Source organism: Sagittula stellata E-37, from assembly GCF_039724765.1.
Classification (GTDB): domain Bacteria; phylum Pseudomonadota; class Alphaproteobacteria; order Rhodobacterales; family Rhodobacteraceae; genus Sagittula; species Sagittula stellata.
This window is the reverse complement of the sequence record NZ_CP155729.1, coordinates 391045-506387: the sequence shown is the minus strand read 5'-3', so window position 1 is coordinate 506387 and position 115343 is coordinate 391045. Positions and strand designations below refer to the sequence as shown.

Annotated in this window: 95 protein-coding genes and 1 tRNA gene (2 of these 96 only partly in view); 50 read left to right on the top strand and 46 right to left on the bottom strand. The window is 64.6% G+C overall.

Translation table 11 applies throughout. The annotated features are described in order from the left end of the window. The 4 genes from ABFK29_RS02420 to ABFK29_RS02405 all read right to left on the bottom strand — a co-directional run. On the bottom strand, positions 1–465 hold the 5' end (the start) of the coding sequence (locus tag ABFK29_RS02420; protein WP_005862633.1) for a glycosyltransferase family 2 protein. It extends 525 nt beyond the left edge of the window; only the first 465 of its 990 coding nucleotides appear in the window; it begins with the start codon at positions 463–465; the stop codon falls past the left edge of the window. Positions 466–468: 3 nt separating this feature from the next. Then, entirely contained in the window at positions 469–6909 is a 6441-nt protein-coding gene (locus ABFK29_RS02415; RefSeq protein ID WP_005862632.1) for a type I polyketide synthase, read from the bottom strand. A gap of 192 nt (positions 6910–7101) precedes the next feature. Continuing rightward, complete coding sequence (locus ABFK29_RS02410; protein WP_005862630.1) at positions 7102–8457, bottom strand: oligosaccharide flippase family protein; 1356 nt, start codon at positions 8455–8457, stop codon at positions 7102–7104. Then, positions 8454–9311 (bottom strand): glycosyltransferase, encoded by an 858-nt coding sequence (locus ABFK29_RS02405; protein ID WP_005862628.1) that lies wholly within the window; start codon positions 9309–9311, stop codon positions 8454–8456. The genes ABFK29_RS02410 and ABFK29_RS02405 overlap by 4 nt, the downstream gene beginning before the upstream one ends. Before the next feature lie 153 nt (positions 9312–9464). Here ABFK29_RS02405 and epsE point away from each other — a divergent pair, with 153 nt between their 5' ends. After that, positions 9465–10682, top strand: a complete 1218-nt coding sequence (gene epsE / locus ABFK29_RS02400; protein ID WP_005862626.1) for an exopolysaccharide biosynthesis GT4 family glycosyltransferase EpsE — start codon at positions 9465–9467, stop codon at positions 10680–10682. Positions 10683–10909: 227 nt separating this feature from the next. Here epsE and ABFK29_RS02395 read toward each other — a convergent pair whose 3' ends face one another. Beyond that, positions 10910–13867: a hypothetical protein gene (locus tag ABFK29_RS02395; protein ID WP_005862623.1), complete on the bottom strand. Its 2958-nt coding sequence runs from the start codon at positions 13865–13867 to the stop codon at positions 10910–10912. 297 nt (positions 13868–14164) lie between these two features. Here ABFK29_RS02395 and ABFK29_RS02390 point away from each other — a divergent pair, with 297 nt between their 5' ends. Both ABFK29_RS02390 and ABFK29_RS02385 read left to right on the top strand, forming a co-directional pair. After that, entirely contained in the window at positions 14165–14521 is a 357-nt protein-coding gene (locus ABFK29_RS02390) for a cupin domain-containing protein (RefSeq protein WP_005862619.1), read from the top strand. Between the two features lie 12 nt (positions 14522–14533). Then, positions 14534–16096, top strand: coding sequence for a 2-isopropylmalate synthase (locus ABFK29_RS02385; RefSeq protein ID WP_005862617.1), 1563 nt, complete (start codon positions 14534–14536; stop codon positions 16094–16096). 32 nt (positions 16097–16128) lie between these two features. Here the strand turns inward: ABFK29_RS02385 and ABFK29_RS02380 are convergent, their stop codons facing one another. The 5 genes from ABFK29_RS02380 to ABFK29_RS02360 form a co-directional block, all read right to left on the bottom strand. Continuing rightward, positions 16129–16329, bottom strand: coding sequence for a hypothetical protein (locus ABFK29_RS02380; protein WP_005862615.1), 201 nt, complete (start codon positions 16327–16329; stop codon positions 16129–16131). 76 nt (positions 16330–16405) lie between these two features. Beyond that, on the bottom strand, positions 16406–16570 hold the full coding sequence (locus ABFK29_RS25140; RefSeq protein WP_430459350.1) for a PhnA domain-containing protein: 165 nt from the start codon (positions 16568–16570) through the stop codon (positions 16406–16408). A gap of 390 nt (positions 16571–16960) precedes the next feature. Beyond that, positions 16961–17401, bottom strand: coding sequence for a hypothetical protein (locus ABFK29_RS02370; protein WP_005862611.1), 441 nt, complete (start codon positions 17399–17401; stop codon positions 16961–16963). Between the two features lie 170 nt (positions 17402–17571). Continuing rightward, a complete protein-coding gene (ggt, locus tag ABFK29_RS02365; protein ID WP_005862609.1) occupies positions 17572–19773 on the bottom strand; it encodes a gamma-glutamyltransferase in 2202 nt (733 codons plus the stop codon). Further along, positions 19770–20756 carry a 2-hydroxyacid dehydrogenase gene (locus ABFK29_RS02360; RefSeq protein WP_040605033.1) on the bottom strand — a complete coding sequence of 329 codons (987 nt, stop codon included), beginning with the start codon at positions 20754–20756 and terminating at the stop codon, positions 19770–19772. The genes ggt and ABFK29_RS02360 overlap by 4 nt, the downstream gene beginning before the upstream one ends. Before the next feature lie 103 nt (positions 20757–20859). Between ABFK29_RS02360 and ABFK29_RS02355 the strand changes: the two genes are divergently transcribed. Further along, positions 20860–21354 carry an SH3 domain-containing protein gene (locus tag ABFK29_RS02355; protein ID WP_005862605.1) on the top strand — a complete coding sequence of 165 codons (495 nt, stop codon included), beginning with the start codon at positions 20860–20862 and terminating at the stop codon, positions 21352–21354. Positions 21355–21497: 143 nt separating this feature from the next. Here ABFK29_RS02355 and ABFK29_RS02350 read toward each other — a convergent pair whose 3' ends face one another. From ABFK29_RS02350 to ABFK29_RS02335, 4 genes are all read right to left on the bottom strand, one after another. Continuing rightward, positions 21498–22562 (bottom strand): Hint domain-containing protein, encoded by a 1065-nt coding sequence (locus ABFK29_RS02350; RefSeq protein ID WP_005862603.1) that lies wholly within the window; start codon positions 22560–22562, stop codon positions 21498–21500. 144 nt (positions 22563–22706) lie between these two features. Further along, on the bottom strand, positions 22707–23708 hold the full coding sequence (locus ABFK29_RS02345) for a lipid A-modifier LpxR family protein (protein WP_005862600.1): 1002 nt from the start codon (positions 23706–23708) through the stop codon (positions 22707–22709). Between the two features lie 110 nt (positions 23709–23818). After that, complete coding sequence (locus ABFK29_RS02340) at positions 23819–25138, bottom strand: UDP-glucose dehydrogenase family protein (RefSeq protein ID WP_005862598.1); 1320 nt, start codon at positions 25136–25138, stop codon at positions 23819–23821. Between the two features lie 111 nt (positions 25139–25249). After that, positions 25250–26641 carry a phosphomannomutase gene (locus ABFK29_RS02335; RefSeq protein ID WP_005862596.1) on the bottom strand — a complete coding sequence of 464 codons (1392 nt, stop codon included), beginning with the start codon at positions 26639–26641 and terminating at the stop codon, positions 25250–25252. A 329-nt stretch (positions 26642–26970) separates the two neighbouring features. Here ABFK29_RS02335 and ABFK29_RS02330 point away from each other — a divergent pair, with 329 nt between their 5' ends. Then, positions 26971–29109 (top strand): malate synthase G, encoded by a 2139-nt coding sequence (locus ABFK29_RS02330; RefSeq protein ID WP_232281612.1) that lies wholly within the window; start codon positions 26971–26973, stop codon positions 29107–29109. Between the two features lie 76 nt (positions 29110–29185). On the opposite strand, the gene ABFK29_RS02325 is transcribed toward ABFK29_RS02330, so the two are convergent. The 4 genes from ABFK29_RS02325 to ABFK29_RS02310 all read right to left on the bottom strand — a co-directional run bounded on the left by ABFK29_RS02325 (position 29186) and on the right by ABFK29_RS02310 (position 33006). Next, positions 29186–29261, bottom strand: a tRNA-Thr gene (locus ABFK29_RS02325). A gap of 46 nt (positions 29262–29307) precedes the next feature. Beyond that, on the bottom strand, positions 29308–30876 hold the full coding sequence (locus ABFK29_RS02320) for a heme biosynthesis protein HemY (RefSeq protein ID WP_040605032.1): 1569 nt from the start codon (positions 30874–30876) through the stop codon (positions 29308–29310). Positions 30877–30889: 13 nt separating this feature from the next. Then, complete coding sequence (locus tag ABFK29_RS02315; RefSeq protein WP_005862590.1) at positions 30890–32305, bottom strand: COG4223 family protein; 1416 nt, start codon at positions 32303–32305, stop codon at positions 30890–30892. Positions 32306–32319: 14 nt separating this feature from the next. Next, positions 32320–33006 carry a uroporphyrinogen-III synthase gene (locus ABFK29_RS02310; RefSeq protein WP_157136596.1) on the bottom strand — a complete coding sequence of 229 codons (687 nt, stop codon included), beginning with the start codon at positions 33004–33006 and terminating at the stop codon, positions 32320–32322. Between the two features lie 133 nt (positions 33007–33139). On the opposite strand from ABFK29_RS02310, the gene tsaD reads away from it, so the two are divergent. Genes tsaD through ABFK29_RS02290 form a run of 4 tightly spaced genes read left to right on the top strand, consistent with a single transcriptional unit; the run spans position 33140 to position 35869 of the window. Then, positions 33140–34219: a tRNA (adenosine(37)-N6)-threonylcarbamoyltransferase complex transferase subunit TsaD gene (gene tsaD / locus ABFK29_RS02305; RefSeq protein WP_005862586.1), complete on the top strand. Its 1080-nt coding sequence runs from the start codon at positions 33140–33142 to the stop codon at positions 34217–34219. Continuing rightward, on the top strand, positions 34216–35178 hold the full coding sequence (locus ABFK29_RS02300; RefSeq protein ID WP_005862584.1) for an NAD(P)H-dependent glycerol-3-phosphate dehydrogenase: 963 nt from the start codon (positions 34216–34218) through the stop codon (positions 35176–35178). The genes tsaD and ABFK29_RS02300 overlap by 4 nt, the downstream gene beginning before the upstream one ends. Positions 35179–35180: 2 nt before the next feature. Then, positions 35181–35453, top strand: coding sequence for a YciI family protein (locus ABFK29_RS02295; RefSeq protein ID WP_040605031.1), 273 nt, complete (start codon positions 35181–35183; stop codon positions 35451–35453). Next, positions 35450–35869: an EVE domain-containing protein gene (locus ABFK29_RS02290; protein ID WP_005862580.1), complete on the top strand. Its 420-nt coding sequence runs from the start codon at positions 35450–35452 to the stop codon at positions 35867–35869. Before ABFK29_RS02295 ends, ABFK29_RS02290 begins: the two co-directional genes overlap by 4 nt. 15 nt (positions 35870–35884) lie before the next feature. Here ABFK29_RS02290 and ABFK29_RS02285 read toward each other — a convergent pair whose 3' ends face one another. Then, the gene (locus ABFK29_RS02285; protein ID WP_157136595.1) at positions 35885–36385 is read right to left on the bottom strand and encodes a hypothetical protein; all 501 of its coding nucleotides are present in this window, start codon (positions 36383–36385) and stop codon (positions 35885–35887) included. Between the two features lie 232 nt (positions 36386–36617). Here ABFK29_RS02285 and ABFK29_RS02280 point away from each other — a divergent pair, with 232 nt between their 5' ends. After that, positions 36618–37019, top strand: coding sequence for a DUF1761 domain-containing protein (locus ABFK29_RS02280; RefSeq protein WP_040605042.1), 402 nt, complete (start codon positions 36618–36620; stop codon positions 37017–37019). Positions 37020–37299: 280 nt separating this feature from the next. Here the strand turns inward: ABFK29_RS02280 and ABFK29_RS02275 are convergent, their stop codons facing one another. Further along, on the bottom strand, positions 37300–37641 hold the full coding sequence (locus ABFK29_RS02275; RefSeq protein ID WP_005864091.1) for a DUF2853 family protein: 342 nt from the start codon (positions 37639–37641) through the stop codon (positions 37300–37302). A 239-nt stretch (positions 37642–37880) separates the two neighbouring features. On the opposite strand from ABFK29_RS02275, the gene ABFK29_RS02270 reads away from it, so the two are divergent. Next, the gene (locus tag ABFK29_RS02270) at positions 37881–38453 is read left to right on the top strand and encodes an HD domain-containing protein (protein WP_005864089.1); all 573 of its coding nucleotides are present in this window, start codon (positions 37881–37883) and stop codon (positions 38451–38453) included. A gap of 68 nt (positions 38454–38521) precedes the next feature. Next, positions 38522–40744 carry a response regulator gene (locus ABFK29_RS02265; protein WP_005864087.1) on the top strand — a complete coding sequence of 741 codons (2223 nt, stop codon included), beginning with the start codon at positions 38522–38524 and terminating at the stop codon, positions 40742–40744. A 2-nt stretch (positions 40745–40746) separates the two neighbouring features. Here ABFK29_RS02265 and ABFK29_RS02260 read toward each other — a convergent pair whose 3' ends face one another. Together ABFK29_RS02260 and ahcY are read right to left on the bottom strand one after the other, a co-directional pair. Next, on the bottom strand, positions 40747–41721 hold the full coding sequence (locus tag ABFK29_RS02260; protein ID WP_005864085.1) for a ketopantoate reductase family protein: 975 nt from the start codon (positions 41719–41721) through the stop codon (positions 40747–40749). 167 nt (positions 41722–41888) lie between these two features. Next, the gene (gene ahcY / locus ABFK29_RS02255) at positions 41889–43277 is read right to left on the bottom strand and encodes an adenosylhomocysteinase (RefSeq protein WP_005864083.1); all 1389 of its coding nucleotides are present in this window, start codon (positions 43275–43277) and stop codon (positions 41889–41891) included. A 225-nt stretch (positions 43278–43502) separates the two neighbouring features. On the opposite strand from ahcY, the gene ABFK29_RS02250 reads away from it, so the two are divergent. The 3 genes from ABFK29_RS02250 to ABFK29_RS02240 all read left to right on the top strand — a co-directional run bounded on the left by ABFK29_RS02250 (position 43503) and on the right by ABFK29_RS02240 (position 45410). After that, the gene (locus tag ABFK29_RS02250) at positions 43503–44096 is read left to right on the top strand and encodes an HD family hydrolase (RefSeq protein ID WP_040605245.1); all 594 of its coding nucleotides are present in this window, start codon (positions 43503–43505) and stop codon (positions 44094–44096) included. Then, positions 44096–44566, top strand: a complete 471-nt coding sequence (locus tag ABFK29_RS02245) for a GNAT family N-acetyltransferase (protein ID WP_005864079.1) — start codon at positions 44096–44098, stop codon at positions 44564–44566. The genes ABFK29_RS02250 and ABFK29_RS02245 overlap by 1 nt, the downstream gene beginning before the upstream one ends. A gap of 130 nt (positions 44567–44696) precedes the next feature. Further along, positions 44697–45410 (top strand): hypothetical protein, encoded by a 714-nt coding sequence (locus tag ABFK29_RS02240; protein WP_050772502.1) that lies wholly within the window; start codon positions 44697–44699, stop codon positions 45408–45410. Between the two features lie 43 nt (positions 45411–45453). Here ABFK29_RS02240 and ABFK29_RS02235 read toward each other — a convergent pair whose 3' ends face one another. After that, positions 45454–46008: an ActR/PrrA/RegA family redox response regulator transcription factor gene (locus ABFK29_RS02235; protein WP_005864075.1), complete on the bottom strand. Its 555-nt coding sequence runs from the start codon at positions 46006–46008 to the stop codon at positions 45454–45456. Positions 46009–46089: 81 nt separating this feature from the next. Continuing rightward, on the bottom strand, positions 46090–46722 hold the full coding sequence (locus ABFK29_RS02230) for an SCO family protein (protein WP_005864073.1): 633 nt from the start codon (positions 46720–46722) through the stop codon (positions 46090–46092). 86 nt (positions 46723–46808) lie between these two features. On the opposite strand from ABFK29_RS02230, the gene regB reads away from it, so the two are divergent. The 9 genes from regB to ABFK29_RS02185 all read left to right on the top strand — a co-directional run bounded on the left by regB (position 46809) and on the right by ABFK29_RS02185 (position 59707). Continuing rightward, positions 46809–48206, top strand: coding sequence for a sensor histidine kinase RegB (gene regB / locus ABFK29_RS02225; protein ID WP_005864071.1), 1398 nt, complete (start codon positions 46809–46811; stop codon positions 48204–48206). A gap of 108 nt (positions 48207–48314) precedes the next feature. Further along, complete coding sequence (locus ABFK29_RS02220; RefSeq protein WP_005864070.1) at positions 48315–49817, top strand: PAS-domain containing protein; 1503 nt, start codon at positions 48315–48317, stop codon at positions 49815–49817. 40 nt (positions 49818–49857) lie between these two features. After that, positions 49858–51321, top strand: a complete 1464-nt coding sequence (gene tsaE, locus ABFK29_RS02215) for a tRNA (adenosine(37)-N6)-threonylcarbamoyltransferase complex ATPase subunit type 1 TsaE (RefSeq protein ID WP_005864067.1) — start codon at positions 49858–49860, stop codon at positions 51319–51321. Next, on the top strand, positions 51306–51983 hold the full coding sequence (locus ABFK29_RS02210; protein WP_040605244.1) for a nucleotidyltransferase family protein: 678 nt from the start codon (positions 51306–51308) through the stop codon (positions 51981–51983). The genes tsaE and ABFK29_RS02210 overlap by 16 nt, the downstream gene beginning before the upstream one ends. After that, a complete protein-coding gene (gene addB / locus ABFK29_RS02205) occupies positions 51976–54912 on the top strand; it encodes a double-strand break repair protein AddB (RefSeq protein WP_005864064.1) in 2937 nt (978 codons plus the stop codon). Before ABFK29_RS02210 ends, addB begins: the two co-directional genes overlap by 8 nt. After that, a complete protein-coding gene (gene addA, locus ABFK29_RS02200; protein WP_005864062.1) occupies positions 54909–58280 on the top strand; it encodes a double-strand break repair helicase AddA in 3372 nt (1123 codons plus the stop codon). The genes addB and addA overlap by 4 nt, the downstream gene beginning before the upstream one ends. A gap of 77 nt (positions 58281–58357) precedes the next feature. Then, entirely contained in the window at positions 58358–58678 is a 321-nt protein-coding gene (gene trxA / locus ABFK29_RS02195; protein ID WP_005864060.1) for a thioredoxin, read from the top strand. 112 nt (positions 58679–58790) lie between these two features. Then, positions 58791–59252 (top strand): hypothetical protein, encoded by a 462-nt coding sequence (locus ABFK29_RS02190; protein WP_005864058.1) that lies wholly within the window; start codon positions 58791–58793, stop codon positions 59250–59252. Further along, entirely contained in the window at positions 59249–59707 is a 459-nt protein-coding gene (locus ABFK29_RS02185; RefSeq protein ID WP_005864056.1) for a DUF3592 domain-containing protein, read from the top strand. The genes ABFK29_RS02190 and ABFK29_RS02185 overlap by 4 nt, the downstream gene beginning before the upstream one ends. A gap of 3 nt (positions 59708–59710) precedes the next feature. On the opposite strand, the gene ABFK29_RS02180 is transcribed toward ABFK29_RS02185, so the two are convergent. After that, a complete protein-coding gene (locus ABFK29_RS02180) occupies positions 59711–60151 on the bottom strand; it encodes a MarR family winged helix-turn-helix transcriptional regulator (protein ID WP_040605243.1) in 441 nt (146 codons plus the stop codon). Positions 60152–60260: 109 nt separating this feature from the next. Here ABFK29_RS02180 and ABFK29_RS02175 point away from each other — a divergent pair, with 109 nt between their 5' ends. Next, a complete protein-coding gene (locus tag ABFK29_RS02175; RefSeq protein WP_005864052.1) occupies positions 60261–60689 on the top strand; it encodes an organic hydroperoxide resistance protein in 429 nt (142 codons plus the stop codon). 98 nt (positions 60690–60787) lie between these two features. Further along, positions 60788–61339: an ATP-dependent protease subunit HslV gene (hslV, locus tag ABFK29_RS02170; RefSeq protein ID WP_005864050.1), complete on the top strand. Its 552-nt coding sequence runs from the start codon at positions 60788–60790 to the stop codon at positions 61337–61339. 14 nt (positions 61340–61353) lie between these two features. On the opposite strand, the gene ABFK29_RS02165 is transcribed toward hslV, so the two are convergent. From ABFK29_RS02165 to ABFK29_RS02155, 3 genes are all read right to left on the bottom strand, one after another. Continuing rightward, positions 61354–61677, bottom strand: coding sequence for an ATP-dependent protease peptidase subunit (locus ABFK29_RS02165; RefSeq protein ID WP_005864048.1), 324 nt, complete (start codon positions 61675–61677; stop codon positions 61354–61356). Between the two features lie 67 nt (positions 61678–61744). Further along, positions 61745–62584: a metallophosphoesterase family protein gene (locus ABFK29_RS02160; protein ID WP_005864046.1), complete on the bottom strand. Its 840-nt coding sequence runs from the start codon at positions 62582–62584 to the stop codon at positions 61745–61747. Continuing rightward, positions 62581–63522, bottom strand: coding sequence for a diacylglycerol/lipid kinase family protein (locus ABFK29_RS02155; RefSeq protein ID WP_005864044.1), 942 nt, complete (start codon positions 63520–63522; stop codon positions 62581–62583). The genes ABFK29_RS02160 and ABFK29_RS02155 overlap by 4 nt, the downstream gene beginning before the upstream one ends. A gap of 140 nt (positions 63523–63662) precedes the next feature. Here ABFK29_RS02155 and hslU point away from each other — a divergent pair, with 140 nt between their 5' ends. Beyond that, positions 63663–64973, top strand: coding sequence for an ATP-dependent protease ATPase subunit HslU (gene hslU / locus ABFK29_RS02150; protein ID WP_005864042.1), 1311 nt, complete (start codon positions 63663–63665; stop codon positions 64971–64973). Positions 64974–65061: 88 nt separating this feature from the next. Here hslU and ABFK29_RS02145 read toward each other — a convergent pair whose 3' ends face one another. The 5 genes from ABFK29_RS02145 to modA are packed head-to-tail and all read right to left on the bottom strand — an operon-like array spanning position 65062 to position 69791. Further along, a complete protein-coding gene (locus tag ABFK29_RS02145) occupies positions 65062–66591 on the bottom strand; it encodes a cryptochrome/photolyase family protein (protein ID WP_347100488.1) in 1530 nt (509 codons plus the stop codon). After that, on the bottom strand, positions 66585–67250 hold the full coding sequence (locus ABFK29_RS02140; RefSeq protein ID WP_005858726.1) for an SDR family NAD(P)-dependent oxidoreductase: 666 nt from the start codon (positions 67248–67250) through the stop codon (positions 66585–66587). The genes ABFK29_RS02145 and ABFK29_RS02140 overlap by 7 nt, the downstream gene beginning before the upstream one ends. Positions 67251–67281: 31 nt before the next feature. Further along, entirely contained in the window at positions 67282–68346 is a 1065-nt protein-coding gene (gene modC / locus ABFK29_RS02135) for a molybdenum ABC transporter ATP-binding protein (protein ID WP_040604543.1), read from the bottom strand. After that, a complete protein-coding gene (modB, locus tag ABFK29_RS02130; RefSeq protein ID WP_005858722.1) occupies positions 68346–69035 on the bottom strand; it encodes a molybdate ABC transporter permease subunit in 690 nt (229 codons plus the stop codon). The genes modC and modB overlap by 1 nt, the downstream gene beginning before the upstream one ends. 3 nt (positions 69036–69038) lie before the next feature. Then, the gene (gene modA / locus ABFK29_RS02125) at positions 69039–69791 is read right to left on the bottom strand and encodes a molybdate ABC transporter substrate-binding protein (protein ID WP_005858720.1); all 753 of its coding nucleotides are present in this window, start codon (positions 69789–69791) and stop codon (positions 69039–69041) included. Between the two features lie 157 nt (positions 69792–69948). On the opposite strand from modA, the gene ABFK29_RS02120 reads away from it, so the two are divergent. The 3 genes from ABFK29_RS02120 to wrbA all read left to right on the top strand — a co-directional run bounded on the left by ABFK29_RS02120 (position 69949) and on the right by wrbA (position 72365). Beyond that, entirely contained in the window at positions 69949–70344 is a 396-nt protein-coding gene (locus ABFK29_RS02120) for a MerR family transcriptional regulator (RefSeq protein WP_005858718.1), read from the top strand. A 471-nt stretch (positions 70345–70815) separates the two neighbouring features. After that, a complete protein-coding gene (locus ABFK29_RS02115) occupies positions 70816–71724 on the top strand; it encodes a pirin family protein (protein ID WP_005858716.1) in 909 nt (302 codons plus the stop codon). A 47-nt stretch (positions 71725–71771) separates the two neighbouring features. After that, on the top strand, positions 71772–72365 hold the full coding sequence (gene wrbA, locus ABFK29_RS02110) for an NAD(P)H:quinone oxidoreductase (RefSeq protein WP_005858714.1): 594 nt from the start codon (positions 71772–71774) through the stop codon (positions 72363–72365). Between the two features lie 181 nt (positions 72366–72546). On the opposite strand, the gene ABFK29_RS02105 is transcribed toward wrbA, so the two are convergent. The 3 genes from ABFK29_RS02105 to ABFK29_RS02095 all read right to left on the bottom strand — a co-directional run bounded on the left by ABFK29_RS02105 (position 72547) and on the right by ABFK29_RS02095 (position 78562). Beyond that, the gene (locus tag ABFK29_RS02105; protein ID WP_040604498.1) at positions 72547–74193 is read right to left on the bottom strand and encodes a BCCT family transporter; all 1647 of its coding nucleotides are present in this window, start codon (positions 74191–74193) and stop codon (positions 72547–72549) included. A gap of 157 nt (positions 74194–74350) precedes the next feature. Continuing rightward, complete coding sequence (locus ABFK29_RS02100; protein WP_005858710.1) at positions 74351–76861, bottom strand: CoA transferase; 2511 nt, start codon at positions 76859–76861, stop codon at positions 74351–74353. Between the two features lie 36 nt (positions 76862–76897). Continuing rightward, entirely contained in the window at positions 76898–78562 is a 1665-nt protein-coding gene (locus tag ABFK29_RS02095; protein ID WP_005858708.1) for a GMC family oxidoreductase, read from the bottom strand. 182 nt (positions 78563–78744) lie between these two features. Here ABFK29_RS02095 and ABFK29_RS02090 point away from each other — a divergent pair, with 182 nt between their 5' ends. Continuing rightward, entirely contained in the window at positions 78745–79650 is a 906-nt protein-coding gene (locus tag ABFK29_RS02090; RefSeq protein WP_005858706.1) for a LysR family transcriptional regulator, read from the top strand. Positions 79651–79709: 59 nt separating this feature from the next. Here the strand turns inward: ABFK29_RS02090 and ABFK29_RS02085 are convergent, their stop codons facing one another. Then, positions 79710–81992: a heavy metal translocating P-type ATPase gene (locus ABFK29_RS02085; protein ID WP_005858704.1), complete on the bottom strand. Its 2283-nt coding sequence runs from the start codon at positions 81990–81992 to the stop codon at positions 79710–79712. A gap of 135 nt (positions 81993–82127) precedes the next feature. Between ABFK29_RS02085 and ABFK29_RS02080 the strand changes: the two genes are divergently transcribed. Then, positions 82128–82556 carry a MerR family transcriptional regulator gene (locus tag ABFK29_RS02080; protein WP_005858703.1) on the top strand — a complete coding sequence of 143 codons (429 nt, stop codon included), beginning with the start codon at positions 82128–82130 and terminating at the stop codon, positions 82554–82556. A 100-nt stretch (positions 82557–82656) separates the two neighbouring features. Here the strand turns inward: ABFK29_RS02080 and ABFK29_RS02075 are convergent, their stop codons facing one another. Further along, positions 82657–84168, bottom strand: a complete 1512-nt coding sequence (locus ABFK29_RS02075; protein WP_005858701.1) for a malonate--CoA ligase — start codon at positions 84166–84168, stop codon at positions 82657–82659. Between the two features lie 4 nt (positions 84169–84172). Continuing rightward, positions 84173–85426 (bottom strand): malonyl-CoA decarboxylase domain-containing protein, encoded by a 1254-nt coding sequence (locus tag ABFK29_RS02070; RefSeq protein ID WP_040604497.1) that lies wholly within the window; start codon positions 85424–85426, stop codon positions 84173–84175. A gap of 213 nt (positions 85427–85639) precedes the next feature. Between ABFK29_RS02070 and ABFK29_RS02065 the strand changes: the two genes are divergently transcribed. The 8 genes from ABFK29_RS02065 (at position 85640) to ABFK29_RS02030 (ending at position 95869) form a co-directional block, all read left to right on the top strand. Further along, positions 85640–86296 (top strand): GntR family transcriptional regulator, encoded by a 657-nt coding sequence (locus ABFK29_RS02065; RefSeq protein ID WP_005858697.1) that lies wholly within the window; start codon positions 85640–85642, stop codon positions 86294–86296. Between the two features lie 236 nt (positions 86297–86532). Continuing rightward, positions 86533–88047, top strand: a complete 1515-nt coding sequence (locus tag ABFK29_RS02060) for an ABC transporter substrate-binding protein (protein WP_005858695.1) — start codon at positions 86533–86535, stop codon at positions 88045–88047. 69 nt (positions 88048–88116) lie between these two features. Continuing rightward, complete coding sequence (locus ABFK29_RS02055; RefSeq protein WP_005858693.1) at positions 88117–89034, top strand: ABC transporter permease; 918 nt, start codon at positions 88117–88119, stop codon at positions 89032–89034. Positions 89035–89042: 8 nt separating this feature from the next. Next, positions 89043–89954 carry an ABC transporter permease gene (locus ABFK29_RS02050; protein ID WP_005858691.1) on the top strand — a complete coding sequence of 304 codons (912 nt, stop codon included), beginning with the start codon at positions 89043–89045 and terminating at the stop codon, positions 89952–89954. Further along, the gene (locus ABFK29_RS02045; protein ID WP_005858689.1) at positions 89954–91591 is read left to right on the top strand and encodes an ABC transporter ATP-binding protein; all 1638 of its coding nucleotides are present in this window, start codon (positions 89954–89956) and stop codon (positions 91589–91591) included. Before ABFK29_RS02050 ends, ABFK29_RS02045 begins: the two co-directional genes overlap by 1 nt. Continuing rightward, positions 91588–93177 carry a gamma-glutamyltransferase gene (locus tag ABFK29_RS02040; protein ID WP_005858687.1) on the top strand — a complete coding sequence of 530 codons (1590 nt, stop codon included), beginning with the start codon at positions 91588–91590 and terminating at the stop codon, positions 93175–93177. The genes ABFK29_RS02045 and ABFK29_RS02040 overlap by 4 nt, the downstream gene beginning before the upstream one ends. Beyond that, positions 93174–94562 carry a M20 family metallopeptidase gene (locus ABFK29_RS02035; protein ID WP_005858686.1) on the top strand — a complete coding sequence of 463 codons (1389 nt, stop codon included), beginning with the start codon at positions 93174–93176 and terminating at the stop codon, positions 94560–94562. Before ABFK29_RS02040 ends, ABFK29_RS02035 begins: the two co-directional genes overlap by 4 nt. 5 nt (positions 94563–94567) lie before the next feature. Beyond that, on the top strand, positions 94568–95869 hold the full coding sequence (locus tag ABFK29_RS02030; protein ID WP_005858684.1) for a D-serine ammonia-lyase: 1302 nt from the start codon (positions 94568–94570) through the stop codon (positions 95867–95869). Positions 95870–95957: 88 nt separating this feature from the next. Here the strand turns inward: ABFK29_RS02030 and ABFK29_RS02025 are convergent, their stop codons facing one another. Continuing rightward, positions 95958–96434, bottom strand: coding sequence for an Lrp/AsnC family transcriptional regulator (locus ABFK29_RS02025; protein WP_005858682.1), 477 nt, complete (start codon positions 96432–96434; stop codon positions 95958–95960). Positions 96435–96574: 140 nt separating this feature from the next. Here ABFK29_RS02025 and ABFK29_RS02020 point away from each other — a divergent pair, with 140 nt between their 5' ends. Continuing rightward, positions 96575–97594, top strand: a complete 1020-nt coding sequence (locus ABFK29_RS02020) for a 1-aminocyclopropane-1-carboxylate deaminase (protein ID WP_005858680.1) — start codon at positions 96575–96577, stop codon at positions 97592–97594. 68 nt (positions 97595–97662) lie between these two features. Here the strand turns inward: ABFK29_RS02020 and ABFK29_RS02015 are convergent, their stop codons facing one another. Continuing rightward, positions 97663–98145, bottom strand: a complete 483-nt coding sequence (locus ABFK29_RS02015; RefSeq protein ID WP_005858678.1) for an Lrp/AsnC family transcriptional regulator — start codon at positions 98143–98145, stop codon at positions 97663–97665. Positions 98146–98266: 121 nt separating this feature from the next. On the opposite strand from ABFK29_RS02015, the gene mdeB reads away from it, so the two are divergent. Genes mdeB through lpdA form a run of 3 tightly spaced genes read left to right on the top strand, consistent with a single transcriptional unit; the run spans position 98267 to position 103935 of the window. Beyond that, entirely contained in the window at positions 98267–100948 is a 2682-nt protein-coding gene (gene mdeB / locus ABFK29_RS02010) for an alpha-ketoglutarate dehydrogenase (RefSeq protein ID WP_005858675.1), read from the top strand. A gap of 14 nt (positions 100949–100962) precedes the next feature. Beyond that, positions 100963–102252, top strand: coding sequence for a 2-oxo acid dehydrogenase subunit E2 (locus ABFK29_RS02005; RefSeq protein ID WP_005858673.1), 1290 nt, complete (start codon positions 100963–100965; stop codon positions 102250–102252). 9 nt (positions 102253–102261) lie between these two features. Further along, complete coding sequence (gene lpdA / locus ABFK29_RS02000; protein ID WP_005858671.1) at positions 102262–103935, top strand: dihydrolipoyl dehydrogenase; 1674 nt, start codon at positions 102262–102264, stop codon at positions 103933–103935. Positions 103936–104245: 310 nt separating this feature from the next. Here lpdA and ABFK29_RS01995 read toward each other — a convergent pair whose 3' ends face one another. Both ABFK29_RS01995 and ABFK29_RS01990 read right to left on the bottom strand, forming a co-directional pair. Continuing rightward, positions 104246–105883, bottom strand: a complete 1638-nt coding sequence (locus ABFK29_RS01995; protein WP_005858669.1) for an NAD-dependent malic enzyme — start codon at positions 105881–105883, stop codon at positions 104246–104248. A 73-nt stretch (positions 105884–105956) separates the two neighbouring features. Then, complete coding sequence (locus ABFK29_RS01990; RefSeq protein ID WP_005858667.1) at positions 105957–107312, bottom strand: MFS transporter; 1356 nt, start codon at positions 107310–107312, stop codon at positions 105957–105959. A 586-nt stretch (positions 107313–107898) separates the two neighbouring features. Here ABFK29_RS01990 and ABFK29_RS01985 point away from each other — a divergent pair. Genes ABFK29_RS01985 through ABFK29_RS01960 form a run of 6 tightly spaced genes read left to right on the top strand, consistent with a single transcriptional unit; the run spans position 107899 to position 112821 of the window. Continuing rightward, positions 107899–108114 (top strand): hypothetical protein, encoded by a 216-nt coding sequence (locus ABFK29_RS01985; protein WP_005858665.1) that lies wholly within the window; start codon positions 107899–107901, stop codon positions 108112–108114. Further along, entirely contained in the window at positions 108111–109163 is a 1053-nt protein-coding gene (locus ABFK29_RS01980) for a cytochrome c oxidase subunit II (protein ID WP_050772410.1), read from the top strand. The genes ABFK29_RS01985 and ABFK29_RS01980 overlap by 4 nt, the downstream gene beginning before the upstream one ends. Positions 109164–109175: 12 nt before the next feature. Next, complete coding sequence (locus tag ABFK29_RS01975) at positions 109176–111254, top strand: cbb3-type cytochrome c oxidase subunit I (RefSeq protein ID WP_005858661.1); 2079 nt, start codon at positions 109176–109178, stop codon at positions 111252–111254. A gap of 1 nt (position 111255) precedes the next feature. Next, positions 111256–111891: a cytochrome c oxidase subunit 3 gene (locus ABFK29_RS01970; RefSeq protein WP_005858658.1), complete on the top strand. Its 636-nt coding sequence runs from the start codon at positions 111256–111258 to the stop codon at positions 111889–111891. Beyond that, positions 111888–112199, top strand: coding sequence for a cytochrome o ubiquinol oxidase subunit IV (cyoD, locus tag ABFK29_RS01965; RefSeq protein WP_005858656.1), 312 nt, complete (start codon positions 111888–111890; stop codon positions 112197–112199). The genes ABFK29_RS01970 and cyoD overlap by 4 nt, the downstream gene beginning before the upstream one ends. Before the next feature lie 25 nt (positions 112200–112224). Then, positions 112225–112821: an NADPH-dependent FMN reductase gene (locus ABFK29_RS01960; RefSeq protein ID WP_232281547.1), complete on the top strand. Its 597-nt coding sequence runs from the start codon at positions 112225–112227 to the stop codon at positions 112819–112821. A 32-nt stretch (positions 112822–112853) separates the two neighbouring features. On the opposite strand, the gene ABFK29_RS01955 is transcribed toward ABFK29_RS01960, so the two are convergent. From ABFK29_RS01955 to ABFK29_RS01945, 3 genes are all read right to left on the bottom strand, one after another. Beyond that, positions 112854–114143, bottom strand: coding sequence for an APC family permease (locus tag ABFK29_RS01955; RefSeq protein ID WP_157136461.1), 1290 nt, complete (start codon positions 114141–114143; stop codon positions 112854–112856). A 180-nt stretch (positions 114144–114323) separates the two neighbouring features. Then, entirely contained in the window at positions 114324–114938 is a 615-nt protein-coding gene (locus ABFK29_RS01950) for a DedA family protein (protein ID WP_005858649.1), read from the bottom strand. Between the two features lie 48 nt (positions 114939–114986). After that, positions 114987–115343 carry the 3' portion of a ubiquinone-dependent pyruvate dehydrogenase gene (locus ABFK29_RS01945; protein ID WP_005858647.1) on the bottom strand. It continues 1356 nt past the right edge of the window, so only the last 357 of its 1713 coding nucleotides appear in the window; the start codon falls outside the window, past its right edge; the stop codon is at positions 114987–114989.

The window sequence follows — 115343 nt, the reverse complement described above, 5'->3', positions numbered from 1 at the left end:
GCCAACCCGTGCCGCGCCTTCCAGCTCCGACGCGACAGAGGGGAAGCGGAAGGCGGTCCAGTGCGGCTCTCCGTCCTCGCCCACGATGCGCGACCCGGCGATGCCCACCTCCGGATGGGCCTCCATGTGGCGGGCCAGCGCGGCAATCGCGCCGGGTGCCGGGAACGCGTCGGAGTTCAGCAGGTAGACGTAATCCGGCGCCGACCCGTCCGCCATCCGTGCCGCGATGCCCACGTTGTTGCCCGCGCCGAAGCCGCCGTTGTGCCCCGACTGGATGACACGCACGTCCAGCCCCTCGGCCTCCACCGCCGCGCGGATCGCCTCATAGGACCCGTCGCCGCTGTCGTTGTCGACGCAGACCACATCGGCCGCGATGCCGTCCAGCGCGCCCAACGCCGCGCGCAACGACCGCAGAGTCATCTCCGGCGTCCGGTAGTTCAGGGATACGACCAGCACACGTGTCATGACCTACTCCGCCGCGTGGCCAGGGAAGCGGACCACCTCGCCGCCGCCCAAGGGCGCGACCTCTGCCGCCTCTATGGCGTCGCGCATCAGCGCCGCCAGCACACGCACGTTGGGCTCCAGCACCATGGAATCGTGATCGCCCGGCACCTCGTGGACCTCGACCTGCGGCGCAACGCTGCGCCAGTCGTTGTCCTCCAGCACGTAGGTGCGTTCAGAATTGACCAGCCGCCCGCCGGACACCTTCCACTTGCCCGACAAGGGGGGCCGGTACAGCACCAGCCGCCCATCCCATGGATGCACATTGTATGCAGCAATCGCGCGGTAGAACGCCGCTTCGATTTCCGCGTTGTGGAAGCCGTGCGGCTCCTCCGTCACGCCGGTCTGCCGACGTTTGGCAAATTCCCAGGCGATGCGGTTCTTCGCCCAGACGAAGGGATACGACAGGCCTTTTTCGCGCGCCTTGTGGCCCTGGATGATCAGCCGGTCGGTCAGCGACAGCGGACGGCGCTGCGGCAGCGGCGTGTCCAGCATGACCACCAGCGACACCGCCTGCCCCGCGGCCTCCAGTTGCCGCGCCACCTCGTAGGCGGTGATTCCCCCGCCCGAGAACCCGCCCAGCATGTAAGGCCCCTCAGGCTGCACCTGCCGGATCTCGGCGATATAGTCGCGGGCCGCCTCTTCGATCGTCTCGTGCGGCGCCTCGCCACCGTACAGCCCACGCGCCTGCACGCCGTAGAAGGGCCGGTCGGTGCCCAGCAGATGCGCAAGGTGGCGCAGGTTCAGCACGTTGCCGAACATGCCCGCGATCAGGAAGAACGGCTGCCGCGCGCCACCGTCGCCGTCGTGCATGGCGACGAGGTGCTTGAACCGCCGCACCGGCGCGGCCTGCACGTCCGGCGTATCGCCGCCGACCGGGCCGATCTCCGCCTCGATCAGCCGGGCGCAGGCGCGGATCGTCGGCGCCTCGAACAGCACGGATATCGGGAAGTCGACGCGGAACGCCTTCTTGACCATGGCGAACAGGCGCACCGCGATCAGCGAATGCCCCCCGAGATCGAAGAAACTGTCCTCGACGCCCACGTTCGACACGCCCAGAAGGTCCTGCCAGAAGCCCGCCAGCCGCACCTCGATCTCGCCCTCCGGCGCGACGAAGTCGCTGTCCAGTTGCGGCCGGTCGAAGGACTGGGCCGCCGTGCTTTCGACAACCTCCGCCTGCCGGACCAGCGACGGCAGATCCATCGAGGACACGACCACCTGCCGCTCGCCCGAGGCCAGCACGCGGCGGAACGCCTCCGCCCCTTCGTCGGGCAGGATGCCCTGCGACAGGTTGTGGGCCAGCCGTTCCTCGGCGGGCGACAGGGCGTGCGCGGTGCCGGGTTCGTCGAACTCCACCTCCGCAGATGTCAGGCGCGTGGCCGACAAGGCGTCCGGGCTGTCCAGCTTGCGGATGGTGAAGCCCTTCACCTCTGCCACCACGGTCCCGTCCATGTCGCACAGCGTCACGTCGAAGGAGGCCGACGTGCGGTCGGCGCGGTTCTCGGCGGCGTTGCGCACCCAGGACACGATCCGGTCGGGCAGCGGCGCGTGCACCTTGACCGAGGCATAGCGCACCGGCACCCACAGGTGCATCGCCTGGTAGCCTTCGATCAGATCCATCGCCCAGCCTGTGGCGATGTCCAGCAGCGCCGGGTGCAGAATGCAGCGGTCGTCCTGTGCCACGGCGCCCAGCGACAGTTCCGCGATGCCCTCGCCCCGGCCCAGCGCCGTGCGGTCCAGCACCTTCCAGCGCGGACCGAAGGCCAGGTGGACCTCCTGCGCGGCGGTCATCTTGCCGCCGTCGCCATCGCGTTTCAGCGTGCAGCGCGCGCGGATCGCATCGAGGTCCAGCGCCTCGGGCCGGGCCAGCGGCATCAGCGACAGCGCCCCTTCGGCATGGGCGGCATAGCCCTGCCGTCCGTTCAGGCTCACATTCGCCAGAACCGCGAAGTCATAGCCCGAATCCGTCCGTTCCAGCCGCACCTTGACCTCGCGCGTGCCCTGCTCCGCCACCTTCAGGGGCCGCAGGAAGTTCAGGTCGCGCACCTCAAAGGGGCCGTCCTCCCGATGGGCGCGCAGGGCGTGCGCGGCCAGCGTCAGGTAGCCTGTGCCGGGCAGCAGCGCGTCGCCCGCGCGGGTCCGGTGCTCTCCGATCCACCAGTCGTCGACGGACCAGTCGGCGCGGAAGACGCGGTTGCCCAGATCGTCGAAGGTGGCAGTGTCGAGCATCGGCAGCGCCACATTCGTCACCGGCGCCTTCGGCAGGTCTCCGGTGCGGGCGGCCACGGCCTCTGCCGCCATGCCCACCTCGTTCCAGATGCCCCAGTTCAGCGCCACGACCCGGGTCTTGCCGGATCGCGCCTGCGCAAAGGCGTTGAGGAATTCGTTCGCGGCGACGTAATCCACCTGCCCGGCGGGCGCCGTCACGGTCGAGGACGAAGCGAACAGCACCATCCAGTCGGCATCGCCGTCGGGAAAGACCTCGCCCAGCACGTCGGTGCCGTGGATCTTCGGCGTGAACACGTCCTCGACACTGGCCGGGGTCTTGGCCAGCATCGGCGCGTCGTCGATCACGCCCGCGCCATGCACGATGCCGGTGATCCGGCCAAAGGCCTTCTCGACCTCGGCGCGCACCTCGCGCACCCGCGCGGCGTTACAGACGTCACCGGCCAGCACCATGACCTCCGCGCCCTGCGCTTCCAGCGCCATGACGGCGCGGATGCGCCGCGCGCTCGGGTCCTGCGGCGCGTGCCGCATCAGGTAGTCGTCCCATTCCGACCGCTCCGGCAGGGCCTTTCGCGCCAGAAGCGCCAGTTTCGCCCCGCGGCTGGCGAGATCGCCCGCCAGCGTCAGGCCGATGCCGCCGAAGCCGCCGGTGATCAGCACCACGCCGCCCTCGGGCACCTCCGTGGCCGGAGGCAGCGCCACCGGCTTCATCGCGCATTCGTACCGCCGGTCGCCGCGCAGCGCGGCGATGCGGTTGTCCGGCTCTGCCAGCAGTTCCTCCAGCACCCGCATGTCGAGCACGTCCAGCGCCGCCGTCCGGGCCGCCTCTGCCTTGCCGTGCGCCCAGAACGGCGCGTCTTCGGCCACGGGCAGCACCACGTCGAGCGTGGAGACCGTCACCCCGGACAGCTCCTTCGGCATGACCCGTGCCGGACCGGCGATGGTGGCCTTCGCCGGGTAGGGCAAAGGTTCGTCGCGCAGCCGGGCCGCGCCGTTGGTCACCACCGTCAGATGCAGCGGCCGCGGCGAATTCTCGGCCTCCAGCGCCTGGGCAAGGAAAAGCAGCGCGTAGAACCCCTGCTCCTGCACCCGGTGGAAGAAGGACGACCCGGGCCGGTGCCCCTCGCCCTCCGTCAGAAGCCACAGATGCGCGATGCGGGTGGGCAGCAGCCCCCGGGCGGAAAGGTCGGCGACCAGCAGGTCATAGGCTTCGCGCCCACGTTCCGGCGCCACCACGTAGTTGCCGTCCGGCAATCGGGCAAAGGCGTCGCCGGGGCGGACCTCCACCACGTCGTGACCGGCGGTGCGCAGGCGGGCCGACACGCGGGACCCCACGCCCGCCTCGTCGCGGAACACCAGCCAGACCTGCCGCTCCGCGTCTTCCAGCCCGTGCGCCACGTCGACCTCGACCTCTGCCGCACGCGGACGCCAGACGGGTTTCCAGCCCCACTCCGCGATCTCGTCGCTGCGCATCAGGTAGCTCGTGCCCTGTTCGCGCGCGGTGCCCGGCGCGATGAAATAGCTTTGCCGCTGGAAGGCGTAGGTCGGCAGGACCACGCGCTTGCGCCGCGCCGCGCCCCAGACCTGGCCCCAGTCGATATCGACGCCCAGCGCGGCCAGCCGCCCCAGCACCTCGAACATGAACCGGTCGTCGGGCACGTCCTCGTCGCGGTGCCGCAGGCTGGACAGCACGGCCTGCGCCGCCACGTCCGGATGCTGCCGCGCCAGCGAGGACAGCGCCTTGCCCGGTCCGACCTCAAGGAACACGCGCCCCTCGTCCGCCACCGCGCCGATGCAATCGCCGAACAGCACCGTGCTGCGCAGGTGGGCCACCCAGTAGTGCGGGTCGGTGGCCTGCGCATCGGTCATCCGCTTGCCCGTCACGTTCGACGTCAGCGGCAACACCGGAGCGCGCAGCTCCAGCCCGCGCAGGTAGGCGCCGAACTCTTCCAGGATCGGCTCAAGCATCCGGCTGTGCGCCGCCACGTCGATGCCGATCCGCTGACAATCGATGCCGTCGCGCTCAAGCCGGGCGCGCAGGTCTTCCAGCGCGGCCACCGGGCCGGAGGCCACCGACAGTCCCGCGCCGTTCACAACCGCAAGGTCCAGCGTCTCGCCCAGCATGGGGCGCAGGGCGTCCGCCGACAGCGCGACCGACAGCATCCCGCCCGGCTCCACCGTGTCGAACAGCCGTCCGCGCAGGTGCACCAGACCGATGCAGGCCTCGAAGGTCATCACGCCCGCAAGGCAGGCGGCGGTGTTCTCGCCCATGGAATGGCCGGTCAGCGCCACGGGTGTCACACCCCAGCCCATCCACATCTGCGCCAGCGCGTATTCGGTGATCATGATCAGCGGAAGCTGCACCGAGGGCCGCAGCAGCGCCCGGTCCGCCTCGGCGGCATCGCCCTCCGGCAACCACAGGGCGCGCAACGCCTCCGCCTTCTCTGCCGCCAGACCGCCCGCGACCCCGGCCTCTAGCTCTGCCAGATGCTCCAGCCCGCGGTCCATCCACTCGGCAAAGACCGGCTCCGTCTCGTAGAGGTCGCGCGCCATGCCCGCGTATTGCGCGCCGCCGCCGGGGAACATGAAGACCACCTCGGGCCGTTCAAGCGCCTCGTGCAGGTGCCGCCGCCGCGCGTCGCCGTCCAGATAGCGCGCCGCCTGCTCGTGGGTTTCGGCGACCACAACCATGCGCTTTTCGAACGCCCGGCGCCCTTCGCGCAGCGTGTAGGCCACATCCGCCAGCTTCTGTTCCGGATGCGCGCGCAGATGCGCCGCCAGCCGGGCCGCGTTGTCCTCCAGCGCGGCCTTCGTCCGGCCCGAGACGGTGAGGATCTGGAACGGCCAGTCGCTCTCTTCGCTGGCGATCTCCGGCGCTTCCTCCAGCACAACGTGCGCATTGGTCCCGCCCACGCCGAGCGAGTTCACCCCGGCGCGGCGCGGATGCGATCCGCGCTCCCATGCCGTCAGGCGGTCGTTCACCACGAAGGGCGAGCCCTCGAACCCGATGGCCGGGTTCGGCTTCTCGTAGCCCAGCGACGGCGGCATCTGCCGGTGGTGCAGCGCCAGCGACGCCTTCACCAGCGACGCCACGCCCGCCGCCGTGTCGAGGTGGCCGATGTTGGTCTTGACCGACCCGATGCGGCAATGGCCCACCGCATCCGATGTCTCGTGGAAGGCTTCCGTCAGGGCGGCGACCTCGATGGGATCGCCCAGATACGTGCCGGTGCCGTGGCATTCCACGTAATCCACCGTGTCCGAGGTGACGCCCGCCACCGCCTGCGCCTCGGCGATGGCCTCTGCCTGCCCTTCCACCGACGGCGCGAGGTAGCCCGCCTTGGCCGAGCCGTCGTTGTTGACCGCCGTGCCCTTGATGACCGCCCAGATGTGATCGCCGTCGGCCACCGCATCCGCCATGCGGCGCAGCACCACGACACCCGCGCCCGACCCGAACACCGTGCCCTGCGCCCGGTGATCGAACGCATGGCAGGCGCCGTCGGGGCTGAGAATCTCGTTCTCTCGGTAAAGATAGCCGCGGTTCTGCGGCAGCTCGATCGTCACGCCGCCCGCAAGCACCATGTCGCATTCGCCGTTCAACAGCGCCTGCACCCCGTAGTGCACCGCCACGAGCGAGGTCGAACACGCCGTCTGAAGGTTCACCGAAGGGCCCTTCAGGTTCAGGATGTGCGACAGGCGCGTCGTCATGAAATCCTTGTCGTTCCCGGTGTGGCGCAGCAGGAACATCCCCGTGCTGTCCACGAGATCCGGGTTCGAACAGACGTTGAAGTAGAAATACGACCCCATCCCGCAGCCGGCGAAGACGCCGATCCGGCCGTCGAAGCCCTCGGGCACGTGGCCCGCGGTCTCCAGCGCCTCCCAGGCGCACTCCAGGAACTGGCGGTGCTGCGGATCCATCACGCCCGCGTCCTTGGGCGACAGCCCGTAGAAGTCCGCGTCGAACATCTCGAACCCGCCGAGCGGCGCGGCGAACGGCACATAGTCGCGGTGGCGCATCAGGCCGGGATCTTCGCCCGCCTCGCGCAGTTCCTCTTCCGACAGACGCCGTATGGAGGACACCCCGTCACGCAGATTGCGCCAGTAGGCGTCGATGTCTGCCGCCCCGGGAAGATGCGCCGCCATCCCCACGATCGCGATGTCGTTTTCACTGAATGCGTCCGTCATGCCCAAAACACCGTGCCCTTCACTACGCCACCTCTCCCGACAGTCTCTGCGCGGTGAATGCGGCGATTTTTAGGTAAACACCCCGCAAATAGTCTGATTCGCGGGGGTCTTGTCTTTGATCGCTGCACAATGAGGCACCCTTCATCGAATCCCGGCGTGCCCCGCCGACAAACGACTATCCGAAGGGGTGGGTCACATGGCAGCCAGTGCCGTAATTGCACCCCAATTCACCCACAGCGCGATTGATGTTAGGCACAATGCAACCAAAGCGAAACCCGCATCGTGCACCGCGTCCCACGCGCCCATGCGCCGCGCCAGCCAGACCACCGCCGGGTAGGCGGCGAGGTAGGCAAGGCCCATGCCGATCAGCGCACCCAGCAGCCCGTGCTCCCAGACGCCGACGATCAGGCCGATCCAGATCAGCACGGCGCGCGCCAGCGCCAGGTAGAAGAACCGCCGCGAATCGCCCGCCGCCAGCGCGGCCTGGTCGTACGTCATGACGATCAGAACCGGCATTTGCGCGCAGGCCAGCACCACGGCCACCGCCCCCGCCGCAGCATACCGGTCGTCGTACAGCATCCCCACAAGCCACACGCCCAGCACCGAGAAGATCCCGACAAAGACCATCAGCATGCTTGTCACGATCACCCGCATCTTGCGCAGCTTGGCAAAGTTCGCGGCGCTCGCGCGCGGCGGGGCCTCCCGGTATATGGGGATCAGGATCTTCTGCGTCACCATGTAGCCCAGCATCATCGGGAAGGACGCCCAGAAGAAGCCGATGTTGTAGACGCCGAATACGTCCAGGGGCAGGAACTTGCCCATCAGGATCTTGTCGGCCTGATTGTAGAGAAAGCCGCAGACGGTGGCGAGGAAGACCCATTTCCCGAAATGGATCAGCTCGTTCGCGGCGCTCCGGTCCCAGCGCAGGTGATCGCGCGCGCCCGGCAGAAACCGGTTGTTGACGTAAAGCTGCACGCAGGACCCGATGATCGCCGAGGCGACCAGCGCCCAGACGCTGCCCCACCACCACGCAAGCAGGATCGCGACCACGATGCCGGACACCTGCGTGAACAGGTCCAGCAGAGTCACCCGCTCCAGCATCAGGTGGCGGTTCGCGGTGACCATCTTGGTCGGCCTGAAGCCGTCGATCACCAGCGTCAGCGCAGCCACGGGCAGCATCTGTGCCAGTTCCGGCGCATCGAAGAACTGCGACGCCGGCCACGCCAGCCCGCAGGCCACGACCCAAAGGCCAAAACCGCGCACCACCTGCATGGTCCACGCCGTTTCCAGGAATTCGCGGTCGTCGCCGCGCTTCGACTGCATGATGGCGGGCACCACGCCCACGTCGCTGAACTGGTGCAGGCCCATCAGGAAGACCATCACCAGCGCCATCAGGCCGAAGGCCTCGGGGAACAGCAGCCGCGTCAGGATCAGGTTCGACGCCAGCCGCACCATCTGGCTGAAGCCGAAGCCCCCCACCGTCAGCAGGGAAGAGCGCATGACCCGTGCACCCAGCGAGCCGCCGCGCAGCTTTGTCAGCGCGATCATCGCCCGCGACTCCAGCCGCTCTGCCGCCCGCGCGTGGCCTTCACCGCCAGCGCCACACCGGCGTAGACGCCAAAGCCCAGCGGGTCGCGCAGCGCCAAGCGCACCCGGTCGCCCGTTCCCAGCGGCACCTTGTCGTCGTTCTTCAGCAAGTGCGGGTACATCCGCTCGATCTCCTCGACGCCGGCATCCTGCCTGCGTCTTACACGCACGAGCCGGGAAAAACCCTCGGCGATAGGCCAGCGGTAGGCGGCATCGACGCCCACCCGCTCCTCCGGAGTGAAGTTCAACCGCACGAAGGTGTCATCGGAAATGATGTCCGGAAAGGTCCTCCAGCGTGCGCGTCCCGCGGCGTTGACCGCAAAAAGACCACATCCCGGCACGCCAGCCGCCATGAAAGGCATCTGGCGCCAGATCCGGGCGTAGGCACGCGACACCGCACCCTCCGCCGCGATCTGCAGCCGGCCGCTGGCATAGCGCGGGGCATCGACCTCCAGCGCCTCCACCACCTGCTGCACCACGCCCGGCCCCACCGTCACGTCGGCGTCGAGGTACAGCCGCACCGGCGCCCGCGTCGCCGCGTCGCCCGCGTTGAGCGCGCCCAGCTTGCCACCCTCCGACAGCTCCAGCACCGTCAGCCGCCAGTCCTTCGCGGCGAAGGCCCCGGCAAAGTCGCGCGCCCGTTCCGCCGTCCGGTCCGTGCAGCCGTTCGCCACCACCACGACCGACACGCCGCCCGGACCGTCCCAGTCGGACGCGACAAGCGCCGAAAGGCAGTCGCCGATCAGCGCCGCCTCGTTGCTCGCGGGGAGGATCACCGCCGCCCGCATCACATATTCATCGTCACTGTTATACAAGTACCCGTACCCGCCACGCCACACCCGGCGAAAAACCGGGTAGGTTGCAGCCCCTTACTTTCAGTTAACTATGGCCAAATGATGGAACCCCCCGGAATAGTTGGGCGGCCTGCCAGTGGGAGGGCAGGGCTGCCAAACTTCAGGGAATCATTCGTGCCGCAAGGCCTCCGCATCGGTTATCTGGTCCCGCAATTTCCGGGGCAAACTCACATCTTCTTCTGGCGCGAGATCAAGGCGCTCGAAGCGATGGGACACGACGTTCACGTCTTCTCGACACGCAGGCCCCCCGCCGGACTGATATCGCACGACTGGTCTGAAGAGGCCATCGCCCGCACCACCTATCTTGGCCGTCTCGACCCGATCCGCGCCAGCGCCGCCATCGTCCGGCTGCTGCCGAAGGGGCTTGCCAAATGGGTGCTGTCCGAACCGCGGACCTTCATGAAGGACGTGACCGTCTGCCTTGCGGCCGCCGACCGCCTGCACTCCGCCGCGCGCCGCCTGCAACTGGATCACATCCACGCCCATTCCGCCGCCCGCGCCGCCTTCATCGCCGCGCTGGCGCATCGCATGGGCGGACCGAACTACTCGCTGACGCTGCACGGCCCGCTGTCGGACTACGGGCCCGGACAGCGTTTCAAATGGCGCCGCGCCTCCTTTGCCACGGTCATCACCGAAAAGCTGCTGGCCGAGGTGCACGAGGAACTGGAGGGCGACCTGCCCGAACGGCTTGTCGTCCGGCCCATGGGCGTCGACACTGAGATCCTCTCGCGCACATCCGCCTACGCCCCGCCGGAACACGGCCGCCCGCTGCGCATCTTCTCCTGTGCGCGGCTGAACGTGGTTAAGGGCCATCAGGACCTGATGACCGCCACCCGGCAGCTCATCGACCAGGGCACCGACGTGCGTGTCGAGATCGCGGGCGAAGACGACGATGGCGGCACCGGCTACCGGCAGGAGCTTGAGGCCCACCTCAAGAAGCTTCGCCTTCAGGACCACGTGAAACTGCTGGGCGCGATCTCGGCCGAGCAGGTGAAGGCCAAGCTGGAAGAGGCTCACCTTTTCGTCCTCGCCTCGTGGCACGAACCGTTGGGCGTCGCCTACATGGAGGCGATGTCAATGGGCGTGCCCACCATCGGCACCGACGCCGGCGGGGTGCGCGAACTGATCGACGACGGATCGACCGGCTATCTCATCGAACCGAAAAACCCCGGGCAACTGGCCCGCACCATCCGGGCGCTGGCGGGCGACCCCGACGCGCTCATGCGCCTCTCTGCCGCGGGGCGCGCGCATATCGTGTCGAACTTCCGCGCCTCCCTCGGGGCCGAGGTGCTGGTCGAGGAAATCGAGCGCCTCGCGGCGGACAAATCCTGACGAGAACATCGGGCGTCTCAGCCTGGATTTTTGACGGCGCTCACGGAAACGTGAGGCGCGAAAACGCTGTTTCCGGTGCGAAGCGGCTCAGGCCCGGCATTTTTGCCGGATCGCGCCCGATGTGCCGGAATCCATGGTTAACAACCGGCCGGTTCAGGGGCTCGAAACGGCCGGGACTCACCATAAGAAATGGTTAACGGTGCGGGATGAACGCGGCGGGCGGCGGGTTAACCCCCGAGGCTCTCGACCGCCATCTCGGGACCGTCCTCGGCCTCGAATCGCAGCGCCTCGACTCCGAACATACGGATTGTGCCATCCGGTCCGGTGACCTCCAGCCGGTCGCCAACCTTCTGGAATTCATAGCTTTCCTTGGGCAAGGGCAGAACCGCAACGTCGCGCCCGGCGCCGCCGTTCACCACGTCCGCGCCGCCGCGTGTCAGGATAACGTCGTCCCCGCCCAGCGCGACGAGGTAGTCCTCTGCCGCCGTGCCTTCCACACGCTCGTCCGCGCCAGAGCCCAGCGCCCGGATTCCGTCTTCGAAAACAACGGGATCGCGGGTTTCCCACTGTGGGCCAGAGGCGTTGTAGGCCATCAGCATGTCCCAACGCGGGTTGGAATCCTCAAGATGTCTTAACGCGCCCCAGGACCCCCATTGCGTGGCCGGTGCGACGTCCACGAAGGCGTTGAACAACGTGCCCCCGGCAGCCGCCCAGCCGCCCATCAGGATTTCATAAAGTTTCGCCATTTCAGGGGTATAGTTGAATTCCCGAAAGAACGCGGTCAGCCGTTCGTCGTTCACCCGCGCGCCATGCCCGGCGACATGGGTGCCGCCTTCGTACATCACCAGCGTCAGGTCGTATTTCCTTGCCGCGTCGGCGTGGTAGGGGAACACTTCGTTAACGAGTTGCGATAAAGACCCTTCTTCCAATGCCTTGGCCACCGGCGCGATGGCCCCCTCGAACCGCGCGCCCTTCACGAACTCGCGCAGCGCGACGCGGCGCAGGCCCTCCGCCTCGCCGGCCTCGGTCGCCAGTGCCTCGGACTGGTCAAGCCATCCATCCATCCGTTTGGCCATCTCCTCGGTGCCCATTTCGTATCCGAAATAGCCCGTGACGGCATAGGCATCGAAGCTTTCCACCGGCTTCTTGCCAAGCGCCAGATAGGCCAGCGGCGCCACGAGGATGTTCTCCTCAAGCCCCGGCCAACCGGTGTGTGTCGCGGCCACACGAACCAGCCGGTCGTCCGCCGCATCGCCGAAAACTTCGGTCCAGATGTCCATCACTTGTGCCGAGCGCAGCCCGTACCACTGCATCCAGCCCATCTCGCTCTCACCCCAAAGCGCCGTCGCCTGCTCCCGCGCATAGACCGCCTGCGGAAAGATCTGGTTCCAGACCTCGTTGGAATACTCCACGTAGGCCTTCAGTCCCGGGTCCAGATCGCGCTCCACCATCTCGGCGAACTGCCGGACATAGGCGTCGTCGGCCTGATGCGGCATGGTGAACCACGGGTCGGCGCCGATGACGTTGGCCAGCCGGATCATCACATCCAGCGGCACGCCCCACTCGCTCCACGTCGACAGTTCCACGACCGGGCGGTCCTCCCAAGTCATCACGGGGGACCCGTTGGTCATCATCCAGTCCATGAACCTGACTTCGCGAACGTCTTGAATTGTATCAAGAAACAAGGGATTGAAGAGCGCGCCCGCCTCCCACAGCGGCACCATCTCCTCCTTCACGACCGAGATGTTGCGGATCGGATCGTCGGCCGACGTCTCGGTGATCCTGACCCCCACCAGACCCTCGCCCGGCTCGTAGAAGAAGCCAACCTCGTGATCGCCATAGCGCACCCGCTTCGCCCGGCCCGATACCTTCAGCTCGCCGGTGCCCTCATAGCGCAGCACGTAGGAGCCACGCAGCCAGCTCTGGTCCGGGTTCTGATCCGTCAGCAGCACCGACTCCAGCGCAATCGCCTCTTCCGGAACGCGCACCGGCCAGTCGTTCTCGTCGAGGTAGCCACCGGCGCGCAGTTCCGCCGTCGAGATCGCGCCCCAGCCCTCTGACGTGTGTCCGACCCAGCCGCGCGCAGATTTCATCATGTCTACAAAGGGATGCTGGGTCGACCAGTCGGCGATCCCGTTCAGACCCATGCCCAGCGACGGCACCCCGTCGGGCCGGATGCCGGCGGGTGGCAGGATCACCGCCTCGCGCTCCGGCAGGTCGGCGCCCGAAGCCTCGACCGCCTCGGCGACAGCCACGCCCCCCCCGGTTTCGGCGGCGGCCCGAGCCTCGCGCACCGGGGCGGCCTCCCAGATCAGGCGAGCAATCTCAGCGTAGTTCTCAACCACTGCGGGCACCAGCGTGGCGGGCGGGCGATATCCCTCGGGCGGCGGCACCTCGTAGATCCAGGCGTAAGTCACCATGGCTGCAAGGAAATATAGCGACGCCGTGCCATGCGGCGCGCTGTCCTCATAAAGATCGCGCGGCGGCACATCGGCCAGCGGCCCGCCCTTCGCCATCAGCCCCGCCAGCACCGAGGCGACGGGGATCAGTTCCACTTCGTAGTCGGGGCGCGTGACCTCCAGCATGTCGATCAGGTCCAGATACCACTGGTGGTAATCGCCCCGATTGACCTCGTGATACGTCTCGAAGGCCCGTTCGCGCGGGGGGAAGCGGCCGGTGATGCCGTCCATCTCCGCCCAGCCTTCGTAGATGAACAACGTGCTTTCGGGGCTTTCCTCATGCACCCAGTCGAACAGCTTCTGCATCGCGCCAAGCGGCGTCTCGCCATTGGGGTTGTCGCCGTCGTAGGGCACGTCGGGAAGCTGGTACTGGATGAAATTCGCCGGCGTCAGCACCACCGCGTCGAACCCGGCATCGCCAAAGGACCCCCGCGACGGCCCCCACACGCCCTGAACGCCGTCGAAGGACCAGTTGGCGGTCGGCGGCAGCCCGTCCGAGAAGTTGCGCAGGAACCCCCACTGGCCGTCGACGCCGAAGGACCGCCCGTCGGCTTGCGCCAATTCGTTCAACCAGTGCGGAACGTTGGTGACCTTCGACTGTTCGCTCAGGTGATGCACGAGCGAGTTACCGAAGAAATAGACCTCTGCGACCGAAAGCTCTGCCCGGCCCGCGCCCGGGGCTATGCCCAATGCCAGCGCGCCCGCCGTTACCCATGTCCTGATCATCGTTCTGCCCTGCCTGTTTTCAAGGAGTATGCCCCATACCGGCCCACCCGCAAAGAACCGCCGGGCCGCCCCGGCATCATTTCGCAAACTTCATGGGTTTTCATTCACGATTCCGTCCGTATAGTGGCGGCCATGACGACCTTGGCCCATATCGCGATCATCCAGCGCCTTCCGGCGCCGTTTGCGCGTGGCCTGGACCTGCTGCTAACTCGCCTCTGAGCGTGGCCCGATCGGCGCGCGTGCTCAGAGGACATGTGTGACGCGCCGACCCACTTCACGCACGAGTTAGGATACTTCATGAAAGCGATAAATCTGGCTGAAAAGCTGGCCCTGTTTTCCACCCACTGGGACCCGCACGTGGTCGCCGGCTACAATGGCAACGACGTCATGGTGGTGAAATTCAAGGGAGAATTCCCCTTCCACAAGCACGACACGACCGATGACTTTTTCCTTGTTCTCGAAGGCGAGATGGTCATGGATTACGACGACCACGACCCGGTGACGGTGCGGACGGGCGAAATCGTCGTCGTGCCCGCCGGACAGACCCACAGGCCCCGCGCAACGGAGGAGGTCAAGGTCCTCCTGATCGAGCCCGCGGGCGAACCCAATTCCGGAGACGCCGACATGACCCCGGCCTCCAAACCGAGCATCTGAGGAATCAAGACCATGAGCACCGACAGCAACCGCGTCCTCATCTTCGACACCACGCTCCGCGACGGCGAACAATCGCCCGGGGCCACCATGACCCACGACGAGAAGCTGGAGATCGCCGAACTTCTGGACGACATGGGCGTCGACATCATCGAGGCCGGATTCCCCATCGCATCCGAAGGCGACTTTCGCGCCGTCTCCGAGATCGCCGAGCGGTCCAGGAACTCCGTGATCTGCGGCCTCGCCCGTGCCCAGATCCCCGACATCGACCGCTGCTGGGAAGCCGTGAAGAAGGCGGAGCGCCCGCGCATCCACACCTTCATCGGCACCTCGCCGCTGCACCGTGCCATCCCGAACCTGACCATGGACGAAATGGCCGAGCGGATCGAACAGACCGTCAGCCACGCCCGCAACATCTGCGACAATGTGCAGTGGTCGCCGATGGACGCGACACGAACTGAATGGGATTACCTCTGCCGCGTCATCGAAATCGCCATCAAGGCGGGCGCCACGACGATCAACATCCCAGACACGGTCGGCTATACTGCGCCCCGCGAAAGCGCAGACCTGATCCGCCGCCTGATCGAAACGGTGCCCGGCGCGGACGAGATTGTCTTTGCCACGCATTGTCACAACGACCTTGGCATGGCGACGGCGAACAGCCTTGCCGCAGTGGAGGCCGGCGCTCGCCAGATCGAGTGCACGATCAACGGCCTGGGTGAGCGCGCGGGCAACACCGCGCTGGAAGAGGTCGTGATGGCCATGCGCGTGCGGCACGACATCATGCCATTCGACACGCAGATCGACACGAAGAAGATCATGCACATCTCGCGTCGCGTTGCGACCGTGTCGGGCTTCCAGGTGCAGCCGAACAAGGCCATCGTGGGAAAGAACGCCTTCGCGCATGAATCGGGCATCCACCAGGACGGGATGCTGAAGAACGCGGAAACCTTCGAGATCATGCGCCCCGAGGATGTCGGCCTCGCCGGCACCTCCTTGCCGCTTGGCAAGCACTCCGGCCGGGCCGCCCTGCGGGCCAAGCTGAAAGACCTTGGGACCGAGGTGGGCGACAATCAGCTCAAGGACATCTTTGTCCGCTTCAAGGACCTTGCCGACCGCAAGAAGGAGGTCTTCGACGACGACATCCTTGCGCTGGTCTCCGCGACCACAGAAGGCGCCGACGCCATCACGCTCGTGAACCTGCGCGTGGTCTGCGGCACGGGCGGCCCTGCGGAGGCACAGGTGGAACTTGAAATCGACGGAAAGGACCTGACGGCCACCTCCGAAGGCGATGGCCCGGTGGACGCCACTTTCAAGGCGATCCGCGCATTGCACCCGAACATGGCGCGGCTCCAGCTTTACCAGGTGAACGCTGTGACGGCCGGCACGGATGCGCAGGCCACCGTATCGGTGCGGCTGGAAGAAGACGGCGTGATCGCCACGGGCCAATCCGCCGATACGGACACCGTGGTCGCTTCGGCGTTGGCCTATATCCAGGCGCTGAACCGCCTTGTCGTCCGTCGCGAAAAGGTCGGCGCTGGCGCCGACAAGCGCGAGATCAGCTACAAGGAACTCTGAGACACGACGCGCCGGGGCACGCCCCGGCGCTTTCAGTTCGCGAAGTCCCAGGCAGTGCTGCGCTTTTGCGGCTCTTTCTTTTCGGCGTAGCTTGCCCCGACGCATTTGTAGAGCGCGCGAACGAGTTTCTCGGCCAGGAAGCGGCTGGCACTGAATTTCCAGCCGCTTGCGCGCGCCGTTGCGTAAGTCACGAATGCGGCCACGATTGCGAGGATCGTCACATCTGAGGACATCGTCGTTTTCCCATCATCCACTCTCGTCCGAGGGTGAAAGAGCAAATGGGCAGGATTGTGCAAGCAGGTGGACAGATCAGGACTTTTTTACGAATTTAGTAAGAATGACGATCCGCTGCCCTTCCACCCGGCCTGAGATGTGCTCTGCGTTGTCGGGTTCGAGGCTGATCCGCCGGACCGCAGTGCCCTGCTTGGCGGTAAAACCCGCACCCTTGACCTGCAGCGCCTTGATGAGAGTCACCGTGTCACCGTTCTGAAGCACCGTGCCGTTGCAGTCGCGGTGTACGACGTCATCTCCGGACGGCGCTCCGGCCTGCGCCCACTCCAGAACGTCGGGTTCGAGATAGGCGATGTCCAGCAATTCGTTGGCCCAGGCGGCGTCGAGCCCGTTCAGCACCCGCCACGCCACGACCTGTTCGGCGGGTTCCGTGCTCCAGATCGCCTCGTTCAGGCATTGCCAGTGCGGACCATCCTGCGGAGTGCCGGTCGTCCCCTCGCGGCACGTCTCGCAGAGCAGGATTTCCACGTCTTTCGGCGCAACGGCGAAGGGCGCCGCTCCGTCTGACTTGCAAAGGGCGCATTGGGGCATGGTCGTGTCTCCGTGGTTTTCTTGGCTGTGTCTGGCGCAGGCTCAGCCACGCGCCATGGTATCCAGCGTGCCACCGGCCACAAGGTGGTTCAGGATGGCCTGCCGGGTCGCCGGATCTGCGCCTTCGAGTGCGCGCATTTCCTGCGGCGTCAGATCGCGCCGGACAAAGCCGTTCTTGTTCATACAGCGATCCATTCCCGACACCTCGCCGTTATAGCGCAGGGCGTCGGCATTGGAGGCGACGAAGATCGGACCGACGACAACACCGCCCCAAAGCACGCTGCCGACGTAGTGTCCGGCAAGGGTCGTCTGCCCGCTTTGCGCCGCCGGGCCAAGGCAGGACTGGAAGGCGGCACGCGCCGTGTCGAGGTCTGATCCCGCGCGAAGCGGGACCGATGGGCCGGGCGTCCGGGCTGCGCAACCTGCAACCGAAACCGCCATCAGCACTGCAACAAGTGTGCGATACAGAACAATATTCTTCATGCTTGGGGGCTTAACCAAGCGGGGCTTCAGCCACAAGTGCATATCGCCGGGGCGCCGAAGCCAAGTGCGGGAGCCCTGCGCCCCCGAGCCGTTTCGGTGCGCGGTCGAGTCCGTCCCGGGGGCACGCCCCAGATCCCGACCGCGCCGGTTTCAATGCGCAGAAACGCGCCTCATTCGCCGAGCGCGATGCCTTCGCGCCGGGGATCTGCCCCGCCGGTCAGCCCGTCCGCGCCCACGGCAATAGCATGGAGACCGGAGGTCAAGCCTTGCACGCTGACCTCGAACCCCATTTCCGTCAGCGCGTCCTGCATTCCGGCCATGTCGGTTCCCTCTTCCAGATCGAAGGTGCCGAAACGGTTCAGCCCGTGGGGCATGGCGACCGCCTGCTGCACGTCCATCCCCCAGTCGATGAAGGCGATGATCGCCTGCGCGGTGTAACCGATGATCCGCGAACCGCCTGGCGAGCCGATCACCAGCACCGGTGCACCGTCCTTGCGCACGATGGTCGGGCTCATGGACGACCGCGGCCGCTTGCCCGGCTCAACCCGGTTGGCAATCGGCACGCCGCCGTCGTGCGACCGGAAGGAGAAGTCCGTCAGTTCGTTGTTCAGCAGGAAGCCGTTGGTCATCAGGCGCGAACCGAAACCGTTCTCGATGGTCGTCGTCATGGACAGCGCGTTGCCGTACTGGTCGACGATCGAGATGTGCGAAGTCGATGGAAACTCGATGCTCTCGTCATCGGCGTAGAGCATCGCGTGATCCCATTCCGGCGCACCCGGGGCGACTTCCGGCAAGGCATCGTCGCCCTCCAGCAGCTTGGCGCGGTCGGCGAGGTAAGCGGGATCGACAAGGCCATTCGTCGGCATCGGGACAAAATCGCTGTCGGCCATGTAGCGGCCCCGGTCGGCGAAAGCGAGACGCGAGGCATCGCCGATCTTGCGCCAGGTGTCCGGGTCATCCGCCGCGCCCGGCTCAGACGCGTCGAGCATCCCGAGGATCTGACCGACGGTCAGCGCACCGGAGGACGGAGGCCCCATGCCGCAGACCTCGTGATCGCGGAACTCCGCACAGACGGCGGGGCGTTCCTTCACCTCGTACAATGCGAGGTCGAGCAGGGACATCACGCCAGGGTTGTCGGTGAACCCCGTAACGGTGTCGACGATGCCCTGCGCGATCTCACCTTCATAGAACCCCTTGGCCCCCTCCGCCGCGAGCGTCTTCATCACCTCGGCGTAGTCCGGGTTGGTCAAGGTCGTGCCCGCCTCGACCGGTGCTCCGTCCGGGAAGAAATACGAGGCGGCGACGTCCTGCCGGGTCAGTTTCAGCGGGTCCTCTGCCACCAGCGCCGCGAGCCGGGGAGAGACTTCGAACCCGTCCTCAGCCAGCGCGGTGGCCGCATCGAAGAGTCCGGCCCATTCCGCCTTGCCCCACTTGTCGTGCGCAGCCTGCATCAGCGCGGGTGTACCCGGAACGCCGACCGAGCGACCGCCAACCACCGCATCCCAGAACCCCAGCGGTTCGCCCGCCTCGTCCTGGAACAGCCGCGGCGTCGCGTCCAGCGGCGCAGTCTCGCGACCGTCGAGCGTGGTGATCTCGCCCGTTTCCCCATCGTGCCAGACGAGGAACGCACCGCCGCCCATACCTGAGGACTGCGGCTCCACCAGCCCCAGCACGGTCTGCACCGCAATCATCGCGTCCGCCGCCGTTCCGCCGTTGCGCAGCACCTCGGCACCGGCAGACACGGCATGCGGGTTGGCCGCCGCAACCATCCACTTCGACGCGGCCACGGGTTCACTCGCTTCCTTGGCCGCCAGCGCAGCGCCGACCTCTGCAGAGATGGCAGCGAAGCCCATCGTTTCCCCGGTTTCCGCCTCTGCGTCCACCGCATCCGTCGCCTGTTGCGCCATAGCCGTCCCGGCCATGACACCGAACAGTGCCACCCATCCAGATATACGCATCGCCACACTCCCTGATTGTTTTGCGTTCTGCCGTGAGGGTAGCCGATTTTGCCGAAAGGCCAATGCTCTTGAGGCTCGGAACAGGAGGCCGACGGCCAGAGGGGCAAACACAGAGGTGAGGATCGCCATGACCGTGTTCGCCACCAGCGCCACGGGCTGCCCGATCCCATTGTGCGAGAAGGTGTCCAGATGCGCCACCGCGCTTACGCCCGCCGGGACGAACAGCAGGGGCAGATGGCCCAGCAGCCCGGCCACCGTCTCGCGCATCCAATCCGCCAGCCGCGGCGCGGCAACAAAGGTGGCGAACAGCGCGGCAAGGCCGATCACCGGACCTGGCACGGCAAGATCGAAGGCACGCGCCAGGGTCTCTCCGCCAAGCTGGTACAGCAGCAGGACGGCAAAGTCCCGGGTCACAACATCGACGGGACAACCTGGTCCGGAGGGCGATGACCGTCGGCGAAGGTCTTGATGTTGATGATGACCTTCTCACCCATCTCGATCCGCCCCTCGCGGGTGGCCGACCCCATGTGCGGCGTCATGACGACGTTCGGCATGGCCCGCAGATCGGGGTTGCCCTGCGTGCCCTGCTGGTAGACGTCCAGACCGGCCCCCGCCAGCTTGCCTGCCTTGAGCATCCGGACCAGCGCGTTCTCGTCGATCACCTCGCCGCGCGACGTGTTCACGATCACCGCTGTCGGCTTCATCAGCTGCAGGCGCCGTGCATTCAACAGGTGAAAGGTCGAGGGCGTGGAAGGACAGTTCACGCTGATGACGTCCATGCGCGCAACCATCTGGTCGAGGCTTTCCCACCACGTGGCCTCGACCCCATCCTCGACCTCCGGCCGCAGGCGTCGCCGGTTGTGATAGTGGATCTGCATCCCGAAGGCCTGGGCGCGGCGCGCCACCGCCAGCCCGATCCGTCCCATCCCGAGGATGCCAAGCCGCTTGCCCCCAAGGCGCCCGCCAAGGAAGGCGTTCGGCGCCCAGCCCTGCCAGGATCCCTCCTGCATCGCGGTCAGACCCTCCGGGATTCGCCGGGTCACTCCCAGCATCAGCGCCATCGCCATGTCGGCGGTGTCGTCGGTCACCACCCCGGGCGTGTTCGACACCAGAATCCCGCGCGACCGGGCCGTGGCCACGTCGATATGATCGAAACCTGCGCCGTAGTTGGCGATCAGCTTCAACCGTTCGCCGGCCTGCCCGATCAACCCCGCATCGACCCTGTCGGTGATCGTCGGCACCAGAACGTCCGCGTCCTGCACCGCCGAAACAAGCTGTTCGCGAGTCATCGGAGTATCGTCGCTGCGCAGCCGGACGTCGAACAGCTCGGACAGGCGGGTCTCGACCACCTCCGGCAAGCGTCGCGTCACGACAACACTCAGACGTTTTGATGGCATGAAATCTCTCCCAAAGCTTCTCGCGGACGGCGTTCGTTTGCTAACCTGCGTCAGGACCGGACGGGGCACAAGAACCCCGCCGCAATAATTCGGGCAGCAACTCATGTTCAGACTTATCCTGTCGGCGATCCTGTCGCTGAACGTCCTGGCCACAGCCTCCCTGGCAGCCGAACGCGGCCCCGTGACGAACCTGCCGCTTCCCCGCTTCGTTTCCATGAAGGCGGCAGAGGTCAACGTGCGTCGGGGCCCGTCGTTGTCCCACCGGATCGACTGGGTCTACAAGCGCCGCGACATGCCGCTTGAAATCACGGCGGAATACGGACATTGGCGCCGTGTGCGCGACCGAGACGGCGCAGGCGGCTGGGTGCACTACGCGCTCCTGTCGGGCGTGCGCACCGTGATCGTCGATCAGGACATGCTGGCCCTGCACAAAAGGCCGGAGGCCGACAGCAACGTCACCGCGCGGCTGGAAATGGGCGTCATCGCCAGGCTTGGCGAATGCGGCATCGACTGGTGCGAACTGAGCGCCGACGGATACAGGGGCTGGGCAGACAAGTCCGCGCTCTGGGGCGTCGGCCTCGACGAGATCCGCGACTGACCTCGACCCTTCATCTTGGCCAAAATACCTCGGGGGAGTCGCGGTACGCGACGGGGGCAGCGCCCCCTCCGCCGATGGATACGTCGCGTCCGGCCCGGACTTCCGCCACGAGCCGAGGCAGCCCCGCCCGACCCGGCTCGCGCCTAGGCCGCCTCATGCAGCAGGATCGCCGCCTCGGAGCTCGACAGGTTGCGACGCGCGTAGGACCCGTAGGCATGGGGGTTGTCCGCGATCAGGGGCAGGCGGTTCAACAACCGACCGCGATCCGCTTCCGAGATCGTCGACAGCGCAGTGTTGGCCGGGTGGAAGCTCTCCGTCTCGACGCCATTGGCGAACAACACCTCGTGGCGAGGCAGGAGGAGATGAATGTAGGTCACCTCCTTCAGGGTCATGTCCAGCCGCACCGTGCTTCCGTTCACAAGGTCGCGCGCCGCGACCAGCACCTCGGGCGTGTTGAACAGCGCGCGCGCCACCACCCCCTTCACGACCATCCTGTGTTCCGGCGACACCAGGATCTCGTCGTCCGGCTCGTTGATCCCGAAAGCGCCGGGGCGGATGCGGATCGGCCTGAGTTTCGGCATGGCAAACAGCCGCGCGCCCGACATGCGCCGCGAACCGATCCACTGGATCTGCTGCGGTCCGGAATCCTTGGTCTGCACCATATCGCCTTCACGCAGGTCCTCGACGGGCAGCGTTCCCCCGGGCGTCAGGATGCGGGTGCCGGGCGTGAAGCAGATCACACCGCTGGACTGCTCTCCAGCCGCATGGGTGCCCAAGGGATCGAGATTGTGGTGAACGATCCACAGGTCGCGCCCGGCGGGCGGGATTTCGTCGAGAAACATCAGGAGCGGTCGCGCCCCACGCTCCACGTCGATCAACGTCACCATGTAACTGGTCGACCCGTCGGTCACCACGAAGCCGGAGTCCGTCATCGGATGCTCCACTTCGACATCGTCGATCCTGATCTTCTGCGTCAGTGCGGCGCCGACAAGTCGCCGCACCATTCGTGCCGCGCGTTTGCGCAAATCCACCTCGCCGTCAGCCTGGTCAAGCCGCAAGACCGATGACGGGCCATCCACCCGCACCGGTTCACCCGCCCAGGACCACGCGGCCCCGACCGTCAGTGCAGACGTGGGTGCGGCCTTCAGGCCGTCTATTTCCGTCTGCGACCAGGAGATGACGAACGTGCCTCGAAAGCCCGTTCCCATGCCTGTACTACCTGCCTAAAAGTACTGCTGCTTATTTTCTATTATAATGGAACGTTAACCGATCAACCGAGTTCTGTGAACCCTACCCTATGCTTTCGAGATCAGGTCAGGGGGCTCAAGCCCGGAAACCGTAGCGCGAATGCATCAGAAGCGGAGGTCCAGCCGGACGGACCCCAGCACCTGACCTTCGGGTTGCGCGTCGAATTCCTTCGACATCCACGTAAATCCGTAGAACATCGCATTGCTCTGCCCCTGCCAGTGCAGGCCGGCTCGGGCGCGGGTCCGGGTGTTGCTCAGGTCATAGCCGCGGCCCGACGGCAGGAACACCGAGCTGTCCACGTAGGCGACGTCGCCCCCCATGACAAAGCTGAACCCGGGTACGGAGTCGGTCACCGCGCGGTAGCGCTGGCCGGTCACAGGGTCTCGCACCAGCAGCTCGCCCTGCCCCACCGAACCGATGGTCAGGTCGAAACCGGCCCGCACCAGTGTCTCGATGCCGGCACGCGCCTCGCCGAATGGCCGCAGCACCGACTGCCCTCCCATCGGGATACTGTTGCCCGCTTCCAGCACCAGCGTCGGATGCACGCCATTCTCGATCTGGTTCGACAGCACCGACTTCGAGGCCGGCTGTTCGCCGATGGCATCGTGCACGAAGGTCTGGAAATCGCTCAGACCGGTCTGCGGACCGGTCACCACAAGGTCGCCGCCCATGCTCATTTCGACCGGTCCACGCATGAAGTGGGTGTGCAGGCCCAGCGACAGCGCCCCGGCCCAGGGACGGTCGTCGGGCGCGGGTCGGCGCATGTTTTCCGGCGCGATGATCTGGCCCCCGAGGCGGTATTCCAGCAGGTCGAAAGGTCGGTCCGGCAACATCCCTGTCCAGTTCCGCCCCACCACGCGCGATGAAGTCACGGACCCGGTCTGCCACCGGTCGTCGAGATCGCCCAGAAGGTCGTTGTTCGTCAGGCGCCCATGGCCCAGCACGATGCGTCCCGGCACGTCATAAGTCGTGGGCGCCGCATAGACCGGCTCTGCCCCATAGCTGGCATCCGGGTCGTAACCCGCATCGGCGTCATAACTCTGGGAATGCGCTGCGGGGGCAAACGCAAGCGTGGCGATCAGTGCCACGGCAAACAGGCGGATCATCTCTGTCCTCGGTCTTCGTGCCCCCCCGGGCCAGCCTGCCATAACACGCAATACGCCGCCCCGGGAAGGACGGCGTGTTCATTTCGGGAAAGGATGTTGCGCGATTGCCTTCAGTCGGAGAAACCCGCCCGGCCAATGCTGTCGTAGACGGTGAAACCTGCCTCACGCGCGGCATCCGCGCTGTAGATATTGCGCAGATCGGCCATGCGGCGTCCGCGCATGCCCTGCGCCATCCTCGGCAGGTCGAGCGCGCGGAACTCGTTCCACTCCGTCAGGAAGACCACGAGGTCGGCTTCCGCCGCCGCGGAATAGGGATCGTCGTGCCACGACACACCGGGCAGCAGGTGCTCGCCCTCGCGCCGGCCCTGTGGATCGCAGACGCGCACATCCGCTCCGCCTCCGATGAGGGCGGGCACGATGGTCAGCGACGGCGCGTCGCGCATGTCGTCGGTATTGGGCTTGAAGGTCACGCCCAGCACCGCCACCCGCTTTCCGTTGAACGAGCCGTTGCAGAGGTCCATGAGCTTTTCGATCATGCGCCGCTTCACGTCCTCGTTCACCTTGATGACGGTCTCGACAAGGCTGACCGGGCTGGCGTGATCCTGGCCGATGCGGGCCAGCGCCTTGGTGTCCTTCGGGAAGCACGACCCGCCGTAGCCCGGCCCGGCATGCAGGAACTTGTTGCCGATCCGCCCGTCGAGACCCATGCCCTTCGACACCTGCTTGACGTCCGCGCCGACCCGTTCGCACAGAGCGGCGATCTCGTTGATGAAGGTGATCTTCGTCGCAAGAAACGCGTTTGCGGCGTATTTAATCATCTCCGCGGACTGGAGATCGGTCGTCAGGATCGGGAAATCGCGCAGGTAGAGCGGCCGGTAGATGTCCTCCATGACCTTCGCCGCGCGCTCGGTCTCCACGCCGACAACCACGCGGTCGGGCTTCATGAAATCGTCGATGGCCGCGCCTTCGCGCAGGAATTCGGGGTTGGAGGCGACGTCGAAGTCGAGATCCGGGTTGGCCTTCGCTACCACGTCGCGCACTTGCGCGTTGGTGCCAACGGGCACGGTCGACTTGGTCACGACCACAACGTAGTCCTTCGCCGCCTTTGCGATCTCTTCGGCGGCGGCCATGACGTAGGTGAGATCCGCATGGCCATCGCCCCGGCGCGTCGGTGTGCCCACGGCGATGAACACGGCGTCAGCGCCGTCGATGGCCTGTTGCAGATCCAGCGTGAAACTGAGACGTCCGGCCTCCACGTTCTTGGCCATCAGTACGTCGAGGCCCGGTTCGTAGATCGGCACCTTGCCCGCCTCGAGCATCTCGATCTTGCGGAGGTCCTTGTCGACACAGACGACGTCGTGCCCGAAGTCCGAGAAACAGACACCCGACACGAGGCCCACGTAGCCGGTTCCGATCATCGCGATTTTCATGAACGCACTCCCAAACTGCCCGCCGTTCGGTGCAGACCCTTGGGCGGCGCGCAGGTGTTTGTCAACGGACCGGGACGGCGCAGGCCGTCCTTCGCCGCCGCCCCGGTAGGGTCAGGAAAGACGCTCACGCAGCTTTGCCAACGTCCCCGTTACAAGTTTTTCCGCGCCGTCGCGGGTCGCGGCCTCGGCGTAGCAGCGGAATTCCGGAGCGTTTCCGGAGGGGCGCAGGTGCACGACGCTGCCATCGGAAAAGGTCGTGCGAAGGCCATCGGTTTCGTCCACGCCCACCTCTGTCCCGTAGCCGTCGAAGAACGCCGCCCGCGCGTCGGCGGAGCCGCTGAGTTCCGCGATGAAGGCCTTGGACACCTCCGTTTCGATTCCCTGGATACGGTCGGCGGCGGTGTACACAGCAGGGAGAGCGTCCCACAGCGCCGAAAGGGTGACGCCCTCTGCCTTGGCCGCGGCCAGAGGGGCCACGATGGGCAGCAGGCAGTCGCGGGTCATCAGCGGTTTCAGCGGACCGGCAGGGGCGTCGGCATTGAAACCGAGGAGGAAGCCGCCGTTCGCTTCGTAGCCGACGACGCGCGCCGCGGGATCGCCGGCCAGCGCCTCTTCCACAGCGGCGATCACGAAGGGCGATCCGATCTTCGTCCGCTCCACACGTTCAAAACCGAACGAGGCATCGCCGATCATGGAGTTCGAGGACACGGGCGTGCAGACGATCTTTGCCCCCAGCGCCTTGGCAGTCAGCGCGCCCAGCACATCGCCCGGCACCACCCGTTGCGCATCGTCCACCACCATGGGCCGGTCGGCATCGCCATCGGTGGAGACAAGGACATCCAGACCGTGTGCCTGAAACCATCCGGCGAACAACTCCTTCGTCTCGGGATCCAGCGCCTCTGTATCGACGGGGATGAACACGTCGGAGCGCGCAATTGCGACGGTTTCCGCGCCAAGCGACTGGAAAACCTCCATCATCAGATCGCGCGCCACGGAGCTGTGCTGGTAGACACCCACGGTCATCCCGTCGAGGCATCGCCCGAAAGCGGACACGTAACGCGCCCGGTAAGCGTCCTGCGCCTGTGCGACCGCCAGGTCGCCCTGTGCACCGGTCGCGCGCGGCTGGCCGAGGGCGGCGTTGATCCGGGTCTCGTCGGCTTTCGAAATCTCGCCGGAAGGCACATAGAACTTCAACCCGTTGCGATCCGCCGGGATGTGGGACCCGGTAACCATGACAGCTGCCGCCCCGGCTTCCAGCGAAGACAGCGCCAGCGCCGGTGTGGGCAGGGCACCGCAATCCACGGCCTCCAGCCCGGCGCTGCGCACCGCGTCTATGACCCAGCCCGAAATCTGCGGCGACGAGGGGCGGAGGTCCCGGCCCACATGCACGGATCCGCCATGTGGGCAGGAGGTGAGGAACGCGGACACGTAGTCCTGCACCAGGTCTTTGGTGAGCTCCACCACCAGGCCGCGCAGGCCGCTTGTTCCGAATTTGGGCGCCATGTCTGTACTCCGTTCGTGCGTCGGTTGCGTTGTCCCGCAGGGCGTCGGGCATGGCAAGGGAAAGGTGGGACGCAGGACGCGTCGAGCGATACGGGCGTGCAGGGGCGCGCAGACGTTGAGCGATCCACACGCTCTGCGCAGAGATGTCGGCCCACGTCCGGCTCGCAACTGCCCGCTTTCCCACATTCGACGCGCGGATTTGGCCCCGCGCGGACCACGACCCATTGGCGAAGACAGAACAATGCACCATTCTGCACACGGCGGCATGCAACGCCGCTTCACGACCAGAAAGAGGAACATCCGTGCCTGACCAGACCGCCGCGCCCCGCATCGACACCGAAGGCCTGTCCATCGACGCCGGGCTGAAACGCTTTGTCGAGGAGGAGGTCCTGCCCGGCACCGGCATCGACCCCGCCGACCTCTGGTCCGGTTTCTCGGCGCTGGTGCATGACTTCGGGCCACAGAACCGCGCGTTGCTGGACAAGCGAGAGACCATCCAGAAACAACTGGACGCGTGGCACAAGGAGCGCCGCAGCACACCGCACAACAGGGTCGCCTACAAGGGGTTCCTGGAGCAGATCGGCTACATCGTGCCCGAGGGCGGCGACTTCACGATCGACACCGCGAACGTCGACCCGGAGGTCGCCACCGTGCCCGGGCCGCAGCTTGTCGTGCCCGTGACCAATGCCCGCTTTGTACTGAACGCCGCGAATGCGCGTTGGGGCAGCTTTTACGACTGCCTCTACGGCACCGATGCAATGGGAGTTCTGCCCCCTCCGGGCGGGTTCGATGACGGTCGCGGCGCCCGGGTCGTGGCGCGCGCTGCCGTGTTCCTCGACGAGATCTTCCCTCTGACCGGCACCAGCCACGCGGTGGCGACCAGATACCTCGTGAAGGACGGCGCGCTGGAGGTCGACGCCTCCGCACTGAAGGCGCCGGAAGTCTTTGCCGGCTACAAGGGGGACCCCGATGCCCCGACCGCGATCCTGCTCAAGAACAACGGGCTGCACGTGGAACTGGTCTTCGACGCCAGCCACCCCATCGGAAGCCAGACGCCCTCTGGCCTGGCCGACGTGCAACTCGAATCCGCCATGTCGGCAATCATCGACTGCGAGGATTCGGTGGCCTGCGTCGACGCGGAGGACAAGACGCTTGCCTATCGCAACTGGCTGGGCCTGATGAAGGGCGATCTGGCGGAGACCTTCGAGAAGGGCGGCAAGCAGATGACCCGCCGCCTGCATGGCGACCGGACCTACACCGCGCCGGACGGGTCGGAGATCACGCTGAAGGGCCGCGCCCTGCTTCTGGTGCGCAACGTCGGCCACCTGATGACCAACCCCGCGATCCTCGACCGCGACGGAAACGAGATCTTCGAAGGGCTGATGGACGCCATGTTCACCACGCTCATCGCCATGCACGACCTGAAAAAGACGACGGGCCCGCGCAACTCGGTCGAAGGGTCCGTCTACGTGGTGAAGCCGAAGATGCACGGACCTGAGGAAGTGGCGTTCACCGACGCGATCTTCACCCATGTGGAGAAAGTGCTGGGCCTGCCGCAATACACGGTCAAGCTGGGCATCATGGACGAAGAGCGCCGCACCTCGGTGAACCTGAAGGCCTGCATCCGCGCCGCGCGGCACAGGGTCTGCTTCATCAACACCGGTTTCCTCGACCGGACCGGGGACGAGATCCACACCTCGATGGAGGCCGGGCCATTCTCGCGCAAGGACTTCATCAAGCGCAAATCATGGATCACCGCCTACGAAAACCAGAACGTCGACATCGGTCTGGAATGCGGGTTTTCGGGCAAGGCACAGATCGGCAAGGGCATGTGGGCCATGCCCGACAAGATGGCGGCCATGCTGGAACAGAAGATCGAACATCCGCGCGCCGGGGCCACCTGCGCCTGGGTGCCCTCGCCCACGGCCGCGACACTTCACGCCACGCATTACCACAAGGTCGACGTGATGGCGGTCCAGTCCGATCTGGCGAAGGGCGGACGGCGCGCTTACGTCGACGCGCTTCTCGACATACCGCTCGCCGCCTACCGTCAGTGGACCCGAGGCCAGATCCGCCGCGAGGTCGAGAACAACGCACAGGGCATCCTCGGCTACGTGGTGCGCTGGATCGACCAGGGCGTGGGCTGTTCCAAGGTGCCGGACATCAACGATGTGGGCCTTATGGAGGACCGCGCCACCTGCCGAATCTCGGCCCAGCACATCGCGAACTGGCTGCATCACGGCGTCGTCTCGAACGACGAGGTCGAAGAGATCATGAAGCAGATGGCCGATGTGGTGGACCGGCAGAACGCAGGCGATCCGAACTACGTGCCGATGGCACCGGGCTTCGACGGCATTGCATTCAAGGCGGCCTGCGACCTTGTCTTCGACGGGCGCAAGCAGCCCTCCGGCTACACCGAACCGGTGCTCCACCGCCGCCGCCTGCAACTGAAGGCGCGCCAGCACTGAGCCATCCTGCCCTTTGAAACGCAAAAAGCCCCCGGATCGGGGGCTTCTTAAGGTCCCGGTCATGCCCGGGAAAAAGTGGTGCCGCTGAAGGGACTCGAACCCCCGACCCCATCATTACGAATGACGTGCTCTACCAGCTGAGCTACAGCGGCATCTGGTGGGCGGCCTATTAGCAGGCCGCCCGACCGAGGGGAAGGCCTATTTTGACGCGGAGGCCGCTTCCGCACGCGCCGCCTCGTTCGGCTCCCCGAGGATCTCCGCATCGGCGGGCTCCGTCGCGTCCGGAGCCTTGGGTTCGCGCTCCACCGGGCTGACGTCGATCATGCCGGGGTTGGCTTCGGGCACCACGGCGGGGTCCTCGGCAGGAGACTTGTCCTCCAGTGCGCCGATGATGAGCGGCAGCATGTTGGCCTGCGCGGGCAGCACGACCTCGGACTGGGCCGGTGTCTTCCACGACAGCGTGTCGAACGCGCCGCAGTTCGTGCAGGTCGGGCGCCATTCTCCGTGGATGGTCTTGCAGTTGTCGCAGACCCACTGCGGGCCGCGCGGGGCGGTCACAGCCTTCGCCAACCAGCCGCGCACCACCTGATCGGGCGCGCCTTCGCCCTTCTCGATCGCTGCCATGATCGCCAGCACGCGGGCGTCGGGCTCCTTTTCCACCAGATCGCCCAGCGAACGGCGGGCTTCGGGGAAGTGTTCCGCCGCAAGGTTCAGCTCTGCTTTGAGCAGACGGGTTTCGCGGTGGTCCGGGTTGATCCGGGTCAGCGGTACGAACCGCTTGATGCGCTCGTCCGGAGTCTCGTTCGGCTCGATCTCCGCGTAGGCCGCGGCCAGGTCCGGGTGCGGATGGGTTTCCCACGCCTTCTTCAGCACGCGGATCGCGTTGCGCGGGCGCTTCTGGGCGATGTAGGCGCGCGCGGCCTTCGCGGCGGCGGGCACGAGGTCCGGCGAATTGCGGTTCGCCTCTATCGCCTTCTCGGCGGCGGCGATGCTTTCGTCCCGGTTCTCGATCTCGGTCGCCTGGCTGAGCGCCAGCACCGCATCGCGCCGCTTGTAGACGTCGCGCGGCAGGGTGCCGTGCTTCAGCTTGGCCTGCAGTGTCTTGCGGGCGCCGGTCCAGTCGGCCTTCTCAGCCTGAAGCTGGAGGAGCGTGTCCTGCACCTCCTCGTGCTTCGGCTTCAGCGCGAAGGCGCGCTCCGCCAGTTGCAGGGCGGTGTTGGTATCGCCGGAGGCCAGCTTCTGCTTCATGATCCCGCGAATGCCGACGAAACGGGTTCCGTCGCGGGTCAGCAGTTTCTTGTAGGTCTCTTCCGCTTTCTTGCGGTCGCCCATCATCTCGGCGGCCTGCGCGGTCACAAGGTCCGTCAGTTCCGGCTTGTGAAGGTACTTCTCCGCCTTCTGCGCCTTGGCGATGGCCAGCCGACCCTCGCCCGAGGCCAGCGCCATCATGCCATCCGACAGGGCTGCGTAGCCCTTGCGTTCCCGGTTGCGGTGGAAATGGCGCGACAGGGCGGTTTCATCGCCATTGATGAACCGCAGCAGGGCAACCAGAAAGCTGGCAAGCTTCAGCAGCAGCCAGACCGCCAGCAGCAGGACAAGCGCGCCGATGACCATCATCACCGGGGTCAGCGTGTATTCCACGCCGTTCAGGGTAATGCGGGCCTGCGCCAGGCCGGTGCCGTCGGCTTCGATGAGATACCCCAGCCCCAGGGTCAGCGCCGCCACGATGACGACGAATACGACAATCTTGATCAATGACCACAACATGATTTCCGGACCCTTATTGCTGGTTCAGTTGCTGGGCGAGCGTGTCCGCCCCGGCGAGCGCGTCTGCACGCAACCGGGCCAGCGCGATCCAGTCGGACATCGCGGCCTTCGCCTCCTCCGGAAGTGCGTCCAGTTCCGCGAGCGCGGCCTGAAGGTCACCCCCCTTGATGGCCGCCTCCGCGCGCGAAAGGATCGCGTCCGCGGAGTTGCCTTCTTTCGGTACGACAGAGCGAGCACCCATCTGGCTGGTCAGGAAGCTGGCAAGACCGCCACCGCCTTCCTCGCCATCCGAAGCCGGGGCCTTGCGGGCAGCGGCCAGCGCATCGCGCGCCGCATCCGGATAGCTTTCCGCCAGCGTCGGGATCGAGGGCACACCGTCGCCCGCCGTCGCTTCAAGTGCGCCGGGCACGGACACGCCGTTTGTCGTCAGGATGTTGACCGGTTCGGAGAACGGGCGCCCGTCCTGCACGCGGGCCGTCAGATCGGCAAGCGCCGCGCGGTTTTCGGCAAGCCGTGCCTGATCCTCGGCGCTGACCTCCAGTGCCTGCGCTTCCGAAAGAACGCGCTCCATCTCGGCGGTCTGCGCTTCGATCTGCTTGGTAAGGGCGGCCTTCTCGGCCTCCAGCGCTTCTTTCTGGGCTGTCACCTCGCCGCGCAGGGCGTCGAGCTCGCGCTCGTATGCGGCAATGGCTTCCGGCGAGACGGCCTCTTCCACGGGGCGCTTTTCCAGCGCGGTCAGACGTCCGTCGATGGCTGCCATGTCATCGCCCAACCCGGAGATCCGGCTGTCGATGTCGCTCAGTGCCGATTGCACCGAGGTCAGTCCGCCTTCCAGCGCGGAAAGGTCGATCCCCTCGACCTGCGACCGGATGGCGTCCAGGTCGCCGCGCGAGGCGTCGGCGCCGGCAGAAAGACGCTCCAGCTCCGCGCTTTGGTCAGAAAGGGTGGCCCGTGTTTCGGCGAAGAACGGGTCGGGCTCGTCGGGGCCGCCGGTCGTCAGGCCGTAGTAGGCCGCGCCATAGCCCAGACCAGCGGCGATTACGCCGCCCAGTAACATCGGGACAAAACCGCCGCTGCGCTTCGTCTCTGCCGGGGCGGCCACCGGAACCATCCCGTTCGCGGTCTTCGTATCCTCGGCTGCGGGAAGGGGTTCTTCCGGAGCCGGTTCGCCTGACGGCGTCACGCCCTGTTCCGGCGCTGCTCCCTCGTCCACCGTTCCGTCAATCGAAGCGTCGTTCCCGGCTTCTTCGACCGTGCCATCGGTGCTGGCGTCTGAATCAGGCGTTTCGGGATCGGTGTCAGAGGACGTCTCGACAGTCTCATCTGTCTCCTGTGGGGTCTCGTCCGTCTTGCGGCCTTCCTCCGGTACGGTTTCGGTTGCGGCGTCGGTCTTTTCCTTCGCCGATTTGTCCTCAGTCGTGTCTGCCACGTCCCGTCACCCTTTCAACCTTCGTCCGGAGAGGCCCCGGATCTTTCCATCTGCGCATGCGCCCTGTCGAGCGTCTCTTGCACTGCAGCCAGCATCGCGCCCGAGTCGGGGCGGTCCGCGACCTTCAAAAACACTATATGAAGCGGAGGCAGGGCCAAGGCCACCGCTTCGCTCATTGCCGCGACAAGAAGCGGCGCTTTTGCCTTTTCCCGCGCCAGTAAAGAAGCCGTCCGCGGAGAAAACACCGGCGCAACGACTGGCACATCCCCGACCAACGCGGCCCGTGCGGTTTCGTTCAATTCCAACTCAGGCTGATCGTAGACGGCAACGGCCCGGGTATAAAGCCCATCGAAGGTCAGTCGCCGGGCAATGTCGCCGCGGGTGTGCGTCCCGTGAAGATGCAGAAGCGGACCTTCGACCCCGGTATCGAGCATTTTCTTCACCAGACTCGCGGCGGTCGGCTGCACGATGGCAGGCCGCAAACCGGCCGCCTGCGCCGCCTGCGCCGTAGCCTGCCCGACGATGTAACAGGGCATGTCGAACTGCAGATCACGCGCCTTCCAGGCCGCCACGCCGTGCACGGAACTGAAGATCAGCCCGCGTACGCCGTCCAGTGGCAGATGCGCCTCGGTCTGCACGATCTGGAAAAGGGGCGACATAATCGGTGTGAAGCGCGCCCCGGCCCGGTCCAGTTCCGCCACGAATCGCGCGCAGGCGGCGTGGGGCCGTGTCATAAGCAGAACGGGCAGCGTCTCATGCATGTGGCCTCTGGCGTTGTCGGGCGCGTTCTCCGGTGGTACTCGCTGTGCTCACGCATGTCCACGGGAGCGCTGGATGAACGACCCCCTGATCCTCGGGCTGGAAAGCAGTTGCGACGATACCGCCGCCGCGTTGCTGCGCGGGCGGGACATCCTCGCCTCCGTGGTCGAGGGCCAGAACGCGCTGCACGCGGACTTCGGCGGTGTCGTCCCGGAAATCGCCGCCCGCGCCCATGCCGAACGGCTCGACCTGTGCGTCGAACGGGCGCTGGAACAGGCGGGCGTCGCCTTGCCGAAGATCGACGCGATTGCCGTCACTGCCGGGCCGGGGCTGATCGGCGGAGTCTTTTCGGGCGTGATGCTGGCCAAGGGGTTGGCCACCGGACTGGGCAAACCGATGATCGGGGTGAACCACCTTGCGGGACACGCCCTGACCCCGCGGCTGACCGACGGGCTGCGGTATCCGTACCTCATGCTGCTGGTCTCCGGCGGGCACTGCCAGTTCCTCATCGTGCGCGGCGCGGCGGATTTCACCCGCTTGGGCGGAACCATCGACGATGCCCCCGGCGAAGCCTTCGACAAGACCGCGCGCCTTCTGGGCTTGCCGCAACCTGGCGGACCGGCGGTCGAAGCCGAGGCCCGGCTGGGTGACGAACGCCGCTTCCGGTTCCCGCGACCGCTGCTGGACCGTCCGGGCTGCGACTTGTCGTTCTCCGGCCTGAAGACCGCGCTGATGCGCCAGCGCGACAAGATCGTGGCCGAGAAGAACGGGCTGACCCGGCAGGATCGGGCCGACCTTTGCGCCGGGTTCCAGGCGGCGGTGCGCGACACCCTGGCGGAAAAGACCCGCCGCGCCGTGGCGCTCTACCTCGACGAACAGCCCGACGCACCGGCCCTTGCCGTTGCGGGCGGTGTGGCGGCCAACCTGGCGATACGCGGCGCGCTGGAGACCGTTTGCACCGAAACCGACCTGAAGTTCACCGCACCGCCCTTGGCACTTTGTACGGACAATGCGGCTATGATTGCATATGCTGGCTCGGAACTGCTGGCGGCGGGCGCCGAGGATGACATGACGCTCGCCGCCCGCCCACGCTGGCCGCTCGACACGCGGGCGGCGCCACTGATCGGCCACGGCCGGAAAGGAGCCAAGGCATGACTATCGCCATCCTGGGCGCCGGTGCCTTTGGCACGGCACTTGCCGTCGCACTTGCACAGGAAGGACGTCCGGTCACACTCTGGGCGCGCGACCCCTATGCCGTTTCGCGCATCAGGGACCATCGCGAAAGCCCGCGCCTGCCGCGCGTGCAACTTCCCGAGATGGTCAGCGCGACAACCGATCTGAACACGGCGGCAAAGGCCGAGACCGTTCTTGTCAGCGTGCCGACCCAGAGCTTGCGCGGCGTTTTGCAGCGCATCGACACCCCCATGTCAGGCCGGCCGCTGGTGCTGTGCTGCAAGGGCATCGACCTCGAAACCGGGTTGGGCGTTTCGGATGCCGCACGGCGGGTGAAGCCCGGCGTGATCCCCGCCGTCCTGACCGGCCCGAGTTTTGCTGCCGACATCGCGAAGGGCCTGCCGACCGCCCTGACGCTGGCCTGCGCGGACGAGACCATCGGCCTCGCGCTTCAGCACCAGCTGTCCACCTCGTCCCTGCGCCTTTACCGGACCAGCGACGTGACGGGTGCCGAGCTAGGCGGTGCGCTGAAGAACGTGATCGCCATCGCCTGCGGCGCCTGCATCGGTGCGGGGTTGGGCGACAGCGCGCGTGCCGCGCTCATGACCCGGGGCTTTGCCGAGATGACGCGCCTTGCCGAACACCTTGGCGCTAAGCCGGATACGCTCGCCGGTCTTTCGGGCCTTGGCGACCTGACGCTGACCTGCACCTCGGACCTGTCGCGCAACTACCGGTACGGGCTGTCGCTTGGCCGTGGCGAGGCGTTCGATCCCGAGATCACCGTCGAAGGGTCCGCCACCGCCCGCGCTGCTGCGCAACTGGCCCGCGACAACGATATCTCCGCGCCCATCGCTACCGTCACTGCGCGCCTGACCACAGGTGTATTGACGGTGCCCGAGGCGATGGACGACCTGCTTTCACGACCACTCAAGGAAGAATGACGATGCTTATCGCCCTCATGGCCAAGGACAAGACCGGTCACCTCCAGACCCGCAAGGACAACCGGGATGCCCACCTCGCCTACATCGAAGCGACCGGCGTCGTCACACAGGCCGGTCCTCTGCTGGACGAAGCCGGCGAGATGGCCGGATCTCTGGTGATCCTCGACGTCGAGGACATGGCTAGCGCCCGCGCCTGGGCGGACTCCGACCCGTATGCCAAGGCCGGCCTGTTCGAAAGCGTGACCCTGACTGCCTGGAAAAAGGTAATCGGATGAAGTTCTGGCTGTTCAAGTCAGAGCCGTCCACCTGGTCCTGGAACGATCAGGTGGCCAAGGGCGACGCGGGTGAGGAATGGGATGGTGTGCGCAATTATCAGGCGCGCAATTTCATGCGCGAGATGACACCGGGCGATCTCGGGTTCTTCTATCATTCCCAGAAAGACCGCGAGATCGTGGGCATCGTCGAAGTCAGCGCGCCCGCACATCCCGACAGCACAACCGACGACGCGCGATGGGAGTGCGTGGACATCAAGGCGGTCGAACCGCTGCCTGCACCGGTCACTCTCGACGCGATCAAGGCAGAACCCCGGCTGGCCGACATGGTGCTTGTCAGGAATTCGCGTCTGTCCGTTCAGCCGGTCACGGCTGAAGAGTGGGACGTGATCTGCACCATGGGTGGCAAGCAGGGCTGACCCTGCTCACCCCTTTCAGAAGCCGTCGCTCTTGGGCGCGCCGCCTCCTGGTGCGATGGCAGCCCGCCATACCGGGGTCAACCGTCTGAGCATCGCGTTGATCCTGGCTTCCGGCTCCGGTCTGGCGGGGAGGTCGTTGAGGTCGAGGAACGCAAGTGCGACGGACCGGACACGCGTGACGCAGAACTCGTAGGGACCGCAAAGCTCCATGAGCTGCTGGCACATGCGCGCCACCCCGAAGCCTAGCGTTCCCGGCGCAAAGATCGCGATTCTGACCCCCGCCCGGTCCGCGCCATCGTTGATGTCCTGAAGATTTTGCGAGACCTCCACCCAATCTATGAAGTTCACATCCGTGAACGTCATGCCGGAAAGGTCCAGAAAAACAGAGCGGCGTTGCAGATCCTCCGGACCACTCAACGTCGCTTCGAGGCATTCGAACACGTCGTAGCGTCTCAGGGCCCCGTCGCACCTGATGACGGCCAGCCCATGTGCGGGGAATTTTTCCAATGAAAGCACAGTACCCTCACTTTCAACTAAACGCCGACGCGTGCTGACGCCAACGAGAGACACACACACCAATTCCTCAGTAACAATCTCCGGTTGCGGTAGTAAAGACTTCTTTCGTCTGTGCGGTTTCCAACGACCGCGCTGACCCTCCTGCAGATCGAGATTGACAGACTGTGTCAGGTGGCAATTCTGGATGAGATCAACGCGGTTTTCCGCACACAACTGCATGGAGCAAGAGCGGATGGCGGACCTTGTCAGCATCATCTGTGCCACGGTTGCGGCGTTCATCGCCGGGGCGGCTTGGTACAGCGTCCTGTCGAAACCGTGGCTCAGGGCCGCCGGTATCCCGACCGACGAGAACGGCAAGCCACAGGGCGGAGGATCGCCCATAGTCATCTTCGGTCTGGGGTTCCTTATGCAACTGATCGTTGCGGGCATGATGCGCCATGTCTTCGTCCTGAACGGTATCGAGACGCTCGGCGCCGGGCTTGTCGGCGGGCTGGGGATCGGCCTGTTCTTCATCACGCCGTGGATCGCGCTGAACAACACCTACACGATGCGGAATCCGAAGCTGACTCTGATCGACGGTGGCTATGCGACGCTGGCCTGCACGATCAAAGGGATCGTCCTGACCCTTTTCTGAACCGCGCCTGATCCGCCGAACGAAAAATTCGGCGATGACGATGCTCTGCAAGAATGATGACGATGCTCTGCAAGAATACGGGGGGTCCGTAAGACCGGACCCCCCTCTCACCCACGTGCTCCCTACGCACCACACGTGAAACCGGATTTCGGGTCCAGCCGTTCTGGCCAGATGTCCCTGAAATCCTAGCGTCAGGCGTCCGATGCCGCAATCGAGATGTCCGGGCAATTTTCGGCAAACCCGAGCCAGGGAACGCTCGAAAAGGGCAATGCGCTGCGGCTCAGCCGTAGACGGCTTCCTTACCGAAGTGCTTGGTCAGCATGTAGTACACGACGGCCCTATACTTGTTGCGCTCGGACTTGCCGTAGGTTTCGACCACCTGGTTGATCGCTTCCATCAAATCCGCGCTATCGCTCAGGCCAAGCTTCTTGATCAGGAAGTTGTCCTTCACCGTTTCGAGTTCACCCGGCTGGCTGGAGGCCACAGTCGAAGAATCCGCGTTGTAGATCGACGGACCGCAACCGATGGTCACTTTCGTCAGGAGATCCATGTCCGGCTCCATCCCGCACTTGGTGCGCAGATCTTCGGCATATTTCTGAATCAGTTCGTCACGTTTTCCCATGACTTCACTCTCCCCCGTTCGCGGCGCAGTAAGCGCACTTTGCTTGAATTTCCGGCCCTCGCGACCTTACGGGGAATGGTTAAACGTTCCGGTCGGACAGGCAAGGAAAATGACCTGACGTGGGCCTTTGGGCCGAGGGTCGGAATTCGCTGGTCCGCCGCCGGAAACGCTGCCAGCATCGCACCCGCAAGAGAAGGACACCGCATATGACCGACGACCGAACTGTCAGTTTCACACGGATGAAAGATGGGACACGCGAAGACTACCTTTTGCTTGAGGAAAAGGAGAAACCGTTTCTCGCGCTGACCGCCGCCCGTGTCCTGGACGAGTTGCGCCGTGCCGGAGAGGTCACTTTGGAAGGCTATCGGATCACGCGGCTGGAACACGGGTTGCAGTCGGCCACCCGCGCGGAACGTGACGGCGCCGATCTGGACTGGATCGTGGGCGCCCTGTTGCACGACATCGGCGACGGCCTGGCCCCGCAGAACCACGACCGCATGTCCGCCGAGGTCATCCGCCCATTCGTGCGCTGGGACGTCGCCTGGGTGGTCGAGCATCACGGCATCTTCCAGATGTTGTACTACGCGCACCACTACGGCTGGGACCGCAACGCGCGTGACCGGTTCCGGAATCATCCCTGTTTCGACAATTGCGCCGAGTTCTGCGAACGCTGGGACCAGTCGTCGTTCGACCCGGACTACGACACGCTGCCGCTGGAGCATTTCGAGCCAATGGTCGTCGAGGTGTTTTCACGGAAAGCCTACGACAAGGCTGTCTTGCAAGAAGGTTACGTTTCTCGGCTTGTGGCCTGAAACGGTTCAGCAGGTCTTAATCGGCCTGGGGTATCGAGGAGCAAAACGCCTTCGGCCCTCAGGACTGCATGCATCGCATCTTCTATATCGTCTCTGCCTGTGTGACGGCTCTGGCTCTCAGCCTCTGGTTGGGGAACCGGCTGGCGCACGACGCCGCGCACCACGACCTTGTCGCACGCGCCGAAGAGCGGGCCAGTATCTGGCTGCACCACGTTGAAGGGCGTTACACAGGCCTGCGCGCCCTGCTCGACGGGAAGACACTATCACCAACGGACCTTGAACGCTTGTCTGAGATGGCAACCGACGAAGGCGTGCTGGAGTTCAGGCTGTTCGATCGTCGGGGTCAGGAAATCTTCAGGCTGGATGGCCCGAAGGGCCTGCCCCACAAGGACGACGCCAGCCTGAATGCCCTTGAAGTGCTGGAAACCGGCAGTTTCGTGACGGAGATCGTGGCATCCGTCATCGACGCCAGACGTTATGCAGAAATTTACAGTCCGGTCCGCATCAATGGCGAGATCGTGGGCGTCTACGAGATGTATGTCGACATCACGCGCGCGTCCGATGCCATCGCGAAGCTGTACAGCCACCTCGTGTTCAGCATTGCGCTCCTGATCGCGACCACCATGCTGATCCCCATCGCAACAGGGCTCTACTACTGGGTTCAGCTCAAGAAGACAGCCGCCGGTCTCGACCACGCCCGAAAACGTGCAGAGGAGGCAGAGCGCATCAAGTCCGCCTTCCTCGCCAACATGAGCCACGAGATACGGACGCCGATGAACGGCATCATCGCCATGTCAGAACTGCTGGAACAGGGCACGCTGAACCCGGAACAGCGCTCCATGACATCTACGATTTCTTCCTCCGCCGTGGCGCTTCTTGCGATCATCAACGACATCCTCGACTTCTCGAAGATCGAGGCCGGGAAGATGCTGGTGCACGCGGAGCCTTTCGACCCGATCAATCTGGTGGAGGAGGTGGCCACGCTGTTTTCTCCGGCCGCGGCAGCCAAGGGCGTCGAGATCTGCGTAGAGTCGGTTCTTGAGATGCCTCTCATGGTCATGGGCGACAGCGCCCGGCTACGGCAATGCCTGCTGAACGTCATCGGCAACGCGGTCAAATTCACGGCGACAGGAAACGTCCACATCTGGCTGAACAGGTCTGAAGACGGCCAGATCGTGGTGAAGGTCACGGACACCGGTGTCGGTATCGCCGAAGACAAGCTGGACCATATTTTCGAGGAATTCTCCCAGATAGACAGCACGCACACCCGCCGCTACGACGGCACCGGGCTCGGACTGGCCATATCGCTCCGGCTGATCCGGCTGATGGGTGGAAGCCTGTCCGCCAGGTCGCGCCCTGACGAGGGCTCTGTTTTCGAGATGCGCCTGCCGTTTCCCGCAACCGAAACGCCACCGGGCACAATCGCGTTCTGGCGGATGGCGCGGCGTGACTTGTCCGGAAAGCGCATTCTTCTGGCCGATGCCTCGGCGGTCACGCGCGCGGCACTTCGCACCGTTCTGGGCGGCATGGGCCTGCGCCCGGTGGTGGCCCGCAACGGTGAAGAGGCGCTGTCACTCGCCCGGGCCTATGCGCAACAGGGCACCGTCTTCCAGCTTGCCCTGTTGTCCGACGAATTGACGGATATGACGGCGCAGGCGTTGGCCGAGGCGCTGCGCCAGGCGCTCGGATCGGATAGTCCGCGCTGCCTGCTGATGCTCCGCGCGGACCGCGACGTGCCGAAAGAGGCGCTGGCGGAACAGGGATTTGTCGGTGCGGTTCGCAAACCGCTGTTGCAGGAGACATTGGCCAGCGAACTGTGCCGGACGCAGGGCAAGCGCATAACTGGCAAGTCGCTTGTCCCGCCAAGGTCCACCGCCCGTATGCCCGATTTCGCCGGGCGCCGCATTCTTCTGGCCGAAGACAACGCCACCAACCAGCTCGTGATCCGCAAACTGCTGGCCGGGAGCGGCGTTGCGCTGCAAATCGCGGCCAATGGGGCAGAGGCCGTGGACTGCTACATCAACGAGGCGCCGGATATCGTCCTGATGGACGTCTCAATGCCGGTCATGAACGGCTACGAAGCCACCCGAAGGATACGGGAACTGGAGGAGACATCGGGCTGGCCGGGTGTGCCGATCATTGCCCTGACCGCCAATGCCATGACGGAAGACCGGACAGCCTGCCTGGACGCGGGCATGTCCGACTTTTTGGCCAAACCTGTCCGAAGGATCGAGCTTCTTGAAACGATAACCCGCTGGCTCGAAACGCTGGCGGAGGCGCGCCGTGCCTGACGTCAGTCTGTGGTCCCGACCTCTGCCACCAGATCGGACAGGGTCAGGTCCCCGGGCCGCAACGCGTCGCGAACCATCCGTGCCCCGATGCGCTGCATTGCGGCGTTGGCAGGTGTCGGCACACCATAAAGCCGGCCAAGGCGCGTGATTTCGCCGTTCAGATAGTCGGTCTCGATCGACCCTGTGCCGCGAAGCAGGCTTTGCGCCGACGAGCTTCCCGATCGCGCCTCGCCCGGCAGGTCCGAAATCCTCGCAAGGTCGCGCCGCTCCGGCACCAACTTGGCGCGGTCCTCCCAAACGATCCCGGCCGAGTCGAGAACCGCCAGCGCCTCCGTCCGCATCAGGTCGGGTAGCGGGCCCTTTTCCGCGTTGGGCCCCATCGCCGCGTTCAGGATGTTCTCCAGGTTCATCAGGAGCTTACCGTATTTGGCAGCCATGACGTTCGGATGCGTGAACCCGGCCATACCCGCCGCATCGATTGCGCGCACGAAATCCTCGTCGTCATGGTCCGCACCGCCGGGAAACAGCCCGGTCTCGAAAACGCCGAACTTCGGAGAGGCAAAACTTAGCACGCGCCCCGGCTCGAGATACGTCGCGGGCATCCAGACCATGACACCGTGCACCTTGGGGAACAACCGCAGTGCCATGTCCTCGTTGACGACGCCGTTCTGCAGGCAGAACAACGGCTGATCGCCCGCACCCGCTGCACGCAGATCCTCCAGCGCGCCCGCCATGTGCTGCGCCTTCATGCACATCAGGATCATGTCACCGTCGCGGAAGTCGATCTCCGAGGGATTGCCGACCACCGTCAGGGGCACACTTTCGTCCAGCTCATGCCCCTTCAGCCACAGACCGTCCGCCTTCACCGCCTCCAGCATGGCGCCGCGGGCAATGCCGACCACGTCAGTTCCCGACCGCGCCAGAAGCCCCGCGACACACCCACCGATGGCGCCCAGTCCGTAAACGATGATCCGCATGTCCCGACCTCAGTTTCTTTTTCGTGGCACGACCTTATCCGGGGACTTGCACAGAAGGGAACCGCTCTCGATCCACCACGACACACAAAGGCCGGGCACGTCGCGGCCCGGCCTTCAAATTGTACGACAGGATGTAGGGCGGAGATTCTCCGCCCTGCTTCCCGCAATCAGTAGCGGTAGTGTTCCGGCTTGAACGGGCCTTCCGGTTTCACGCCGATGTAGGCCGCCTGTTCTGCGGACAGCTGGGTCAGCTTGACGCCGATGCGGCCGAGATGCAGCCGCGCCACCTTTTCGTCGAGGTGCTTCGGCAGGATGTAGACGCCCGGCTTGTAGTTGTCGCCGTTCTTCCAAAGCTCGATCTGCGCCAGAACCTGATTTGTGAAGGATGCCGACATCACGAAAGACGGGTGGCCGGTCGCATTGCCGAGGTTCAGCAAGCGGCCTTCGGACAACAGGATCAGGCGGCTGCCCGAGGGCATCTCGATCATGTCCACCTGGTCCTTGATGTTGGTCCACTTGTGGTTCTTCAGCGCGGCGACCTGGATCTCGTTGTCGAAGTGGCCGATGTTGCCGACGATGGCCATGTCCTTCATCTCGCGCATGTGCTCGATGCGGATCACGTCCTTGTTGCCGGTGGTCGTGATGAAGATGTCGGCGCTGTCGACAACGTCCTCCAGCAGCACGACCTCGAAGCCGTCCATGGCGGCCTGAAGCGCGCAGATCGGATCGGCCTCGGTAACTTTCACCCGCGCACCGGCGCCGCGCAGCGACGCGGCAGAGCCCTTGCCCACATCACCGTAACCGCAGACCACGGCAACCTTGCCGGCCATCATGGTGTCGGTGGCGCGGCGGATGCCGTCGACCAGCGACTCCTTGCAGCCGTACTTGTTGTCGAACTTCGATTTGGTGACCGAGTCGTTCACGTTGATCGCCGGGAACGGCAGGCGGCCTTCCTTCTGCAGCTCGTACAGGCGGTGTACCCCGGTGGTGGTTTCCTCGGACACGCCCTGGATGGCATCGCGCACCTTTGTGAACCAACCCGGAGAGGCTTCCATCCGCTTCTTGATCTGCGCCTTGATGACGGCCTCTTCTTCGGACTGCGGCACGGGAATGATGTCCTCGCCCGCTTCGGCACGTGCACCGAGCAGGACATAAAGCGTGGCGTCGCCGCCGTCGTCAAGGATCATGTTCGCGCCTTCCGGGAACATGAAGGACTTGTCGAGGTAATCCCAGTGCTCTTCCAGCGACTGGCCCTTGACTGCAAAGACCGGAATGCCGGCCTCCGCGATGGCGGCAGCCGCGTGGTCCTGGGTGGAAAAGATGTTGCAAGAGGCCCAGCGGACGTCAGCGCCAAGCGTCACGAGCGTCTCGATCAAGACAGCCGTCTGGATGGTCATGTGCAGCGATCCGACGATGCGTGCGCCCGCCAGCGGCTTTGCCTCACCGTATTCCTCGCGAAGCGCCATCAGACCCGGCATTTCGGTTTCGGCGATGTCCAGTTCCTTGCGACCGAACGCGGCCAGCGAAATGTCCTTGACGGTATAATCTTGCGACATTGCAGTTCCTCTGCATCCTGTGAGCTGCCCGGAAACGGGCCAAATTCCTCCCGGCGCAGGTAACATCCCGACGGATGCCACACAATGCGCTTGTACCGCGCATAGGCTGCAGACGGTTAAGAAGTCCTTTCACAAGGCTCGCCTCCCGGCGAAGTGCCCCCCGATTTACACCGCCGCCGCGAAACCTTAACCAAAGGGCGCACAGGACAGGACACCGGAGACGTCATGGCCAAACCCCCTCGCGCGTGGCAACGGATGTTGTCCGGCCGCAGGCTCGACCTGCTGGACCCGACCCCGATGGACATCGAAGTCGAAGACATTGCCCACGGGTTGGCCTTCGTGGCCCGCTGGAACGGCCAGACCCACGGCGACTACGCCTATTCCGTCGCGGAGCATTCGCTGCTGGTGGAGGAGCTCTTTGGCCGCCTGTGCCCCAGGGCCACTCCGGCAGAGCGGCTGACGGCGCTGCTGCATGACGCGCCGGAGTACGTGATCGGCGACATGATCAGCCCGGTGAAGGCCGCTGTCGGACCCGGCTACGAGGACCTGGACAAGCGGTTGTCCGCAGCGATCCACATACGGTTTGGCCTGCAGGCCGTCACGCCCGCGCGACTGAAAAAGCAGATCAAGAAGGCCGACCGGATCTCGGCCTGGATGGAGGCGACGCAGATCGCCGGGTTCACCCGGGCCGAGGCAAACCGCTTTTTCGGCGCGCCAGACATCGACATGATCGCCGACCTGTCGATCCGTCTCCGCCCGCCGGTCGAGACGCGGCAGGATTTCACTGCCCGTCACGCAACCCTGATGGAGATGTTCTGATGCTGAAGACTCGCCCCATAACCGCCGACGATGCGCTGGCCTGCATGGAGATCTTGAACTTCACCATCGCGCAGGGTGGCACGACCGCCTACGAGGAGCCGTTTACCCAACGGGCTTTCATCGAGGAGTTGATCGACCGCCCCGCCATCGGCATCGTGGTCGAGACACTCGACCGCATCGTCGGGTTCCAGAGCGCGTTCGACATCGGCGACGGGCTGTATTCCATCGGCAGCTTCACCGACCGGCAAGCCCCCGTCAAAGGTGCGGGACGAGCCCTGTTCAACGCCACGCTGGCAGCGTGCCGGGCGCGTGGCGGCGTTGCGATCCTCGCGCGGATCACTTCCGACAACGCATCCGGTCTTGGATACTACAGCCACATGGGCTTTGCGGACGATCATGTGATACCGGGCGACGTGACGCGAAAGGACGGTACTGTGGTGGACCGGGTCGTAAAGCGGTACCCGCTCTGAACGCGGCGCGTTGCGCGACCTTGCCAATCAATCGGGGAAAATTCGTCAAAATCTGGCCGCATTTTCTTGAGATAGCGAACAAATCGCGGGTTTAGACCCGCATTGTGTCGATACCTGAAGGAGTGCGCCCGTGTTGCCAGCAAAGATCCTCATCCTGTTCGCCCTCGTCATGAGTGTTGCCGCATGTGGCCAGACGCCGTCGGTCAGCCGCAACACGTCAGCCCTCTCCTTCTCCGCGGCGCAGGGATCGACGGACGACGCGATGGTGGAACAGGCGCAGGCCTTGGACAAGATGACCAAAGACATCCTGCGCCGGGCGACGATGCGGGGCGCGGCAATCGGCGCGGCCGCCGGATGCGGCCTGGCCGTGGTGTCGGTATCGGAAGGCGGCAAATGCCTGATGGGCGCGCTGGCGGGTGGCGCCGCTGGGGCCGTGGTGGGGAGCGCCGTCGGTCAACGGCAGGTGAAGGAGCGGATCGAGATCGTATCCCTGTCCCGCGTGACCCCGGCGATTTCCGGCGCGCAGAAGCAGATGGCGCATCTGACTGAAACCATGCCGGGTCTGCTGGAGACCCAAGATCAGGAAATCGCCGACCTGAATGCGGCACGGGCGGCAGGAGAGATTTCGGCACATACCTATGACAAGCGGATGACCGAGATCCGGACCGCCCGCGCGGAGGTCGCCGAAGCACTGACGATGTCGGCAGATCAGGCACGCGCGGCGAAGATGGCGCTCAAGGACGCCGGAGCCAAGGGCCAGACCGGGCTCGACTGGCACATCATGTCGATCGAGACGCTGGAAGACGAAGCGGTGTCGGCCAGGTCTCGTATCAGCCTGCTTTGACCGGAAGGCGGGCGGCGCGTAGCCCCGCCCTACGATCTGACGCTTAGCGCGGCGAGCGTTTCGCGAGGATCCGCTGCAGGGTGCGCCGGTGCATGTTCAACCGGCGCGCCGTCTCTGACACGTTGCGGTCGCACAGTTCGTAGACCCGCTGGATGTGCTCCCAGCGCACGCGGTCGGCGCTCATCGGGTTCTCAGGCGGAGGAGGCAGTTCATCCCCTTTGGACAGCAGGGCATTGGTGATGTCCGTCGCATCCGCCGGTTTCGACAGGTAGTCCGTTGCACCGATCTTGACCGCGGCGACCGCCGTGGCGATGGCACCGTAGCCTGTCAGGACGACGATCCGCGAATCGGGCCGCTTCTCGCGCAGCACCTCCACCACGTCCAGTCCGTTACCGTCCTCAAGCCGAAGATCGACGACCGCGTAGGCCGGCGGACGCGCCGTTGCGATGGCCGATCCCGCCGCGACGGAGCCCGCCATCTCGACCTCGAAACCGCGCTTTTCCATGGCCTTGGCCAGACGTCTCAGAAAGGGTTCGTCGTCGTCCACGAGCAGCAGGGACTTGTCGTCGCCGAGGTCGTCGATATCGCGTTCTGCCAAGGCCTGTCTCCCGCTGCGCTGCCGTGGAGATCACTATTAACCACGCGTACTGGCGGGGTCAAACGCTACCAATCGCCTCTGTCAAGTGGCTTCTATGAAGCAGGCGACGCGGTCTGCCATCTGCTCCGGCGTGACTTCGCGACGGAAATAATCGACGAAACCCGCTTCAGGCAGGACGAGGTAGGTGAATGTCGAGTGATCCACGAGGTAATAGTCCGGATCGCCGTCCTGCTTCTTGTAGTAGGTGCGATAGCTCTGGCTCGCCGCCTTGACCTGCTCGTCAGAGCCGGTCAGCCCGATCATCTTCGGATGCAGGTTGGCGGCGAACTCTCCGACCGCTTCGGGCGTATCCCGTTCCGGGTCGATGCTGATGAAAACCGGCGTCGCGCTCATCCCGCGTTCCGCCAGCAGATCGACGGCTTCGGCGTTGCGCGCAGTGTCGAACGGGCAGACATCGGGGCAGAAGGTGTAGCCAAAGTAGACTAGCGTCGGCTCGGTGATGACGTCCGCGTCGGTCACTGTGGCACCGTCCTTGTTCACCAGTTCGAAAGGCCCGCCGATGTCGCCCGCGACGGCACCCTGACGGCAGTCGGCGTAGACGTCCTCTGAGCTGCCGCCGAACAAGGAATCCAGCCAGCCCGCGGAGGCCGCGTAGGTGCCACCCAGCAAGACGACGACAGCGCCAATTGCGGCATAGGACAAGGTTCGGGTCATGGGCACTCTCCTCGGCACGACACATATTGTTGGCGGAATGTCATCCTGCGCTTGCCTAACCAGCCGCGACAGACGAAACAATCCAAATGAGCACAAGTGAACTCGGTCTGATTGGCGAAGAGCAGCGCAGCAACTGGATCCGTCTCCGCACGATGATCCTGTTACGCTGGGTCGCCATCCTTGGCCAGCTTGCCGCGATCACGATCGCGCAAAGGCTGTACAATCTGCAGCTTGAACTTGGGCTGGCCTACCTCGCCGTCGGCACGTCGGTCGTCGGCAACCTCGTCGCCATCTTCGTCTTCCCCGAAAGCAAACGCCTTTCGGAAACGGAGAACTTCCTGATGGTGATGTTCGACCTGCTGCAGCTTTGCTTCCTGTTGTACCTGACCGGCGGGCTGCACAACCCATTCTCGCTGCTTGTGCTTGGGCCGGTGACGATCTCGGCCACGGTTCTCAGCCTCCGTTCGACGATCACGCTGATGGTCACGGCTATGGTGCTGGTGACGGGCATGGTGTTCTGGCATCTGCCGCTCCGGACGGAAGAGGGCTTCATCCTCCGCATACCGGACGTCTTCGTCTATGGGCAGTGGGTGGCGATCATGATCGCGCTGGTGTTCCTGTCGGCCTACACGCGCCGCATCACGCGCGAGATGAACTCCATGTCCGACGCGCTGGCGGCCACGCAAATGGCGTTGGCCCGGGCACAGAAGCTGAACGACCTCGGCGGGGTGGTGGCGGCGGCGGCGCACGAACTGGGCACACCGCTGGCGACGATCAAGCTGACATCGGCGGAACTGGCGGAGGAACTGGACGACTTCCCCGACCTGAAAGAGGACGCCCTGCTGATCCGCGGACAGGCGGACCGCTGCCGCGACATCCTGCGCAGCATGGGCCGCGCTGGGAAGGACGACCTGCACATGCGTCAGGCCCCGATCGTGGAGGTCATCCGCGAAGCTGCCGAGCCGCATCAGGACCGCGGCAAGGAGATCCTGATCGAGGACGGTCCCGGCCCCGGCGGAGAGTACAATCCGCCACAGATCCTGCGCCGGCCCGAGATCATCCACGGCCTGCGCAACCTCGTGCAGAACGCCGTCGATTTCGCCCGCACGACCGTCTGGGTAGAGGCGATGTGGACCGACGACTTGATCTCGATCCGCATTCTCGACGATGGCCGGGGCTTCCCGCCGCAGGTGATCGGGCGCATCGGCGACCCCTTCATGCGCCGCCGCCGCTCGGACGCGGAGCGCAGGGCGCGGCCCGAATACGAGGGCATGGGGCTGGGCCTGTTCATCGCCAAGACCCTTCTGGAACGCTCGGGGGCGGAACTGAGCTTTGCCAATGCGTCCGACCCCTACGCGCCATCGAGCAGCACCGGACAACCAACAGGCGCCATCGTCGAAGTCATCTGGCCCCGCGCCAAGGTCGTCCCGGACCCGGCCAGCCGCGGCACGCCGCTTGGAGAAAACCAGCTCATCAACGGCTAGGATCACACGGTTGGTGTTTAACGGGTCGTTAACCTAGGTGAAGCTAAGGTCGAGCCCGGGTGTGTCATGTCTGGTTCGCGAGGCGGGGGAAGCGGTTTGGAGAACTACATGGTCCTGGCCATCAGTGCGGGAGGCGGAGCCGCTGCACTCGCAGCTCTGTTTGCCTATCTCGTCTCGAAGCGCCGTGACGACGTGCGCCAGAAGTTCGGGCGGCGGCAGACCGACACGGTCATTTTGTTCCGCAACGGTGTGGTCATCGACCATTCGCCGGACGCGCCCCACCTGTTTGATCGCTCAGGTCTTCACGGCGCAAGCTGGCAAGACATACGCACGCATTTGATGCCGGGGTTTCCGAAGATTCCGGCGGATCCGCCGGACGTCGAAACGACATGGGCCTCTCCCCTGTTGAACGATGCGCATCTGCACGTGGTGCCGTCTGGCCGCAATCTGCGTGTCACCCTGTCATGCCCGTGCAACGGGCCGGCACTTCTGTTCCGGGCGGCGGTGCAGGAGGCGGATCACCAGTTGCTGCGCCAGATATGCGACAACGCCCCGTACCCGATCTGGCAGACCGAGGATGGCACGCTGACTTGGACCAACGAGACGTTCGAAGCTCTGAAGCACGACACCGGCGCCGTCGGCGAGGGCGCATGCCCCTTCGAACATGTGATGCCGATCAAACGTTCGGACCAGACGGACCGCGTGAGCCTGACGACCCGCGACGGTGACGTCCTTTGGTACGAGGTCATTTCGCGCCCTGTCGGCACGTCCTGGCTGCACTATGCCATATCCATCAACAACCTCGTCGACGCCGAGATGGCTCAACGCAAATTCGTGCAGACCCTGACCAAGACCTTCGCCCACCTGCCCATTGGCCTCGCCGTCTTTGACCGCGATAGGCGGCTGGTGTTGTTCAACCCCGCTCTGGTCGACCTGACCCACCTGCCGGTCGACTTCCTGTCCGCCAAGCCGAACCTGTTGTCTTTCTTCGACCACATGCGGGAAAGCCGCATGATGCCGGAACCGAAGAACTACAACACGTGGCGGGAAAAGATTTACGACGTGGTCTCAGCCGCGCGCGAGGACCGTTATGCGGAGACGTGGAACCTGCCATCCGGCCTCACCTACAAGATCACCGGGCGCCCGCATCCCGATGGGGCCGTCGCCTTCCTGATCGAGGACATCAGCGCCGAGATTTCGCTCACACGACGGTTCCGGTCCGAGCTTGAAATGACGCAATCGGTGCTGGACCGCTTCGACGACGCGGTGGCGGTTTTCTCACGGCTGGGTGTCCTGACCTTCACCAATGCCGCCTATCGCGAGCGCTGGAATTGCGATCCCGACAGCGCCTTTGCCGAGATCACCATCGTGGATGCCACCAAGGACTGGAGTTCGGGTTGTCTGCCCAGCCCGATCTGGTCCGAGATCCGCGAATTTGTCCTGACCCTGCGCGAACGGGCCTGCTGGGACGCCGAACTGGTCACCACGGAAGGCGAGCACCTGCACTGCGCGGTCGAACCTGTGTCCTCCGGGGCGACCATGGTGCGGTTCTCTCACGTTGCGAGGGCGCCTACCGCATTGAAGATCAACGAGGCTGCCGCCCGCGACTGATCGCGCTTGCAGCCACAGGCGCGAAGGCTATCCTCGCGCCATGACCGTTCAGGACACTCGTACCCGCAGGCTGACCCTGCCCACGCCAGAGGCAACGGAGGCGCTTGCCCTTGCTGTCGCTGCCCACCTGGGACCGGGCGACGTGGTGTTGCTGTCCGGCGGAATCGGCGCGGGCAAGACGCATTTCGCACGGGCGCTTGTGCAATCCTTGCTCGAAACGCCAGAGGACGTACCCTCCCCCACCTTCACGCTTGTCCAGGAATACGAAACGCGCAGCGGGTCGCTTTGGCATGCCGACCTCTACCGGCTGACCGGCCCGCAGGAGATCGTGGAACTTGGTCTGGTGGACGCCTTCGAAGATGCGATCTGCCTTGTCGAATGGCCGGACCGGTTGCAGGACCTCGCGCCTGCCTCGGCGCTGCACCTGACGTTCCAGGCCATCGGCGATGACGACACCCGCGCCCTGACGATCAGCTGGAGCGATCCAGCCTGGGACGACCGGCTGAAAACGGCCTTGGCCGGCGCACAGATGGAAGCGCGCGACAATCCCGTCGATCTCTTCCTGGCAGAGACCGGATGGAGCGACGCCGAGGTTCATCCGATGGCCGGGGACGCGTCTTCCCGACACTACGCGCGCCTGACACGCGGCGACGGGACGGCGATCCTCATGCAGGACCCCAACGGGGACACCGCCCTCTTCGCCCGGCTGGCGCGTCACCTGAACGGCCTTGGCCTTTCCGCTCCGGAAATTCTGGCCGAGACTGCCGGGATGCTGCTGCTCGAAGACCTCGGAGACGGGCTGATCGCGACGCTGGCCCGCGACGCCGAAACCGAAACGTCACTTTACCTTGCGGCGGTGCGGGCGCTGGTCCGGCTGCACGGGCACAGCGCGCCGGCGTCCTTGCCCGTCGCGACGCCGGAACACCTTGCCGGTGCCATCGACCTGACGTTCACGCATTATGCGCAGATGGCGGACCTGCTGGCGGAAGCGACAGAGACATTCCTGCCGATCCTGAGGCAATACGCGCCACCAGAAGGTGTACTGGTCCTGCGCGACTTCCATGCCGAGAACCTGCTGATGCTGCCGGGGCGTTCCGGCGCGGCACGGGTCGGTTTGCTCGACTTTCAGGACGCGCTGGCCGGGCATCCTGCCTACGACCTCGCGTCGCTTTGCCGGGACGTGCGGCGCGACGTCCAGCCCGTAACGGAAGCCGCCTGCCTGAACACCTACATCGACGCGACGGGCACCGATCAGGAGGCGTTCCGGGCGGCCTACGCTGTGCTGGGCGTGCAGCGCAACCTCCGTATCCTCGGGGTATTTGCGCGGCTGGCAGTGACACAAGGCAAAACCCGATACCTGAACTTCCTTCCGCGGTGCTGGTCGCATATCCAGATCCAGTCACATCACCCGGCGCTGGAGCCGATGCGACCGATCATCGCCAAACTGCCCGCACCCGACGCGGCCTTTCTTCAGGATATCCTGGCACGATGCCCGACGCAGTAATGCTGTTCGCCGCCGGATTCGGCACGCGCATGGGCGCGCTGACCAAGGACCGCCCGAAACCGCTGATCGAGGTGGCGGGGCGGGCCTTGCTGGATCACGCGCTGGATTTCGCGCGCGACGTACCTGTGCGCGTGGTCAACGCGCACTATCACGCGGACCAGATCGAGGGGCATCTTGCCGGGTCGGGCGTGCATGTCAGCGTGGAACACCCCGACATCCTGGACACCGGCGGCGGGTTGAAGCGCGCCCTGCCGCTTCTGGGCGACGGGCCGGTTTTCACCATGAACACCGACGCGGTCTGGTCCGGCCCCAATCCGCTGGCACTTTTGTCGGACGCATGGCAACCAGAGCGCATGGATGCCCTGCTGATGTGTGTGCCTCTGGCCCGCGCCGTGGGGCGCAAGGGCGGAGGCGACTTCGCCTTGTCCCCGGACGGCACGCTCTCCCGTCCCGGCGACGTGGTCTATACCGGCGCACAAATCGTGAAGACCGCAGCATTGCAGGGGGTAGAGGACGACATCTTCTCCATGCACCGCCTGTGGGAGGACGCTGCAGCGCGGGGCCGCTTCCATGGCCTTACCTATCCGGGCACGTGGTGCGACGTCGGCCATCCCGAGGGCATCGCTTTGGCCGAAGAGATGCTGGAACGCGCGAATGCCTGACCTCTTTGCCGAAGACGAAGCGGGGCCGCGCGTCTTTGCCCTGCCCCCCGGCGTGGATTTCCCCGCGGCGCTGATCGACGGCCTGCGCGCGCGGCTGGCTGGCCGCCCGCCAGAGGCCATCGCCCGGGTGGAGCTTTACGTGGCCACGGACCGGATGCGCAGGCGTCTGCGGAACCTGTTCGACGCCGGGCCCGCCTCGCTCCTGCCACGCATCCGGCTGCTGACCGACCTGTCCGATCCACTGACCCGCGCTGCCCTGCCCGCGCCCGTGTCCCCGCTGCGCCGGCGACTGGAACTGACTGGCCTCGTCTCGCGCCTGCTGGAAACGCAGCCCGATCTCGCGCCACGATCCGCCCTGTTCGACCTGTCCGACAGCCTCGCCACGCTGATGGAGGAGATGCACGTCGAGGGCGTATCGCCGAAGACGGTTGCCAACCTCGACGTCACCGACCAGTCCGGGCACTGGCAGCGGGCGCTGACCTTCTTCAACATCGTTCAGCACTACTTCGACAAGGACGCGACTCCCGATGCGCAGGCCTTCAACCGAATGGCGCTCGAACTGCGGTTGGAGGCATGGGAGGCGCAGCCCCCCCGGCACCCGGTCATCATCGCGGGATCGACCGGGTCGCGCGGGACGACGCATGCGCTGATGAAAGCCGTGGCGCGGTTGCCGCAGGGCGCCATTGTGCTGCCCGGCTTCGACACGGACATGCCGCCCGCCGTCTGGAGCAAGCTGGAAGACCCGCTGACCAGCGAGGATCACCCGCAATACCGGTTCGCCAAGCTGATGCGCGAACTTGAGATCACCGCCCGCGACGTGCGCCCGTGGACGTATGGTCAGCCGCCAAGTGCGGCGCGCAACCGCGTGATTTCTCTCGCGATGCGACCTGCACCGGTCACGCACCAATGGCTGTCCGAAGGCCCCAACCTGCCCAATCTGCCCGACGCGATGCAGGACGTCACCCTGCTTGAGGCGAACTCGCAACGTGAAGAGGCCCTTGCCATCGCGCTGCGGCTGCGGGAGGCCGCCGAAAACGGGACAACCGCCGCCTTGATCACCCCGGACCGGATGCTGACACGGCAGGTAACCTCCGCGCTCGACCGCTGGGACATCCTGCCTGACGATTCCGCCGGTACGCCCGCGCAACTTACCCCGCCTGGACGGCTTCTGCGGCTGGTCGCCGAACTCTTCACCGCGCCGTTAACCGCGGAACTGCTGCTGAGCCTGCTGAAACACCCGCTGACCCATGCCGGGCAGGACCGCGGGCCGCACCTTCTGACGACCCGCGAACTGGAACTGCACATCCGCAAGACTGGCCTGCCCTACCCCGATGCCGAAACACTGACGGCCTGGGCCACGGCGCGGGATGCGGACAGGTGGGGCGCCTGGGCCGCGACCCTGTGCGACCGCCAGCAGACAGGCACGCTGCCGCTGGCCGATTGGATCGAGCGGCATCTCTCGCTTGCCGAGGCCCTGACGGCCGGACCCGATGGCGATCCGGCACCGCTATGGGCCGAGAACGCGGGTCGCAAGCTGCGCGCGTTGACCGAGACGCTGCAATTCGAAGCAGAGCACGGAACGGATATGACCGCCCGTGACTATGCCGACCTCTTCGGGGCGCTGGTATCCCGCGAAGAGGTGCGCGACCGCGATGCCCCCCATCCGAAGATTCTGATCTGGGGCACGCTGGAGGCGCGCGTGATGGGCGCCGACCTGCTGATCCTCGCCGGGCTGAACGAGGGCGCCTGGCCGGAAAGCCCCGCTGCCGATCCCTGGCTCAACCGGTCAATGCGGGCGCAGGCGGGTCTTCTGCTGCCGGAGCGCCGGATCGGCCTGTCCGCGCACGACTTCCAGCAAGCCGCCGCCGCGCCGGAGATCTGGCTCACGCGGTCGCTGAAGTCCGACGAGGCCGAGACCGTCCCCTCGCGCTGGATCAACCGGCTGACCAACCTTCTGAACGGCCTTCCGGATCGCAACGGCCGCAAGGCGCTGGAGGAGATGCGGGAACGTGGCGCGCACTGGGCCGCGCTGGCCGCCGCTGCCGAAACCCCGATCGAGGCCGACCCGGCGCGCAGGCCCTCGCCCGCGCCGCCCACGATCAGCCGTCCGCAGGAGTTGTGGGTGACGTCGATCCGGCGGCTCGTCCGCGACCCCTATGCCATCTATGCGCGCTATATACTGCGGTTGAAGGCGCTCGACCCGTTGATGCAGGCCCCCGATGCCCTGATGCGCGGCGTCGTGACCCACAAGGTGATCGAGACTTTCATTCGCGAGACAGTGGCCGATCCAGACCGGTTGACGCCCGACCGGCTGATGCAGATCGCGCGGGTCCTTCTGGATGACGTGCCCTTCCCCACCGTTCGCGCACTCTGGCTGGCGCGGGTCGCCCGGTTCGCACCCTGGTTCTGCGAGAGCGAGGCAGACCGCAGGCAAAGGGCCGCCCCGCATCTCGACAACTTCGAAACGGAGGGCGCGGCGTCCATTCCCGCGCTGGGGTTCACGCTCAAGGCACGCGCGGACCGGATCGACATCGCGCCGGACGCGGGCGCGCATGTGTACGACTACAAGACCGGCAGCGCGCCCTCGGCCAAGGAGCAACTCTACTTCGACAAGCAATTGCTGTTGGAGGCGGCGATGCTGCAGCAGAGCGCCTTCCCGAACATCGCACCACGCTATGTCGCCGCTGCCACCTACATCCAGCTAAAGCCCGGCGATCCGAAGGAGGTCGCGGCGCCGCTGGCCGACAGCCCGCCACAAAAGACCTGGGAGGAGTTCTGCGCTTTGATCGCCGCCTACCTGGATGAAGACAAGGGCTACACCGCGAGACGCGCGCTGATGAAGGACACCGACATCGCGGATTACGACCACCTTTCGCGGTTCGGCGAATGGGATGTGACCGATGACGCCTATCTGCTGAGGCTGACATGAGGGACGAGGCGACCCAACGGCAAGTGGATGCCGCGGCACCCGATGCCTCGACCTGGCTGGCCGCAAACGCCGGGTCCGGCAAGACGCGCGTGCTGACCGACCGTGTGGCGCGGCTGCTGCTGGAAGGTGTGGACCCCTCGCACATCCTTTGCCTGACCTACACGAAGGCCGCCGCGACCGAGATGCAGAACCGCCTGTTCAAGCGGCTGGGGGCCTGGGCCATGCTGCCCGAACCCGATCTGCGCGATGAGTTGGCTGCGTTGGGCGTCGAGACAGCGCCCTCCCACGCATTCCTGCAGGAGGCGCGGACCCTTTTTGCGCGCGCCATCGAGACGCCGGGCGGGCTGCGCATCCAGACGATCCATAGCTTCTGCGCCTCGCTGCTCCGCCGCTTCCCGCTGGAGGCGCGCGTCTCCCCCCAGTTTCAGGAAATGGAGGACCGCGCCGCCGAATTGCTGCGTGCCGAGATCCTCGACCAGATCGCTTCCGGGCCGGATCGGGGATTGCTGGAAGGTATCGCGCCCTGGGTCTCTGGCGACGATCCCGGCAAGCTGTTGGCTGCCCTCAGCGCGCGGCGGGACGTCTTCGTCGATCCACCTGCGCCGGACGCCATCCGTGCCGCCTATGGTCTGAAACCGGACGACGGCGAAGACAGCCTTCTGGCCTCGGTCTTTCTTGGCAACGAGACGGATCTCGCCGCCGCGCTGGTTCCGCATTTCAAGGCGGGCGGCAAGACCGAACAGGGTCTGGTGCCCTTGCTGCAATCGATCAGGGGCCGCGACACCCGCACGCTTGGCACGCTGAAACAGATCTGTCTGACGCAGGCCGGCACGATCCGAAAGAACTTCCCGACAAAGGCTACCCGCAAGAACGCCCCCGAACTGTGCGAGGCCTACGACCAGCTTGCGGCCCGCGTCGAAGGGGCGCTGGAAACGGAGAAAGCGCTGATCGCCGCCGACCGCGACATCGCGCTGACCGCCTTCGCCGCACGCTTCGTGCCCGCTTATGAAGAGGCGAAGATGCGGCGCGGCTGGCTCGATTTCGACGACCTCATCACGCGCGCGCGCGACCTGCTGTCCGACGAACGGGTTGCGGACTGGGTGCTTTATCGGCTGGACGGCGGCATCGACCACATCCTTGTGGACGAAGCGCAGGACACTTCCCCCGTCCAGTGGGACGTGATCGAACGGCTGGCGCGCGAATTCACGTCGGGCGAGGGCGCGCGGGAAACGCGTCGTACGATCTTTGTCGTCGGCGACAAGAAGCAGTCGATCTATTCGTTCCAGGGCGCCGACCCGTCAGAGTTCGACCGGATGCGCGAGCACTTCCGCGAACGGCTGATGAACACCGATGCGCCGCTGAACGCCATGGTCCTGGAGTACAGTTTCCGCTCCGCCGACCCGATCCTCCGTGTGGTGGACAAGACCTTCGAAGGTGCCGATGCCTCGGGCTTCAGTGCGGACCAGAAGCACCGCGCCTTCAAGTCGGGGATGCCGGGGCGGGTCGACCTCTGGCCCGTCGTAGACAAGACCCGGGACGATGAGGACGGACCGTGGCACCAGCCGTTGGACCGCAAGGGCGCGCGGCACCACACGGTGATCCTCGCCCAGCGTATCGCCCGTTTCATTCGCCGGACCATAGACGCCGGGACGCCCCTGCCCGAAGAAAACGGTCACTCCGGCACCTACCATGCGCGGCCCGTACATGCGGGCGATTTCCTCATACTGGTGCGGCGGCGCTCCCAACTGTTCAAGGAGATCATTCGCGCTTGCAAGCAGGAGGACCTGCCGATCGCAGGCGCCGACCGGCTGAAGGTCATGGCCGAACTGGCGGTGCGGGACATCATCGCACTTCTGTCCTTCCTCGAAACGCCGGAGGACTCGCTTTCGCTGGCCACCGCACTCCGCTCGCCCCTGTTCGGTCTGTCGGAGCAAGACCTCTTCACGCTCGCCCACAGGCGCACGACGAAGTACCTCTGGCCGACGCTTCGGGACAGCGAGGCGCATCCGGCGGTTCTTGCCGTCCTAAACGACTTGCGCGGCCAGACCGATTTCCTGCGCCCCTATGACCTGATCGAACGCATCCTGACCCGCCACAAGGGCCGCCGCCTGCTGATCGGTCGCCTGGGGCAGGAGGCGGAAGATGGGATCAACGCGCTTCTCCAGCAGGCGCTGGCCTACGAACAGACGGCCGTTCCGACCCTGACCGGCTTCCTGCAATGGGCGCAGTCGGACGATCTTCAGATCAAGCGGGCGCCCGACAGTGCGGGCGAGACGCTGCGGGTGATGACGGTGCACGGCGCGAAGGGGCTTGAGGCGCCCATCGTTATCCTGCCCGACTGCGCGGCGCCCGATGCATCGATCAAGGCCGAGCTTTTGTCGGACCCGGACGGCGTGATCTGGAAACAGACCTCGGACGCGCAGCCGCCGCGTCAGCAGGCCGCCGTCGAGGCCGCGAAGGTGAAGGAGGCGCAGGAACGCGACCGCCTGCTTTACGTTGCCCTCACCCGCGCCGAGAAATGGCTGATCGTGGCCGCCGCAGGCGATGGCACGGACAAGCCGGAGGCATGGTACGACAAGGTCAGGCTCGGAATGATCGGTTCCGGAGCGATGCCATCTGCCTTCGAGTTCGGCGACCTCGGGTCCGGTGAGGGCCTGACTCTCGGCACCGACTGGTCAGGTCTGGAGATGAGGGACCCGCACCCCCTGACGCGGCAGACGGTCGAGATGCCGGCGCACCTGCTCCGTCCCATATCTCCGCCCGAGGAGCTGCCGAAGACGCGCTCTCCGTCCGATCTCGGCGGTGCCAAGGCGTTGGGCGGGGCGGAGGGCGACACCGAAGAGGTGGCGACCGCCCGAGGCACCGCGTTGCATGGCTTCCTCGAAGTGCTGGCCCCCCTGCCAGAAAAAGACCGGCGCCATGCGGGCGACAGCCTTCTGCAGCAATACGCCTCCGACACGGAGACGGTCCTGATCCACGAACAACTTCCCCAGATTTTGGACGAGGCGCTGCGCGTGCTTGAGAATGCGGACTTCGCCGATTTTTTCGGGCCCGACTCGCTGGCGGAGGTGCCGATCACCGCCGACCTCGGACCGTTGGGTCGCATCCACGGCATCATCGATCGCCTGCTTGTCGGGCATAGCCGGGTTGTCGCCATCGACTACAAGACCAACCGCACGACCCCTGCCACGCCAGAGGAAACGCCGGACGGACTTCTGCGGCAGGTCGCGGTCTATCACGCCGCGCTCGCTCAACTTTATCCGGATCGCGAGATCGAGACCGGGCTGTTGTGGACCGCCACCAACCACTATATGCCGATCCCCCACGAACTTGTGACACAAGCCCTCGCCCGCGCGACAGCATCTTGACGCTGCCTGAGTCGCTGCCTACTTTCCTCCACCTGACCGGGCTGCCCTGCCCGCCTCCCAACCCACAGGAGATTCCCATGGCCACCGTCGCCGTATCCGACACGACCTTCGACGCCGAAGTGAAGAATTCCGACATTCCCGTTGTTGTCGACTTCTGGGCCGAATGGTGCGGTCCGTGCAAGCAGATCGGCCCGGCCCTGGAAGAGCTGTCCGAGGAGTTCGACGGCAAGGTAAAGGTCGTCAAGGTCGATGTGGACCAGAACCCGAACACCGCCGCCGCCATGGGCGTGCGCGGCATTCCGGCGCTGTTCATCTTCAAGGACGGCGCGCCGATTTCTAACCGTGCCGGCGCAGCCCCGAAGGCCGCGCTGAAGTCCTGGATCGAAGATTCCATCTGATCTTCACTGCTTCGGACTGGTGTGAAAGGCCCCCTTGCGGGGCCTTTTTTACGTCAAAGCGTTGGCGCAACGGTCGTTTTCGGTCAACATCGGGGAAAACCGGAGGGATCGGATGATCTGGCTCGCCTTCAAGCGCGGCGTTGGGCTCGCCATATTCCTTGCGTTGGCGGGGATCGCCGCGCTGTTTGCGGGGACCGGGCAGTCGGGCGATGCCGCACGGTTCGCCGACGCCCGAGTCATCGACGCCACCGTCACGCGGCTGGACAAGTCGCAGCGGCAGCAGAGCGGCTCCACCAGCACCACTTTCCGCGTTTTCGTCTCGACCCCGACCGGCCCGCACCTCGAAGATGTCTCGGGCCGTTTCTTCAACACGTTGAGCGAAGGTCAGAGTGTGCCGCTGCGTGTTCTCGACAGCAGCGACGGGCCTGAATACCTACTCGACCCCGGCCGCCTTCGGGCGTCGGCAACATGGGCGCTGATCCTCGGGCCGCTACTCCTGTTGTCCGCAATTACGCTGAGCGTCCATGCCATCCGCACGGCACGGGCAGAACACCGAGGCGCCGCGGAGACATGAGCCAGGTGAAGCGGCCGTGGGAATTGCTGTTCGCGGTGCCGGTCCTCGCCCTTGTTCTGGGCGCGATCCTCTGGACCTCCGTCGACCGCGGGGTGGCTTTCGAAGCGGACGGGATCAGGACCGAAGCCACCCTTGCCGGGCGCTACACCCGCAGTTTCTCGCAAAGCCATCCAAAGCCAGACGTGACCCATTATTACGCCGTGGTTCGCTTCGACCATGACGGAACCGAAGTCGAGGCGGACGCCGAGGTGTCCTACGGGTTCTACCGGACCGTTCAGCCGGGACAGGTCGTTCCCGTCACCTTCCTCTCCGACGACCCGCAAACGGTTCGTATAGACGAAGGGTTCGAGATGTCGCTCCTGATAAAGTTCGTCCTGATCGCGTTGTTCTTGGTGGCCTGCGCCACTGTCCCCTTCGCCTACGGAGTTTGGAAAAGGCGCGGGAGCCGGGGCTGAGGGTCAGGCGTCCTCGGTCCCGGTGCGGAGGTGGTGTGTCAGGTCCCGTATCTCGCCCTGGAGCCTCCGAAGCGTCTCTATGTCCAGCCCCGTCTTTTCGAGAATGCAGGCCGGGATATGTGCGGCACGTGCCTGAAGCGCACGTCCCTCGTCGGTCAGGTCGACCTGCAACTGGCGTTCGTCCTCCGGATTGCGGCGACGCACGATGTGTCCAGCCGTTTCGAGACGTTTCAGCAAAGGCGTCAGGGTGCTCGATTCAAGCTGGACCTGACGCCCGATGCCGCTGACGCTCAGCGGCTTGTCGGCGGTCCAGAGCGCACTCATCACAAGGTATTGGGGATAGGTCAGACCGATCTCCTCCAGAAGCGGGCGATAGGCCTGCTGCATGGCGTGTGTCGCGGAATAGAGCGCGAAACAGAACATGTCCTGAGGGGCGAGTGTCATACCCTGAAATTAAGTCGCGCGCGATACATTGGCAAGCGATTGACAGAGACTCATCTCGATCATATATATCGTGCACGATATAATCGCGCGCGATTGAAAGGAATCAAGAATGACCGTCGATACGAAGTACTGGACCGAAGGCCACGCCACAGGTGGCGGCCGCAACGGTATCGCCGCCCTCAAGTCCGGGATGCTGACCGTCACCATGACCAGCCCGAAAGAGCTCGGTGGCTCAGGCGCGGGTCACAACCCCGAAGAGCTTTTCGCCCTCGGCTACGCGGCCTGCTACCTCGGCGCGATGCGGTTCGCGGCACAAAGCGAGAAGCTGGGCACCGTGCCGGACGATGCCACCGTGAACGCGCATGTGGGCATTGGCCCCCGCTCTGACGGCGGCTTTGGCCTGAAGGTGAAGCTGGTCGTGTCCATGCCGGGCGTGGAGAAGGACGTGGCCGAGAAAATCGCCGAGCGCGGTCACTTCATCTGCCCGTATTCCAACGCGACGAAGGGCAACATCGAAGTCGAGACCGAAGTCGCCTGAACGGTCTCGCGCTTGCTGGGGCGCCGTGACGAGCGCCCCGCACCCCTTGCCGGGGCTTTCGATGAAGACCATATGGAGGCCAATCAAAGGAGGCCTTCATGAGCAACGAATTCCCCGGCTGGCACGGCACCACAATCATCGGCGTCCGCAAGGACGGCAAGGTCGTCGTCGCAGGTGACGGGCAGGTTTCGCTTGGCCAGACGGTCATCAAGGGCACCGCGCGCAAGGTGCGTCGCCTTTCCCCCGGCGGCAAGGACGTGGTGGCCGGTTTCGCCGGATCCACCGCCGATGCCTTCACCCTGCTCGAACGGCTGGAAAAGAAACTGGAGGAAACGCCGGGTCAGCTTCAACGCGCATCCGTCGATCTGGCGAAGGACTGGCGGACCGACAAGTACCTGTCAAAGCTGGAGGCCATGCTGATCGTCACCGACGGCACGGACCTGTTCGTCATTACAGGTGCCGGCGACGTTCTGGAACCCGAACACGACGTGGCCGCCATCGGGTCGGGCGGCAACTATGCCCTGGCCGCGGCACGGGCGATGATGGACACCGACAAGGACGCCGAAACCGTCGCGCGTGAGGCCATGGCCATCGCCGCAGACATCTGCGTCTACACCAACGGGAACCTCACTGTCGAAACACTGGGCTGACGCATCGCGTTCTGTCAGCGGATGACGATCTCGACGTTGTTCTCGACAGTGAAGATCACATCGCAATAGCCATAGCTGTTCTCGGCAATCCAGACATGCCGCCGAAGGGTCTGCTGCACATGGCGACCGTTCGGCGGGATCTCGGCGTAGAAGACCGGTTTGCCGTCGAAGTCGATCCAGTAGAGACGCGCGCTGCGGTCCCCCACCGCGTTCGTCACCACCAGTTCGCGGTTCTCGTCAGAGCCCTCGGACCGCATGTTGCCCCAGTCGCAGGCACTCTGCGCGGCAGCAGATCCGCAAAGCGCAACCAGCCCCAAGGCCATCCAGACAGTTTTCATTTTATGATTCCCCGTACATCCCCGGGCCAGCCTAAGTCGGACCGGCAAGCGGACCAAGGAAAAGGCGTTACCGGGCTGCGCCTGCGCTGCGGATGGGGGCCGCAGGCGCAATGGCTGAAGCGTCGTCGCGGCGCTCCCACTGACCGTCCGTCCGGACGAAGTGGGCACGGGACACAGGCGCGAAGGTCAGGTCCTCGGCACCCCAGCTTTCGACCGTGACGCTGCGGGCGTCGACCTCCAACAGGTTGAAAGTGTTCACTTCGCCGCGCATCCGGCTGGAAAGGCTGGTGCCCGCCTGGACGAATAGAAGCTGCGGCCAGGCGCGGAAGGGCGCGATGACCGTGTTGTGCAGGTGCCCGGACAAGACCACCTGTGCGCCGCTTTCTGCAAAAGCCTTCAGCGCGCGCCCTGCGCCCCGCATCAACCGCTTGTCGACCTCCGGCCCGTGTTGAAGCGGATGGTGCAGCATGACGATACGGGCCCGGTCGGGCGCGTCGGAAAACTGTTGACAGGCACGCTTGATCCGCTTTTCCGACAGCCGGCCCCGCTGCCAGGAAAACCGGTTCACGGTGTTCACCCCAACCAGTGTCATCGCGTCGTCCTGATAGACCGGTTCCAGATCGCCGGACACGGCGGACCGATAGCGTTTCCACGGGGTCAGCAACCGGATCCAGAACTCGTCGAGCGGCGTGTCGTGATTACCGGGGACTGCGATCCACGGGACGGTCAGCTTGTCGAGAAAGGCCTGCGCCCGGTCGAACTGGGACACGCGGGCACGCTGTGTGAAGTCACCGGAAATGGCGACAAGATCGGGTGCAAGCCGATCCACCGTTTCCAGAAGCGGCGCTTCGAGATTGGCGCGGTCCTTGCCGTAGTGCAGGTCGGAAAGATGCAGGACGCGCCTCATTCGGCCTTCCCCGGGATGAGCAGACGCAGCGGGCGCTCGGACATGCCGAACTCCAGCGGCGCGCTCATGCGCTTCTTCTCCCCGTCGTAAGCAAGCAACACGCGGCGCTTGCCCTCAACCTCAAGCTTGATCCGCTCTCCGGGGAATAGATCATAATCGACCCCCTCCTCGACCGTGCCAAGCGCCAGACGCGTGATGCGGCGGAAAAGCTCCAGACGGGTGCGGGCGTTCACCAGAAGAACCGCGAAGCCGCCTTCGCGGATGATGTCGGTGCCCTCCAGCCCGAACCGTTCGAGCTGGAATGACGAGCGTGCGACGAACACCAATGCGGTCCGGTATCTCCCGCCGTCTCCGTCCACTTCCAGTTTCACCCGCATCGGCTTCCTAAAGCGGGCGAAGGTCTTTACCACCGACCAGTGCGCCATGATCCGCCTGCGCCCCCAGCGGCGATAGACGCTTTCGCGCACCTTCAGGATCGACGGGTAGATCCCGACACTGGCGTTGTTCAGGAAGACTTGGCCGTTCACGGTGCCGATATGGCGTTCGACAACCTCGCCACCGGCAAGCTGGCGCCCTGCCTCGGCCGGGTCGGTGCTGAGACCGAGTCCGCGCGCGAAATAGTTGAATGTGCCGAGCGGCAAGACACCGAACGCGACATCCGTCCCGACAAAGGCCCCGGCCACGGCCATGGCGGTGCCGTCGCCCCCGGCCGCGACCACCAGCGATGGCTTGCGCGCCTTCACCTTCTCGATCGCTTCCATCAGGCCCTTGCCTCCGCTGAAGGACACGATTTCGCCCTGCAGCGCTTTGGCGGCGGCCTCCACCGCGTCGCGGTCGCGGGAGTTCCGGCCGGATTTGCGGTTCGTAATGACACAAACCGGCCCGTCGCCAAACGAGCGCACGCCAAGATCGCCAGGAACGACGTCGGTATCTTCCATGGGTATGTAACCTTGATCCGGCATGTCTTGGGCGCCTCCAATACTCAGGTGCAACACGTCGGGTCACATGGAGGTTCCTTCAAGGGTTGGATTTTCCTCCCCAGAGGTTATCTCAGCCGCAACGCATCGGAAGGACACTCATGACCGACCTCACACCCCGTGAAATCGTTTCCGAACTGGACCGGTTCATCATCGGACAACAGGAAGCCAAGCGCGCAGTCGCGGTGGCGCTGCGCAACCGGTGGCGGCGCAAGCAGCTGACCGACCACCTGCGCGACGAAGTCTACCCGAAGAACATCCTGATGATCGGTCCCACCGGCGTCGGCAAGACCGAGATCTCGCGCCGCCTGGCGAAGCTGGCCCGTGCGCCCTTCATCAAGGTCGAAGCGACGAAGTTCACCGAAGTGGGCTATGTCGGCCGTGATGTGGAGCAGATCATTCGCGACCTGGTGGATACGGCAATCATCGATACCCGCGAACACATGCGCGAGGACGTGAAGACCCGCGCCCATGCCGCCGCCGAGGACCGCGTGATCGAGGCGATTGCCGGGAAGGACGCCCGCTCGGCCACGCGCGAGATGTTCCGCAAGAAACTGAAGAGCGGCGAACTGGACCAGACCGTAATCGAACTGGACGTCGCCGACACCTCTTCGCCTTTCCCAATGATGGACATCCCCGGTCAGCCGGGGGGAGGCCAGATGGGTATGATGAACTTGGGCGACATCTTCGGGAAGGCGTTTGCCGGACGGACCACGCGCAAGAGCATGACCGTCGCCGAAAGCTACGAACTGCTGATCACCGAGGAAGCCGACAAGCTGCTGGACGACGAGACGGTAAAGACCGCCGCGCTGGAAGCGGTGGAGCAGAACGGGATCGTCTTCCTCGACGAGATCGACAAGGTCTGCGCCCGGCAGGAGGCGCGCGGCGGCGACGTGTCCCGCGAAGGCGTGCAGCGCGACCTGCTGCCCCTGATCGAGGGTACGACGGTTTCCACCAAGCACGGACCGGTGAAGACCGACCACATCCTCTTTATCGCCTCGGGCGCGTTCCACATCGCGAAACCGTCTGACCTCTTGCCGGAACTCCAGGGGCGCCTGCCGATCCGTGTGAACCTGAAGGCCCTGACCGAAGGAGATTTCGTGCGTATCCTGACGGAAACCGACAACGCCCTGACCCGTCAGTACACCGCGCTGATGGCGACAGAAGAGGTCGCCGTCTCCTTTACCCAGGAAGGGATCGAGGCACTGGCCCGCATCGCGGCGGAGGTCAACGGATCGGTGGAGAACATCGGTGCTCGGCGGCTTTATACCGTGATGGAGCGGGTGTTTGAGGAACTGAGCTTTGCCGCGCCGGACAAGGCGGGTGAGGCGGTCACTGTGGACGCCGACTTCGTGGAAGCGCAACTGGGCGACCTGACCCGGTCGACGGACCTGAGCCGTTACGTCCTGTAGGATGGATCGGCCCGGCTGACGCCGGGCCGATCCGCGGGGGCCTTGCCCCCGCACCCCCAAGGTATTGCTGCCAAGATGAAGGGCCGGGTCAGACGACCTGCCCGTCATCGAGTTTTTTCAGAGTGCGTCCTGCGGCGCGCAGGATGTCGCGGCGCTTGTCCTCGTCCATGCGGTCCCAGCTTCGGTACAAGTTGGCCATGCGGGCATTCTGTTCGAACCGTTTGCGATGACGATCAAGGAAGTGCCAGTAGAGCGTGTTGAAGGGACAGGCGTCGTCTTCGCCGGACTTGGCGTGCACGTCGTAGGCGCAGTGGCCGCAGTGATCTGACATCCTGTTGATGTAATTGCCTGACGACACGTAGGGCTTGGACGCTATGATCCCTCCGTCGGCGAACTGACTCATCCCGATCGTGTTGGGTGCCTCGACCCATTCGAAGGCATCGATGTAGACGCTGAGGTACCATTCATGCACCTGGTGTGGATCGATGCCGGCCAGGAGGGCGAAACTGCCGGTGACCATCAAGCGCTGGATGTGGTGGGCGTAGGCGTCCTCTTTCGTCTGGCGGACTGCCTCGGCGACACATCGCATGTTCGTTTCGCCGCCCCAGTAGAGCCAAGGCAGATCGCGTTTATGGCCCAAGCCGTTGCGGGCGGTGTAGTCAGGCCCTTCGTGGAAGTAGATGCCACGGACGTACTCGCGCCAGCCGACGATCTGGCGGATGAACCCTTCGGCCGCGTTGATCGGAACGTCACCGGCCTGCCATGCCTCTTCCGCCGCCTTGCAGACCTCGAGCGGGTCGAGCAGGCCGATGTTGATGTAGGCGGAGAGGTGAGCGTGCCACAGGTAACGCTCCCCCTCCATCATCGCGTCCTGGTAGTCGCCAAACTTCGGCAGGGCATGTTTGACGAAATGCGCCAGTGCCCGGCGAGCCTGTCCGGTGTCGGTGGCGAAGGTGAAGGGGCGGAGCGTGCCGAAGTTGTCGGAGAAGCGGGCCTCGACGAGGTCGAGCACCTCTTCCACCGTGTCATCCGGAGTGAACTGCATGGGTGCGGTGTCGACCTCGTCCGTGGCGGGTTTGCGGTTGTCGTGGTCGTAGTTCCACTTGTCCCCTGCGGGTACGCCGCCGTCCATCATCAGGCCGGTCTTGCGCCGCATGTCGCGGTAGAAATACTCCATCCGCAGTGCCTTGCGGCCCCGGGCCCAGTCCTCGAAATCCTTGTGGGAGGCGACGAAACGGTCGTCCTCAAGCTGCGTGACCTTGAGGGGCGTGTCGTCGAGCGCCGCGATCAGCCGCCATTCGCCCGGCTCTGTCGCCAGCACCTCCTGCGCGCCGTACTGATCCGCGCGTCGGAGGAGTTCTCCGGGGATGCTGCCGGTGTTGTCCGTGTCGTCCAGCTCCGAATAGGCGACGTCCCAGCCGTCGTCCCGGAGCCGGACCGCGAACTTGCGCATGGCGGCGAAGATCAGGGCGATCTTCTTGGGGTGATGGCCGACGTAGGCCGTTTCCTCCGCGACCTCTGCCATGACAACCACGTCCTTCGCCTTGTCGGCCCTGCGCAGCGCCGCGACCTGATCGGAGAGCTGGTCACCCAGTACCAGGACGAGGCGGGTCACCAGGGGATCTCCTTCCCGGCATAGTCGAGGAAGCGACCGGTGTCCGCCGGTGTCAGGCCATCGATCACCGCAAGGAGGTTTCGGGCGGCCTTCTCCGGCGGAACGGTCGGATGCCGGTCCTGGTAGTCGGCAGTGAATCGGGTGGCGACGGTGCCCGGGTGCAGGCAGACGACGCAGAGCTTGCGATATCTGCGGCCAAGCTCGATGGCCGCGCCGTGCACAAGCTGGTTGAGCCCGGCCTTGGCGGCGCGGTAGGCATACCAGCCGCCAAGACCGTTGTCGCCGATAGAGCCCACGCGCGCGGACAGAACGGCCACGGTCGCCGGCCTGTCGCGAGGAATAAGGCGGCGCGCGTGTTTCAGCACCAGCGCAGGGCCGATGGCGTTCAGCGCGAACTGGTCGGCCAGACCGCGCGCCGTCACGGCGTCGAGAGATTTCTCAGGTGCGTGGCCGTCGATCTCCAAAGCGCCGGTCGCCACGAAGATCAGATCGAAGGGGGTGTCCAACCGGCCAAGCGCATGCGCGACGGACTGCTCATCGGTAGTATCCAGTCCGTCCACAGAACGGGAGAGCCCGGTGACGGAGACGCCGCGCCCATTGAGTGCCGCGCAGATTGCGCTGCCGATGCCGCCGCTTGCGCCGATGACCAATGCGTTTTCCATGCAGCCCGAGCTAGCGGGCTGCCGCGCCGCTTCAACCCTGTCCGATGTCCTGCCGCGCGATGGCGACCGTCTTTACGACCGCATGGCAGGCGACGCCGGGCGCCAGTTGCAGTGCCTCGGCGGAACGGCGCGTGACCCGCGCCAGGAGACGCCCTGCAGGGGTATCGACGACGACCAGCGTGCCTGGGCCATCACCCGCGCGCAGGCTGGCCACCGTGCCGGGCAGGATGTTGAGCGCCGACAGGCCCACAGGCCGCTCGCGGGACAGGATGACCTCCTGTGCGGCGATACGGATGCGGGTCCTCGTCCCCGGTGCCGCATCGGTGCGGGGCAGAAACAGTGGCACGCCGCCGGCGTCGAGTTCGGTCAACCCGTCGTCGTGATGCCGGGCGACCGTCGCTTCGAGCACCGCCCCGACGCCACGGATACCCGCCGGAACAACGTCCGGATCACCCAGTACGTCGGCGGGCGTGCCCTGCCGCGTCACCTTGCCCGCATCGAGGACGACAACCGTCGTGGCGAGGCGCGCAACCTCGGCCGGGGAGTGGGTCACGTAGAGGATCGGGCAGCGCGCCTCGTCCCGCAGACGTTCGAAGTAGGGCAGGATCTCGGCTTTGCGCGGCTCGTCCAATGCGGCCAGAGGTTCGTCTGCCAGGATCAGTTGCGGGTCGCTCAGAAGCGCGCGGCCGATGGCGACCCTTTGCTGCTCTCCCCCAGAAAGCGCCCGGGGCCGACGGTCGAGCAGGTCGCCGATCCCCAGCATCTCGACGACGCGCGACAAACTCGACGCCTTACGGCGGGAATACAACAGGTTCTGCCGGACCGTGAGGTGCGGGAAGAGGCGGCCTTCCTGGAAGATCACGCCGAGGCCGCGCTTGTGGGGCGGCAGCCAGACGCCCTTTGCCGTGTCGCAAAGCGTCCGGTCGTTCAGGGTGACGCGCGCTTCGTCCGGGCGCAGGAGACCGGCAGTGGCTTTGAGGATCGTGCTCTTGCCAGAGCCGGACCGGCCGAACAGCACCGTCACCCCGGCGGGCGCTGTGAACTCTGCGTCGAGCCTGAACCGACCGAAAGCGTGTTTCAGGCGCAGGTTCAGCATCACGCCCCCACCCGCGCGGCGACCCGGCGCGACGCCCATTCCGACACAAGGAGCGCGCCCATCGCCACAATGATCGACACCACGACGAGTCGCAGGGCAGAGGCCTCTCCGCCCGGTATCTGCAGAAAAGCGTAGATGGCGGATGGCAGGGTCTGGGTCTGTCCGGGAATGTTCGAGACGAAGGTGATGGTTGCACCGAATTCTCCCATCGCCTTGGCGAAGGCGAGGATCGCACCGGTCAGCAGACCCGGAAGCATCAGCGGCACCGTCACCGTGGCGAAGACGCGCCCCCCGGAGGCGCCGAGCGTTGCGGCCGCCTCTTCCAGGCGCGGGTCGATGGCTTCGATGGACAGACGCATGGCGCGCACCATCAGGGGAAACCCCATGATGGCCGCTGCCAGGGCCGCGCCTGTCCAGCGGAACGCGATGCCCAGCCCGATGGCCTCGAGGAACCCGCCGACCGGCGCCCTTGGCCCGAAGGTCAGGAGCAGCAGGTAACCGGTGACCACTGGCGGAAGGATCAGCGGCAGATGCACCAGCCCGTTGAGGATTTGCTTGCCGGGAAAGGACCACCGCGCCAACGCATAGGCAGTCAGAAGACCGAACGGGAGGGACGCAACGACCGCCCAGAAGGAAACCTTGACCGACAGGGCCACGGCGCTCCATTCCTCGGGTCCGAGCCAGTCCATCCGTTACTCCGCCATCACCGTAAAGCCGTGACGTCGGAAGATGTCCTGCGCCGGTCCCGTTTCAAGGAAGGACAGGAACGGCAGGGCGAACTGCTGTTTCTCTGCCATCGCCGCGGCGGGGTAGAGGATCGGCGGATGGCTGTCGCGCGGGATTGCGGCCTTCACGAACACGCGCGGTTCGGCCTGCGCGTCGGTGCGGTAGACGATGCCGAGCGGCGCCGCACCCACCGCGACAAGGGCCAGCGCCGCCCGAACGTTGTCGGCCTGCGCGACCTGTGCGGCCACGGTGTCCCACAGGCCCAGGTGTTCCAGCGCCGCCTTGCCGTAGATCCCGGCAGGCACCGCGTCGACAAGCGCCATGGCCAGCTTGCCGCCCTCCAGCCACCCGGCGAGGTCGCTTGCGGGTGTCAGGTCGTCAACCGGCCCTTCGACCCCGGCCACGAGTACAAGGGAATTGCCCAGCAGATCGCGGCGCGTGCCCGGTGCGAGCAGACCGTCCTCCTCCAGCGCGTCCATCCAGCCGGCGTTGGCCGAAATGAAGACATCCGCGGGTGCGCCTTGCTGGATCTGGCGCGCAAGGGCGGACGATCCGGCGTAGGAAATCACCGTGTCGTCCCCTGTTTCATTGCTGTAAAGCTCCGCTGCCTCGTCAAGCGCATCACGCAGGCTTGCCGCGGCGAATATCGTGATCTCCCGTGCCGCAGCGGGCACGGCAAGCGACAGGAGGAGCGGAAGGGTCAGAAACAAACGTGTCATGCAGCCTTTTCTCGCACGCAGCCGGGGTTGTCGCCAGTTGAAAAGCCGTGACGGCGGCCAAGACCATTCGGCAATATGCTGCGCCCTGGGGTGGTCGAAACGAAGTGGCTTTACCTTCCACTCGCTGGAGGGTTTAATGGCACAAAGGAGATACGCCATGAACATCGGACAGGCAGCGAAGGCAGCCGGGCTGACCGTCAAGACCGTGCGGTATTACGAGGATCTGGGACTGGTAAAGGCAGAACGTGCCGAGAACGGGTATCGTGATTTCTCGGATACGGCGGTGGATCGGCTGCGGATCCTGGCGCAGGCGCGACATCTCGGCTTTGGACTGGAAGAATGCCGCCGCCTGCTGGACCTGAACGCCGACCCGACACGCGCCAGCCGAGATGTACGCGCCCTGGCGGCACAGAACCTCGAAGCGGTGCGCGACAAGATCAGCCAGTTGAAGACTTTGGAGGCTGAACTTGAGGCGCTCATCGGCCAATGCCACGGCGACGACGCGCCGGATTGCGCCATTCTCGACGGTCTATCCGCCCGCGCGACGGTCTGACCTGAACGCGTTGGCCGTACACTGGACGTTGGTCGATACTGCGGCGGCGTGCACGCGATGCACCGCTGTCTTGGGCCGGTCCGTTAGTCTTGCCAGCGCCGCATCGCCGGGATCCTGCGCGGCGCAGCGAAAAGACCAAACCTGACGTTTGTGCACGGCTGATGGGAATGTCCCGGTCCAAAGGAGGAAGCCTTCTATTTTCGCACAATGCGCCGATGCCGCGTCTGCCGTCCAATGACCTTCCGCGCCGGACTCACAGTGAACCCCTGACCCAACAGGCTAGACCTTCACAGCTTCGAAGCACGCATGGAAGGTTCTGACTGGCACGGGCTCCCCTACCAACTGCACGCAGCGCGACATTGCCAGAACCGCAGGTTTCTGCGCGCCTGCGCACAGAATGTACGGGTTCTTGGCCAATTTCATTTCGCGGCAGGGATCCCACATTGATGTCATCGACAAACGGAGCGTCCCATGACCTTTAGACCTGTCTCGGCCACCACCACCGCGCAGCCTGCCATCGAAGGCGCCGGTGTGCATCTGCATCGCGTCTTCGGCTTCGGTGACCCGTCGCTGACCGACCCTTTCCTGATGATGGACGATTTCCGCAACGACGATCCGCGGCTGTATTCGAAGGGCTTTCCCTGGCACCCGCACCGCGGCATCGAGACCATCACCTACGTGTTGGACGGCGAGGTGGAACATTCCGACTCGCTTGGCAACAAGGGCACCCTCGGCGCCGGGAGCGTCCAGTGGATGACCGCAGGGTCCGGCATCGTGCATCAGGAAATGCCGTTCGGCAACGACAGGGGTCAGATGCACGGCTTCCAGCTTTGGGCCAATCTACCGTCTTCGCTGAAGATGACGGCCCCGCGGTATCAGGACATCACCGGCAGCGACATCCCGGTGGAAGGCGACGACGACGGCACAGCCGTCAAGGTCATCATCGGGTCGTTCTGGGGCAAGACCGGCCCAGTCGACGGCATCGCGGCCAACCCGATGCTGCTGGACGTTTCGATCCCGGCCGGCCGCCGCAAGGTGCTGCCAGTAGACACCCGGTCGAACGCACTGGCCTATGTGTTCGCTGGATCCGGAACCTTCCGCGACGCCAGCGATCCGGTGGGTATCAAGGTCGAGAAGGAGTATCGCGGGCAGGAACTGAACATCCGTGACATGACCGGCAACCGCACGCTGGTCCGTTTCGGTTCAGGTGACGAGATCACCGTACAGGCTGGCGACGAAGGTATCCGCTTCCTGCTGATGACGGGCCGTCCCATCCAGGAACCCGTCGCGTGGCATGGACCCATCGTGATGAACACGCAGGACGAATTGCGAGAGGCCCTCAGGGACCTGAACAACGGCACGTTCATCAGAAACGCTTGACCGGAGCGGCAAACGCCTACGTCCATCTGAAAGGAAGGAAATCCAAAATGGCACAACCCAAGATCGCAGTAGTTTTCTATACCACCTACGGCACCAACCACGCCGTGGCCCTCGCGGCCGCAGAGGCCGCCGAAGCAGCCGGAGCCGAAGTCCGCCTGCGCCGCATCCCGGAAACCGCCCCCAAGGAGGTGATCGAGGGGCAGGACGCCTGGAAGGCACAGATCGAGAAGATGAGCGACATACCAGAGGCCACTGCCGACGATATGGAATGGGCGGATGGCTACTTCTTCTCGGCACCGACGCGCTTCGGCGTGGTCGCCAGCCAGATGCGCGCCTTCATCGACACGCTGGGCGGGCTTTGGGGGTCCGGCAAGCTGGCCAACAAGACCTTCACCGCCACGACCAGCGCCCAGAACCCGCATGGCGGGCAGGAGGCCACCCTCCTCAGCCTGTATACCACGGCCATGCACTGGGGTACGATCATCGTTGCGCCGGGCTACACGGACGAAACGATCTTTGCCGCGGGCGGCAATCCTTATGGGTTCTCGACCAAGCCTGACGGTTTCGATGACGCTGGCAAGGCCGCCGTTGCCCATCAGGCCAAAAGGCTGGTGGAGATGACCGCAAAGCTGGTTGGCTGACAGGCACAACGAAGGGCGCGCAAAGTCATGCGCGCCCTTGTCATTTTCAATCTGAAGCGTCCCCGATCCGGGGTCGGGTCCAGAATTGCCCGTCGGCGGTCCAGGACGCAGACCGGGACTACAGGTTGACCCTGTTCCTCAGCGGCGATCCATCAAAGCCTGGGTCCAGGCGTGATGTAGGTCAGGCTTCGGCATGGATGCTCTGCACGCCGTTTCTTTCCCGGATACCGTCCCGGATCACCGCTTTGACAAGGGAAATGCACATCAGGAACATCACGAGGCTGAACGGCAAGGCGCCGATCACCATCGCTGTCTTGATCGTCCCGAGCCCGCCGACAAGCAGCAGCGCACCCACGACAAAGCTTAGCGCGACGCCCCAGAAGATGATGTGACCGCGCCCCTTCGGGCTTTCCTCGCCAGCGGCATTGATCGTGTTGACGATCAGGATCGCCGAGTCGGCGGTGGTCACGAGGTAGGTCAGCAGCAGCACCACCACGAGCGCGGCCATCCCCCAGGCAAGACCTCCGGTCAGGATCAGGTCGAGCATCACGAAAAGCTGGCTTTCCTGACCGGCACCCGAGATCGCGTCGCCCGCCGTGCCGTTCAGCGTCATGTCGATGGCCGTGCCGCCCACGAAGGTGAACCAGACAAAGCACATTACCGACGGGACGATGATGGCGCCCATCACGTATTCCCGAATGCTGCGCCCGCGCGAGACCCGGGCAAGAAAGACGCCCACGAACGGTGCAAAGGCAACCCACCATGCCCAATAGAAGACGGACCAGCCGCCTTGCCACGCGGCCAGAGCATCGCCCGTCGGCGTGCCATCTGCATGCCAGACGGTGAAGAGCAGGCTGGGAAGATCCGTCACGTAGGCAATCATTCCGGAGACCAAGGCATTCAGGCCAAAAAACGTCGAGCCGAAGAGGATGAAGAAGGCCAGCAGAAAGATGCTGAGGCCCATGTTCAGGTTGGACAGCCACTTGATGCCCTTGCCGACACCCGAAAGCGCCGAGAGCGTCGATGCGCCAAGAATGACGATCAGCGCAACGATGATGCCGGCGGTGCTGGAGGTGCCGTCGGCCTTGACCATCCAGGTCCCAAGTCCGATCCGCTGAAGGCCCGCGACGAATTGCTCGACCCCAAAGCCCAATGTCTGCGCAACGCCGAGGATGGTGGCCACCACGGCGACGATATCGACGATATGGCCGCCCACGCCCGACAGCCGCGCCCCGAAAAGTGGCGTCAGCGCCGACCGCACCGTCAGCGGCAGGTTCCGGCGATAGGAAAAATACGCCAGGCACAGACCGACAAGTGCATAGCAGGCCCAGGCGGAAAAGCCCCAGTGCAGGAAGGACCAGACATAGGCGGCTGTCACGTTGTCGGCGCCCGATCCGGTGGTCTGGCCCATGATGACGTTGGGATTGTTGGCGAAGTGATACATCGGCTCGGCGGTGGCGAAGGTCAGCATCCCGACCCCGATGCCCGCGCCGAACATCATCGAGAACCATGAAAATCGCGAGAATTCCGGCGCATCGTCCGGCCGGCCAAGCTTCAGCCGTCCGGTGAACGGCACCAGAGCCAGCACAATGCAAAGAAGGAAAAACGCCGCCGCGACATAGATGTACCAGGACGCGAAACTCTTGAGGATCGCGCCGTTCAGGGCGTTCAGCACGGATGCCGCGTTCTGCGGCACGGCGATGGCCCAGACGATCAGGGCGCTGACGAGGATTTTCGAGGGTATCGCGACGCTTTTTGAAAAACCGGAATAAAAGCCTCGGTCGGCGGTCGGGATATGCAAATCCATCAAAGGGGGTTTCTTGGCCATGTTTCCTCCATTCTGGCACATGAAGTCCGGACAGCCTCCTCCGTTTGCCGGATGTGTATCCGGCAAGGCCAACCCGAACGTTTGTAATGGTGTCGGTTGCGCTTAATCTGGTTGCGCAAGCGTCGGGGCGCTCCGATGGAGCGCCCTGGGGCAGGTCTTAGCTGGGCAGGTACTCCGCGCTCCAGCTTTCGCTGACCTGACCGGATTTCAGCATCCGCTCCACGGCGGAGACGGAATAGCCCAGTTCGTTCAGGATATCGCGGGTCGAGGTTCCGAATTTCTCGGTCGGCGATAGGGCAAAGACACGCCCGCGCGCGGGTCTCACCGCATAGGGGTCGAGCTGCGTGACATCATGCCCGCTGGGGTGATCGGTGTAGAGCGAGAAGGAATAGCTGCCCCGGTCCGTGCCGGGCGTGCCGTCTGCCTCTTGCAGATTCTCGGCGCGCAGCGCCTCGATGTTCTGACAGATCGCGCAGGCGAGATCGGCGGCGCGCAGGCGGTCGATCCATTCGGTCGCGGGCAGCGACTGGAACGCTCCGGCAAGAAACGCGGCGCGATCCTCTTCGGGCACATCCGGGAACTCTTCGAGCCCCTCGACATTGCGGAACCGCGGCAGGTCGGCCTCGTAGGCGCTGAGCAGGATGTAGATGCCCGATGCGGTGCTGTAGAAACGGCTGAGGGCGTCGTAGCCGTTGACCTCGGGGCCCGTCGGCTCGTCGAAAAGCCCGCGCCCCCTGTAGTCATAAGCAAAGGGGATCTGCAAAAGGCCGCTGTTGGCGCTGAGCGAGGTGCGCCCCCGCCCGATCCGCCCGAAGCGGTTCTTCTGATACAGCGCTGCCGCCACGGCAAGCGCGCCGCCAAAGCCACACATGACGTCGATGGTGCCGACATGGGCGTGCTCTTCGGGTCGGTCCATGGCGCCGCCGAAGCGCAACATGATGCCGGTGGTGGCCTGCACAAGGTCGTCGTAGCCGATGTAGTCGCTGCGCACGCCGCGCCGCACACCGCTGAAACAGTCCAGCTTGCAGAATATCGCCTCGGGGTTCAGCTTGCGCAGCCCCGCCTCGTCCAGCCCCATGCGCTTGATCTGGCTGTCGGGAGCGTTCCAGAAGATGACATCGACGGTCTTCACCAGATCCTCGAAGACCTTGCGCCCATGTTCGGATTTCACGTCCGCAAGGATCGACCGTTTGCCGCGCCCCTGGCTCATGCCGTACATCACGGTATTCCAGCTGTCGTAGAGCGGCACGGCCGGATCGAGCTTGATGACCTCGGCACCGAAGCGCGCAAGGTAGCTGGCCGAATGCGGCCCGGCGATGACGTTGCACATGTCCAGAACGCGGACTCCGGACAGCCAGCCCTCTTGCTCGATGCCGTCCTCCGGGTCGGGAATGTCGGTGCGCAGCTTGCGCAGCACCTTCAGCGCCTCGTCGAATTCCACCCAGCGGCGCGGCTCGGGGGTCAGGGCCTCTTCGCCGCTTTCCTCCATCCAGACCACCGGGCCGGGCTGGGTCATCTCGCCATATTCCGGGTCCCAGACGTCGATCATCAGACCCGAGGCCTCGGCATATTCGTCGTTGATCCATTCCTGCAGCCAGCGCTGCGGCGCGCCGGGAATGCCCGCGCGACCGAACATGCGCTTCCACTCATGCGAGGTGCGGGTCATGAACACCTCTTTCATGCGCGCGGCGATCTTGTCGGCCCAGAATTTCGGCATCGGATAGACGCCAAGCGAGGTGTCGGTTTCCCACTCCGCCTGCGGCTTGTAAGTATCGTCTTCCTCTTGCAGACCCTCCTCGACCATCTCTTCGTACAAGCCCAGCACCTCAAGGCAGCGGCGCGCGTGGTTCTTGTGGCTGGGGCAGACGACGTAGAACATCCGCCCGTCCTTGCACATGTAGCTGCGGAAGAACGGATCGAGCAGTTCCTGAAGATCCTCGTAGGACACGTTCATCGGCAGGCCCTCGATGCGGCGCCGCTCGATCTCGATCTCGCGCTGAGTGAGGTAACGCTTGGGCACGTCCGAGACGTGGATGGAGTTGTAGCACAGCCCCTCCATGACAGCGGCGGCAAGCGGCACCTCGATCTGATCCCCAAGCCCGGTCAGCTGGCGCGATTGCAGCGCCAGGACCGTTGCCGAGGCCGCGATCTGCGAAGCATAGGAGGACGACAGCGGCAGCGGCGAGAAGGACGGGTTCACGCCCATCAGCACCCGGTTGAGCCCCATGTCGGTGAACACGCCTGAACTGGCCGCGACGACGCTTTCGAAGGCGCGTAGCTCGCGCCGCAGCTCGTCGTTCGAGGCAAAGCCGGGGATCGAAATGGTGATCAGTTCGGGGCGCTCTTCGCGCATCGCGGCAAAGTCGATGCCCAGTTTCGCAAGCTTTCCTGGGCGGAAGTTCTCGACGATGATGTCGGCCTCGGAACAAAGCGCGCGCGCCTTGGCCAGCCCGTCCTCGGATTTCAGATCGAGATTCACGATCAGCTTGTTGCGCATCAGCGCGGCATTGGCGGGGCTGTCCCACATCGGACCGTCGGGCGGGTCGATGTGCACGACCGTGGCCCCCAGATCGCCCAGCAGCATCGCAACGGCGGGCCCGGCGATGTACTGGCCGAAGTCGACGACCTTGACGCCGGTCAGGGGAAGGTTGGAAAACGATTTACGCATGTTTTCTCCAGAAGGCAGATAACGCAGGTCAGCGGATTAGTGGCCGGCAAGCACCCAGCGGGCCGCCTTTTCCGCGATCATCAGGGTCGGGGAGTTGGTGTTGCCGCTGGTGATCTCGGGCATGATGCTGGCATCGACGACACGCAGGCCGTTCACGCCCTTCACCCGCAGATGCGGGTCGAGCACGGCGCTGTCGTCATCCTCGCGCCCCATCTTCACCGTGCCGACCGGGTGGAAGATCGTGTTCGCGATGTCGCCCGCCAGCTTCGTCAGATCCTCGTCGCTCTGATATTGCGGGCCGGGCTTGAATTCCTCGGGCTGGTAACGCTGCATCGCGGGCTGCGACATCAGCTTGCGCACCTGCCGCAGGCTGTCCGCCGCGACCTTGCGATCGTCCGCGGTGTCGAGGTAGTTCGGCGAAATCATCGGTGCGTCCCGGAAATTCGCCGAGCGGATGCGGACATGCCCCCGGCTTGTCGGGTTGAGGTTGCACACGCTGACCGTCATCGCGGGGAAATCGTGCAGGCCCTCGCCGAAGGCTTCGAGGCTGAGCGGCTGGACGTGATATTCCAGATTGGCGTGGCTGCGGCCAGGGTCCGACCGGGTGAAGGCGCCAAGCTGGCTGGGCGCCATGCTCATCGGGCCGGAGCGTTTGAGCATGTATTCCGCACCGATCATCGCCTTGCCCCAGAGGTTTCCGGCAATGGTGTTGAGTGTGCGCGTGCCGCTGACCTTGTAGACGGCGCGGATCTGCAAGTGGTCCTGAAGGTTCTCGCCCACAGGCGCGTCGCGCAGCACCTCGATCCCCTGCGATTGCAGCAGCGCCGCCGGCCCGATGCCCGACAGTTGCAGGATCTTGGGCGAATTGATCGCCCCCGCCGACAACAGCGTTTCCTTCCTGGCGCTGACTGTGACCATCTGCCCGGCCCGATCGACGCGGGCGCCGGTGCAGCGGAGCGCGCCGGTGGCATCTTTTTCGAAGGTCAGCTTTTCGACCTGCGCCTCGGTCCAGACCGTCAGGTTGTCGCGGGGTTTCGCGGGTTTCAGAAAGGCCTTGGAGCTGTTCCAGCGCCAGCCGGACCGCTGGTTCACGTCGAAATAGCCAACACCCGCATTGTCGCCGCTGTTGAAATCGTCGGTCTTCTCGATCCCGGCTTCGACCGCCGCATCGGCGAAACTGTCGAGGATGTCCCAACGCAACCGCTGCTTTTCCACACGCCATTCTCCGCCACGGCCATGCATGTCGGAAAAGCGGCTGTTCTCGCCGGTGGCCGGATCGGCGCCGTCGTCGAGCCTCCAGTGATCTTCGTGGGATTTGAAATCCTGCAGGGAGTGGTCCCAGTTCCACTCGGCCTCGCCGCTGAGCCGCGCCCAGTTGTCGTAATCGCGGGACTGGCCGCGCATGTAGATCATGCCGTTGATCGACGAACAGCCACCCAGCGTCTTGCCGCGCGGATAGCGCAGGACACGCCCGTTCAGCCCCTTGTCAGGTTCGGTGTTGTACATCCAGTCGGTGCGTGGATTGCCGATACAGTAAAGGTAACCGACAGGGATGTGAATCCACGGGTAAGTGTCCGGCTTTCCGGCCTCCAGCAGCAGCACACGGTTGGCCGCATCCGCGCTCAGTCGGTTGGCCAACAGACACCCCGCGGATCCACCGCCGATCACGATGTAGTCGAACTCGGTTTCAGCATTCGGCATGGCGATGTTCTCCTGGCCCTTCCCGCATGACGAAGGGCGACAGAACACCAGAGGCCGCCCCGCGTGCAGGGTCGTCTCCCGTGCCGTTCGCTCCTCCCAGCGCAACAACTTATCAAGGCCTAAAAAGCTTGTATTAGATTTACCAATGACAAATTTCTCTGCCCGATATTAGAGTTTTTAATATGGATAGATTCTCGAACCTGAACAGCATTCTGGCCTTCGTGACGGTGGCGCGCGAGGGCAGCGTTTCTCGTGCCGCCGAGGTGCTCAACCTCACGCAGCCCGCGATCAGCCATCAGATCAAACGGCTGAGCGAAGAAACCGGAATCACCCTGTTCAAACGCACACCGCACGGCCTGAACCTGACGCAGGACGGCACTGCAATTCTGCCGAAGGCCGAGCAGGTGCTGGCGGCCATGGCCGAGTTCCGTCGCAGCGCCAGCAAGCAATGCGGGCAGGTGTCGGGACGGTTGAGGATCGGCACCATCGTCGATCCGGAGTTCATCCGCCTCGGCCGCCTGCTCAGCCATTTCGGCGCCGCCTATCCCAACATCAGCACCGAACTGATCCATGGCGTCAGCGGTGAGATCCTGGAAAAGCTGATGCGCCAACAGATCGACGTCGGGTTCTATCTGACCTCCCCCGACGAGGTGGATGCAATCCCCGCGGAGCGCCCGCTCTACAGCAAGAAACTGGCGGATTTCTCTTATCGCGTAATTGCCCCGGTCGGCTGGGACGCGCGTGTCGCCGGCGCGGATTGGCCCGACCTGGCCAGCCTGCCCTGGATCGGCACTTCGCCGACATCGGTGCACAACCGGTTGCTGACCCGCATTTTCCGCGAACACGGCTGCGTGCAGAATGCCGTGGCGATGGTCGATCAGGAAGCGTCGATGCTTGAAATGGTCCGCTCCGGCGTCGGGCTGAGCCTTTGCCGCGAGTCCGTCGCCCTGCACCAGCAACAAACCTTTGGGCTTGCCGTTTGCGAGAAGCTGCGCGTTCCTGCCTGCCTGGTCATACAGGCCCTGGAAGAACGCAAGGACCACCCGGTGATTGCCGCCCTGTTCGAGCAGGTTTCGGACGTTTGGTGACCGCCTTCAAGTGAAAGGGCGTTCCGGGTGGGCGCGCGCGGGTCATCGGCATGTCCCTTTCAAGTCGTTGCGGCTGCCTGATCGGGGTGGGTCTTTCTGACGTTCCGACTGTCACGGCCGATGGATTCAGTCACGCTGGCGGGCCGGAACAACAACAATCGGAGGGCATTCATCGTCACCAGCACCGTGGCGCCGGTATCCGCCAGGATCGCGATCCAGAGGCCGGTGATCCCGAGCACGGTTGTCACGAGGAAGACTGCTTTCAACCCTAACGCGATCGCGATGTTCTGGCGGATGTTGGCCATGGTCGCGCGGGCAAGGCGGATCTTGGCGGGCACATCCGTCACCCGGTCGCGCAGGATCGCGGCGTCCGCCGTTTCGAGCGCCACATCCGTCCCCGAGCCCATGGCGACCCCGACATGCGCGGCGGCGAGCGCGGGCGCGTCGTTGATGCCGTCGCCAATCATCATCACCTGCGCTTCGGACGTCAGGTTCCGGATGGCGGTAACCTTGTCCTCGGGCATGAGTTCGGAGCGATACGCAATCCCGAGTCCCTCTGCGACGGCGCGGGCCGTCCGCTCATTGTCCCCGGTCAGCATGATCGACGTGATCCCAAGGCTGCGCAGTTGCGCGACAGCCTCTGCCGCATCGGCGCGCGGTTCGTCCCGCAAGGCGATAAGGCCCTGCGGCACATCCCCTCGCAGCACGACGACCACAGTCTTGCCCTCGGCTTCCAGCGCTGCCACGCGGGTCCGGAGATCATCGGTGAGGGCGCCGCGTTCCACGGCCAGCCGTGGAGAGCCGACGCAGACCATTGTGCCGTCGATGGATGCCTCCGCGCCCTTGCCGGGCAGTACGCGGGCACCGGTCGCCGTCGCCGCGTCGACGCCGCGCCGCCCGGCCTCGGCACAGATCGCCTGTCCCAGCGGATGGCTCGCCCCGCTCTCGACACCGGCTGCGAGTGCCAGGACGTCGTCCTCGACCCCAGCCAACACAGTGATGTCCGTCACGTGCGGCTTGCCGGAAGTGAGTGTCCCGGTCTTGTCGAAAGCCACATGGGTGGTGCGGGCCGCCGCCTCCACGACTGCCCCGCCCTTCATCAATAGCCCGTTGCGCGCCCCTGTGGACAGCGCCGACGTGATCGACGCGGGCACCGAAATCACCAGCGCGCAGGGGCAGCCGATCAGCAGCAGCGCCAGCGCGCGATATGCCCATTCCCCCCACGCCTGCCCGAAGGCCAACGGCGGGATGAGCGCGACAAGCAGGGCCGCGCCCACGACGGCGGGCATGTAGACCCGGCTGAACCGGTCGATGAAGCGTTCGGTCGGCGCGCGCGCGGTCTCGGCCTCTTCCACGAGGCGCACGATTCGGGCGATGGTGTTGTCCTCGGCCGCCTTCGTAACCCGCACCCGCAACAGCGCTTCGGTATTGATCGACCCGGCAAAGACCTCAGCGCCCGGCTCCTTGAGGCTGGGCACGCTTTCTCCGGTCACCGGGCTTTCGTCGACGCCGGAGGTGCCTTCGATCACTTCGCCGTCGCAGGGCACGCGGTCGCCGGGGCGGACCTGAACGACCTGTCCCGGTATCAGGTTTGCGGCAGGGACGTCCCGCGCCTTGCCGCCGACCTCCACCCGCGCAGTCTTCGGTACGAGCTTCGACAGGGCGCGGATGCTGTCGCGTGCCTTGCCCGCGGCAACGCCTTCGAGCAGTTCACCCACGGCAAAGAGGAACACGACAAGCGCCGCTTCTTCCGCTTCTCCGATCAGCAGCGCGCCCGTGGCGGCAATCGTCATCAGCATCTCGATGGTGAAAGGCATGCGCGCCCGCGCCATGGCGAATGCGCGCTGTGCCACCGGCATAAGTCCCGCCAATGTCGCCAGGACGAACGCCCAATGCGCGATCTCCGCCGGCACGACGACGCGCGATGCCCAAGCCGCCGCAAGCAACGCGCCAGTTCCAATCACCAGACGTCCCTTGGAGCTTTGGATCATCGAGGTTGGCGCGGGCCCGGCACGATCGGCGTCATTCGGTTGGCGTGTGTCCGACGTTTCCACCGCATCTTGAAACGCGCCCTCCGGCAAGACGAAACGTCCCGCTGGCCTCTCCGGTCTTGCCCGCTTGGGCGCTATGCCAAAGCCGACGCCGCGTACGGCGTTCTCCACATTTTCGGGCGTGGTCTGATCTTCATCGAGCGTCAGCCGCAGACGCTCTGTCATGAGCGCGACGTCGACGTTCGCGACGCCCGGCAGCCTTTCGACCGCGCCACGCACCTTCGCGGCGCATGAGCCGCAATCCATGCCCGTCACGCGCCATTCGCGTTGCCCTGCGTCTTTGTCCGACATGACTAATATCCATTGTGAGTCGCGGTCGGATTTCGATATACGAGCTACAGCCACTGTAGGTTCAAGCCCTGTCGCAAGAAAATCTGCACAACCCATTGGAAGGCAGACGGATCCGGCACCGAAAGGAGACATCCCATGCTGACCATCGGCACCCTCGGCAAGCGGACCGGCACCAAGGTTCAGACGATCCGCTACTACGAACAGATCGGTCTCATGCCCGAACCCGGCAGAACGGAAGGCGGTCAGCGCCGCTACGGGGACGCGGAACTCGACCGGTTGTCATTCATCCGCCATGCCCGCCAGCTTGGTTTCCCGCTTGATGCGATCCGGGAACTGCTGGATCTCTCCGACAGCCCAGAACGCTCCTGCGCGGAGGTCGACGCGGTGGCGCAGAGGCAGTTGAAAGAAGTCGAGCAGCGCCTCGCCCGGCTCAAAGCGCTTCGCACCGAGTTGCAACGGATGATCTGCGAATGCCGGACGGACCGTGTCGCCGATTGCCGGATTTTGGAGGTGCTGCGCGACCACGACGAATGCCTCGCCGATCACGACGGACACGCAGCCTGAAGCGCTGCCCGGCGCCACGATATGCGTGGCGCCGGATACAATGCGCAGGTCCGATCAAAGCCGGACACGAACGCCTCGACCGGGGCGAACGCCTCAGACGCTACACAAACAGGTCTTTGAATTCGTCCCGCAGGAGGTTCTTCTGCACCTTGCCCATCGTGTTGCGCGGCAGGCTGTCGACCACCACAAGACGGCGCGGGTGCTTGAACCGGGCGAGCGGTTGCCGGATCTTTTCCATGATGGCGTCGGTATCCAGCGTCGCGCCATTTCGCGGCACCAGAACGCCCACCACGGTTTCGCCGAAATCGCGATGCGGCACGCCGATCACGGCGCTTTCCAGAACCCCGTCCTGCTCATCCAGCACCAATTCGATTTCCTTGGGGTAGATGTTGTAGCCGCCCGAGATGATCAGATCCTTGCTACGGCCCACGATGCTCACGTATCCGTCCGCGTCGATCACACCCAGATCGCCGGTGATGAAGAAGCCGTCCTCGCGCAGTTCGGCGGCAGTCTTTTCCGGCATCTGCCAGTAGCCCTTGAAGACATTCGGGCCACGCACCTCGATCGCGCCGACCTCGCCCTGCGGCAGAGTCGCGCCCGTCTCGGGATTGGTGATCTTCAGCTCGACCCCCGGCAAGGGAAAGCCGACGGTGCCCGCGCGGCGTTCGCCGTCATAGGGGTTCGAGGTGTTCATGTTGGTTTCGGTCATGCCATAGCGTTCGAGGATGCGCTGACCGGTAAGGGCTTCGAACTGGACATGGGTTTCCGCCAGAAGGGGCGCCGAGCCGGAGATGAACAGCCGCATATGCACCGCCGCCCCGCGCGTGAAACGCGGATCGTCCAGCAGGCGCGTGTAGAAGGTGGGCACCCCCATCATCGCCGTGGCCTTGGGCATCTGCGCCAGGATCTGATCGAGATCGAAGCCGGGCAGGAAGATCATGCTGCCCCCGGCCACCAGCGTCACGTTGGTCGCCACGAACAGCCCATGCGTGTGAAAAATCGGCAGGGCATGCAGCAAAACGTCATCCGCCGTGAACCGCCATTCCTGAACCAGCGTCCGCGCATTCGACAACAGGTTCGCCTGGGTCAGCATTGCGCCCTTGGAGCGGCCCGTGGTTCCCGAGGTATAAAGGAATGCCGCAAGATCGTCTTCGCCGCGCGGCACGGTGTCGAACTGGCGCGGGGCCTGCGCGGCCTTGTCGGTCAGCGATCCGCTTCCATCCGCATTCAGCGTTTCGACCCTGGCGCCCAGCCCTTCTGCCACGGGGGCCAGCGCCTCCAGCTTGCCGCTGTCGATGATCACCAGCGCGGCGCCGCTGTTTTCAATGAAATAGGTCAGCTCTTCAGTGGTGTATGCGGTGTTCAGCGGCAAAAGCACCAGCCCCGCCTGCACGCAGGCCGCGAAAACCGCCAGCGCCTGCGGCGATTTCTGCACCTGAAGCGCGACCCTGTCACCCGCCCACAGCCCAAGCCCTGTCAGCACATGCGCGATCTGGGCGCTGCTCTCCAGAAACCCGGCGTAGGTGATCTTGTTGCCATCGGGCAAATAGAGGAACGGGGCCTCGCTTCCCGCATGAGCGCCAAAAAGGGTATCGTAAAGAGGGTTGGCCATTGTCTTACCTTTCCGCCGTCACCGCTTGGGCGCCTGCCTTTGCCAGCGAGGTCACCTCGGAGCTGGCCGTGATTTTCTGCTTGGTTTGGAAGTCTTCGTGATGGGCCGCGACCTGCGCCAGATCGTAGAGATAATTGACCATCACACCACCCGACTGCGCCTGCCCGTTGGGCGACGCGTCGGCATCGGCATGAACCGCGTGCACGAGGGCTCCGTTGCCCAGATGGAACCGGGCCACCGGATCGAAGGGCGCATTGCCCCGCTCCTTTGCGTGCAGCAGGTAATGCGCGGCCAGTGCGCGACGGGCCTCTGGATCGTCCGGCATCGCGATGCCTTCGGCCTTGGCCCATGTTGTCAGCAGCGGGATCGGCGAAAGCGTGACGAAGCGGGTCAGCCCCGGCAATTCTGCCGACAGATCGGCCGCAACCTGCTTGATCAGCGAGTTGCCGAAGGACACGCTCGCAAGCCCGGCCTGACAGTTCGAGATGGAATAGAAGACCGCCGTGTCACAGGTCTCGGGGGCAAGCGTCGTTCGGTTTTCGGTCAGCAACGCCTGAACGGACCCGGGAATGCCCTTGGTGAGGGCCACTTCAACGAAGATCAGCGGCTCGTCCGGCATTGCGGGATGGAAGAAGGCAAAGCACCGGCGGTCCCGGGGCCGCAGGCGGCGGCGCAGATCGTCCCAGCTTTGGATCGCGTGAACCGCTTCGTAGGCGGTGATCTTTTCCAGTATATGAGCCGGGCTTTCCCAACTTATCGGTCGGAGCACGAGGAACCCGCGGTTGAACCAAGAGGCAAAGAGATGCCGAAAGTCCAGATCCAGCGCCGCCAGTTCGGGATCGTCGCCCGACAGCCGCAACAGATCGGCGCGCATCCCCACCAGCGCACCGGTGGCGCCTGGCACCCGGTTCAGGCGACGGATCAGCTCTTGCCGAGGTGGTTCGGCGGCTTGCATGAAGGCGCGGTAACTCCGTTTCGACGGGGCCTGTTCGTAGGCCTCCAGGGCCGAACGTACGGCTTCGGGGTCGATGTTCATGTCATGGGCAAGGTGCCCGAGGAAGTCCAGTTTCCCGGCGTCATCGAGACTGGCGTAGTGGTCCAGAATGTCCTGTGCCAGCGCGAGTTCGGACATTTCGCCCGCACTGCCCAAAAGATCGGCCATGAGGCGCTCGACCGGACGCGAAGACGCCCGCCCATGCCCCGCTGCGCGGGACCGGCGATCAAGCATGGTAGACAGAAAGTCGGCCAATAGCGTCATGTCGAAGGTCCTTGTCGCAAGGGTCTCATTCCTACGTTGCGCGCCGTGGCTTGGGATAGTCGCCTGATTTCCGTGGGCTACGTCAACGAAGGCAAACGCCGAAGGAACGGCTTTCGACTTCGATCATAGGTGCGCCGTGTTTCACAGGTCAATGTTTTTGTATACAAGGCATTAGTTGTTGCGCGCACGCAATCCCCCGGCTAGCTTTTTTGAATGGAACAGCGCAGCGCAGTGAATATCGCGAATTCTCTTGAGAAAATGATCTTCGACGGCACCTTCGCCGACGGTGATCGCTTGGATGAGGTGCGGCTGGCAGAGCAGTTCGGTGTGTCCCGCACGCCCCTACGCGAGGCGCTGCAACGGCTGGAAAGCTCCGGGCTGGTGACACTGATCCCGCGGCGCGGCGCCTTTGTTCGCCAGCCCGGACCGCTGGAACTGCTGGAGATGTTCGAGGTCATGGCGGAGCTTGAAGCCGTTTGCGCCCGCCTCGCTGCCAGGCGGATGTCGAACGAGGCGCTCGAAGAACTGCGCGAAGCCAACAGGCGTTGTCAGGCGGCCTCGGATGCGCAGGATACCGACCTGTACTACGCTGAAAACGCACGCTTTCATGCAACGATCTACCGGGAATCCGGCAACAGCTTTCTCGAACAGGAAAGCCTGAAACTGCACAAACGCCTGCGCCCCTTCCGGCGTCAGCAACTGCGCTTCCGGGGCCGGCTGAAGCAATCCATGTCCGAACATGAGATCATTGTCGCGGCACTGGCCGAGGGCGATTCCGTTGCTGCCGCCAATGCACTGCGCAACCATGTGGCCGTACAGGGTGAACGGTTCCAGAGCCTGATGGCGAGCCTCAAGGCCGTAGCCTCTTAGGCGCGGGACAACGACGGCCAGCACAGACCACGTCGCGATGGCACCGGCCAGCGCCGGACAAACTGTGCGATAGCGCCAAAGCGGCCGCAGCGCTCAAATCGTAGCCATTGCCTATTTGTTGCGCGTCGAAAGTTCAAAAACTTCAGGAGTCACTTGACGGATTACAATCCTCTCATGTTGTATACAAGGATAACCAAGAAAAATACACGCCACGAACACCAACAGAGAGGACTACCATGAAACTCAAGACCCTGATGATGGGCACAGCGTTGAGCCTGGCATTCGCCGCGCCCGCCTTTGCCGACAAGGCCGACGACACGCTCCGCCTGGCGTTTCTGAAAGAGCTGGAATCGGTCGACAACTACTTCAACTCGGCCCGGGAAGGCATCCTGATCTCCCGCGCGGTCTGGGACGGACTTTTGTTTCGCGACCCTGAGACCGGCGAATTCAAAGGCAACCTGGCGACGGAATGGACGTGGATCGACGATGTCACGGTCGAGTTCAAGCTGCGCGAAGACGTCAAGTTCCACAATGGCGAGCCCTTCAATGCAGACGACGTGGTCTACACGGTCAACTATGTGACCGACCCGGAAAACGGGGTCAAAGTCTCGGCCAACGTCAACTGGATGAAAAGCGCCGAGAAGATCGACGATTACACCGTGCGCATCAACCTGGTCGCACCCTTCCCGCCCGCCGAGGAATATCTGGCCGGCCCGGTCGTCATGTACCCGGATGAATATTACGCCGAGGTTGGCCCGACCGGCATGGCAACGGCCCCCATCGGCACCGGCCCCTACAAGGTCGATCGGGTCGAGCCGGGCCAGCTTTACGAGCTGTCCAAGTACGAAGACTACCACGACAGCCCGAAGGGTGAAGCGCAGATCGGCAAGATCGAGGTCAAGACGATCCCCGACATGAACACCCAGGTCGCGGAGCTGTTCAACGGCGGGCTCGACTTCTTGTGGAACGTTCCCGCGGACCAGGCCGAAAAGCTGGCCGAGATGGACGACCGCTTTGACGTGGTCAACGCCCAGGCGATCCGCGTCGGCTATATCTCGATGGATGCGGCAGGCGCCGTCGATCCCGATGGCCCGATGACCGATCCGAAAGTCCGCCAGGCGATCTACCACGCCATCGACCGTCAGGCGATTGTCGATGCGCTGGTCAAAGGCTCGTCCGAAGTGGTCAACGCGGGCTGCGCCCCGATCCAGTTCGGCTGTGACCTGAGCGTGACGACCTACGATTACGATCCGGAAAAAGCCAAGGCCCTGCTGGCCGAAGCGGGCTACCCGGACGGGTTCGAGATCGACTTCTACGCCTACCGCGACCGCCCCTATGCCGAGGCGCTCATGGGGTTCCTGAACGAGGTCGGGATCAAGACCAACTTCAACTACCTGAAGTACGCAGCCCTGCGTGAAAAGCGCGAGAAGAAGGAAGTCCCGATTTCCTTCCAGACCTGGGGTTCGTACTCGCTGGCGGACGTCTCCGCGATCACGGGTGAATTCTTCACCGGCGGGCCGCTCGACGATGCGATGGACCCCGAGGTCATCGAATGGGTGAAAACCGCAGGCGCCACCACAGACCGCGCCGAGCGCAAAGAGCTTTATTCGAAAGCCCACGCCAAGATCGCGGACGAAGCCTATTGGGTGCCGCTTTGGACCTACAACGTCAACTACGTGCTGACCAAAGAGCTCGAATTCGATCCCACGGATGACGAACTTGTCCGCTTCGCGGATTTCTCCTGGAAGTAAAACTCGGACGGGTCGCGCAGCGTGACGCTCGCGACCCGTCGCCTTGATCTGTCCGGAAGGTGACGCACGATGGCCGTCTTCATACTCAAACGTCTCGGTCTGGCCCTTCTGGTGGCGCTGACCGTGTCTTTCATCAGTTTCAGCCTGCTGTTCCTCGCGGGCGACCCGGCGGTGGCCATAGCGGGCGAAAACGCCACTGCTGTGGATATCGCGCTGATCAACGAACGCTTCGGCTTCGACCGGCCGATGATCGTTCAGTACGGAGACTGGCTGGGCTCGGCCATCACCGGCGATCTTGGCAATTCATGGTATTTCGACATGTCCGTGACCGAGCTGATCGGCGACCGTCTGAAAATCACGATGAAGCTGGGGATCTATTCCATCACGCTGGCGCTGCTTGTGGCGATCCCGCTCGGTGTCGCCGCCGCCGCCAATCCCAATTCGCTGATCGACCGTTTCGCGCTGTTCCTGTCCGTGGTCGGTCAGGCCATCCCCTCCTTCTGGTTCGGCCTGATCCTGATCGTGATCTTCTCGATCAACCTCGGGCTCGTCCCGGCCTCGGGCAATGAGAGCTGGCGCAACTTCGTGCTGCCCACCGTGGTGCTGGGCTATTACGCCACCCCCGCGATCATGCGCCTGACCCGGGCCGGCATGATGGAGGTGCTGTCCTCGGACTACATCCGCACCGCCCGGGCCAAGGGCCTTGGCACCGGAAAGGTCATGTTCAAACACGCGCTGCGCAACGCCATCATCCCGGTGGTCAGCCTCGCCGCAGTTCAGATGGGCTTCATGCTGGGCGGCTCCATCGTCGTCGAGACGGTCTTTGCGCTGCATGGCGCGGGCTATCTGGCGTGGGAGTCCATCTCGCGCAACGACCTGCCGACCATGCAGGCGCTGATCCTGATCTTCTCGACCTTCTACATCCTGTTCACTTTCCTGGCCGACGTCCTGAACGCCTGGCTGGATCCACGGCTGCGCGTGGGCTGAGGACTGACATGGCCGATACATCCAACACCGCTCCGCTGTCCGCGAAAGACGCGCGCGACAAACCCATGACCCCCGCACAGGCGATGCGCCGGCGCGCGCTGCAACACAAGGGCTTCATGTTCGGCTTTGTCGTGATGCTGATCGTCGTATTTGTGGCGGTCTTCGCGCCACTGCTCACCCAGTACGATCCCTATCAACAAAGCCTGTTGGCCCGGATGAAACCGCCCATATTCCTGGGGGGCACATCCGAACACTGGCTGGGCACTGACGGGTTGGGCCGGGACTTTTGGGCACGGCTGGCCTATGGCGCGCGGATCTCGCTGCTGATCGGCATCTCGGCCGCCGTGATCTCGGGCATCATCGGCTCGACCCTGGGCATCCTCGCCGGCTACTTCGGCGGCAAGGTCGATGCGGTCGTGACCTTCCTGATCAACGTGCGGCTGGCGATGCCGGTGGTGCTGGTAGCACTGGCCGTGGTGGCACTGTTTGGCGGGTCGCTCTTCGTTGTCGTGTCGGTGATGGGCCTGCTGCTTTGGGACCGTTTTGCCGTGGTGCTGCGCTCGGCCACGATGCAGGTCCGCAAGCAGGAATACGTCGCCGCCGCCGAGGTGCTGGGCGCGCCGCTACCGCGCATCCTTTGGAAGGACATTCTGCCCAACGTGATGAACCACCTGATCGTGATCTTCACGCTGGAAATGGCTCATGCCATCATCCTGGAAGCCGCGCTGTCCTTCCTGGGTCTTGGCGTGCAGCCGCCGACCCCGTCCTGGGGCCTGATGATTTCCGAAGGCAAGGAGATGCTGCTGTTCGAGCCCTGGCTGATCACCATACCGGGCGTGGCGCTCTTCTCGCTTGTTCTTGCCATCAACATGCTGGGCGATGGCCTGCGCGACATCACCGCACCGGAGGGCCGCAACTGATGACCGATCCCATCCTGTCCATCGACAACCTCACCGTCGCCTTGCCCAAGGCCGCGGACCGGGACCACGCCGTCGACAACCTGTCGCTCAAGGTGATGCCGAAAGAAATCGTCTGCATCGTCGGCGAAAGCGGGTCGGGCAAGTCGATCACCGCCTTCACCACCATGGGTCTGCTGCCCAAGGCGCTGACGCCCACCGGGGGCGAGATCCGCTTTGACGGGCACGACCTGCTGAAGCTTCCCAAGCGCACCCATGCCGCGCTGCGCGGGCGACGCATGGCGATGATCTTCCAGGAACCGATGTCGGCGCTGAACCCGTGCTACACCGTCGGCGACCAGATCGAAGAGATGTTCCAGCAGCACACCAGCCTCAGCGCCTCCGAGCGCCGGGCGCGCACGATCAAGCTGCTCGAAGAGGTGCATCTGCCCGATCCGCCGCGTGTCTACAGCTCCTACCCGCACCAACTGTCGGGCGGCCAGCGTCAGCGGATCGTCATCGCCATGGCGCTTGCGCTGGATCCGGCGCTGCTGATCGCGGACGAGCCGACCACCGCGCTGGACCTGTCGACGCAGCAGCAGATCCTGCACCTGTTCAAGGAGCTGCGCGAGAAACACGATGCGGGCATCATGTTCGTCACCCACGATTTCGACGTCGTGGCCGAGATCGCCGATCGGGTGGTGGTGATGCAGCACGGGAAGATCGTCGAACAGGGCAGCGCCGAAGAAGTGCTGAATCGCCCGCAGCACCCTTACACGCGGCTGCTGATCGACGCCGTGCCCCGCCGCACGCGCGAGGTTCCCGAACCGATCACCACACCGGACATGCTCAAGGTCACGGGCCTGAACAAGACCTATCACATCGCGGGCGGCATGTTCCGCAAGGCGCGCGAGGTCCATGCCTGCAAGGATGTCGATTTTGCCGTCCGCAAGGGGGAAACGCTGGGCATTGTCGGCGAAAGCGGCTCGGGCAAGTCGACGCTGGTGAAATGCCTGATCCGGCTCGAAGACCCCGAAAGCGGTGTGGTCTCGGTCGAGGGCAAGGACATCGCCCTCATGTCGCGCGGGGCCTTGCACCCATATCGAAAGAAGATCCAGATTGTGTTCCAGGACCCCTACGGGTCTCTGAACCCGCGCCGGACCATCGGCGACCAGCTGGTCGAGGGGCCGGTGAACTTTGGCGAAAACCGCGCCCAGGCGATGGACCGCGCCCGCGAGCTGATGAAAATCGTGCGGCTGGGTCCTGAGGTGCTGAATCGCTACCCCAACCAGTTCTCGGGCGGCCAGCGGCAGCGGATCTGCATCGCCCGCGCGCTGATGGTCGAGCCGAAGATCCTGATCGCCGACGAGGCTGTCTCGGCACTAGATGTCTCGGTGCAGAAAGAGGTACTGAAACTGCTGAACGAGATCCGCGACCGCATGGGGCTGACGGTGCTCTTCATCACCCACGACCTGCGGGTCGCGGCGCAGGTTTGCGACACGCTGATCGTCATGCAGCGCGGCGAAGTGGTGGAACGCGGCACGGTCGAAGAGGTGTTTGGCGCGCCGTCGCACCCCTACACGCGGATGCTTCTGGACGCCCAGCCCGGCCAGCACTGGAACGTGCCCGACGTCTCCACACTGCCCCCGGCCGTCGCATGAGCGGGTCGTTCTCTCGCAGCACGCGCACCCGCAAGCCGGGTGTGACGGCGACCTCTTCGGGGGTCGTCGCCGCCCAGCACGTCCGCGCCGCCGAAGTCGGGGCCGAGGTGCTGGCCGCGGGCGGCGACGCGGTGGATGCCGCCGTTGCCGTCAGCTTTGCCATCGGCGTGCTGGAACCATGGATGTCCGGTCCGATGGGCGGCGGGGCGATGATGCTCTGGCGCGCCGATGACGACCGGGCGCATGCGCTGAATTACGGAATGCGCTCGTCGGCGACGCTGGACGTCGGCCACTACCCGCTCGCCGGAACAGGCAAGGCTTCGGACCTGTTCCCCTGGGAAGCGGTGGTCGAGGATCGAAACGTCACCGGCGCCAGTTCGGTTGCCGTGCCGGGCACCATGGCGGGGATTTCCGCCGCGCATGGCCGCTTTGGCCGGATGCCTTGGTCGGACCTGCTGGCCCCCGCTGTCGACTTGGCGCGGGCCGGTCTGCATGTGGATTGGTACGCGGCGCTTGTCATCGCCTCCTCCGCCCGCGATCTGGCGCGCGACCCGGATGCCGCGGCGCTGTTCCTGGACGACGGGCAATGGCCCAAGGGCTCGGGCTGGACGGCGCTGGCCGATCAGCGACTCGATCAGAGCAAGATGGCCGACACGCTCGATCTACTTTCGCGTGAAGGCGAGGCCGCCTTCTACCGTGGCGAGATCGCCGAGGCGCTGGTCCGCGATGTCACCGACAAGGGCGGTTTCCTGTCGATGCAGGACATGCGGGACTACGCGCCCGTCTGGTCCGACCCGCTGGCGATCCCCTTCCGCGACGCGACGATTCACGCCGTGCCGGGCCTCACCGCCGGCCCGACGCTGGCCGATGCGCTGTATCGTTGGCAGAGCGGCTATGTCTCCACTGACGCCGCCACGCCCGCCGCCTTTGTCGCCCGCGCCGACGGGCTGCGCGCGGCCTATGTCGACCGGCTGTCCAACATGGGCGACCACGAGAGCGCCAAGGCCCCCGGCTGCACAACGCATTTCTCCATCGTGGACCGGAACGGCAACATGGTCGCGATGACCCAGACCCTGCTGTCGATCTTCGGGGCCAAGGTGGTCTCTCCGAGCACCGGGCTGATGCTGAACAACGGCATCATGTGGTTCGACCCCGAGCCGGGCAAACCCAATTCGCTGGCCCCCGACAAGGCCTGCCTGATGAATGTCTGCCCGGTCATCGGCGAAACGCCGACCCGCCGCTTTGCGCTGGGTGCCTCGGGCGGGCGCAAGATCATGCCCGCCGTGGCGCAGATCAGCGGCCACCTTGTCGAACAGGGCCTGTCAATGCAGGAGGCCATCGAGGCGCCGCGCATCGACGCGTCTGGCGGCGCACAAGTGGTGGCTGACGAACGGCTGGCCGGTCCCGTGACCGACGCGCTGGCCAAGCGTTTCCCGACGGCGCTGGCGCAGCGCCTGCCCTTCCCCTTCGCCTTTGCCTGTCCAGCAGGCGTGATGCGCGAAGGCACCACCAATTCCGGCACGACCGAGACCATGTCGCCCTGGGGCGACGGCGTCGCCGAACCCGATACAAAGGCCCAAGAATGACCCTGCAAGACACCGCCCGCGCCACCATCGAAGCCTATTATGACAGTGGCGATTTCCAACGTGACCTAGCCACGCTTGTATCCCGCCCGACGGAAAGCCAGGATCCCCGCGGCAAGCCGCACCTCCATGCCTATCTGAAGGATGACATGGTCCCGATGCTGGAAGCCATGGGCTTTGCCTGCCAGTTCCACGACAACCCCCAAGCTGACGGCCCGCCGATCCTGACCGCCGAACGGATCGAGGACCCGGCCCTGCCGACGGTGCTCAGCTATGGCCACGGCGACGTGGTGCGCGCGCAGGAAGACCAGTGGCGCGAGGGTCTGACGCCGTTCGAGCTGATCGAGGAGGGCGACCGCCTGTACGGGCGCGGCGCCGCCGACAACAAGGTGCAGCACCTGGTCAACCTGCGGTCGATGGAGGCGGTGATCAAGGCGCAGGGCAAGCTCGGCTTCAACGCCAAGGTGATCATCGAGATGGGCGAGGAAACCGGCTCTCCCGGTCTCAAGGCTTTTTGCGAGGCCAACAAGGACCTGCTGGCAGCCGATGTGTTCATCGCTTCGGACGGGCCGCGCCTGCGCCCCTCCACGCCGACCATCTTCACCGGCTCACGCGGCGGCATTGGCTTCGATCTTGAGGTCAATCTGCGCGAGGGCGCGAACCATTCCGGCAATTTCGGCGGGCTGCTCGCCGACCCGGCGATGATCCTGTGCCATGCACTGGCCAGCATCACCGATGCGCGCGGCCAGATCCGCATTCCCGAATGGCGCCCCGACAGCCTGACCCCGCGCATCCGCGAGGTGCTGGGCAAGCTGCCGCCGCATGACACCGGCATCGATCTGGATGCCGACTGGGGCGAAGAGGATCTCAGCCCGGCGGAGCGCGTCTTCGGTTGGAACAGTTTCGCGATCCTCGCCATGACATCGGGTGTGCCGGCAGCGCCGCTGAACGCCATCGCCGGATCGGCCCGCGCCACCTGTCAGCTGCGCTTTGTCGTCGGCACCGAGGTCGATGACATCCTGCCCGCTCTGCGCCGCCATCTGGACCGCGAAGGCTTTGACAAGGTTCAGATCGTCGAACACGGTCGTGGCAGCTTCCCGGCGACCCGGCTCGATCCCGATCACTTGATGGTGCGCTTTGCTGCCGAGGCGATCGAACGGGCCGTGGGCGTGGCCCCGGACATCCTGCCCAACCTCGGCGGATCGCTGCCCAACGACTGCTTTGCCGAGGTTCTGGGCCTGCCGACGATCTGGGTGCCGCATTCCTACGCGGGCTGTTCGCAACATGCGCCGAACGAGCACGTGCTGAAATCGCTGTCGCGGCAGGCGCTTGTGGCCACGACGGGCCTGTTTGCGGACCTGGCGGACCGGGGCCTGCCGAAGGGGTGAGCGACATGGCCGACGACCTCGATGCCCTGCGCGACACAGTGCGCGCGGGCCGCTCGGCCCTCTGGGCCAACCCGGCCTATCTGCCCGCCGAGGACGTTCAGGCACGGCAGGATCTGGACCGCGCCCTGGCGGATTGGAGGATGCTGGCCCCTCTTCTGGCCCGCGTGTTTCCGGACCTTGAGGCCACCCATGGGCACATCGGATCGGACCTGATCCCCGTGCCCGAAGGCGCCTTTGGCCCCCTGCCTGGCCACGTGCTGATCAAGGGCGACCACGCGCTGCCCGTCGCCGGGTCGATCAAGGCGCGCGGCGGGATCTTCGAGGTCTTCATGTGCGCCGTCACCCAGTCCCGCGCCGCTGGCTTGCTGGGGCCGGACGACCCGGTCACCAAATTGGCAGAGACGCGAGATTTCTTTGCCCAAAGGACCATCGCCGTCGGATCGACCGGGAACCTCGGGCTCAGCGTCGGCATCGCCGCGCGGGCCTTGGGCTACCGCTGCATCGTACATATGTCGCATGATGCCAAGGCTTGGAAATTCGAGCGTCTGCGCAAGCTCGGCGTCGAGGTGGTGCTGCACACCGCCGACTATACTGCCGCCGTTGCCGCCGCGCGTGAAGCCACCGACGCGGACCCGGATGGCTATTTCGTCGACGACGAATCCTCTGAATTGCTGTTTCGCGGCTACAGCGCGGCGGCGGCGGAACTGGCCATCCAGCTCGACGCCATGGGCATCGCTGTCACCCCGGACAAGCCGCTCTGCCTCTATCTGCCCTGCGGCATCGGCGGCGCGCCGGGCGGCATCGCCTATGGCGCGCGGGCGATATTCGGAGCGGCGGCGCACAGTTTCTTTGTCGAGCCGCAGCAATCGGCTTCGGCGCTCTGCCAGATGGCGTTTGATGCGCCCTCGGTGCACGATCTGGGCCTCAGCAACCGGACCGAAGCGGACGGCATGGCCGTCGCTACCCTGTCGCCGCTGGTGCACGCACGGATGCGGCAGCGTCTGGCCGGGGTCTGCACCGTGGGCGATGCGGACATGCTGCGTTGGGTCGCCTGCGGCGCGGCGCAGGGCCTGCGGTTCGAACCGTCTGCCACGGCCGGTTTTGCCGGGCCGCTGCACCTGGTGACCAGCGGCGCCGGGGCCGCCTTTCGCGCCCGGCACCTGCAAGGGGTCGCGCCCGAAGACATCACCCATATCGTCTGGGCCACGGGCGGCCGCTTTGTCCCCGATACTGCCCATGCGGCGTTCCTGGCATCTGCCGCCGCCCTGCCCGAGGCTTTCGACTTGCCGCAGAAAATCTCCCAGTGAGAGCCCGCTACGCTCCCTTGGAACCAGCATAGTGCGTTGGCTGGCCGCTCGTCGGGCATGACATCACGGCCCCAAAAAGGGCCGCCGCCTAAAACGCCAGCGAGCCGTTCTCCTTGACTTCGCGCATCACGAAGAACGTCCGGGTCTGTCTGACGCCAGGCAACGCGATCAGCTTTTGACCGTGAAGCTTGTTGAAGTCGCTCATGTCGCGCACCCGGATCTTCAGAAGGTAGTCGAAATCGCCCGCGACAAGCTGGCAATCCAGCACCTCTTTCATGGCGTTCACCGCCCCTTCGAAAGCCGCGAAGCTTTCCGGCGTAGAGCGGTCCAGCACGACGCCGACCATCACAAGCGCACCCAGACCTACGGCTGACGGATTGATCGCCGCCCGCACGCCTGTCACATATCCAAGATCAAAAAGCCTTTGTGTGCGCCGGTGACAGGTCGCGGCACTCACACCGACCCGGCTGGCAAGTTCTGCATTCGTCAAGCGACCATCGCTTTGCAACGCACGCAGAATCTTGAGATCGATTCGGTCAGGATCAGCATTGGAAGATTCTTCCATTTCTTCTCTCATCTTGAAAGACACTTCATTATTCATACCGAAACATGTCGGGATATCCAATAACACGCACCCAAGAACGAGAGCACCTTTCATCGCCTTTGAGCTATCGTGCGGCGACCTTGCACAATGGAGACCAGCACATGTCGCTACTCGAAAAGTTCGAACGTTACCCGCTCACCTACGGCAAGACGCCGATCGAACATCTGCCCAGGTTGACCGAGGCACTCGGCGGCAAGGTGGAGATCTACGCCAAGCGCGAGGACTGCAACTCCGGTCTCGCCATGGGCGGCAACAAGCTGCGCAAGCTGGAATACATCGTGCCCGATGCCATCGCTTCGGGGGCGGATACGCTGGTGTCCATCGGTGGCGTACAGTCGAACCACACCCGCATGGTGGCGGCGACCGCGGCCAAGATCGGCATGAAATGCGTCGTCATCCAGGAAAAATGGGTGCCGCATTACGATGCCGTCTACGACCGCGTCGGCAACATCCTGATGACCCGCCTGATGGGCGCGGATTCCCGTATGGTCGAAGACGGCTTCGACATCGGCATCCGCAAAAGCTGGGAGGATGCGATCCAGTCGGTCAAGGACGATGGCGGCACCCCCTATCCGATCCCGGCGGGCGCGTCCGTGCACAAGTACGGCGCCCTTGGCTACATCGGCTTTGCCGAAGAAGTGGCCGAGCAGGAAAAAGAGCTTGGGTTCAAGTTCGACTATATCGTCGTCTGCGTCGTCACCGGTTCTACCCAGGCCGGCATGATCGTCGGCTTTGCCGCGCAGGATCGCGCGGAGTCAGTCATCGGCATCGACGCCTCTGGCACCGTGGATCAGACCCGCGCCCAGGTGCGCAGCATCGTCGACAACACCTCTGAGCTGGTCGGGCTGGGCCGTGCGGTGCGCGACGAAGAGATCGTCATCAACCCCGACTACGCCTACCCGGCGTATGGTGTGCCGTCGGAGGAAACCAACGACGCCATCCGGCTTGCCGCGCGGACGGAAGCGATGATGACCGATCCGGTTTACGAGGGCAAATCCATGCAGGGCATGATCGACCTCACACGCAAGGGGTTCTTCCCCGAGGGGTCCAAAGTGCTCTACGCCCACCTTGGCGGCGCTCCGGCGCTGAACGGCTACAGCTACTACTACCGCGAAGGCTGACCCATTGGCGCGCGCCGGCCCACAGGTCGGCGCGCCGCTATGCGACCGGATCGAAGACTCACCGGCGCCTACTCCAGACGGGCGGAATTCTCCTTCACCCGTCTGATCGGAATGGAGGATTCGAGAGAGGCGACCCCCTCAACCTTCGTCAACTTGCCGGTAAGGAAATGCTCGAACTCGATGAGATCGGACACCGCGATCCGCAACAGGTAGTCCCTGTCCCCCGTCATGAGCCAGCAATCCGTCACCTCGGGGAACTTCCGCACGGCAAGCTCGAAGCTGCGCAGCCGGTCGTCGATCTGATGATCCAGCTTGACCGAGACAAATACGCTGATCGGAAACCCCATCAGCGGCTCGTCGATGACCACCGTGTAGCCGCGAATGAGGCCGCTTTGTTCAAGGTTCCGGACGCGCCGGGCGCAGGGGCTGGCGGACAAGCCGACCCGGCTGCTCAGGTCCTGAATCGACATGCGTGCATCGCGCTGAAGCTCCGCGAGAATGCGTCGGTCGATGGCATCAACATCATGCCGGACTGCAGTGGAGGCCACCAAGAAAAGGCTCCTTTTTGGTGAAATTCACCAAACAATCTACCCTATGCGCCGATTTTGGCAACATCCGCTACCGCCTCATCGGTACAGTCGCGGCGAAACAGTCTCTCCGAAGGAGATATCCATGACCACCCGCCCCTATCAGCCCGCGTCCACCGCCGACATCGACCCACAGGAAACCGCCGAATGGATCGAGTCGATTGAAAGCCTGACGAAGAACGCCAGTCCGGCCCGCGCGAACTTCGTCCTGAACCGCGTTCTCGACCACGCGCGCCTGATCGGGGCAACGACCAGCGGTCTGCCCTATTCGGCCTACCGCAACACCATCCCCGTGGCGCAGCAACCCGCCTATCCCGGCGATCTGGCGCTTGAGGAACGGATCACTTCGATCATCCGCTGGAACGCGCTGGCGATGGTGGTCCGCGCGAACCGCGCTTATGGCGAGCTGGGCGGCCATATCGCCTCCTACGCCTCGGCAGCCGAGATATTTGAAGTCGGGTTCAACCATTTCTTCCGCGCCCAGACGGAAGATTTCGGCGGCGACCTCGTCTATTTCCAGCCGCATTCGGCGCCCGGCATCTATGCCCGCGCATTCCTCGAAGGGCGGCTGAGCGAGGCCGACATCTCGAACTACCGCCAGGAAGTTCCCGGCAAGGGGCTGTGTTCCTATCCGCACCCCTGGCTGATGAAGGATTTCTGGCAGGTGCCCACCGGCTCCATGGGGATCGGCCCGCTAAGCGCCGTCTACCAGGCCCGGTTCATGCGCTATCTTCAGGCCCGCGAGCTGGCAGACACCGAAGAGCGCCACGTCTGGGGCGTCTTCGGCGACGGCGAGATGGACGAGCCGGAATCCATCGCCGGGCTGACCCTCGCCGCGCGCGAGAACCTCGACAACCTGACTTTCATCGTGAACTGCAACCTGCAGCGGCTCGACGGTCCGGTGCGAGGCAACGGTCAGATCATTCAGGAGCTGGAGTCGCTGTTCATCGGGGCGGGCTGGAACGTCATCAAGGTGCTCTGGGGCTCCGAATGGGACAGCCTATTCGCCGCCGACACGAACCACGTGCTACTACGGCGTTTCGCCGAAACCGTCGATGGCGCCTATCAGGATCTCGGCTCCAAGGCGGGCGATTACAACCGCGCCAAGTTCTTCGATCTCGACCCCGAAAGCGCCGCGCTGGTGCGGCACATGAGCGATGACGACATCCACAAGCTCAAGCGCGGCGGCCACGATCTGAAGAAGCTGCACGCCGCCTTTGCCGCCGCCAAGGCCCACAAGGGGCGCCCGACCGTCATCCTGACCAAGACGAAAAAGGGCTATGGCATGGGCGGCGCGGGCGAATCCCGCATGACCGCGCATCAGGCCAAGAAGCTGGACATCGACGCGCTCAAGGCCTTCCGCGATCACTTCGACCTGCCGCTCTCGGACAAGGCCGTCGAGGGGCTGGAGTTCTTCAACCCCGGAGAAGACAGCGAGGAAATCCGCTACCTCAAGGAGCGCCGTGTCAGCTTGGGCGGCTACCTGCCCGCGCGCGCCGAGAACGCGACGACCAGCGCCCCCGCCCGGCCCGAGCCCGCGAAATACGCAGGCTTCGCGCTGGAGGCGAATGGCAAGGAAATGTCCACCACGATGGCCGCCGTGCGCATTCTGGGCAACCTCCTGAAGGACAAGGCGTTCGGTCCCCGGATCGTGCCAATTGTCGCCGATGAGGCGCGGACATTCGGGATGGATAACCTGTTCCGCCAGATCGGCATCTACGCGCCGCAAGGCCAGCTTTATGACCCCGAGGACAAGGGCTCGATGATGTACTACAAGGAGGCTGCCAACGGGCAGCTTCTCGAAGAGGGCATCACCGAGGCAGGCGCGCTCAGTTCCTGGACCGCCGCCGGCACCGCCTATTCGGTGCACAACACCGAACTGCTGCCGGTCTACATCTACTATTCGATGTTCGGCTTCCAGCGGGTCGGCGACCTGATCTGGGCCGCCGCCGACCAGCGCACCCGGGGTTTCCTGCTGGGCGCGACCGCCGGGCGCACGACACTGTCGGGCGAAGGCTTGCAGCACCAAGACGGCTCCAGCCACATGGTCGCCGCCACCATCCCGAACTGCCGCGCCTACGATCCGGCCTTCGCTTACGAGCTCGCCGTGATCATGGACCACGGCATGACACGGATGCTGGACGAGAAGCGCGACGAGTTCTTCTACCTCACCGTGATGAACGAAAACTACGCGCAGCCGACCATGCCGGAGGGCGTCGAGCAGGACATCATTCGCGGTCTCTACAAGCTGCGGTCTACCCTGCCCGAGGCGGATCAGCGCGTGCGGCTGATCGGGTCCGGCACCATCCTGCTGGAGGTGATCGCCGCCGCCGAGATCCTTGAAACGCAGTTCGGAATCGCGTCGGACGTGTTCTCCGCCACCTCCTACACGGAGCTTGCCCGCGACGCGATGGAAGCCGAACGCAAGAACCGCTTCGCAAAGCCGTCCGACCGCCGCACCAGCCATCTGGAGGCCACGCTCCCCGGCGACCGCCCGGTGGTCGCGGCGAGCGATTACGTGCGCAACTTCCCCGCGCAGATCGCGCCCTACCTGCCTGTCTCCATGACCATCCTCGGAACCGACGGCTTCGGGCGTTCGGCCAACCGCAAATCGCTGCGCCGCTTCTTCGAGGTGGACCGCCAGCACATCGCCTTTGCCGCGATCAAGTCGCTCGCCGAGCGGGGTGAGGTCAGCGACGAGGTGCTGTCCAAGGCCATGACGGATCTTGGGATCGAGCCCGGCGCGGACGCGCCGTGGCAGCTGTGAGCGGGAGAGAGCAGATGAGCAATATCATCGAAATCCACGTGCCCGATATCGGCGACTTCAAGGATGTCCCGATCATCGAGATCATGGTGGCTGTAGGCGATACAGTGCAGGTGGACGACACGCTGATCGTGCTGGAGTCGGACAAGGCCACCCTGGACGTTCCCAGCTCGCACGCCGGCAAGATCGTCGAGTTGCTGGTCAGTGAAGGTGACAGCGTGAGCGAGGGCACCCTTCTGGCGCGGTTTGACGCGACCGAAGGGGAGGCCGCTGCGCCCACCCCGCCGCAAGACAAACCCGCCGAGGCGCCGGCATCGGCGGCCCCTTCACCACAACCGGCGGCCATACATGCCCTGGAGGCTCCCAGGCCCATTGCACCCGCCGCAACATCCGGAAAAAGCCACGCCTCGCCCTCGATCCGCCGCTATGCCCGGACGCTGGGCGTGACCTTGGACGAAGTCACCGGCACCGGCCCGAAATCACGGATCCTGCGCGAAGATGTGGAGGCTTTCGTCAAGGCCCGGCTGTCCAATGCCGCGCCGCACCAAACCGCCGCGCCCACTTCCGGACCGGGCATGGGCCTGCCCGACTGGCCTAGGGAAGACTACGAAAAATTCGGCCCCGTGGAGCGCCAGAAGCTGAGCCGGATCGTCAAGATCTCCGGGCCCGCGCTGGCGCGCAACGCCCTTGTGATCCCGCATGTCTGCAATTTCGACAAGGCGGACGTTACCGACCTGGAAGACTTCCGCAAACTCCTGAACAAAGAAGCCGACCCCGAGGATGCCAAGATCACGCTGCTGGCCTTTGCCGTGAAGGCCGTGGTCGCCGCGCTGAAGGCATACCCCAAGTTCAACTCCTCTCTCGACGGCGATGAGATTGTGCTCAAGCGCTACTGGAACATCGGTGTGGCCGCCGACACGCCCGAGGGCCTTGTCGTGCCCGTCGTCAAGGAGGCCGACCGCAAGAGCGTGGCCGAGATCGCCGCCGAGATGGGCACGCTCGCCGCACAGGCGCGCGCGGGCAAGCTGTCGCCCACGGCGATGTCCGGTGCCACCTTCACCATCTCGTCGCTTGGCGGCATCGGCGGCACCGGCTTTACCCCGATCATCAACGCGCCTCAGGTCGCGATCCTCGGTATGACCCGCGCGGAGGTTCAGCCGGTCTGGCGCGATGATTCCGTGCAGCCACGCCTGATCCAGCCGGTCAGCCTCAGCTGGGATCACCGGGTGGTCGATGGCGTCGTCGCCGCGCGGTTCCTGCAGCATGTCTGCCGGAGCCTGACCGACTTTCGCCGCGTTTCGATCTGAGGGATCACAATGATCAAAGACATCCACATCCCCGACATCGGCGATTTCAGTGCCGTTCCGATCATCGAGGTGCTGGTCGCGGTGGGTGATCGCGTATCCGAAGACGACTCGATCCTCACGCTGGAGTCGGACAAGGCGACGCTGGACGTGCCCTGCCCGATGGCCGGAACCGTGGCCGAGGTGCTGGTTCAGGTCGGCGACAAGGTTGGCGAAGGCCATCTGGTGATCCGACTTGAGACCGCAGACAGTGCAGAGGTCGCGGCCCCTGCCCCGACACCCGCCGAAACGCAAGCCTCGGACGATCACGCCTCTCTGGTCGTGATCGGCGCCGGGCCGGGCGGCTACACCGCCGCCTTCCGCGCGGCGGATCTGGGCCGAGAGGTCACCCTGATCGACCCGCGCCCGACCCTCGGCGGGGTGTGCCTGAACGTCGGCTGCATCCCGTCCAAGGCCCTGCTGCATATCGCCAAGGTCATCGACGAGGCGGAAACGGCGCGCGAGCATGGCGTCGGCTCGGGCCCGCTCGATATCGACCTGGACAAGATCCGCAGCTTCAAGACCGGCGTTGTCGAGCGCCTGACCACCGGCCTGACCGGGCTGACAAAACGCCGCAAGGTCAAGGTGATACAGGGCAAGGCCAGCTTTACCGGGCCGAACAACCTGTCGGTTGACACGGGCGATGGCACGCGCGCCGTGACCTTCGATCAGGCGATCATCTCGGTCGGCTCGGAACCGGTGCGTCTGCCCTTCCTGCCAGACGATCCAAGGATCATGGACAGCACCGGCGCGCTTGAGCTTCCAGATGTTCCGGACCGGATGCTGGTGATCGGCGGCGGGATCATTGGGCTGGAAATGGCGCAGGTCTTTCACGCCCTTGGCGGCAAGATCGACATCGTCGAGGCGACGGGGCAGATCATTCCCGGTGCGGACAAGGACATCGTCGCCCCGCTGACAAAGCGCCTGCGCGAGAAGGGTCTGACGATCCACACCGACAAGCGCATCACCGGCGTCACAGCCGGTGACAGGCTGGAAGCGCGGTTCGAGACGGCAAAGGGTGAGATCACCGAAACCTACGACCGCATCCTCGTGGCCGTGGGCCGCCGCCCGAACGGCGCGAAGGTCGGCGCGGAACTGGCTGGCATCGAGGTTTCGGCCGAGGGCTTTCTGCCCGTCGATACCCAGATGCGCAGCCGCCAGCCGCATATCTTCGCCATAGGGGACGTGGTCGGCCAGCCGATGCTGGCGCACAAGGCCACCCATGAAGCGAAAGTCGCAGCAGAAGTGGCCTGCGGAGAGAAAGTCGCGTTTGAGGCCAAATGCATCCCCTCGGTCGCCTATACCGATCCCGAAGTTGCCTGGGTCGGACTGACCGAAACCCGGGCCAAAGCTGATGGCATCAAGTTTGATAAGGCCTCATTCCCCTGGATGGCGTCGGGCCGGGCGCTGTCGATGGGGCGCAGCGAGGGGCTGACGAAACTGTTGTTCGACCCGGAGACCGGGCGGGTTCTGGGCGGCGCCATCGTGGGCACAAATGCCGGTGACCTGATCGCCGAAATCGCCCTGGCCATCGAAACGGGGGCGGATGCGCACGACCTGTCCCTGACCATCCACCCGCATCCGACCTTGTCGGAAACCGTCGCATTCTCCGCCGAGGCGCACCTGGGGTCTTTGACGGACCTTTGAGGTCGACACTGGTTCTCGCACAACGGAAAGGCGCGCATCGCACGTACTGAATTGCGTTCGGCCCCGAACGCCTCCCTTTGGGCGAATGATCGGTGGCACCGGAATTGCCAGTGCCGCCGTTTTCGAAGGACAGATTGTCCGGCCAAGCATGCAGCCGAGGCGGATCATTCGGTGCCCCGAGCGTGGGCAAGACAACACCTTGGTAACCGCTGCACAACCCGCCTCTGGATGGCCCCCAAAGGCAGAACGTTCCTCTTTCAATGGGTTTCCTTGGCAACGGCTTTTATTCGGAGAGTCTTGCGACGCGGGATCATACCGTCTCGTCATGATAGACTGGTTGGTAGATCTGGCTCTGGATCAGGGCGCCGACGTCTTCCGGCTCCTCGACACCGGCCAGACCGCGATCGAAGATGTCCCGTGCAATGGCGATGGCGATCCGCGTTTCGGTGTTGAGCATATCCCGTTGCCGCGGGAACAGCATCCCCTGTTGGCGGTCATGCGCGCTGACCTGATCGGCGCAGCCGCGTGCCGCCGCGATGAACATCTTGTCGTCGATGGTCTTTGCCTTGGTCGCATAGACCGCCAAGCCGAGGGCCGGGAAGATGTAGAAGTTGTTCGCCTGGCCGGGGTGGAAGGTCTGGCCCTCGATCTCGACATCGGGAAACTGCACCCCGCAGGCCACCAGCGCCTTGCCGTCGGTCCAGGTATAGGCGTCCTTGGGCGTGCATTCCGCGCTATGCGTCGGGTTGGACAGCGGGAAGATCACCGGGCGGTCGCAATGGCTGGCCATCTCCTTGACGACGGCTTCGGTAAAGAGCCCGCCGACCGTGCTGACGCCGATCAGGATCGTGGGTTTGTAGGCCTTCACGGCAGCCTGAAGATCCGTTTCGTCCTTGAGATCCCTGGCATAGGGGGTCTGGTAGATGTTCAGGTCATCCCGCGTCACGGTCAGCAGACCGCCCGCATCAAACAGCGCAATCGCGGCCTGCGCCTCTGCGCCGGAAAGACCCTCGGTCTTCATGGCTTCGACGATCATGTTGGCAATACCGATGGCGGCCGATCCGGCGCCGGCGAACATCACGCGCTGATCCTTCAGCGCCTCGTCCTTGATCTGAAGCGCCGTGATCAGCCCCGCGATGGTGACACCGGCCGTGCCCTGAATATCGTCGTTGTAGATCAGGTGATCGTCCTTGTAGCGGTCGAACAGCCGCAGCGCATCGGTGCCTTTCCAGTCCTCGAAATGGATGCAGACGCCGGGAAAGACCTCGGTCGCGGCCTGCATGAATTCGTCCATCAGGGCGTCGATCTCGTCGCTGCTGGCCACGTCTTCGTGCAGGCCGGGATAGAGCGGATCGTCGCGCAGGTCCCGGTTGGTGGTGCCGATGTCCATGTGGATCGGCAAAAGCGCATCTGGCGGCACGCCCGCGCAGGCGGTGTAGAGGTGCAGCTTGCCGATGGGGATCGGCGTGCCATTGGCGCCAATGTCACCCAGCCCCAGAATACGCCCGCCCGAGGTGATGCAGATGAAGCGGATTTCGCGCGTCGGCCAGTTCGACAGCACCTCCTTGAGGCGGCCTTTCGTGTGCTTGGTCAGATACATGCCGCGCGGACGGCGGAAGATCTGGCCGTAATCCAGGCAGGCCTCGGCGATGGTCGGATTGTAGACGATGGGAATGAAGCGTTCGGGGTCGCTCATAAGCACGGCGAAATAGAGCGTTTCGTTCCGGTCGCAGAGGCCGATCAGATAGATGTAGCGTTCGAGGTCGGTCTGCTTGGCATCGAGGTGCGACATGACCCGCGACAGTTGTGTCTCAAGCGTATCCACATGGGCGGGCAGAAGGCCGGTGATGCCGAGCGCGTCGCGCTCTTTCTCGGTATAGGCGGTGCCCTTGTCCTGGATCGGATCGTTGAGGACGGTCAGGAGCGGGTGACTGCGGGAGGAGGTCATTGTTTGCCCTTTCTTCAGGCGGGTGGCGGGACAGGGGGCATCCTGGCTCCCTGTCGCTGGATCGGTGGACGTCTCAGCGCGCGTCCGGGTAGGGATGGTCGATGGCGTCGCGGTCGGGACGGTGGAAGAGGAACGTCAGCACAACCGAAGAACCCGCGAGCGCCGCGAGGATGAAGAACGCCCGCGTGAAGCTGCCGCTGCTGCCGACCACCCAGCCGGTGATGGCCGGCGCGGCGAAACCGGACACCGCAAAAAAGAGGTCCATGAGCCCCAGCGCCGTGGCCGAACGGTCGGGCGCAATGTCGACATTGATCGCGTAGTAGACAGCATTTGCCCCCATCGAAGACGCGAGCGCCACGGTGATCAGTGCGAGGGCCACCCACAGGGTCGAGGTGAATGCAACGGGCACGATGACCACGGCGGCGATGAGTTGCGTGACGATGATGAACCAGCTGCGCGAGATCCGCAGGCTTTGGGTTTTTTCCAGCAGCCCGTCGGACAGGTTGCCCAGAAGAAGCAGGACGACACCCGCCACCGCCCAGGGCACGAAAGAGAACCAGCCCACGTTGGCAACAGAGACCGAGAATTTCTGTTCAAGAAAACCGGGCAGCCAGGTCATGAAGAAGAACAGGAAGTAACCGAAGACGAAGAACGCCCAGTAATTGGCCAACAATGTCGGATTGGTGAAGAGCCTCTTCCACGTGGTCGCGGTCGCGTTGTCGGACCGGGCTGGCACGACCTCTCCTGTGCCGCGGCCCGTGTCGATGACTTCGATATCCTTGTGCCGTATTTGCGCCAGCTCGGCCTCGTTCACGTGGGCGGAGTCCTCGGGGCGGTTGCGGAACATCCAGAACCACAACGGAAACCACACAAGGCTTCCGACGGCGAGTATCCAGTATAGCGAGCGCCAGTCGGTCAGGGACAGGATGCCGCTGACAATGGGGCCGCCAATGGCCAGAGCCAGCGGAACCGCCGCCAGCGAATATCCAAGTGCCTTGGCCCGCTCCTTCGGTGAGAGCCAGTGCGCAACCGCGCCGGTCAGGCCCGGGAACATCGGCCCTTCGGCCAGGCCGAGCAACGCGCGCAAGGCCAGCAACAGGAAAAAGCTGGATGCGACAGCGGTCAGTGCGCTCGACACCGCCCAAAGGATGACTGCGACGGTCAGGATAATGCGTGGCCCAAACCGGTCCGTGAGCACGCCGCCGATGAAAGTCGTGAACATATAGCCCACGCCAAACGCGCCAAGGATCAGGCCCTTTTGACTGGCCGTCAGGCTCAACTCCTTCGAGATCGGGTCGATGGCGTAAGATATCGCCGAGCGGTCGATGTAGTTGATCACGACGATTGCGAAGAGAAGCGCGACGACGACCCAGCGATAATGGCTTATCGGTGCGTCGGATCGGGTTGGCAGAGGTGTGGAATGTGCCATACGGATATTTCCTGTCTCGGTGTTGCAGTCCGCGCAGCACCGCCCGCAGGTTCCTCCCTACGTCAGTCCAGGATGACCCCCGTTCTGCGCTCTCGATGACTGTGCAGCGGCTTCCTGTCTTCAGCCGGTTCGGAAGTTCAAAGAAATGCAAAGAACCGGTCGAAACCCGCTGTCCTCCCTTTGAACAGAAAGCTGGTGGCCCGTTCGACGCTGTCTCCGCCGCGCCCACTCAGCCGCGCGCGCCGAATTTTTCTGGCGACGGACGTCAGCACGGGAAACGCGTCAGTTCCAAAATTGCTGTCACCTTGATGGGGTCAGACCTGCTGGCAGCCTATCGTATCGTTTACACATCCATCAGTCGCGCGACTTCCCTGTCGGCGGAGGTCGCAAGAGCGCGGCAACTGCAAGGTGCCGACGGGGTGCGTTGTAGAAAAGAAACAGCGGTACGTGCGCTTTGACCCCTTTCCTTAAATAATTGCAAACTTCATGACAGCCCGAGTTCTTTCTTGGCTGTTGTTAGTGGAAACTGACCTAGCCGAATGTTGCCACGCATCGGCTCACGACCGATCTTTTCTGGAGGCTCCCGATGCCGCTGTATGCGATGAGAATGTCCAAAGCCTCGCCGGGTGGCTTGACGGTTTCCGGGTTTGTCTTCGCCGAGAGACGCGTCGCCCCTGCGGCGGCTCTGCGCGTCGTGACAGAGGCGAAGACCGTACCGACCAAAACCGATGACCTCTTTGTGCCCCCCGCACTCGTCGCCGCGACGCCGGACCACCTGACACAAGGAGGCATGACAGCATGAATGCTGGACGGCTCGTCCTTTCGGCGCACCACCACAGAGCTGCGGCGTCGGTGTCGGTCTTGTTCGTTGCGGGCCTGTTGATCGCCTCGCCGGACCGGGCCAATGCCGCTGATCTGTTCAGCCCCATCGGACCGATCATGCAGGATCAGTCGGCACACTTCCTCCGCGCCGCACTGATTGCTCTGGTGGCGGTTCTGCCTGCGATGATCCTCTTGCCGATCATGCTGTTTCGCTACCGAATTGGGGGGTCTGCGCGCTACACGCCCGACTGGGAGTTCAACAAGTGGTTCGAGGCCGCGATCTGGGGGGTGCCCGTCCTCGTGATCTGCGTTCTGGCGTTCTGGCTCGCACAGGCCACGCTCAAGCTGGATCCGTACCAACCTTTGGGGGACGACCCGCTTGAGATCGATCTTGTGGGCACCGATTTCCGTTATCTGGCGATCTACCCGGACCAACAGGTCGCGGCGCTGGACGAAATCGTCATCCCGACAGGCCGTCCCGTCACCTTCCGCCTGACCACGGACACGGTGATGCAGAGCTTTCTGCCGAACGGCTTTGCCGGGCAGATCTACGCGATGCCGGGGATGATCACCAAACTGAACCTGGCCGCCAATCGCGAGGGTGAAGGGTTGGCGACACAGACGCAGTTCAACGGCTACGGGTTCGCGAACATGCGTGTGCCGATGCGTGCCGTGTCGGCGGCACAGTTCGACGCCTGGGTCGATGGCGCCACGGGCGCGCCGCTGGATGCCGAAAGCTATGCCAGATTGGTTGTAAAGGGTGACAGCGCGCAGGAATACCACCCCGCCACGCCGGAGCTTCGGCCTTTGGCTGACGCCTGCCTCTTTGACCGCGTAGTGGCCCGCTATCATCAGGGCACTGCCGTGCCGCCAGAGGCACAGCCGGGAAGCCCCCTCTACGATCCTGCGAAAGGCGCCTTGCCCACTGGTGCCTGCGACACATTGCTGGCGAACGGCCATTTCGGAATGAGCCAGATGAACATGGCGCAAACAGACACCCCTACCGATCCCGCCGGGTCCGGCCAGTAGAAGCGACAGGACATGGAACACTTTTTCTTCGGACGTCTCGGTTGGGACGACATCGCGATCTTTGACATCTTTCGCGACCCCACGGCCAGTAACATCGTCGGCAGTTCCGCCGGGTGGCTGGCCGTTATCGGCGGGGTCATCGTCGCCGCCCTGCTGCTGATCAAGGGTTGGTGGAGGCCCCTGCTGTTCACCTGGCTCAACACCACCGATCATAAGAAAATCGGCATCATGTATATCGTCACGGGCCTTGTCATGTTCGCCCGCGGCGTGGCCGAAGGCGTGGTGATGCGGTCGCAATACGTCACCTCGTACCAGGGCGGCTACCTGACGCCCGACCACTTCTCCGAGCTGTTCTCGACCCACGGCACGATCATGATCTTCTTCGTGCTCATGCCCTTCCTGATCGGCTTCATGAACCTTCTGGTGCCCTTGCAGATCGGCGCGCGCGACGTGGCCTTCCCGCGGCTCAACCAGATCAGCCTTGGCTTTACCATTGTCGGCGCGATGCTGTTGATGATCAGCCTCGTCGTCGGGCAATTCGCGACCGGCGGCTGGACCGGCTATCCGCCCTATACCGGCGTCGCCTTCCAACCCGGCACGGGCCCGGATTACTGGATCTGGTCGCTGGGCCTGTCGGGGATCGGGTCGCTGCTGACGGGGATCAACTTTGCGGTGACGATCTACAAGATGCGCTGCCCCGGCATGACCTTCATGCGGATGCCGATCTTTGTCTGGACGGCGCTCTGCACCTCGATCCTGCTGGTCTTTGCCCTGCCGCCGCTCACGGCCGTGGTCATCATGCAGGCGCTGGACCGGTATCTCGATTTCCACTTCTTCACCAACGACCTTGGCGGAAACATGATGAACTTCGCCAACCTGTTCTGGATGTTCGGCCATCCGGAGGTCTATATCCTGATCCTGCCCGCATTCGGCCTTTATTCCGAGTTCACGGCGATCTTTTCGGGCAAGCGGATCTACGGCTACATGTCGCTGGTGATCGCCACCATGGCCATCGCCGTGCTGTCCTTTACCGTCTGGCTGCACCACTTCTTTACCATGGGCCAAAGCCCGACGATCAACGTGGCATTCGGCGTCGCCACCATGCTGATCGCCATCCCCACGGGGGTGAAGGTCTATGTCTGGATCGCCACGCTCTGGGGCGGACGGATCCGGATGCGGACCCCGATCATCTATCTGGCCGGGTTCATCTTTTTCTTCGCGGTGGGCGGCTATACCGGCATCCTTCTGGCCAATCCGACGATCAACTTCACCGTGCACAACAGCCAGTTCGTGGTGGCGCATTTCCACAATGTGCTGCTGCCCGGGACGCTGTTTGCGGTGCTGGCCGGCATCTATGTCTGGTTCCCGAAGTTTTTCGGTTTCCGTCTGGACGAACGCTGGTCGGCCACCACCGCGTGGCTCTTCATTGTCGGCTTCACCTTCGCCTTCATGCCGCTCTACGTTGTTGGCCTGATGGGGATGCCGCGGCGCAGCCCGGCCTTCGACGATCCCAGCTACATCCCCTATATGATCGTGACGATGGGTGGAGCGCTTTGCGTTCTCGCGGCGCTTGGCGCGCTGATCGGCACCTTCGTTGTCTCGGCCAAACGGCGCGAGGCGCTGGCGGTGCCCGGCGGTGATCCATGGGACGGGAGGACACTGGAATGGGCCACGCCAGCGCCGGTGCCGGAATGGAACTTTGCCTTCATCCCCGAGGTGCATAGCCAGGACGCCTTTGCAGTCGAGAAGTCGAAAGGAACCGTCTACGACATCGAAGCCAACTCCTACGAGGATATCGAACTGGCCCCGACCAGCTGGATCGGCCTGACGATCATCGTCTTCGGCACGGCCCTGGGCTTTGCCATGGTGTTCTGGATGTGGTGGCTGGCCATCCTGTCGGGACTTGCGCTGCTGATCCACGCCATCGGCCTCGGCTTCGTCCGCGACAAGGGCGAGATCATTCCCGCCGACGTGATCGAGCGGACCGAGCGGGACTGGATCGCCATGGCGCAACAAGGGCGGTTCACCGACCGGCGCGACGAGGTTTCCACAGACAATCGCGGCTTTGCCGCCCGCATTTCGGAGGCGTGAGATGACGACATCGACCGCGAACGCCAACAGCCATCCCGGACTGAACCTTGGCCCCGCACACGGTCAGGCGCACAAGGACGCCGAGACGGTTGTCTTCGGGTTCTGGATCTTCCTGATGAGTGACCTCGTCACCTTCGCGATGTTCTTTGCCACCTATGCCGCCTCGATTCATGCGACGGCGGGGGGGCCGGGCAATGCCGACATCGTCGATGTCACAAGCATCGGCTTGCAGACCGGAGCGCTACTGATCAGTTCGCTGCTCTTCGGAATTGCGACGGTCGCCATGAAACACGGATCTTCGCCGCGCAGCACGATCCTCTGGCTTCTGGCCTCGCTGGCCTTCGGTCTGTGCTTTCTGGGGCTTGAGGTCCGCGACTTCATCGACGCGGCCGAAAAGGGCGCGGTGCCGATGCGGTCGGGCTATCTCAGCGCTTATTGGGCGTTGGTCGGGCTGCATGGGCTGCACGTCACGGTGGGCAGCCTCATGATCCTGGTCGTCTGCGTTCAGATCGCCATATTCGGCTTTGCCGATGATGTGAAAACGCGTGTGCTGCGGCTGGGGCTGTACTGGCACTTTCTCGACATCATCTGGATCGGGATTTTCTCGGTCGTCTTTCTTCCGGGGCTGCTGACATGAATGATCGCGACGAACGCGCACAGGATCTGCGCATGTATTTCACGGGCTTTGCGGCGGCCATCGTCCTGACGGCCCTGTCGTTTGCGACAGCGATCCTGCAACCCTTCGGCCCCATGGGCATCTTTGCATCGCTGGCAGTGCTAGCGGCCGTGCAGGTGGTCGTCCACTTCCGCTTTTTCCTGCACATCGACTTCTCCCGCCAGAAACGCGAAGACTTGCAGCTTATCCTGTTCACCGGGTTGATCATCGCGATCATGGTCGCCGGAACGGTCTGGGTGCTGGGCAACCTGATGGCCCGGATGATGTGACCCCTCGCGCGCGGAGCTCCGGCACATGCCAGAGGGCCCCCACTCGGCCACAGCGTTCGTTGAAGCGGAAGCCAGTGCGCTGTATTGCGGGCGCATGGATTTTCTTGCGATCTCAGGCAGTGCCCGACGGCTCTCGACCAATACGGCTATGCTGCGTGCCGTGGCGGATATCGGGCGCCCGGATCATGTGATTTCCGTGTTCGACAGGGTTGGCGATTTGCCGGTCTTTTCACCGGATCTGGAAACGGACCCGCTGCCGGACGCCGTTCAGATCTTCGTCGACCAAATCCAAGGCTGCGACGGGCTCATCATTTCCAGTCCCGAATATGTCAGGGCCATCCCCGGCGGTCTGAAGAACGCGATAGATTGGCTGGTGTCGCGCGATGAGATCATCCACAAGCCGATCGCCCTGATGCACAGCTCCCACCGCGGCGACGATGTGTTGGCCCAGCTGCGCATCGTCCTGGCCACGGTCAGTACGCGGTTTTCCAGTGATCTCTTCTTGCGCTTTGAGCTGATGAAGAAATCTCCCGCCGAGATAGCAGAGCATTTGGATCTGCCCGAGGGGCGGCGGGAGGTTGAGAATTTTCTACGCCGCTTTGCAGAGTTCTGCGCGACGTAGGCGCACAGCTCCATCTGGCGCATCAAGCCGCTTTACCGGTCGATCATGGCCTTGCTGATCGCGCAGAACGCCAGCGCAAAGACCACCACACCGCCGAAGACATAAAGCTCCAAAGTCTTGTCGCCGATCAGGTGGTAGGCAAAGAACACCATGACCCCGGCATTGAGGATCGCGGCGAGCCACAAGAGTGTGCGGTTCCCGCGCCCTTCGCCACGCGCCACGTGAAGCGCCGCGCCGAGCGGGACAAAGGTGTGAACCAGCAGGAAGGTCAGGCTGGCCACGTCACCGATCTGCTCGAGATCCATCGAGACAAGCATCACGATCACGATCACCACCGTCGCGATCATCGCGATATTGCCCTGGCGCAGGAAGATATGCCGGGACAGGGTCGGGCTCAGCTCGCGGTTCTTGGCCATGTAGCTGATCGTGTTCGATCCCGAGAAGATATTGGCGTTGATGTTGGTGGCCGTGGAGACCATCGCGGTGATGCCAAGCAACATGAAACCCGCTTGCCCCAGAACCGGGGTGGCCGCTTCGGCGAGGGCGTAGTCCTTGGCCTGTTCGATCCGCGACAGGTCGATGCTGCCGAAGACCGCGATATCCAGCAGGATGTAGATGGCCGCCACCACGGCGATGGCGATGAAGATGGCGCGCCCGATGGTCCCGGTGCCGCCCTGGACGGCGCCACCGGCGTTCGCGATGACCGCGAAACCGGCAAAAGACAGGTTGGCCAGCGCCACCGCGTTGACAAAGTCGCCGGCGTTGAACGCGACCGACCCGCTGTTTTGCGCATAGGTGGCGGGGTCGAATTGCGTGAAGGCGACGATGGTGAAGCCGACGAGGACAAGTAGCTTCGCGCCCACCATCAGCTTTTCCGACAGGCCCAGCAGACGCAGCCCCAGCGCGTTGATCAGAAGAAAGAGCAGCATCACCGCGATACCGAACCAAAGGACCGTCCCGTCGCCAAGGGACAGCACCTTGGTCGTGTAGTGACCAAAGGACTTCGCCACGAGGCCGAGGACGACCGCAATCGACAGATAGTAACAAAAGGCGATGGTCCGCCCGACCAGCCCACCTTGCCAGCCGATGTCCAGATATTCGGCGATCCCGCCATTGGTCGAGGCGGACCTCGCCAGAACGGCATAGCTGTATCCCGCAGAGGCGGAGACGATGGCAGAGGCCGCAAAGGCCAGCCAGGCATAGCCCCCCGCAAGATCGGAGATTGTGCCGAAGAGCGCGAAGATCCCCGCGCCGATCATCGTGCCGATGCCTAGAGAGACGACTTCGATTAACGAAAGGCTGTGTTTGGAGGTGTCAGTCACGGTCTGCCCCTTCTTCGAGAATGGAATATCTGATCGTCTACATGGTGGGGGAACCCGATCACCTGCATTTGGTGCCGTGATTACAAACATGTAAGAAAAGTCAGCCGATGCTTACAGTCTCGTTGCTCCGTCGCGGTCACGACAGCGTCTCCGCTGCCGTGTGTCGCTTGCGTCGAAAGGTTACGACCCTCGGGGGCCTCGGCGTGAGCCCCGTCTTCGATAAAGAAGAACGGAGACAAAGATCGCAACCGCTGCAAACGCGAACAGCGGAACCGCGTGCATCACGTTCGGATGGTGTGTCAGCCAGCGCGCGGCCCTGTCGCCCAGCAATGTCCATACTGCGGCCCAGGCCGCCGCGCCGACGATGTTGGCGACAAGGAACCGGAACCACGGCATTCCCGTCGATCCCGCGACCAACCCGTTGAATTGGCGCAGAACGACGAAGAACCGCGCGACGACAACCATGAACGCCCCGTATTTCCGCGCCGCGAGCTCGACGCGCGCATAAAGCGCCTGTGTCAGTCCAATGCGCGCGCCGTAGCGCTCGACCAAGGATTGCCCGTATCGGCGCCCGATGAAGTAGCCGATGTTGTCGCCGATTACGGCCCCCGCCCACGCCGCCAAAAAGACCAAAGGCAGCCGTGTCTCGCCCGCCCCCGCGGCGGCCGAGGCGGCGATCAGCGCGCTTTCGCCAGGCAGCGGCACGCCAAAAGCCTCAAGAAGGATGGTAATGAAGACGGCGGCCGGGATGCTGCCACCCAGCAACCCCCAGCCAGACACCACCGAGACGGTCATGGAGTCTCTCGCCTTTCAACTTTCTGCATGGAACACTTTCCTTCCACTCTACCGCAGGAAATTGTCGCGGAGGAGAGAAATGACCTCGCGCGCGCGGCCGTCCAGCACGGCCTTCATCCCGAACAGCGCGGTCGAGGCAACCTGACCGGCTTCGACCTTGGGCGGCATGACCAATTCGACACGGTTGACCCGAACGTCGAGAACGGCCGGTCCGTCGGCGGCCAGCCATTCGGCCATCGCGCCTTCAAGGTCGTCCGCGTTTTCGACGCGCCAACCCTTGAGACCGCAGACTTCGGCCAGCTTGGCGAAATCGGGGTTTTCAAGCCCGGTGTAGCTGTCCAGCAACCCTTCGACACGTTGTTCCATCTCGACAAATCCGAGCGAGCCGTTGTTGTAGATCAGAAT

Excerpts from the sequence above, each read along its gene's own strand:
- ABFK29_RS02085 (WP_005858704.1), bottom strand. The coding sequence starts at position 81,992 with ATGTCGGACAAAGACGCAGGGCAACGCGAATGGCGCGTGACGGGCATG.
- ABFK29_RS02340 (WP_005862598.1), bottom strand. The coding sequence starts at position 25,138 with ATGAAAATCGCGATGATCGGAACCGGCTACGTGGGCCTCGTGTCGGGT.
- addA (WP_005864062.1), top strand. The coding sequence starts at position 54,909 with ATGAGGGACGAGGCGACCCAACGGCAAGTGGATGCCGCGGCACCCGAT.
- ABFK29_RS02180 (WP_040605243.1), bottom strand. The coding sequence starts at position 60,151 with ATGACACTCGCCCCTCAGGACATGTTCTGTTTCGCGCTCTATTCCGCG.
- ABFK29_RS02270 (WP_005864089.1), top strand. The coding sequence starts at position 37,881 with ATGAAAGATGGGACACGCGAAGACTACCTTTTGCTTGAGGAAAAGGAG.
- trxA (WP_005864060.1), top strand. The coding sequence starts at position 58,358 with ATGGCCACCGTCGCCGTATCCGACACGACCTTCGACGCCGAAGTGAAG.
- ABFK29_RS02345 (WP_005862600.1), bottom strand. The coding sequence starts at position 23,708 with ATGATCCGCCTGTTTGCCGTGGCACTGATCGCCACGCTTGCGTTTGCC.
- tsaE (WP_005864067.1), top strand. The coding sequence starts at position 49,858 with ATGACCGTTCAGGACACTCGTACCCGCAGGCTGACCCTGCCCACGCCA.
- addB (WP_005864064.1), top strand. The coding sequence starts at position 51,976 with ATGCCTGACCTCTTTGCCGAAGACGAAGCGGGGCCGCGCGTCTTTGCC.
- ABFK29_RS02155 (WP_005864044.1), bottom strand. The coding sequence starts at position 63,522 with ATGGAAGATACCGACGTCGTTCCTGGCGATCTTGGCGTGCGCTCGTTT.
- cyoD (WP_005858656.1), top strand. The coding sequence starts at position 111,888 with ATGAATGATCGCGACGAACGCGCACAGGATCTGCGCATGTATTTCACG.
- ABFK29_RS02175 (WP_005864052.1), top strand. The coding sequence starts at position 60,261 with ATGACCGTCGATACGAAGTACTGGACCGAAGGCCACGCCACAGGTGGC.
- ahcY (WP_005864083.1), bottom strand. The coding sequence starts at position 43,277 with ATGTCGCAAGATTATACCGTCAAGGACATTTCGCTGGCCGCGTTCGGT.
- ABFK29_RS02245 (WP_005864079.1), top strand. The coding sequence starts at position 44,096 with ATGCTGAAGACTCGCCCCATAACCGCCGACGATGCGCTGGCCTGCATG.
- ABFK29_RS02190 (WP_005864058.1), top strand. The coding sequence starts at position 58,791 with ATGATCTGGCTCGCCTTCAAGCGCGGCGTTGGGCTCGCCATATTCCTT.
- ABFK29_RS02410 (WP_005862630.1), bottom strand. The coding sequence starts at position 8,457 with ATGATCGCGCTGACAAAGCTGCGCGGCGGCTCGCTGGGTGCACGGGTC.
- ABFK29_RS01970 (WP_005858658.1), top strand. The coding sequence starts at position 111,256 with ATGACGACATCGACCGCGAACGCCAACAGCCATCCCGGACTGAACCTT.
- ABFK29_RS02320 (WP_040605032.1), bottom strand. The coding sequence starts at position 30,876 with ATGTTGTGGTCATTGATCAAGATTGTCGTATTCGTCGTCATCGTGGCG.
- ABFK29_RS02220 (WP_005864070.1), top strand. The coding sequence starts at position 48,315 with ATGGTCCTGGCCATCAGTGCGGGAGGCGGAGCCGCTGCACTCGCAGCT.
- ABFK29_RS01960 (WP_232281547.1), top strand. The coding sequence starts at position 112,225 with ATGCCAGAGGGCCCCCACTCGGCCACAGCGTTCGTTGAAGCGGAAGCC.
- ABFK29_RS02415 (WP_005862632.1), bottom strand. The coding sequence starts at position 6,909 with ATGACGGACGCATTCAGTGAAAACGACATCGCGATCGTGGGGATGGCG.
- ABFK29_RS02080 (WP_005858703.1), top strand. The coding sequence starts at position 82,128 with ATGCTGACCATCGGCACCCTCGGCAAGCGGACCGGCACCAAGGTTCAG.
- ABFK29_RS02385 (WP_005862617.1), top strand. The coding sequence starts at position 14,534 with ATGAGCACCGACAGCAACCGCGTCCTCATCTTCGACACCACGCTCCGC.
- ABFK29_RS01975 (WP_005858661.1), top strand. The coding sequence starts at position 109,176 with ATGGAACACTTTTTCTTCGGACGTCTCGGTTGGGACGACATCGCGATC.
- ABFK29_RS02115 (WP_005858716.1), top strand. The coding sequence starts at position 70,816 with ATGACCTTTAGACCTGTCTCGGCCACCACCACCGCGCAGCCTGCCATC.
- ABFK29_RS02050 (WP_005858691.1), top strand. The coding sequence starts at position 89,043 with ATGGCCGATACATCCAACACCGCTCCGCTGTCCGCGAAAGACGCGCGC.
- ABFK29_RS02275 (WP_005864091.1), bottom strand. The coding sequence starts at position 37,641 with ATGGGAAAACGTGACGAACTGATTCAGAAATATGCCGAAGATCTGCGC.
- ABFK29_RS02360 (WP_040605033.1), bottom strand. The coding sequence starts at position 20,756 with ATGCCATCAAAACGTCTGAGTGTTGTCGTGACGCGACGCTTGCCGGAG.
- ABFK29_RS02020 (WP_005858680.1), top strand. The coding sequence starts at position 96,575 with ATGTCGCTACTCGAAAAGTTCGAACGTTACCCGCTCACCTACGGCAAG.
- wrbA (WP_005858714.1), top strand. The coding sequence starts at position 71,772 with ATGGCACAACCCAAGATCGCAGTAGTTTTCTATACCACCTACGGCACC.
- ABFK29_RS02280 (WP_040605042.1), top strand. The coding sequence starts at position 36,618 with ATGGCGGACCTTGTCAGCATCATCTGTGCCACGGTTGCGGCGTTCATC.
- ABFK29_RS02185 (WP_005864056.1), top strand. The coding sequence starts at position 59,249 with ATGAGCCAGGTGAAGCGGCCGTGGGAATTGCTGTTCGCGGTGCCGGTC.
- ABFK29_RS02380 (WP_005862615.1), bottom strand. The coding sequence starts at position 16,329 with ATGTCCTCAGATGTGACGATCCTCGCAATCGTGGCCGCATTCGTGACT.
- modC (WP_040604543.1), bottom strand. The coding sequence starts at position 68,346 with ATGCTGAACCTGCGCCTGAAACACGCTTTCGGTCGGTTCAGGCTCGAC.
- hslV (WP_005864050.1), top strand. The coding sequence starts at position 60,788 with ATGAGCAACGAATTCCCCGGCTGGCACGGCACCACAATCATCGGCGTC.
- tsaD (WP_005862586.1), top strand. The coding sequence starts at position 33,140 with ATGAACGACCCCCTGATCCTCGGGCTGGAAAGCAGTTGCGACGATACC.
- ABFK29_RS02120 (WP_005858718.1), top strand. The coding sequence starts at position 69,949 with ATGAACATCGGACAGGCAGCGAAGGCAGCCGGGCTGACCGTCAAGACC.
- ABFK29_RS02230 (WP_005864073.1), bottom strand. The coding sequence starts at position 46,722 with ATGACCCGAACCTTGTCCTATGCCGCAATTGGCGCTGTCGTCGTCTTG.
- ABFK29_RS01950 (WP_005858649.1), bottom strand. The coding sequence starts at position 114,938 with ATGACCGTCTCGGTGGTGTCTGGCTGGGGGTTGCTGGGTGGCAGCATC.
- ABFK29_RS02370 (WP_005862611.1), bottom strand. The coding sequence starts at position 17,401 with ATGAAGAATATTGTTCTGTATCGCACACTTGTTGCAGTGCTGATGGCG.
- modB (WP_005858722.1), bottom strand. The coding sequence starts at position 69,035 with ATGGACTGGCTCGGACCCGAGGAATGGAGCGCCGTGGCCCTGTCGGTC.
- ABFK29_RS02095 (WP_005858708.1), bottom strand. The coding sequence starts at position 78,562 with ATGCCGAATGCTGAAACCGAGTTCGACTACATCGTGATCGGCGGTGGA.
- ABFK29_RS02005 (WP_005858673.1), top strand. The coding sequence starts at position 100,963 with ATGAGCAATATCATCGAAATCCACGTGCCCGATATCGGCGACTTCAAG.
- ABFK29_RS02030 (WP_005858684.1), top strand. The coding sequence starts at position 94,568 with ATGGCCGACGACCTCGATGCCCTGCGCGACACAGTGCGCGCGGGCCGC.
- ABFK29_RS02065 (WP_005858697.1), top strand. The coding sequence starts at position 85,640 with ATGGAACAGCGCAGCGCAGTGAATATCGCGAATTCTCTTGAGAAAATG.
- regB (WP_005864071.1), top strand. The coding sequence starts at position 46,809 with ATGAGCACAAGTGAACTCGGTCTGATTGGCGAAGAGCAGCGCAGCAAC.
- ABFK29_RS02390 (WP_005862619.1), top strand. The coding sequence starts at position 14,165 with ATGAAAGCGATAAATCTGGCTGAAAAGCTGGCCCTGTTTTCCACCCAC.
- ABFK29_RS02100 (WP_005858710.1), bottom strand. The coding sequence starts at position 76,861 with ATGCGTAAATCGTTTTCCAACCTTCCCCTGACCGGCGTCAAGGTCGTC.
- ABFK29_RS02165 (WP_005864048.1), bottom strand. The coding sequence starts at position 61,677 with ATGAAAACTGTCTGGATGGCCTTGGGGCTGGTTGCGCTTTGCGGATCT.
- ABFK29_RS02045 (WP_005858689.1), top strand. The coding sequence starts at position 89,954 with ATGACCGATCCCATCCTGTCCATCGACAACCTCACCGTCGCCTTGCCC.
- ABFK29_RS02070 (WP_040604497.1), bottom strand. The coding sequence starts at position 85,426 with ATGACGCTATTGGCCGACTTTCTGTCTACCATGCTTGATCGCCGGTCC.
- lpdA (WP_005858671.1), top strand. The coding sequence starts at position 102,262 with ATGATCAAAGACATCCACATCCCCGACATCGGCGATTTCAGTGCCGTT.
- ABFK29_RS01995 (WP_005858669.1), bottom strand. The coding sequence starts at position 105,883 with ATGACCTCCTCCCGCAGTCACCCGCTCCTGACCGTCCTCAACGATCCG.
- ABFK29_RS01985 (WP_005858665.1), top strand. The coding sequence starts at position 107,899 with ATGCCGCTGTATGCGATGAGAATGTCCAAAGCCTCGCCGGGTGGCTTG.
- ABFK29_RS02335 (WP_005862596.1), bottom strand. The coding sequence starts at position 26,641 with ATGGCGCCCAAATTCGGAACAAGCGGCCTGCGCGGCCTGGTGGTGGAG.
- ABFK29_RS02025 (WP_005858682.1), bottom strand. The coding sequence starts at position 96,434 with ATGGAAGAATCTTCCAATGCTGATCCTGACCGAATCGATCTCAAGATT.
- ABFK29_RS02090 (WP_005858706.1), top strand. The coding sequence starts at position 78,745 with ATGGATAGATTCTCGAACCTGAACAGCATTCTGGCCTTCGTGACGGTG.
- ABFK29_RS02160 (WP_005864046.1), bottom strand. The coding sequence starts at position 62,584 with ATGAGGCGCGTCCTGCATCTTTCCGACCTGCACTACGGCAAGGACCGC.
- hslU (WP_005864042.1), top strand. The coding sequence starts at position 63,663 with ATGACCGACCTCACACCCCGTGAAATCGTTTCCGAACTGGACCGGTTC.
- ABFK29_RS02265 (WP_005864087.1), top strand. The coding sequence starts at position 38,522 with ATGCATCGCATCTTCTATATCGTCTCTGCCTGTGTGACGGCTCTGGCT.
- ABFK29_RS02395 (WP_005862623.1), bottom strand. The coding sequence starts at position 13,867 with ATGATCAGGACATGGGTAACGGCGGGCGCGCTGGCATTGGGCATAGCC.
- ABFK29_RS02210 (WP_040605244.1), top strand. The coding sequence starts at position 51,306 with ATGCCCGACGCAGTAATGCTGTTCGCCGCCGGATTCGGCACGCGCATG.
- ABFK29_RS01990 (WP_005858667.1), bottom strand. The coding sequence starts at position 107,312 with ATGGCACATTCCACACCTCTGCCAACCCGATCCGACGCACCGATAAGC.
- modA (WP_005858720.1), bottom strand. The coding sequence starts at position 69,791 with ATGACACGTTTGTTTCTGACCCTTCCGCTCCTCCTGTCGCTTGCCGTG.
- ABFK29_RS02075 (WP_005858701.1), bottom strand. The coding sequence starts at position 84,168 with ATGGCCAACCCTCTTTACGATACCCTTTTTGGCGCTCATGCGGGAAGC.
- ABFK29_RS01980 (WP_050772410.1), top strand. The coding sequence starts at position 108,111 with ATGAATGCTGGACGGCTCGTCCTTTCGGCGCACCACCACAGAGCTGCG.
- ABFK29_RS02260 (WP_005864085.1), bottom strand. The coding sequence starts at position 41,721 with ATGCGGATCATCGTTTACGGACTGGGCGCCATCGGTGGGTGTGTCGCG.
- ABFK29_RS02035 (WP_005858686.1), top strand. The coding sequence starts at position 93,174 with ATGACCCTGCAAGACACCGCCCGCGCCACCATCGAAGCCTATTATGAC.
- ABFK29_RS02350 (WP_005862603.1), bottom strand. The coding sequence starts at position 22,562 with ATGGGAACGGGCTTTCGAGGCACGTTCGTCATCTCCTGGTCGCAGACG.
- mdeB (WP_005858675.1), top strand. The coding sequence starts at position 98,267 with ATGACCACCCGCCCCTATCAGCCCGCGTCCACCGCCGACATCGACCCA.
- ABFK29_RS02060 (WP_005858695.1), top strand. The coding sequence starts at position 86,533 with ATGAAACTCAAGACCCTGATGATGGGCACAGCGTTGAGCCTGGCATTC.
- ABFK29_RS02355 (WP_005862605.1), top strand. The coding sequence starts at position 20,860 with ATGTTCAGACTTATCCTGTCGGCGATCCTGTCGCTGAACGTCCTGGCC.
- ABFK29_RS02140 (WP_005858726.1), bottom strand. The coding sequence starts at position 67,250 with ATGGAAAACGCATTGGTCATCGGCGCAAGCGGCGGCATCGGCAGCGCA.
- ABFK29_RS02040 (WP_005858687.1), top strand. The coding sequence starts at position 91,588 with ATGAGCGGGTCGTTCTCTCGCAGCACGCGCACCCGCAAGCCGGGTGTG.
- ABFK29_RS02295 (WP_040605031.1), top strand. The coding sequence starts at position 35,181 with ATGCTTATCGCCCTCATGGCCAAGGACAAGACCGGTCACCTCCAGACC.
- ABFK29_RS02300 (WP_005862584.1), top strand. The coding sequence starts at position 34,216 with ATGACTATCGCCATCCTGGGCGCCGGTGCCTTTGGCACGGCACTTGCC.
- ABFK29_RS02105 (WP_040604498.1), bottom strand. The coding sequence starts at position 74,193 with ATGGCCAAGAAACCCCCTTTGATGGATTTGCATATCCCGACCGCCGAC.
- ABFK29_RS02055 (WP_005858693.1), top strand. The coding sequence starts at position 88,117 with ATGGCCGTCTTCATACTCAAACGTCTCGGTCTGGCCCTTCTGGTGGCG.
- ABFK29_RS02290 (WP_005862580.1), top strand. The coding sequence starts at position 35,450 with ATGAAGTTCTGGCTGTTCAAGTCAGAGCCGTCCACCTGGTCCTGGAAC.
- ABFK29_RS02250 (WP_040605245.1), top strand. The coding sequence starts at position 43,503 with ATGGCCAAACCCCCTCGCGCGTGGCAACGGATGTTGTCCGGCCGCAGG.